Origin of the sequence: Flavobacterium ovatum (assembly GCF_040703125.1) — a bacterium.
Lineage (GTDB): Bacteria > Bacteroidota > Bacteroidia > Flavobacteriales > Flavobacteriaceae > Flavobacterium > Flavobacterium ovatum.
Window position 1 is genome coordinate 2,596,372 of record NZ_CP160035.1, and the last position, 115,343, is coordinate 2,711,714.

97 protein-coding genes and 1 tRNA gene (2 of these 98 only partly in view) are annotated in these 115,343 nt (G+C 33.1%); 31 read left to right on the forward strand and 67 right to left on the reverse strand.

Going from position 1 to position 115,343, the window contains the following annotated elements; all coding sequences use genetic code 11:
• From ABZP37_RS10930 to ABZP37_RS10940, 3 genes are all read right to left on the reverse strand, one after another.
• Positions 1-103, reverse strand: the start of a protein-coding gene (locus tag ABZP37_RS10930) for a DarT ssDNA thymidine ADP-ribosyltransferase family protein (RefSeq protein WP_366182951.1). 1,379 nt of this gene lie to the left of the window's left edge; the window shows 103 of its 1,482 coding nt (coding positions 1-103); its start codon is at positions 101-103; its stop codon lies beyond the left edge, outside the window.
• 314 nt (positions 104-417) lie between these two features.
• Positions 418-1,053, reverse strand: a complete 636-nt coding sequence (locus ABZP37_RS10935; protein WP_366182952.1) for a recombinase family protein — start codon at positions 1,051-1,053, stop codon at positions 418-420.
• A 148-nt stretch (positions 1,054-1,201) separates the two neighbouring features.
• Positions 1,202-1,492, reverse strand: coding sequence for a hypothetical protein (locus ABZP37_RS10940; protein WP_366182953.1), 291 nt, complete (start codon positions 1,490-1,492; stop codon positions 1,202-1,204).
• 142 nt (positions 1,493-1,634) lie between these two features.
• Between ABZP37_RS10940 and ABZP37_RS10945 the strand changes: the two genes are divergently transcribed.
• Complete coding sequence (locus ABZP37_RS10945) at positions 1,635-1,919, forward strand: helix-turn-helix transcriptional regulator (protein WP_366182954.1); 285 nt, start codon at positions 1,635-1,637, stop codon at positions 1,917-1,919.
• Between the two features lie 58 nt (positions 1,920-1,977).
• Complete coding sequence (locus ABZP37_RS10950; protein ID WP_366182956.1) at positions 1,978-2,367, forward strand: hypothetical protein; 390 nt, start codon at positions 1,978-1,980, stop codon at positions 2,365-2,367.
• Here the strand turns inward: ABZP37_RS10950 and ABZP37_RS10955 are convergent.
• From ABZP37_RS10955 to ABZP37_RS11015, 13 genes are all read right to left on the reverse strand, one after another.
• Positions 2,364-2,669 (reverse strand): DUF726 domain-containing protein, encoded by a 306-nt coding sequence (locus ABZP37_RS10955; protein WP_366187531.1) that lies wholly within the window; start codon positions 2,667-2,669, stop codon positions 2,364-2,366. The genes ABZP37_RS10950 and ABZP37_RS10955 overlap by 4 nt on opposite strands.
• Before the next feature lie 16 nt (positions 2,670-2,685).
• Complete coding sequence (locus ABZP37_RS10960) at positions 2,686-4,341, reverse strand: IS66 family transposase (RefSeq protein ID WP_366182942.1); 1,656 nt, start codon at positions 4,339-4,341, stop codon at positions 2,686-2,688.
• 49 nt (positions 4,342-4,390) lie between these two features.
• Positions 4,391-4,729: an IS66 family insertion sequence element accessory protein TnpB gene (gene tnpB / locus ABZP37_RS10965; RefSeq protein WP_366182941.1), complete on the reverse strand. Its 339-nt coding sequence runs from the start codon at positions 4,727-4,729 to the stop codon at positions 4,391-4,393.
• Complete coding sequence (locus ABZP37_RS10970; RefSeq protein WP_366182939.1) at positions 4,729-5,010, reverse strand: IS66 family insertion sequence element accessory protein TnpB; 282 nt, start codon at positions 5,008-5,010, stop codon at positions 4,729-4,731. Before ABZP37_RS10970 ends, tnpB begins: the two co-directional genes overlap by 1 nt.
• A gap of 40 nt (positions 5,011-5,050) precedes the next feature.
• Positions 5,051-5,692, reverse strand: a complete 642-nt coding sequence (locus ABZP37_RS10975) for a DUF726 domain-containing protein (protein ID WP_366182957.1) — start codon at positions 5,690-5,692, stop codon at positions 5,051-5,053.
• Between the two features lie 77 nt (positions 5,693-5,769).
• On the reverse strand, positions 5,770-7,728 hold the full coding sequence (locus ABZP37_RS10980; RefSeq protein WP_366182959.1) for a DUF262 domain-containing HNH endonuclease family protein: 1,959 nt from the start codon (positions 7,726-7,728) through the stop codon (positions 5,770-5,772).
• On the reverse strand, positions 7,718-9,190 hold the full coding sequence (locus tag ABZP37_RS10985) for a DUF262 domain-containing protein (protein WP_366182961.1): 1,473 nt from the start codon (positions 9,188-9,190) through the stop codon (positions 7,718-7,720). The genes ABZP37_RS10980 and ABZP37_RS10985 overlap by 11 nt, the downstream gene beginning before the upstream one ends.
• A gap of 51 nt (positions 9,191-9,241) precedes the next feature.
• On the reverse strand, positions 9,242-10,294 hold the full coding sequence (locus tag ABZP37_RS10990; protein WP_366182963.1) for a hypothetical protein: 1,053 nt from the start codon (positions 10,292-10,294) through the stop codon (positions 9,242-9,244).
• Positions 10,295-10,302: 8 nt separating this feature from the next.
• Positions 10,303-13,344: a DEAD/DEAH box helicase family protein gene (locus tag ABZP37_RS10995; protein WP_366182965.1), complete on the reverse strand. Its 3,042-nt coding sequence runs from the start codon at positions 13,342-13,344 to the stop codon at positions 10,303-10,305.
• A 2-nt stretch (positions 13,345-13,346) separates the two neighbouring features.
• Positions 13,347-15,257: a site-specific DNA-methyltransferase gene (locus tag ABZP37_RS11000; RefSeq protein ID WP_366182967.1), complete on the reverse strand. Its 1,911-nt coding sequence runs from the start codon at positions 15,255-15,257 to the stop codon at positions 13,347-13,349.
• A 29-nt stretch (positions 15,258-15,286) separates the two neighbouring features.
• On the reverse strand, positions 15,287-16,054 hold the full coding sequence (locus ABZP37_RS11005) for a DUF4391 domain-containing protein (RefSeq protein WP_366182968.1): 768 nt from the start codon (positions 16,052-16,054) through the stop codon (positions 15,287-15,289).
• A gap of 4 nt (positions 16,055-16,058) precedes the next feature.
• On the reverse strand, positions 16,059-19,226 hold the full coding sequence (locus ABZP37_RS11010; RefSeq protein ID WP_366182970.1) for a helicase-related protein: 3,168 nt from the start codon (positions 19,224-19,226) through the stop codon (positions 16,059-16,061).
• 102 nt (positions 19,227-19,328) lie between these two features.
• On the reverse strand, positions 19,329-20,180 hold the full coding sequence (locus ABZP37_RS11015; RefSeq protein ID WP_366182972.1) for a hypothetical protein: 852 nt from the start codon (positions 20,178-20,180) through the stop codon (positions 19,329-19,331).
• Between the two features lie 138 nt (positions 20,181-20,318).
• Between ABZP37_RS11015 and ABZP37_RS11020 the strand changes: the two genes are divergently transcribed.
• The gene (locus ABZP37_RS11020) at positions 20,319-20,585 is read left to right on the forward strand and encodes a helix-turn-helix domain-containing protein (protein WP_366182974.1); all 267 of its coding nucleotides are present in this window, start codon (positions 20,319-20,321) and stop codon (positions 20,583-20,585) included.
• 398 nt (positions 20,586-20,983) lie between these two features.
• On the opposite strand, the gene ABZP37_RS11025 is transcribed toward ABZP37_RS11020, so the two are convergent.
• The 7 genes from ABZP37_RS11025 to ABZP37_RS11055 all read right to left on the reverse strand — a co-directional run bounded on the left by ABZP37_RS11025 (position 20,984) and on the right by ABZP37_RS11055 (position 26,014).
• On the reverse strand, positions 20,984-21,652 hold the full coding sequence (locus ABZP37_RS11025) for a hypothetical protein (protein ID WP_366182976.1): 669 nt from the start codon (positions 21,650-21,652) through the stop codon (positions 20,984-20,986).
• Positions 21,653-22,207: 555 nt separating this feature from the next.
• Positions 22,208-22,597 carry a hypothetical protein gene (locus ABZP37_RS11030; RefSeq protein ID WP_366182978.1) on the reverse strand — a complete coding sequence of 130 codons (390 nt, stop codon included), beginning with the start codon at positions 22,595-22,597 and terminating at the stop codon, positions 22,208-22,210.
• A 174-nt stretch (positions 22,598-22,771) separates the two neighbouring features.
• Positions 22,772-23,125 (reverse strand): hypothetical protein, encoded by a 354-nt coding sequence (locus ABZP37_RS11035; protein ID WP_366182979.1) that lies wholly within the window; start codon positions 23,123-23,125, stop codon positions 22,772-22,774.
• 13 nt (positions 23,126-23,138) lie between these two features.
• Positions 23,139-23,453: a hypothetical protein gene (locus ABZP37_RS11040; protein ID WP_366182980.1), complete on the reverse strand. Its 315-nt coding sequence runs from the start codon at positions 23,451-23,453 to the stop codon at positions 23,139-23,141.
• A 113-nt stretch (positions 23,454-23,566) separates the two neighbouring features.
• Positions 23,567-23,851, reverse strand: coding sequence for a DNA-binding protein (locus ABZP37_RS11045; RefSeq protein WP_366182982.1), 285 nt, complete (start codon positions 23,849-23,851; stop codon positions 23,567-23,569).
• Between the two features lie 81 nt (positions 23,852-23,932).
• Entirely contained in the window at positions 23,933-24,718 is a 786-nt protein-coding gene (locus tag ABZP37_RS11050) for a hypothetical protein (RefSeq protein WP_366182984.1), read from the reverse strand.
• A gap of 51 nt (positions 24,719-24,769) precedes the next feature.
• A complete protein-coding gene (locus ABZP37_RS11055; protein WP_366182986.1) occupies positions 24,770-26,014 on the reverse strand; it encodes a site-specific integrase in 1,245 nt (414 codons plus the stop codon).
• 485 nt (positions 26,015-26,499) lie between these two features.
• On the opposite strand from ABZP37_RS11055, the gene ABZP37_RS11060 reads away from it, so the two are divergent.
• The 12 genes from ABZP37_RS11060 (at position 26,500) to ABZP37_RS11115 (ending at position 41,570) form a co-directional block, all read left to right on the forward strand.
• Positions 26,500-27,732, forward strand: a complete 1,233-nt coding sequence (locus ABZP37_RS11060) for a phage integrase SAM-like domain-containing protein (protein ID WP_366182988.1) — start codon at positions 26,500-26,502, stop codon at positions 27,730-27,732.
• 52 nt (positions 27,733-27,784) lie between these two features.
• Positions 27,785-28,999, forward strand: coding sequence for a hypothetical protein (locus tag ABZP37_RS11065; protein ID WP_366182990.1), 1,215 nt, complete (start codon positions 27,785-27,787; stop codon positions 28,997-28,999).
• Positions 29,000-29,099: 100 nt separating this feature from the next.
• The gene (locus ABZP37_RS11070) at positions 29,100-29,387 is read left to right on the forward strand and encodes a helix-turn-helix domain-containing protein (protein WP_192501694.1); all 288 of its coding nucleotides are present in this window, start codon (positions 29,100-29,102) and stop codon (positions 29,385-29,387) included.
• A 3-nt stretch (positions 29,388-29,390) separates the two neighbouring features.
• The gene (locus ABZP37_RS11075; protein WP_366182992.1) at positions 29,391-29,675 is read left to right on the forward strand and encodes a helix-turn-helix domain-containing protein; all 285 of its coding nucleotides are present in this window, start codon (positions 29,391-29,393) and stop codon (positions 29,673-29,675) included.
• Positions 29,676-29,695: 20 nt separating this feature from the next.
• Positions 29,696-31,951 (forward strand): DUF3987 domain-containing protein, encoded by a 2,256-nt coding sequence (locus ABZP37_RS11080; RefSeq protein ID WP_366182994.1) that lies wholly within the window; start codon positions 29,696-29,698, stop codon positions 31,949-31,951.
• Positions 31,952-32,041: 90 nt separating this feature from the next.
• A complete protein-coding gene (locus ABZP37_RS11085; RefSeq protein WP_366182996.1) occupies positions 32,042-32,617 on the forward strand; it encodes a hypothetical protein in 576 nt (191 codons plus the stop codon).
• Complete coding sequence (locus ABZP37_RS11090) at positions 32,614-33,438, forward strand: hypothetical protein (RefSeq protein WP_366182998.1); 825 nt, start codon at positions 32,614-32,616, stop codon at positions 33,436-33,438. The genes ABZP37_RS11085 and ABZP37_RS11090 overlap by 4 nt, the downstream gene beginning before the upstream one ends.
• A 485-nt stretch (positions 33,439-33,923) precedes the next feature.
• Positions 33,924-36,701 (forward strand): DNA methyltransferase, encoded by a 2,778-nt coding sequence (locus ABZP37_RS11095; RefSeq protein WP_366183000.1) that lies wholly within the window; start codon positions 33,924-33,926, stop codon positions 36,699-36,701.
• 1 nt (position 36,702) lies between these two features.
• Positions 36,703-38,637 (forward strand): DEAD/DEAH box helicase, encoded by a 1,935-nt coding sequence (locus ABZP37_RS11100; RefSeq protein WP_366183002.1) that lies wholly within the window; start codon positions 36,703-36,705, stop codon positions 38,635-38,637.
• A complete protein-coding gene (locus ABZP37_RS11105; protein WP_366183004.1) occupies positions 38,630-39,823 on the forward strand; it encodes a GIY-YIG nuclease family protein in 1,194 nt (397 codons plus the stop codon). Before ABZP37_RS11100 ends, ABZP37_RS11105 begins: the two co-directional genes overlap by 8 nt.
• 29 nt (positions 39,824-39,852) lie before the next feature.
• Positions 39,853-40,698, forward strand: coding sequence for a HipA family kinase (locus ABZP37_RS11110; RefSeq protein WP_366183005.1), 846 nt, complete (start codon positions 39,853-39,855; stop codon positions 40,696-40,698).
• Complete coding sequence (locus tag ABZP37_RS11115) at positions 40,695-41,570, forward strand: hypothetical protein (RefSeq protein ID WP_366183006.1); 876 nt, start codon at positions 40,695-40,697, stop codon at positions 41,568-41,570. The genes ABZP37_RS11110 and ABZP37_RS11115 overlap by 4 nt, the downstream gene beginning before the upstream one ends.
• A gap of 308 nt (positions 41,571-41,878) precedes the next feature.
• Here the strand turns inward: ABZP37_RS11115 and ABZP37_RS11120 are convergent, their stop codons facing one another.
• Complete coding sequence (locus ABZP37_RS11120) at positions 41,879-42,946, reverse strand: hypothetical protein (protein WP_366183008.1); 1,068 nt, start codon at positions 42,944-42,946, stop codon at positions 41,879-41,881.
• Positions 42,947-44,066: 1,120 nt separating this feature from the next.
• Here ABZP37_RS11120 and ABZP37_RS11125 point away from each other — a divergent pair.
• Positions 44,067-44,489: a hypothetical protein gene (locus tag ABZP37_RS11125; RefSeq protein WP_366183010.1), complete on the forward strand. Its 423-nt coding sequence runs from the start codon at positions 44,067-44,069 to the stop codon at positions 44,487-44,489.
• A 161-nt stretch (positions 44,490-44,650) separates the two neighbouring features.
• Here the strand turns inward: ABZP37_RS11125 and ABZP37_RS11130 are convergent, their stop codons facing one another.
• Entirely contained in the window at positions 44,651-45,454 is an 804-nt protein-coding gene (locus ABZP37_RS11130) for a hypothetical protein (protein ID WP_366183012.1), read from the reverse strand.
• A gap of 110 nt (positions 45,455-45,564) precedes the next feature.
• Between ABZP37_RS11130 and ABZP37_RS11135 the strand changes: the two genes are divergently transcribed.
• On the forward strand, positions 45,565-46,032 hold the full coding sequence (locus ABZP37_RS11135) for a thermonuclease family protein (protein ID WP_366183014.1): 468 nt from the start codon (positions 45,565-45,567) through the stop codon (positions 46,030-46,032).
• Between the two features lie 84 nt (positions 46,033-46,116).
• On the opposite strand, the gene ABZP37_RS11140 is transcribed toward ABZP37_RS11135, so the two are convergent.
• From ABZP37_RS11140 to ABZP37_RS11215, 16 genes are all read right to left on the reverse strand, one after another.
• A tRNA-Ser gene (locus tag ABZP37_RS11140) sits at positions 46,117-46,201 on the reverse strand.
• Between the two features lie 168 nt (positions 46,202-46,369).
• Positions 46,370-47,503, reverse strand: a complete 1,134-nt coding sequence (ribB, locus tag ABZP37_RS11145) for a 3,4-dihydroxy-2-butanone-4-phosphate synthase (RefSeq protein ID WP_366183015.1) — start codon at positions 47,501-47,503, stop codon at positions 46,370-46,372.
• 9 nt (positions 47,504-47,512) lie between these two features.
• Positions 47,513-48,961, reverse strand: coding sequence for an LptF/LptG family permease (locus tag ABZP37_RS11150; protein ID WP_366183017.1), 1,449 nt, complete (start codon positions 48,959-48,961; stop codon positions 47,513-47,515).
• Between the two features lie 9 nt (positions 48,962-48,970).
• Positions 48,971-49,615 carry an outer membrane lipoprotein carrier protein LolA gene (locus ABZP37_RS11155; protein ID WP_366187532.1) on the reverse strand — a complete coding sequence of 215 codons (645 nt, stop codon included), beginning with the start codon at positions 49,613-49,615 and terminating at the stop codon, positions 48,971-48,973.
• Positions 49,616-49,664: 49 nt separating this feature from the next.
• Entirely contained in the window at positions 49,665-52,103 is a 2,439-nt protein-coding gene (locus ABZP37_RS11160) for a DNA translocase FtsK (protein WP_366183019.1), read from the reverse strand.
• Positions 52,104-52,121: 18 nt separating this feature from the next.
• A complete protein-coding gene (locus ABZP37_RS11165) occupies positions 52,122-52,496 on the reverse strand; it encodes a diacylglycerol kinase family protein (RefSeq protein WP_366183020.1) in 375 nt (124 codons plus the stop codon).
• A 10-nt stretch (positions 52,497-52,506) separates the two neighbouring features.
• Entirely contained in the window at positions 52,507-53,004 is a 498-nt protein-coding gene (gene tpx, locus ABZP37_RS11170; protein WP_366183021.1) for a thiol peroxidase, read from the reverse strand.
• Positions 53,005-53,125: 121 nt separating this feature from the next.
• Positions 53,126-53,383 (reverse strand): hypothetical protein, encoded by a 258-nt coding sequence (locus ABZP37_RS11175; protein WP_366183023.1) that lies wholly within the window; start codon positions 53,381-53,383, stop codon positions 53,126-53,128.
• Positions 53,384-53,512: 129 nt separating this feature from the next.
• On the reverse strand, positions 53,513-53,821 hold the full coding sequence (locus ABZP37_RS11180) for a thioredoxin family protein (protein ID WP_366183025.1): 309 nt from the start codon (positions 53,819-53,821) through the stop codon (positions 53,513-53,515).
• Between the two features lie 80 nt (positions 53,822-53,901).
• Positions 53,902-54,540, reverse strand: a complete 639-nt coding sequence (locus tag ABZP37_RS11185) for a peroxiredoxin (RefSeq protein WP_366183027.1) — start codon at positions 54,538-54,540, stop codon at positions 53,902-53,904.
• Positions 54,541-54,894: 354 nt separating this feature from the next.
• Entirely contained in the window at positions 54,895-56,358 is a 1,464-nt protein-coding gene (nhaC, locus tag ABZP37_RS11190) for a Na+/H+ antiporter NhaC (RefSeq protein ID WP_366183029.1), read from the reverse strand.
• A gap of 31 nt (positions 56,359-56,389) precedes the next feature.
• Positions 56,390-57,976 (reverse strand): glycoside hydrolase family 3 N-terminal domain-containing protein, encoded by a 1,587-nt coding sequence (locus tag ABZP37_RS11195; protein ID WP_366183031.1) that lies wholly within the window; start codon positions 57,974-57,976, stop codon positions 56,390-56,392.
• Between the two features lie 56 nt (positions 57,977-58,032).
• Positions 58,033-59,307, reverse strand: a complete 1,275-nt coding sequence (locus ABZP37_RS11200) for an MFS transporter (RefSeq protein WP_366183033.1) — start codon at positions 59,305-59,307, stop codon at positions 58,033-58,035.
• Complete coding sequence (locus ABZP37_RS11205; RefSeq protein WP_366183035.1) at positions 59,297-60,877, reverse strand: family 10 glycosylhydrolase; 1,581 nt, start codon at positions 60,875-60,877, stop codon at positions 59,297-59,299. Before ABZP37_RS11205 ends, ABZP37_RS11200 begins: the two co-directional genes overlap by 11 nt.
• A gap of 297 nt (positions 60,878-61,174) precedes the next feature.
• Positions 61,175-61,309 (reverse strand): hypothetical protein, encoded by a 135-nt coding sequence (locus ABZP37_RS11210; RefSeq protein ID WP_366183037.1) that lies wholly within the window; start codon positions 61,307-61,309, stop codon positions 61,175-61,177.
• Positions 61,310-61,723: 414 nt separating this feature from the next.
• Complete coding sequence (locus tag ABZP37_RS11215; RefSeq protein WP_366183039.1) at positions 61,724-62,491, reverse strand: DUF4382 domain-containing protein; 768 nt, start codon at positions 62,489-62,491, stop codon at positions 61,724-61,726.
• Positions 62,492-63,085: 594 nt separating this feature from the next.
• Here ABZP37_RS11215 and ABZP37_RS11220 point away from each other — a divergent pair.
• Both ABZP37_RS11220 and ABZP37_RS11225 read left to right on the forward strand, forming a co-directional pair.
• Positions 63,086-64,408 carry an IS4 family transposase gene (locus ABZP37_RS11220; protein WP_366183041.1) on the forward strand — a complete coding sequence of 441 codons (1,323 nt, stop codon included), beginning with the start codon at positions 63,086-63,088 and terminating at the stop codon, positions 64,406-64,408.
• Between the two features lie 272 nt (positions 64,409-64,680).
• On the forward strand, positions 64,681-66,297 hold the full coding sequence (locus tag ABZP37_RS11225; protein WP_366183042.1) for an ATP-binding cassette domain-containing protein: 1,617 nt from the start codon (positions 64,681-64,683) through the stop codon (positions 66,295-66,297).
• A gap of 68 nt (positions 66,298-66,365) precedes the next feature.
• On the opposite strand, the gene ABZP37_RS11230 is transcribed toward ABZP37_RS11225, so the two are convergent.
• A complete protein-coding gene (locus ABZP37_RS11230) occupies positions 66,366-66,539 on the reverse strand; it encodes a hypothetical protein (protein WP_366183044.1) in 174 nt (57 codons plus the stop codon).
• Between the two features lie 211 nt (positions 66,540-66,750).
• Here ABZP37_RS11230 and pyrR point away from each other — a divergent pair, with 211 nt between their 5' ends.
• From pyrR to ABZP37_RS11270, 8 genes are all read left to right on the forward strand, one after another.
• Positions 66,751-67,290: a bifunctional pyr operon transcriptional regulator/uracil phosphoribosyltransferase PyrR gene (pyrR, locus tag ABZP37_RS11235; RefSeq protein ID WP_366183046.1), complete on the forward strand. Its 540-nt coding sequence runs from the start codon at positions 66,751-66,753 to the stop codon at positions 67,288-67,290.
• Between the two features lie 41 nt (positions 67,291-67,331).
• Positions 67,332-68,258: an aspartate carbamoyltransferase catalytic subunit gene (locus tag ABZP37_RS11240; RefSeq protein ID WP_366183047.1), complete on the forward strand. Its 927-nt coding sequence runs from the start codon at positions 67,332-67,334 to the stop codon at positions 68,256-68,258.
• Positions 68,259-68,300: 42 nt separating this feature from the next.
• Positions 68,301-68,633: a ribonuclease Z gene (locus tag ABZP37_RS11245; RefSeq protein ID WP_366183049.1), complete on the forward strand. Its 333-nt coding sequence runs from the start codon at positions 68,301-68,303 to the stop codon at positions 68,631-68,633.
• 80 nt (positions 68,634-68,713) lie between these two features.
• Positions 68,714-69,619: a ribonuclease Z gene (locus tag ABZP37_RS11250; RefSeq protein ID WP_366183051.1), complete on the forward strand. Its 906-nt coding sequence runs from the start codon at positions 68,714-68,716 to the stop codon at positions 69,617-69,619.
• Positions 69,620-69,650: 31 nt separating this feature from the next.
• On the forward strand, positions 69,651-70,307 hold the full coding sequence (gene pdxH, locus ABZP37_RS11255; protein WP_366183052.1) for a pyridoxamine 5'-phosphate oxidase: 657 nt from the start codon (positions 69,651-69,653) through the stop codon (positions 70,305-70,307).
• A gap of 309 nt (positions 70,308-70,616) precedes the next feature.
• Complete coding sequence (locus tag ABZP37_RS11260; protein ID WP_366183054.1) at positions 70,617-71,123, forward strand: CAP domain-containing protein; 507 nt, start codon at positions 70,617-70,619, stop codon at positions 71,121-71,123.
• A gap of 509 nt (positions 71,124-71,632) precedes the next feature.
• Positions 71,633-72,142, forward strand: a complete 510-nt coding sequence (locus ABZP37_RS11265; RefSeq protein ID WP_366183056.1) for a CAP domain-containing protein — start codon at positions 71,633-71,635, stop codon at positions 72,140-72,142.
• 318 nt (positions 72,143-72,460) lie between these two features.
• The gene (locus ABZP37_RS11270) at positions 72,461-72,976 is read left to right on the forward strand and encodes a CAP domain-containing protein (protein ID WP_366183058.1); all 516 of its coding nucleotides are present in this window, start codon (positions 72,461-72,463) and stop codon (positions 72,974-72,976) included.
• A gap of 123 nt (positions 72,977-73,099) precedes the next feature.
• On the opposite strand, the gene ABZP37_RS11275 is transcribed toward ABZP37_RS11270, so the two are convergent.
• The 3 genes from ABZP37_RS11275 to ABZP37_RS11285 are packed head-to-tail and all read right to left on the reverse strand — an operon-like array spanning position 73,100 to position 83,724.
• Positions 73,100-75,037, reverse strand: a complete 1,938-nt coding sequence (locus ABZP37_RS11275) for an OmpA family protein (RefSeq protein WP_366183060.1) — start codon at positions 75,035-75,037, stop codon at positions 73,100-73,102.
• An 11-nt stretch (positions 75,038-75,048) separates the two neighbouring features.
• A complete protein-coding gene (locus ABZP37_RS11280) occupies positions 75,049-75,957 on the reverse strand; it encodes a type IX secretion system membrane protein PorP/SprF (RefSeq protein ID WP_366183062.1) in 909 nt (302 codons plus the stop codon).
• Positions 75,958-76,014: 57 nt separating this feature from the next.
• Positions 76,015-83,724 (reverse strand): gliding motility-associated C-terminal domain-containing protein, encoded by a 7,710-nt coding sequence (locus tag ABZP37_RS11285; RefSeq protein ID WP_366183063.1) that lies wholly within the window; start codon positions 83,722-83,724, stop codon positions 76,015-76,017.
• Positions 83,725-84,934: 1,210 nt separating this feature from the next.
• On the opposite strand from ABZP37_RS11285, the gene ABZP37_RS11290 reads away from it, so the two are divergent.
• Genes ABZP37_RS11290 through ABZP37_RS11300 form a run of 3 tightly spaced genes read left to right on the forward strand, consistent with a single transcriptional unit; the run spans position 84,935 to position 88,404 of the window.
• Positions 84,935-85,420, forward strand: a complete 486-nt coding sequence (locus tag ABZP37_RS11290) for a histidine phosphatase family protein (RefSeq protein WP_366183065.1) — start codon at positions 84,935-84,937, stop codon at positions 85,418-85,420.
• A gap of 4 nt (positions 85,421-85,424) precedes the next feature.
• The gene (gene ppk1, locus ABZP37_RS11295) at positions 85,425-87,497 is read left to right on the forward strand and encodes a polyphosphate kinase 1 (protein ID WP_366183067.1); all 2,073 of its coding nucleotides are present in this window, start codon (positions 85,425-85,427) and stop codon (positions 87,495-87,497) included.
• A gap of 16 nt (positions 87,498-87,513) precedes the next feature.
• The gene (locus tag ABZP37_RS11300; protein ID WP_366183069.1) at positions 87,514-88,404 is read left to right on the forward strand and encodes an exopolyphosphatase; all 891 of its coding nucleotides are present in this window, start codon (positions 87,514-87,516) and stop codon (positions 88,402-88,404) included.
• An 83-nt stretch (positions 88,405-88,487) separates the two neighbouring features.
• Here ABZP37_RS11300 and ABZP37_RS11305 read toward each other — a convergent pair whose 3' ends face one another.
• From ABZP37_RS11305 to ABZP37_RS11335, 7 genes are all read right to left on the reverse strand, one after another.
• Positions 88,488-88,796, reverse strand: a complete 309-nt coding sequence (locus ABZP37_RS11305) for a hypothetical protein (protein WP_366183070.1) — start codon at positions 88,794-88,796, stop codon at positions 88,488-88,490.
• 65 nt (positions 88,797-88,861) lie between these two features.
• On the reverse strand, positions 88,862-90,685 hold the full coding sequence (locus ABZP37_RS11310) for a hypothetical protein (protein WP_366183072.1): 1,824 nt from the start codon (positions 90,683-90,685) through the stop codon (positions 88,862-88,864).
• Positions 90,686-90,766: 81 nt separating this feature from the next.
• The gene (locus tag ABZP37_RS11315) at positions 90,767-91,300 is read right to left on the reverse strand and encodes a mechanosensitive ion channel domain-containing protein (RefSeq protein WP_366183074.1); all 534 of its coding nucleotides are present in this window, start codon (positions 91,298-91,300) and stop codon (positions 90,767-90,769) included.
• 6 nt (positions 91,301-91,306) lie between these two features.
• Positions 91,307-91,891, reverse strand: a complete 585-nt coding sequence (locus tag ABZP37_RS11320) for a Maf-like protein (RefSeq protein WP_366183076.1) — start codon at positions 91,889-91,891, stop codon at positions 91,307-91,309.
• Positions 91,884-92,810 (reverse strand): geranylgeranylglycerol-phosphate geranylgeranyltransferase, encoded by a 927-nt coding sequence (locus ABZP37_RS11325; RefSeq protein ID WP_366183077.1) that lies wholly within the window; start codon positions 92,808-92,810, stop codon positions 91,884-91,886. Before ABZP37_RS11325 ends, ABZP37_RS11320 begins: the two co-directional genes overlap by 8 nt.
• A 76-nt stretch (positions 92,811-92,886) precedes the next feature.
• Positions 92,887-93,414: an HAD-IIIA family hydrolase gene (locus tag ABZP37_RS11330; RefSeq protein ID WP_366183079.1), complete on the reverse strand. Its 528-nt coding sequence runs from the start codon at positions 93,412-93,414 to the stop codon at positions 92,887-92,889.
• Positions 93,398-94,171, reverse strand: a complete 774-nt coding sequence (locus tag ABZP37_RS11335) for a DUF2520 domain-containing protein (RefSeq protein ID WP_366183080.1) — start codon at positions 94,169-94,171, stop codon at positions 93,398-93,400. The genes ABZP37_RS11330 and ABZP37_RS11335 overlap by 17 nt, the downstream gene beginning before the upstream one ends.
• A 201-nt stretch (positions 94,172-94,372) precedes the next feature.
• On the opposite strand from ABZP37_RS11335, the gene ABZP37_RS11340 reads away from it, so the two are divergent.
• The gene (locus ABZP37_RS11340) at positions 94,373-94,927 is read left to right on the forward strand and encodes a DUF4494 domain-containing protein (protein WP_366183082.1); all 555 of its coding nucleotides are present in this window, start codon (positions 94,373-94,375) and stop codon (positions 94,925-94,927) included.
• A 721-nt stretch (positions 94,928-95,648) separates the two neighbouring features.
• Here ABZP37_RS11340 and ABZP37_RS11345 read toward each other — a convergent pair.
• The 15 genes from ABZP37_RS11345 to ABZP37_RS11415 all read right to left on the reverse strand — a co-directional run.
• Positions 95,649-96,509 carry an NAD(P)-dependent oxidoreductase gene (locus ABZP37_RS11345; RefSeq protein ID WP_366183083.1) on the reverse strand — a complete coding sequence of 287 codons (861 nt, stop codon included), beginning with the start codon at positions 96,507-96,509 and terminating at the stop codon, positions 95,649-95,651.
• Between the two features lie 186 nt (positions 96,510-96,695).
• Complete coding sequence (locus ABZP37_RS11350) at positions 96,696-97,043, reverse strand: HepT-like ribonuclease domain-containing protein (protein ID WP_366183085.1); 348 nt, start codon at positions 97,041-97,043, stop codon at positions 96,696-96,698.
• A complete protein-coding gene (locus tag ABZP37_RS11355) occupies positions 97,036-97,335 on the reverse strand; it encodes a nucleotidyltransferase domain-containing protein (protein ID WP_366183087.1) in 300 nt (99 codons plus the stop codon). Before ABZP37_RS11355 ends, ABZP37_RS11350 begins: the two co-directional genes overlap by 8 nt.
• Before the next feature lie 709 nt (positions 97,336-98,044).
• The gene (locus ABZP37_RS11360) at positions 98,045-98,440 is read right to left on the reverse strand and encodes a lysozyme inhibitor LprI family protein (RefSeq protein WP_366183089.1); all 396 of its coding nucleotides are present in this window, start codon (positions 98,438-98,440) and stop codon (positions 98,045-98,047) included.
• A gap of 378 nt (positions 98,441-98,818) precedes the next feature.
• On the reverse strand, positions 98,819-99,877 hold the full coding sequence (locus ABZP37_RS11365; RefSeq protein WP_366183091.1) for a hypothetical protein: 1,059 nt from the start codon (positions 99,875-99,877) through the stop codon (positions 98,819-98,821).
• A 315-nt stretch (positions 99,878-100,192) separates the two neighbouring features.
• Entirely contained in the window at positions 100,193-101,701 is a 1,509-nt protein-coding gene (locus ABZP37_RS11370) for an alpha-L-fucosidase (protein WP_366183093.1), read from the reverse strand.
• 7 nt (positions 101,702-101,708) lie between these two features.
• Positions 101,709-103,220, reverse strand: a complete 1,512-nt coding sequence (locus tag ABZP37_RS11375; RefSeq protein ID WP_366183094.1) for an arylsulfatase — start codon at positions 103,218-103,220, stop codon at positions 101,709-101,711.
• A gap of 1 nt (position 103,221) precedes the next feature.
• Positions 103,222-104,559 (reverse strand): family 43 glycosylhydrolase, encoded by a 1,338-nt coding sequence (locus tag ABZP37_RS11380; RefSeq protein ID WP_366183096.1) that lies wholly within the window; start codon positions 104,557-104,559, stop codon positions 103,222-103,224.
• A gap of 5 nt (positions 104,560-104,564) precedes the next feature.
• Positions 104,565-105,818 (reverse strand): beta-porphyranase D, encoded by a 1,254-nt coding sequence (locus ABZP37_RS11385; RefSeq protein WP_366183098.1) that lies wholly within the window; start codon positions 105,816-105,818, stop codon positions 104,565-104,567.
• Positions 105,819-105,862: 44 nt separating this feature from the next.
• On the reverse strand, positions 105,863-108,430 hold the full coding sequence (locus ABZP37_RS11390; RefSeq protein WP_366183100.1) for a hypothetical protein: 2,568 nt from the start codon (positions 108,428-108,430) through the stop codon (positions 105,863-105,865).
• A gap of 44 nt (positions 108,431-108,474) precedes the next feature.
• Positions 108,475-110,166: a sulfatase-like hydrolase/transferase gene (locus tag ABZP37_RS11395; RefSeq protein ID WP_366183102.1), complete on the reverse strand. Its 1,692-nt coding sequence runs from the start codon at positions 110,164-110,166 to the stop codon at positions 108,475-108,477.
• Between the two features lie 7 nt (positions 110,167-110,173).
• Positions 110,174-110,293 (reverse strand): T9SS type A sorting domain-containing protein, encoded by a 120-nt coding sequence (locus ABZP37_RS11400; protein WP_366183104.1) that lies wholly within the window; start codon positions 110,291-110,293, stop codon positions 110,174-110,176.
• Between the two features lie 330 nt (positions 110,294-110,623).
• Complete coding sequence (locus ABZP37_RS11405) at positions 110,624-112,216, reverse strand: ThuA domain-containing protein (protein WP_366183106.1); 1,593 nt, start codon at positions 112,214-112,216, stop codon at positions 110,624-110,626.
• Positions 112,217-112,218: 2 nt separating this feature from the next.
• Positions 112,219-114,420, reverse strand: a complete 2,202-nt coding sequence (locus tag ABZP37_RS11410; RefSeq protein WP_366183107.1) for a glycoside hydrolase family 3 C-terminal domain-containing protein — start codon at positions 114,418-114,420, stop codon at positions 112,219-112,221.
• A 90-nt stretch (positions 114,421-114,510) separates the two neighbouring features.
• Positions 114,511-115,343, reverse strand: partial view of an alpha-L-fucosidase gene (locus ABZP37_RS11415; RefSeq protein WP_366183109.1) — the 3' portion only. It continues 715 nt past the right edge of the window; 833 of the gene's 1,548 nt are visible here — the last part of the coding sequence; its start codon lies off the right edge, out of view; its stop codon occupies positions 114,511-114,513.

A 115,343-nucleotide genomic window follows, 5' to 3' on the forward strand; every position in this document is an offset into this window, starting at 1 on the left:
CAACAATAGCGATTGCATCCAGATAAATTTCATTATCGGTTTTATACTTCTTTTTCCAAAAGAAATTTTTAATTTTTCCCCAAATTTTATTAAAAAAGGTCATGTTGTTATTTACTATAAAATGTTATGTAAAAATTGATACTTTTTTCACTTCAGATATTAAAAGTATGTTGGTAATATTTATTTTTATAGAAAATAGTAAAAATAGTATTAATAATGAGATATTTTTAAATTAGTTACTTAACTTTTATAATTGATTGTAATTAGTATTTTCGACCTATATTGTATTTAATAAATTAACGGCTCTTTTGATATAGGAAAAATTCCAAAAAAAAAATTTCCGAACACCATCGTACCCCACCTATACCAATATACCCCTCCCTCCCTAGAGGGGCGGTAACTGGAGGGAGGGGGTATTCAAATCATAGAAAGAGTCAACATCAAATCTTTTACCTTTTTTACGGTGTTTGGGGAAACGTCATAACCTTTGCTTTTATCACTTGCCAGTTTTGCCATGTCTCTAAGTGACATTGTAGGATTTGATTTTATTACCTTAACAGCTCTACTGTGTTTTGCTAATGTTTCCTCTGGAGAATCTTTGGTTTCTTTCAATCTCCCTTTATAGGCTCCACGTAAACGTGCTTGAATTATCCCCTCAGATTGTCTCTCTAACAAAGAGGCTTTTTCAAGTGAACTCAGCTCACTTAGAATTGTAGTAATGAGATTAAATACTGGATTGGCTTTGCCGTTAATCATTGATTCTAGTCCTAAATTATCAATCTTTACAATTACTCCTTTATCATAGAAAAACTGTAATGTTTGTAAAACGTTGATAGTAGACCTTCCAGCTCTATCGATTGCATGAAATGAAATGTAATTTATTTCTCCAGCTTCAACTGCTTCAACAAGTTTCTTCCCAGCTGGTCTTTCTGCAAATGGAATTGAACCGCTTATCGTATCAATAAATAATAGTTCATCTGGATGGGATTTTGCCAGCTGGCGTAGGTTAGATTGTTGACTGGTGCTTTGGCGAATGTATCTGGCTCTTTTCATAATTAGATTATTTTAGGTGAAATTTGGAAAAAGTGTGCATTTTTAGGATGGTGTATTTTGCACGATTTAATTGGTTGATATTGTTGAGTAATGATTTTTTATAATGTGAACTGTATGGCTATAACCTAATTTTTCACAGGACTGAAGGTTATTTACCTTCAATCCAATCTAAAACATCCACCAGCATATCACAGTAAACATCTTCGACCTCTTTTTTTACCTCTCCTTTTTTATTTAAAAAAGTGATTGTATAAGTGTCAATCCAATTTAATTGGATTCTAACAGTTCCTTTGTGTTTAAATCCATTCACTTTGAATTGTAATCCTCCTTGATATTCCTTTGATTCTGGTAATGCCATGTAGTTTGTAGAACCATAAGCCATTAAAGCCCATTTGTCAGCGAATTTGATTTGTGCAATGATTGTTTTAGCGATTTCCATTTTGTTACAATTATAAAGTGATACTTGATTAATACATTACAAAGATAAGTAATACTTGTCTATTAAGCAAGCTTTATTTAATATTTATTTAAATTAGTTAAGCTATACTTGATTAATTTGTTATATTTGTAAAAAAAATCAAATGGCTGTACTTAGATTAAAAGAAATAATGGCATCAAAAGGAATGTCAAGGGATGAACTATCTTCAAGAGTTGATGTTTCAACTACTACTATATCAAATATTTCAAGTGAAAAGAATTTACCAACTATTCAACTTTTATTAAAAATAGCAGAAGTACTTGATGTTGATGTTAGAGAATTATTTGTCTCAACTAAGGGAACTTCTATAACTCAATTGGAAGTAGATGAAGCTAAGGAATTATTTGAAAAAGGTCTTGGCATATTGAAGGGAACTTATACAAAATAGCGTTTTTTATCTTCAACTAATTGATGTTTTGAGATATTTATAATAAAGAGATATAAATATGGAAATTGAATTACAAACAGGAAGAAAGGTACAAATTGAAGCTTTTAATATGAGCAAAACTTACGGAGGTTTATTAGTAGGTAAACCATTTGAAGCTATGAACGATAGTATTATAGGGTTGGTAAGTTATTCGAAAGATTGGGGTAATCGTAAAGCATTATTGAACAAAGAAGACATGTACGCTTCAAAAAACGTTTTAAAACCAATAATCTATTCAGTTTGGTTAACATCAGATGTTGTCCCTCAAGAATCCAAAATAAATGATTCCAGCACAATTGTGTTGCTATGGTTTGGCGAAGACCCCAAAGGTAAATCTATAAACGACATCATTAAACAAGAAATTTTTAATTTTGATTGGGATGAACATGCTGAGAATATTCAGTTTTAATTACATGTTTTCAAAATTATATTAAATTTTATTTTTTCTTTCCATTTAGATTCTTTAACATAGTAATGATATATTAAAGAAAATTTTCTAATATATTCAGTATGTCCCTTTACAAATTTTGATGAATTAACATTTATTACCTTTCTATTATCAATTTCACTGAGTCCAATTGGAAAGACTGAGAGCATTCCAATTCTATAGCCACTACTAAGAACTAAATCATGAATTGAAAAATAATTGAATATGTGTTTTTTTACGTATCCACCCGAGCAACTACATGTTGTTTTATACGATGCGATTATTCATAGGAGCGTAATGTTACAATGGTGTAGATTCCGCTAGTTGCTTGTAATTGTGGGGATACAAGTCTTTAATATTCTTGTGGTTTATAGATTGGATATTCTCAAGGGTATATTTTAGCCACTCAAAAGGATTTACGTTATGTTTTTTGCAGTTAGTAAAAAAGGTATAGGCCATAGCCGCTCTTTGAGCAGCATCGTGCGATCCGGCAAAAAGATAATTCTTTCTACCTATGGCTACTGGTCTGATTGCATTTTCCACCAGATTATTATCTATTTGCAAGTTGCCATCTAATAGGTATGCCGATAAATTATCCCATCTTGTTTGAGAGTATGCAAGAGCTTTGCCAATCTGACTTTTTGGTAGGGTTAGTTTGATTTGCAAAAACATCCATTTACCTAGTTCGTTTATAATAGGTAAGCTTTCCTGAAGCCTCAGCTCTTTGATTTGCTCAGGTCTAAGGTTTTGTTCTTTTGTTTTGCGCTCCACCGCATATAGCTTTTGTATTTCAACTAAAACATGTTGTGCTTTTTGCTTGTCATTATCTAATGCTCTTTCAAATTCTCGCCTAGCGTGTGCCCAACAGCCCAGATGAGTAATATCTGATTTTTTTCCATAAGCTTTGTAGCCTGCATATCCGTCTGTTTGCAAGTAACCTTTAAAGTTTTGCAAAATAGGTAGTGCAGCGCTACTTGCACGAGTAGGGCTGTAATTGAACATTACAAGTTTTGATATTGGGGCATGATACACCCAATAATAACCGAGATGCGTTTTGTCTTTTTTCTTGTCGTCTAAAACCTTGATGGTGGTTTCATCAACTTGAAGGTAACCTTCATTTTTGATATCCATAACCAGCTTCTCATACAAGGGTTTTAAAGCATCCATGCTCTGAGCCGCCCAACCATCTATTGTAGAAGAAGCAATATCGATATCTTCTCTAGAGAACCGTTGCTTTTGACGATATAGCGGAAGGTGATCCACATATTTATCTACTAAGATAGTGGCTAGTAGTCCTTCTGAGGGTATTCCTTTATCTATGATTCTTTCGGGTAAATCCCCGATGGATATCTTAGTATTGTCTTTATCCTTAGTCGCGTATTTGTATCGGATATATCTTTTGATTTTAAAGTGTCCCGGAACATAATCAAGCACATCTGTAGTTTCTTTGCCAATACAAACCTGATCAGATAAATCTCCTTCAGGGTAAATCTCGATTTCTTCAACTGGTAAATGATCCGGAAGTTTAGCCCTGCCAGGATGTTTCTTTTTAGAACGAGAATAAGTGATTTCTTCTTTGATAACTTCTTCTTGTTCTTGCAGGAGCTCTTGTTCTAGATCTAAAGGTAAAGTAGTTTGAGAAGGATCTTCAAAACGCTCTCGTTTTTGACCAAACTGCATACGGCGCAGTAATTCTACTAAACGTTGAAGTTCTTCAACTCGTTCTTCTAATTTAAAAGCTTTACCTTCTAATTTAGAAGCTTTACCTTCTAACACGACTTCCTTTTTTTCAAGCTTAACAAGTTTTTTATCTTGTTTGGAGATAGTTTTACCTTGAACAGAAATAGTTTCACTTTGTTCAAAAATAGTTTTATCCAGCACAAACATGTTTTTTTGAGCTTTAGTTAAAAGCTCAAAAAGTTCCTGTTTTGATACGTTATCTAGGTCTATTTCCATAGGCTAAATATACGTCAAAATCCTATATTTACCAAGGCTTAGGGCTGTTTTATTCCAAAGAAAATCTCCTTTTTTTATTGCTTTTTATGATTTGAATTCCTTCGATCATCAACACCAAATCACTCCAATTAATTTGCAATTTAGTACCGGTTGAACCAGCAAAAGTCCCTTGCTCTAAGCGCTTGTGATAAAGAACAAAACCACCAGATTCCCAGTGCAAAAGTTTCATCTGATTATTATTGCGATTGATAAAAATGAATACTTCTCCACTGTGTGCTACGCGTCCTAATTCATTGGTAACAAGACCACACAAACCATTAAAGCTTTTGCGCATATCGCAAACTTTGGGGTAGAGCAAAAAGGTATGTGAACTACTAAGGCTAAACACTAATATAGGTTTACTAAAGCCGAAAGTTCACTTAAATTATCCGTATCCACTCGCAGCACAACTCCATTAGGGTAAACGATTTCGTATTTGTTTTCTAAAGCTAAAACTGGTTTTTTCAGTGCAATAAAACCTCCGCTTTGTGCTTCTTCATTTTTGCTTTTTCGTATCCAATAGCTGAAGGTTCCTAATTTAATACCTGCTTGATCGCAATACCCTTGTTGTGAAAGTCCACTTTGTTTCCAAGATTCTACTTGGGATAACATAAATTCATTTTTGTCCATGTCTAAATTGTTTAGAACAAAACTAATACCTTAGGTTAATCTAAAAAATATGTGGTTCGTCGGGCGGATACTTTTTTACAACTAAAGAAGCTGACACCCACTTTTTAGGATTACTTCCAACTGCACCGCCTAAGAGATGGATTTCACTAATATTTGATTTTAATTCTTTTTTATTAATGTGATTTAAGCAATTATAAATTATTCTTGCTCCTAGTGAATGACCAACAAGAATAAATTCTTTTTTATTACATGCGCTTAAAACTTTTGCTAAACATTCACCAGTATTCTTAGAGTTCCTTACAGCACCATGCCAATAATTATTTAATAATATATCTGCTGTATTTGCAATAATGTTAGTGCGATAAACAATATACTTTAGATATTTAAAATATTTTGGTTTTGGGCTTTCATCTATTTCTAAAACGTCTGGCATAGTTGCCATAGGTATTTTGTCAAATGGTATTTTTTTTGAATTCCATTCTAAATGAAACCATTCTCTATCTGGATATATTCTTAAAACACTTTTTTCCCAGTCTTTACGATTGTCTTTGTCTTCGGAAGTAAATCCACTTATTGTAATTATAGCAGGGTAATTCCCATCTCTATGTTTTGTGATTTTAAACTTATCAATTGAATCTGAAAGGAATATATTTTTTAGAGTTGGTTTTTGAATTTGATTCAATATTTTTTTGTAATCTGAAATTCAATCGATTATCATAATGTGCTTAAATTTACTCTGATTTATTTGTTCTAGTTTAATTATTTAGTATCTAATAATTGACTTTTTAATAAATCTATCATTTTTGTATTATGTTGCTCTATTGCTCCTTCATTCCACTCTAATATGGAATTATCCATCATTAAATACTGTTTTACGCTATCCATATTTTTTAGATAAAATTCTTTTTTATTTAATGGTGAAAAGTTACTCAAACGAGAATTTTTACTATGACTTATTAGACATAAATTTCCAAAACTGTTAAGGGCTTCCGAGTTTTCCATTTTTGGGAATCCTTCCATTGGAGTTTGTGGATAGTAGTGTTCTACAGAGCTTCTAGCACTGAAATCATAACTTTTTATTTTAGCATCATTAGGGGCTAATTTTTTCCAAAGTAAATAATCTACATAGTTAAATAATAAGTTATTTGTAATGTTACCATATGTTAGTTTTTCTTCGTCAATTTCTAAGTCCCAACTGGGTGTTTTTAATGTTTCAGGTTCAAAAATCATTGGATAATAATCTTTAAAATCTTTAGCTAGAAATCGGTTAAACACAAAAGATTTTACAGTGTCTTCTAAGTATTGAATATAATTTATAGGATTTATTTCAGCTTGATAGAAAAGGTAATACAGGGAAGCATTTAACCAATGTTTATAAACCATCGTTGGAATGGAAACATGAAACATCGCTAAAAGCATCAGCACATTTTTATTGTCATCAAGTTCTTGCTCATTATTCTCTAATCCAAAGGAGTTTACATAGCTCACTTTGTTTTTATCATACCACTTTAATCTTTTTAAACTCCATTTGTCAATGCCACCAATAAATTCTCTTTTTATCACATACTTATCGAAAAGAAATTTTGATTTTAATAAGCTGAAAGAAAATGTTTTAGCAAATGATATTTTATCTTCATCTGAATAAAGTAAATTTAATTTTTTATCCAAAAACACACTCAACAATTTCTTATCATCTAATGGAACGTCTTCTTTCGTTTGTATTCTTAAAACATGTAATAAGAAATTTTGAAAATTGATTACAGAAGTAAATCGGTCTGGACTTTCATCTGTTTCCCGATATAAAGATTTAAAGGTTTTCCCAGCTATAATTTCATCAATAGTCAATTGCTCATCACTTTCTAATGCAAAATTAAGTTGTCCATCTAGTTTTTGCTTTAAGTCATCAAAGTCTTTATGTTCAAATCTATTCCAATCATTATGTCCAAAAATAATATGTCTTTGGTCAATTATAAATCCGTACTGAACATATTTTTCCATATTAGAACAAGCTTCCCAAATAAGGTGAAAAAGATTAGTACATTTTAACTTTTCCACTTCGTCAGAAATAGAATTAAAAACTCCTAATAATTTAGCTTTTAAAACTTCGTGCTTCTCTAATTGTTCTCCTCTACTATTCATTATTTCAAAATAATGATTCAGATTTGTGTCATGTGGCACAGGAACACGTAAAATTTTTACGTTCTTAAACAAAAAATCAGCAAAAATATCTATAGAAATTTGATGTTCAGTTAGTTTCTTACTTAGTATAGAATCTGCTAACTCGTAAGCGTCTTTTATTCCAGTATTAAATTCTTTATTTGTTGGGAAATGGTCATCAAAAACAGCTTGTAATGTCTCTGTTGAATTTTTACGGCTGTCAAAAGCTAAATTTAATTTATCGAACCATTCGATTCTATAATTTTTCTTATTTTGGATTACAGATGTTAAGATAGATAAGGTTGTGAGTCTTTGCTGTCCATCAATAGTTTCATATACAATTGAGTTATTCTGCTCCCTCTCATAAACAATCAAAGTACCGATATAATAATTTACCTTGCTTGATTTTCCTTTTGGTAAATAATCAATTATATCTTGAATAAGTTGAGTGATTTGTTCTTCTCCCCACGCATAATTCCGCTGATATGGTGGAATAACATAGAGACTATCTCCATTTAATAATTTTTCAATTGAAAATTCGTATATGCTGTTATTCTCCATAATAGTATTTTAGAGTAGTGAACAATTCTTTTATTCCTTTCGAAGTAATTTCATGATTTCCAGACAATCCCATTTTTGATGCTATTACATTTTGTACGGGAGGTAAGTTCATGGAAAGTATTGTAAAGGGTGTCGTAGCATCCTTCATTAATCTAAACACATTTATTTCGTACAATACATAGTTATCTACTGATGCTAAGTAAACGGCTTGGTGTCGCAATCTTAAACTATATGCCCAAATAAAGAATTTCTCAATAGCTCTTGAAAGCTCAATGTTGCCAAATTTATCAATATAATAAATCAAGGCACAATCAAACATCATTCTTATGTATTTATCACCTGTTCGATTTCTACCATCATAATTTTCCAACACATAAATAATTTCTTTTGCTTTGGGGTCTAAATCTGGATGATTGAAAATTGTACTTTTATAATCATCTAAAACTTTTTTGTAGTGGGTAATCATTTCAAAGAAACGTCTTCCATTAATAATGGTTTGGTCTAATTGAAAAGGAAAATCCATTGGGCTCAAATCAATATTTCTATCATTGTTCTGGTTGTATCCATCTACGTAAAAATGAGAAATTCGCAAAGGTTTAGTGTAGGGATAATTCTGAATATTACCCATCGTAATTCCTTTAAAAAGGTCTGTTTCATTTTTTGTGAAATAACGTGCAGAATTGCCTTTTGACCATGATTTTACTCGGAAAAGATACTCACCAAACAAAGAAACTAATTCGTTTGTTTCCATGTTTTCCCAAGTAGAGATAACTTTAATTTTTTGTTCTTCGTCTGACTCTCCAAACTCTCTCAAGTGATAAGCCTTCAATAAATCATGTGGGTCTAAATCTTTACCTCTTGCATTTTGCGAATCGAAAAACTGAAAAGCTTCAGAAACATCACTTAATACAAACTTGATAAATTGGCATTTATTAAACAAAAATGAAATAGTTTCTTCGTCCATTGAAGCTACTAAACGTTCAATTTCTCGGTAATTATTTTGTATGTTAGCAATTGAAATTTCATTTTTAAATGAAGGGACAACCATGCTTTTTTTTATACTTGCTAATTGTTCCTTTAAGATTTTATTCTCAACAATTACTTCGTTATTTTCAACAGCTTTTATTATGGCTATTGTTAGTAGAATTAGTGTGATTGTACGTTGTTGACCGTCAACTATATTGTACTCAATTATATTGGTTTTATTATTTTTTTCTTGATGAATAACAATCGTGCCTAGGCGATAAGCTGATTTTTCTTTATGAACAATAATATCATCAATTAATTGTATTACATTTTTAGCCTCCCATTTATAAGGGCGTTGATATATTGGAAACTTAATATTAGAATAACTTAACAATGTAGCAACATCAATAATATCAGGTAAAACATTACTTGTATTATTATCTTCATTCGAAGTTTCCTTTTTGTCAACTTCATATAGTTCTTCTAATTCATTCATACCATCTTGATTTAAGTCTTATAAATACTTATTTTGCAACTCCTCAAATATTTATTGAGATAAAATTTCTTTTTTATACATTGAAATAAAGCCACTGTAATTTTTAAAAATTTCATCCGCTATGGCGTAAAACTCTTTTTTCGTTTTGGAAAGATTCTCATGATAATCATTTAAACTTTGTGTGCCAACAGGATATTTTGGATAAAAATATCTTTCATGCTGTAAAGTTTCTCTTTTTAATTCGTCAGTAATTTCAATTCCTTCATCTTCTAAATCTGAAATACTTTTACCAGAATTTCTCTCATACGTAAGATGCTCAAAGCATAAATCAATAAATTTTTCAATTGAATTTATAAGTTTTATGAAACTTTCATCAACATTTTTATTTATGAAATGATTAAGAGAGTCTGCATAGAACTCCCTTAAACTTTTTAAATCTTCATAATGCAGGTTATTATAAAACAAACTATTAGTTACAGTATCTATAATATCTTTTACTCTTCCTTCAGAAGCTAGGTTAATAATCTTTTCAAAAATAAATTTATCTTGATTATTATATCCTTCCGAATTATGGCGTTCTACAATTTTACCGTAATCCAATACAATAGATTTAATAGCCCTTTTAAATGTTGAAGTCAATATTTCTTTCTGACTTTCTTTTACACCTTCAAAAGTGGAGATTCTATGACCTCTCAAATCAAAAGGTAATAGTTCATTTTCTCCAAACGAAGAGTTATTTACTAATATTATTCTTTCCCATCCCAGAACATGAACAGCATATCCAAGTTCAATTAATACATTTGGATTTGGCGTTAATCTGCTTTTGGATAATCTATTAACTAGAGTATTATTTATTAAACTCACATCGCAAATAAAAATATCTGATTCGGCTATTTTATTGAAAATTGTTTGAGTAATAGCTGGGCTACCGCTCTGGTCTTGTGTGTCACGGTCGAGATTTAATTCTACATTAAAAGTATTTTCACCACCTTTTGCTTTCGCTTTAAGTTGTCTTATGGCTCTATCAAGATTTGAATAAATAAAGTTTTTATTTTTAATTTTATCAGATTGCCACGAGTAAAATATTGTGAATTTATTTTTCATTAGTATTATTAATTCTCTTTATTCAATGTATAAAGTTCAACATCAGCCAAGTCAGTAGCTACAATCATTTTGCTACCAATAGCATTAAAATGTCGTTTTCCACATTTGATTTTAGCTTCTTCTTTTGGTCTTAAATCAAACAGACCTGTGCTACCTTTAGACTCTACTACAAAGAATAATTTTTCTTCGTCTTGGTCTTTCCACATAATCGCCCAGTCAGGGTTGTAGGTTCCTAATGGTGTATCAATTTTAAACCAATCTGGTAGTTTAGCATAGACTGAAATATTGGTGCTGTTTTCAAATTCTTTAGCCAAATTGGATTCTACAGTAGAATCATAAACAACATAGTTGTATGGTGACTTGGAGCTCTCTTTCAAATTGCTTTTCAGGTATCCAAAAAGCTCTTTGTTTTCAAACATTTCTTGACTGTAATACTGTGCATCGCCAATTTTCTTGTAACTGATACCGTCAATGATGTGCAGATTCATTTGTTCGTTGATAATATCAATGCAACCTTCAATAAATTTTTGTGGATTGATTTTAAAGTAGTTCAGTTTTTCTTTACTGATTCCTGTCAAAATCGTTACAATCGATTTACGGGTTAATTGTGTTTCATTCTGTAGGTAACTTACAATATCTGGTAAACGTTCCACCTCATCTTTAATACTTACTGTTTCACTATTGGGGCTTAATTCCGCATCAACTCCACCTGTATTTATTAATACTTTGGCTTTGGTGTAAATTAATTTACCTCTTGTGATTTTGATACGGTCGTTTATGGCATTGATACACTCTTTGACCAAAGAATCCGAATCAAAATTAACAGAGAAAGTTGTTTTGAATTTTACTTTTTCCCATAAAGCTTTGAACTCTGGACTGTCCAAAATTCTTTTATTTACCGATACTAATTTCTTATCGGCTTGGTTCTTAATTTCAAGTCTTCCAGCAGTTTCTTTTAAAGTGCTTAGAATTTGATTAAAAACGTGTTCCTGTTCCTTAAACTCTTCAGGAATATCAACTTTGTCTGCTTTAATATCTATTTTTAGTAAGTCCTGAACTTTTCCTTTAACATCAATATAACCTTTGGCTATAAAATGCTTAAAAAGCTCCTCTGATTTTTCTTGTCCTAAATAAACATTGTGGTCTTCACCGATTTCAACAACAATACCACTAAAACTATGTTTCTCCAGAATACCGAATTTGATTCCAGTTTCTTTTTCTATTTCTTTTTGTAGGTTGTCTACAAACTCCAAATAGGTTTCTGTAGCCATCACGGTCAAAGTGTTCACTTCATGTCCATAAACACGTTCTCCGTCCTGATTAACGCACAAACGTAATCCACGACCAATTTCTTGTCTCCTTCTTATTTCAGAACCTCCAGCGTCTTTTAATGTACAAATCTGAAAAACATTTGGGTTATCCCAACCTTCTTTTAGAGCTGAGTGAGAAAATATAAATCTCAAATTAGACTCAAAACTCAATAACAGTTCCTTGTCACGCATGATAAGATTATACGTGTCTTCATCTGCGTTGGTAGTTCCTTTGGTGTCTTTAAAATATTCGAATTTTTCTTTTGAATTGCTTTTTTTACTTTTCTTATCAATAGAGAAATATCCATTGTGAACAGCATTTGCCGAAACTTCAACATCTTTTATTTCTCCAAATAAACTAGCGTATTTTGGTTTACGAATTAACTTCAAATATTCTTTTTCGAATATATCTGCATATTCACCATTGGCAACATTTCCATCTTCGTCATATTGGCGGTACTTACTAACCGAATCAATGAAGAACAAAGAAAGCACTTTGATTCCTTGCGGATTCAACACCAATTCTTTGTTTAAGTGTTCCTCAATGGTCTTGCTAATCAAAGCTGTTTTAATTTGCTTATCATCAACATTCCCAATGGCTTCACCTAGTTTTATGATTTCTTCTTTACTGGTAAAATCAATGTATTCACTTCCAGCTACGGCATAAATATCTTTGATGATAAAACCTTCATATTCAGCTCTATCAGTGATTTGTTCTAAATCATCATTTTGTCTGACTTGAACTGATTTTCGGGAAATACTTCCATTTTTGAAAATATCCAGTTCTACTTTAGCAGTTGGAAAACCTTTTGATATTTTTACTTCTACTAAACGGATATATGCATTGTTGTTAATTCCTTCTGTTTGAACAGAACCTACTTCAATTTGTTTTACTAATTTCTTTTCATAGGCATCAACCGCATCCAGTTTGTACATCATATTCATTTTCTCTTCCTTACGGTGGGTAGCTGAATATTTTACAATTGTAAGCGGATTCAAACTTTGAATTGCTTTTCTTCTAGTTGGGGTGCTTATGGTTGTTTGTGGTTCATCAATAAAAACAACTGGATTGGTGTTCTTGATTAAATCCAATGGTTTGTATCCTAATGAATCACTGTATCTGTGGATAATGTTTGCTGTTTTCTTAACATCATCTGGATTATCAAAACTTTTGGCGAAAGCATCAATATTAATAACCATGATTTCTAAACGGTCATTGGTAGCAAAATCACGTACTTCGTTTAGCTTACCAGAATCATAGATAAAGAAATTGTAATTCACATTGTCATACAATTCTCTTAAATGGTCTCTCGTAATTTGTAATGATTTATAAACTCCTTCTTTGATTGGAATGGATGGTACAACAATTATGTGTTTTGAAAAACCATACTTGGTGTACATTTCTAAAATGGTTCTCAAATACACATAAGTTTTACCTGTACCTGTTTCCATTTCAATCGTAAAATCAAGATTTTTTCTATCGACTTCACTTCTTGTTGATGGCTTTAAACCATTAGATAATTGGATTCTTTGTACATTATCCAAAATTTGCCCTTCGGTTAAAAGCATGCGATTTCCATAACCAATTTCAGTAAATTCCAGATTTTGTTGTTTGGCTAAAAACTCTGGAGAATATACCGTAAAATTAGAGTCACATTTTTCTTGACCACTAAAAATGGAAACGATTGCATCAATGGCTTCGTGCTGGTAGTTTAACGAACTATCAAATTGTATTTTCATGCTTATATACTTTTTATTTCATTAATACCAAAACGCTTCAAAGTTTGAACTGAGTTGGTTTTTTCTACATCACCAAAACCAGCATCTTTAAAGATTACTCTGCATCCTTCTGGATTTAGTTCTTCTTTCCATGCACCAATTCCTTCCGCTACTTTGTTGGTGATACCATCAGCTAAACAAATGAATAACGCTCCAAAACCAACACTAAATACTTTTTTACCTCCAATTATTTTTTCTTCAATTGGTAGAGTAAGGTCTAAACCATATTTTAATAAAATTTCAAACAGTACATCTTCTTCTGTGCGACCCGTTTTTATGTTATCTTGTGAATCAAATAAGTCATCTAATAAATTATCTGGATTACCATCCCAACCTTTGATGTTAGAACTATCTAGTTTAAAAACCTTAAAACCTAAATCTAAATCTTTAACTTTATCAGGATTTTCTTCTAATATTTTTTGTCCTACTCTTCTGATTCGCTCTTTTCCAATTTCAGTGATTGTTTTATAACCTAATTTAAAAGCCTCACTTTTCACTTCTGTTTTCTCTGGTAGTTGTACTTGTATATATTTTCTATTTCCACCATCTTCTAAATTAATTTGTGTAACGGCATGCGCTGTAGTTCCTGAACCCGAGAAAAAATCTAAAATAATTTCATTTTGAGTGTTACACATTAAAAGTATATTTTGTAACATTTCTAAAGGTTTAGGATTGTCAAAAATAAGGCTTCCAAATACATTTTTTTGCCATCGTGTATCGATTGAATTATCTATGTACCAAAAACTATCAGGAACTGAAAAATCCTTTCCAGTCAAATAAGACTTAATTCTAGGAGGAGTTTCAGGGTCTCCGAAATAAATCATTTTTTTACTCAATAAATCTTCAAGTTCTTCTTTTGATTTAGCCCAACCTCTTGGTGGTATCGGACATTCTTTACCAGTTTCAGGATTTGTTATTGAATAATTTCTAGCTCCACCTTCACGAGATAAATTATCATCCATAAAAATTCCAATATCATCAATTTTATTCCATCGACTTAAATGAGCATACTTTGGACGTTTATATAATTCTTTTATTTCATCTAAAATTTTGTCTAAAGGCATGTCTTCCTTTTTGAATTTATGGTAAGCTTGTGCAACATCTTTAGCACCTTTTTTTTCAAGTCTCCAAATTTCTTTATTTACCAAATTAAAATTTTTCGAATAACATAAAAAATATTCGCAAGACACGCTGACTAGGTTTGCTTGATTTTTATTAGAATTATTTTTATGAATAAATTTTGCAATGAAATTAGATGAACCAAAAATTTCATCACAAACTTTTTTAAGATTATCAATTTCATTGTCATCTAATGAAATAAATATTACTCCATCATCTTTTAAAAGGTTTTTTGCTAATTGTAATCTAGGATAAATCATATTCAGCCAATTGGAATGGTATCTTCCATCACTATCTGAATTTGTAGTTAGCTTGTTACCCTCATTATCAACTTGTCCAGTAATTTCTTGATAGTTTTTGAGATTGTCTTTGTAGTTATCTTTATAAACAAAATCTTTTCCTGTGTTGTAAGGCGGGTCTATGTAAATCATCTTTACTTTTCCAGCATAACTTTTTTGCAAAAGCTTTAATACTTCAAGATTATCACCTTCAATGTATAGATTTTCAGTAGTATCCCAATTAACACTTTCTTCTTTGGCTGGTCTTAATGTTCCTGTACTGGGCTTATGTGCTTCCCTACGAGCTTGAGCTTTACCAGCCCATGTAAAACGGTAGTATTCCTCTTCCTCTTCGACTTCTTTTCCTAAAATATCTTGAAGTACCTTAAAATCAATTTTACCTTCGGTTACTACTTCAGGAAAAAGTTCTTTTAAACGACTGATATTATCATTAACTATATCTAAACTTTGAGTCAATTCGTCTCCTTTTTTAATTTGTTCTACGCTCATAGGGTACTTAATAAATTTGTGATAGTCGAAATTTCTTTTCTTTTCTTCTGGATTTCAACGTTTAAAGAAACTCTGGTGTTGAGTTGGGTTTCTTTTTTAATTTGGTTAGACAAAGTAATGATTTCTTTTTCTATTTTCTGGATAGTTTCTAAATGTTTTAGGTCGTCTTCGGTTCTTGCTGAACTTCGTTTGTTGAATGTTCCTGTAACTTGTGCAGTTTGATATTGTACTATAGCACTAGTGTAACTTTTGTATAGGGTTTCGAGGTTCGTTTTGTCTAAAACGGCAAAATCTAAACCTTTGAAGAAAGCATTTACAATCTCATTTTTGTATAATTTTGAAATAATAGGTGAGTTGATATACGCTTCAATTGTTCGTTTTGATTTATCAACTTGATTGATTTTTTTGTCACAAACATTGACAACAAATTCATCGGCATTTTCCACCACCAAAACAATAGGATACGGTATGTGTTTCTGGAATAAATTAATTACTCTATCTATATTTCCTTTTATAAGATTACCTGATATTGTACAAGTCATTACTTGAACTTCTTCATAAATGTAAATCTCGTTATGCACTACATTAATATTTGCATTTGAAGGTTTGATATTCGCCAACCAGTCCATTACTACAATTTCATTCAAAGCTTTTTTGTCAGCAGAACTCAGTTCAAAGTTTCTCATAAAGAAAGCTTTGCTAATTTTCTTGTTGACAATTGCCCTTTCGGGAATGTTGAATATTTTATTGTAATTGAAACTCATTATTTTATTTAATAATCAAATAACTGATTAATTCTAAATTTTCTTCTTGATTGATTACTGAACTAAGTAATGTCGTTCCACCAGCAGTTGCCAAAGAATCGAGTCCTACTTCTTCCTGTACACCAATCACTTCTTGAATAGCGGTTTTTAATAAATTAGCGTACACCAGCATATTTTTATTAGACTTGGTTTCCTTTTCAAATTCAGAGATTAATTCAGGAATAACTCGGTCATTACCCATACATAATTTTCTGAAATAATCTAAAGCTACCTTGGTTTGAGAAGCTTTGATGATTTCTGTTCCATCAAGACTGATATAGACTAAAAAGAAAGGATATAAGATGTTGTTTTTAAGTTTAGAAGCAAACTCTTCACTGTTACCTTTTAAGCAGAAAATAACGCCTTTATTTACGCTCTCTAAGTTTGTGTTAACAATTGCATAAGAAGCTTTTGGTATGTGCTTTAATTCTTCTAATTCAGTATCTGTACTTTGCTCTAAATTGATTTTAAAATCATTAAAAGTCAAATCAGTAATAGATATGTTACCATGTACATCTTCAAGGTCAATCACTTGGTCTTGTAGTTGTTTTAATTGTCGCTTGCGATATTCTAAATCTTGCATGCGGTTGTCTTGCGAAATAATGTTGTCCTCACCCGTAGCCGATACATCGAGCATTACCATACGACCTTGAACACGAGCCACCAAATCAATAAAACTATCCAGCTCCATAGAAGGGAAGAAATTCACCAATTGAATGTTCTCATTTTTAGACCCAATACGGTCAATACGTCCAAAACGTTGTATAATACGAACTGGATTCCAGTGAATATCATAGTTTACTAAATAATCACAATCCTGAAGGTTTTGCCCCTCTGAGATACAATCAGTACAAAACATTACATCAATTTCATTTTTCTCTTCTGGATAAATTTCAGACCTCTTTTTTGATAGTGGAGAGAAATTGGTCAAAATGGTATTCAAATCTGTTTTGCACTTTGGCATATTGGTTTTATTCGTTCCAGAACCCGTAACCAAAGCAGAGTTTAAGCCGTGTTCTTTTTTTAACCAATCCTGTAATTCATGGTACAAATAATTAGCGGTATCAGCAAAAGCAGTAAATACAATTACTTTTTTATTATCAGGATTTATTGGTTTTTTTAACTTGTCTTCAATTCTGTTTTTAAGCTCCAATAGTTTAGCATCACGTTCTACATCAATTAATTTGATGTTTCCTAGTAATTTGACCAATATGGATTTGTCTAATTTTAGGTCTTGTTTCCATTGAATATTGTCTAAATCTTGAATCAAAACTTTGGTTTTACCACCAACCAATAAATCTTCTAACTCCGTATCATCTAGGTCAATATCATTGATACCTAAGTCCAAGTCATAAGCTCCCGATTTATGATTTTCTATGAGTCTTAAATTTTCATCAATAATAGCAATTAATTTTTCTACCGTTAATTTAAAAGAGTGGATAGAACTTTCTAAACGTTTTAAAAGGTTTACACGCATTAAATATATTAAACTTTGCTCACGGTCAGCTTGTTTAAAAACGCTTCCTGTACCCGTTTCTATATCATATTTTGATTCATACTCTTCTCTTTTATCTGCTCTTACGTAGGCTAGAGGTGTATATGATGCGAGAGTTAATGTACTGATTTCATCATAAATTTGTCCAATATCACTAAACTGACCCTTGGTGTCAATTTCTGGAGTAATCGTTAATGGTGTGAGTCTATTTGGGAAATTCCCAATGTCAGCCATGTCATAATATTTTTCAATATGTTTTCGAGACCTTGCTATGGTCAACATATCTAAAATTCTAAAATAAGAACCATCTAAGCTTTCCATTAATGAATTGACATCAAGATTGTTTGGGTCTCCGTTCTTATACCAATTGGTGAATTTTCGTTGAGCATCTTTCATTACCTGACTGATACTATCAATTCCATGTTGGCTAAAATACCTGTCTTCGCCTTCAGTGATAAATGCTATTTGATTTTTTAAATCGTTCATTTTATTGTTTACAGGCGTAGCTGATAACATTAAGACTTTTGTCCTTATATTTTTTTTAATCACCTCGTCCATTAAACGTTTATAGCGAGTCATACCCTCTCGCTTGGTAGCGCTGTTTCTGAAGTTATGGGATTCATCTATTACCACTAAATCGTAATTCCCCCAATGGATGGTTTCTAAATCAATATCACCTGATTTCCCTCTTTCACGAGTTAAATCAGTATGGTTTAAAACATCAAAATTTAATCGGTCTTCAGCAAGAATGTTTCTTTTATCATTGAGTGTGTAAACCGTCCAGTTCTCTCTTAACTTTTTTGGTGCTAATACTAATACTCTTTTATCATTCCTTAATAGATAGTATTTGATAACTGCCAAGGCTTCAAATGTTTTTCCTAACCCAACTGAATCAGCTATGATACAACCACCATACGTTTCTATTTTATCAATAGCACCAATTACGGCATCTTTTTGAAAATTATAAAGCATACCCCAGATTTTAGTATTCTTAAAACCCGTTCTCTCTAGTTTTTCGTCTGCTCTTTCATTTACTGTTGAATACTGAAATATTTCTTTGATACTATATTTGTAGATGGCTTCTGGAGATATATTGGAAGTTCCTTTTTCTAACAAAGCTTTTACAGTATCGTTTAAAACTGTTTTGCTGGTGTCCCAAGCATTTTTGAATAACGGTAAAAATGCATTTGTCGGTTCGTTAATGTTAACTATACATAAGGGTACTTCTGAGTTCAAAATTCCTAAGCAAACAGAATCTAAGTCCAATGGTGTTAAGGTAAAAGAGTTTACTATACCCTCAGTTTCAATTATTAAAATGTTTTGGTTCGCTACGATACCTTTTCTAATTTGAATTTTATCATCAATTAATCCAAGAACTTGGTTTATTCGATACTTTCTATCCAGTATAAGATTTAATTTATTCTCAGCTTCATTCTGAATAAAACGAAAATCATCTTCAGTCCCAAAATTATTATTTAATAATATCTGTACTTGTTTCGATTGAGAAAATATAGGTAACAATTCAAATAAAGCAAATGCTGTAAAATGGTTGCTACTTATGTATATATTAGAATTAGGAGTGATTGTTTTCTTGATTTCATCAATCAATAGCACGTCTTGGTTATTTATAATTTTCATTTTAGGAAAATGTGTTTCAGTTGGAACTGGTTTTTGAAGGATAAAAATAGGGTTATTTTTCGCAAATAGTTAGCTAGTTTTTAAAAATATGTAAGACGTGCTCTATATATTACGCTCCTTGTCATTCATCCAATTCTGCAAATCAATCCAAATTTGTTTTTCATTAAATTCAGTTGAATCGAAACTGCATATAGCTTTATCCAGTAAATCATTATAGGATAATGCTTTAAATGAATTATTATTTTTAATATTGTTCTTTAGGTTTCCAAGATAGGTTTGACTATCCACTTTTTTTGAAATCGGACATTTTTTTGATTTGTAATAAACCAAATAATTTTCAACTTCGATGTTATTGTTTTGTTTTGAATATGCTTCCGAAAAGCAAATGTTTCGCATCCATTGAAATTCCCCTCCTTTAAAAGGACAAGGTTGGTACTCATTATTTTTAGAAAAAGTCGTCAAATAATCAATGTAATCCCAGTATTTAATTCCTTTTCCAGTTAATGCACATTTACAAGTTTTGTTATTTACTGGATTTGTTTGTGTTTCATAATTTCCATTACATTGAAAATCATAATGCGTTGTACTATCTATTTGAGAACAGCCACCTCCATCAGCCTCAGTAAATTTACTTTCTAAAAATAGGACGCAAGAATCACTTTGAATTACTACATCAATTTGAGTTGAAGTTTTTTCATTTAGTAATGATGAGCTTGTGAATTCAAATATAAACTCCCAATTGGATTCTTTCTTGTCGAAAAACAGGTTTATAATTTTATCTTTTTGAGGTGATAATTTTACACACCCCCAGAAATCAATTGCAAGTGCTTGAGAAGAGTTTGCTCTATCAGAGTCCTTATGCCATTGCGATTTTTTAAAATCTGAAGTAGCACCAAATGACCTGTGGAAAATATTTTTCTCAATTTGTCTTAATTTGTAATTATCAACAACCATATTGTTATTTTTAGATTAAAAATGTAGAATCAATCATTTAAGTATCTCACTTGTTGTGCAATGTAACAATTGAATGTTCAAGTTCCTTACGGTTTACCACATTATGATGAAATTATTTTTTATTAAATTTAATAAAAAATGGAAAATGCAATCATGTTACACAATTTGGCTCCTAAGGATTTAGAACAGCTAATAAAAAAGATAGTTGAAGACGCTCTTTGCAATTTGCCAATTGATAAGCCCGATGAGTTATTGACAAGAGAGCAAGCGTGTTCACTATTAAAGATTAATAAAACCAGCCTTTGGAAATGGACTAAACAAGGAAAAATAATCGCTTATGTGATATCTAATAGAGTTTTATACAAAAAGTCGGAGTTGATGGAAAGTTTGGTTAGGATTAATTAATTTTTATCTTTTTTTAAATTATTAGCTGAGATATTGTAAAGCGTTTGAGAGTCCTACCGTTTTTATGGTGTTGATTATTGATGAAAATCCCGTTTTTTATACCGTAAATGGACTTTTCAGGTTGGAGGCTTTAGAACAAAAGCAGGAGAGTCTGGTGCATTTAGGTATATATAAATAAAGGTTTCTGTTGTTTTAGGTACATAATAATGTGGTTTTTCAGGTTATTGTATGTGATTAAACCTTAAAACTGAAGTCTTTCTTTTTGTATTACTAGACTTAATACTCAGTATATGCTATGGTGGTTTTTCCGTAGAAAAAAGTATGTAATTAAAGCGGTTATATTCTCTTATTTTTATCATTTTGTCCTAAATTTTAGTTGAAATAATATTTCTTGGTATTTAAGTACTTATCATGTTATGGAATAAATCTATCTGTTCATCTGAAACTTTTATCCCTTTGTAATTTTGGAACTTCTGTCCTATTTCGAGTTCAATAAAATAATCCACGAACAAATCAAAAATTATTGTTTCTGATTTAAAATGCTCCTTAATCTTAAGCATATCATCCTGATTAAATTTTAGTTGAAGAAGAACTTCGTACAAATTTACAGTATCACTAATGCTATATTTTGGCAATGATTCCACTTCTGATTCTTCTAATTTTGCAACTAAATCTTCAGGCAAAATTGAGATAGACTCTTCTTCTTTTTTATCCTCAGTTGAATGAGAATTGGCTAATTCTAATGTCAAGAAGTTTAGAAGTTTAGTTTCATTGACCTTAATTTCATGACCAGAAGTTGATGTACGTTTGTCATAATCATAACTTTCTGCTTTAAAAAAATCATGTTTATTCAACTCTCTTATTACAGACCTAATTCCACCGTATTTCATCCCGAACCTTGAAGCTAGGTTGCTATTTGTTTCTTTGCATATTAGATTATTCTTTTGCCAACCAAGAATATAGGAAACAAATAATTTTTGTGTTGATGATAGCTCTGTTGAAGCCATCAAATCATTTTTTACCATTACAAAGTTTTTGTTTTGTTTTTCTTTTATTTTTTCTTTCATTTTGTTTATTATTTTTAATTTTAGACTTGTTTTTTTTCAACAGCAGGTGTTGTAAAACCAGCAGGTGTATGTTGTTTTAGGAACAGGGGAGATGACTTTTAGAGAGCAGGTGTGTGTTCTTTTAACAGCAGGATATGTTGGTTGAAGCTCTATCTATTAAATTAAGTACTAAACTAAATAAGAATAGAAATTAGAAAAAAAATCATATTAACTATTAAATTATGAATTATGGAAATAGTTCTTTTTTAATTATTTTTCTTTTTACTTTTTGTAAATTGAACTTAGCAATTATTACAGTTGAAGAATAATTCATAAATAAAATATTTCAACTAATAATTATTGTTATCTAATTTCTATCAAGAAAGCAGTACTCAGCTTTATATTGTAAATAACATCAACTCAAAATCCTACTAAGCATCAGTAATTTGAAAATAATATCAACACTGCGAAGCATTTTGTTTTTCCGTTGAATCGATATTACTTCAACGAAAAGTAACCTGCGTCTTTCTCAATTGCCACCCCAATTCCGCTCACCCCCTCCAATAGTCATTGGATTTAAAACATCTTACGATAAGAAATCTGGGAATATTTACGAACTATTGCCTTAGCTAATTTCATTTTGTAGGATAGTTTCAAAAGTTCTGCTAGATGATTGTCAGGCATGTTTTTAATAGATGAATTACTTTCGACAATCATTTTAGCTCCATAATAGTAATCATATAGAGCCAAGCAAAAAGGGTCAAGTGTAACTGATTTCTTTGTGACTATTTCATTCCTTCTCATAGGTACTTTTTCGTAAGCATTAAAATATCTTAGGTTCATCAACAAATCAATTTCTTCATCAGTGAAATTCAAATTTTTTAATACTTTTTCATCAAGATACATGCTTTCTAATCCCTCAGTATATGGGAAATCATCATTTTGGGTAGTTTTTGTTTTAAACATTTTATTTATTTTAATTGGTTTATATTATTTATTTTTAGTCATAAGAAGTCCTGTACCCAATTGCTGGGTAAAAAGTGATTTCGTTAATTTTTAATTGTTTTTATCTATTCAGAATAGAATAGAAAATGAGGTGATTCAGTCATTGTCTATCGAGCTTATTAGGCACAAATGAATTCAGGTTGTATTTTTTTTGAATTTCTTTAGGGTTTTTCTAGTGATTTCTTCGAATAGGTTTACATCTTTAAATTGTTCATCTTCAAGTATTTTAATTATAAAAAATATCTGCTCATTAGAGAAATTTATTATATATGTTAATGCTACTATTTCTCCTTCATCATATGTAAAGTATTCTTCAGATTCAGGATATGTTAGGGCAGTTTGAATAAAAAACAGTAAACATCTTATTCCACCATCCATGCCATCCTCACAGCCTCCATTATTTTTAATAAATTGTAGTTTACTATTTATCTCGATAATTAGAGAATCTAAATAGTTCAATTCTTCATTAGTTAATTTTATTTTTTTCATATTGTTTTGGTTTTTATTGTATCGATTTTAAATATTTTCCACCTCTACCTAGTTGCTTTTTTGCATTGTAAATTTCTTTGAGTAATTCATCAAATTGGGTTATTGTTAAAGCTCCCATTTCAGAGGATACCTCATGATGTAAATTTGATTCAGCATACAAGGCAAACATTTCAGAGTCTGTCCCTTTATTTGATTCGGATAATTTTTTTATTTTAGAATATACTTCATCTGTTAGAACTAATAGTTTAGCATACATGCCATTGACTTTAGGTACCACTACACTAATTAAGTTGAAATTGTTATCGGCTGATTTTAATGAATTTTTCATGATTTTTTAAATTTTAAGTTAGGGCAGTTCTCTTCCTGTCCATATTCAAATGGATTTTTTTGTTTTACTATTTTGTGCTTATTTGCTCTCCAGATTAGGAAAGACTTTGAAGTTTATGCGCTGTGATTTAATCGATTGCTCATCAAATCAAAATTACTATTCTGGACTAAAATATTCTCTATCTCAGCAATCGGATAATAATAGATGTCACCAATTTTTGTAAAAGGAAGTAAGTTTTTATCTCGGTAGCTTAGGATAGTATTATCACTTAGACCGAAATACATTTTAAGGTGCTTGTTTCGATAATATCGCTTTGGAGATTGGATATCATCAATTTTAGTTTTAAGCTCTTCTAATAGCTTAATAACTGGCTCGAAGGTTTCGTTTGTTTCTTTCATAGTATCAATTGTTTTATTTTGATACTGCAAAGGTTCACAAAAATGTTACCCACAATTGTTACAAGTTAACAATTGTTAACTTTAGAATTCAAATAGATGAATAGTCTCATTTAATTTATTCAGCAATTTTTCTAAAATTTTATTGTTAGATTCAGAATGTTGACCTCCTCTTAATTTGGATATTTCACTACGAACATCTTTCATAGGTAAAGCCTTGCCTTTATCAGCATTAGCCCTTATTTCAGTAAAACTAAAGTTACTTTCAATGAATTTTGATAGTTGTTCATCGCTTTCAAATTTCAACAAATTTGTTTTCTCAAAAACATGAATTAACATTATAGATTCTTTTTTACTTAGATTAAAAGTTGCCCTGCCAGAATCATTAATAACTTGATTTGATTTTGTGTTTAGTACAGGTAGTTCCTTTTTAGATTCATCTGAAGAAGCGAAATTCAAGAATGATAGTTCTCCATCTAATGAGTTTATAATAAGATTTAATGTTTCTATTTTTACGGAAAAATCTAATTTATAATAGCAGTAAGATTTATTTTCATTAGAAGATAAACTATTCCTAAGTGAATTATCATTATACGTAAATACTTTTAGTTTTTCTTCTAATATAGCTTTTGCTACTTTTGCATCGCTTAAATAAGTACTAATCATAATAGCATCATACTTATTAATCTTAAGAGTGTTTAAAAGGCTTTGAAATTTTAGAAATAAATTTTCATAATATTCTTCTATTGAATCTATATCCCCAATTATATTACCTGCACCTTTTTTAGTTACTAAATAGTAAGTTGGTATACTATGATGTTCAATAGCTCCGATTAGGTCGCTAATTGTGTATGTGTGTGAGTTTTCCATAAATTTGAAAGCCAACAAGTGTTGGCTTTCAAATTTACATTTTAAATCTATTTAGTCAAATTTTTCTATTAAAACTTTCATGTGTTTTTTAACGGTTCCATCCATTATTTTAGCATAATGCTGAGTTTGGGTTATTCGTTTGTGACCCATAATTTGACTGATAACCTCCATTGGAATATTATTTGCCAAAGCCACAGTTGTAGCGAATGTGTGTCTACCTACATACCAAGTCAAATTTTTTTCGATACCACATAAATCAGCTATTTCTTTGAGATAAGCATTCATGTTAGAATTACTTCGATTTGGAACCAATCGGTTTTCCTCTACACATTCGGGGTCGTCTTTGTATTTGTCGATTATACGTTGTAATGGGGGAATAACTAAAACATTGGTCTTTACACCAGTCTTCTGTCTTTTAGTTTGTATCCAACTGTCTAAATCGTTATCTAAGCTGAAATTACCTTGACGAAGGTTCATCACATCAACTGGAGCATAACTGGTATAGCAACTAAATAAGAATATATCTCGTGTCACATCCAATCTTCTATTTGAAAATACTTTGTTTTCAATAGTTCTCAATTCTTCAAGTGTTAAAAACGTGGTGTCAATATCTTTTAATTTACCATCATAAATTGAAAAAGGGTTATTGGCTACCATTCCAACTGTTATTGCATGATTAATCATTGAAGAAATGTTTCTTAAATATTTCACAGTAGTATTGTTTCCTAATCCTTTATTTTTTCCGTGTATCCTTTCAAATCTTAAAAACTCATCCAGAGCATAAACAAATTGTCTATTGACTTTCTCAAACAGAATATCTTTTATTTTATGTTTAGATTGGAGAAAGTCTTTAATAACATTTGCCATTCTTTCATATTTTTCAAGTGAACCTTTGGCACGGTCACCTTTAGTTACTTGTTTTTTAAAATATTCATTATGTTTCTCAATAATTTCCAACAATGTGATTTTATGTTCAGTCTTTTCGTTGAAACAATAGTTTTTTAGATATAGGGGAGTTATTTCTTTGTTATCTGGGTTATTCCTGACTAGTTCATTGTATTTACTCTCAATGCCATCTACTAATGATTTTAAATAGTTCTTCAGGTTAATTTCATTGTCGATTCTAACCACGTTTCGTAAGTTGTTGGTTTTAGACCAGCGCTCCTGTAAAATGTATTTAGATGTTGAAAAAGTGGAGTAGAGGCTCCCTAAATAAATTTTGGCATAGATTGCCGTTTCACCACTCTGATTTTTTTTGTCTCCTTTCAAGTAGAAGGTCACTTTTAGTTTTTTCATTTGCTACGTTTTAGATTAATATGATACAAACGTACTTCTGAAAGTTGCTCAGCCCTTGCTATTGTTAACAATTGTCAACTTTTGGTACCCTACATTGGTACCTGAAACTATAGGGTACCAAATAGGGTACTTGTCGAATCCGATTTAAGGGGTAAAATGAAATTAGAGTTCATTAACCAATTAAATCAATAACGGTGCTTAGGTACTGTAAAATATAGGATTTTGTAAATAAAGGAAAGTATTGAAATGTAAAAAGCACCTCATTGAGGTGCTTTCCGCGGAGAAAGAGGGACTACAATAATCCAAATCAGTAAAAACAAGGATTATCCAATTATGTACACAAACTCAATAAATTCAATACTTAACAAAGTATTTTTCAATAATTGATATTGGATAAGTTTGGATTTAATAGTATAATATTGGACTAATGTGGACTAAATGTGGGCTAGATTTTGTATCTTTATGTAATATAAAAAGGGAAAAATATGGCATCAATTTACCTACTTCTTCAAAGTAAAAAAAGTCCAGCAGTTATTTATATTCGTTTGCGTGATGGCAGAAATACGGATATAAAAGCAAAAACAAATTATCACATTGATCCAAAAGATTGGGATGATGCTGAACAACGACCAACCAAAAGAGCAGTTAAAGACATTGATATTGCTAACCTGGACACAGACTTAGTAACATTAAAAAATGACCTTTTAAAACAGTACAATAAAAGTAAGGGAATAAAACTGATTGATGCGCAATGGTTAAAAGATTTTATTAATCCACCACAGGAAGAAATAAAACATCCAGATAAATTAGTTGATTATATTGATACGTTTATTGAGTTTAAAAAAGCAGACGTAAAGAGCAGCACAATTACAAAATGCAATGTAATTAAACATTTATTAATGAGGTATCAAGAGCATACAAGATCAACTATATTTATTCGTGATGTCGATGCTAAGTTCAAAATGGACTTTGAAAAATATTGCATTCAAGTTGGTTATGCTCCAAACACAACAGCTCGCAACATTCGTTTTATAAAAACATTCTGCCGTCACGCAAAAGCGAATGGAGTAGAAACACATTATCAATTAGATAGTATTAAAGCCAAATATCACAAAGTCGAAAATATTTATTTAGATGAAAATGAGATTGCAGCAATTGAAAAAATAAAAGTTTCAGAATTAACAGATGGTTTGGAAAATGCACGTGATTGGTTATTGATAAGTTGTTATTGTGGCCAAAGGGTTTCTGATTTTTTACGTTTTGAAAAATCTATGATTAGACATGAAAAAAATAAAGCAGGAGATCTAAAACCGTTGATTGAGTTTACACAGGTCAAAACAGATAAAATAATGACAATACCATTACATTCAAAAATCATTGAGATTTTAAAAAAATATGATGGTAACTTCCCTCGAAAAATATCCGACCAGAAATACAATGAACACATCAAAAAAGTTTGTGAAAAAGCAAAAATAGAGCAGCCAATTCACGGGATTTTATTTGACCATAAGATTAAAGCAAAAGTAGAAAAAGACTACCCAAAATGGAAATTAGTTTCTTCGCACATTGGGAGACGTTCATTTGCATCTAATAATTACGGGAAGATTCCAACTTCATTTTTAATGTACATAACTGGACACACTACTGAAGCTATGTTTTTGACTTACATAGGCAAAAGCAATAAAGATATTGCAATGGAATTAACTAATTACTTCTAAAATTCGAAGCTTTTTTTTTACTTTCACACTTTTAAAACGAATTTGCAAACTGATGGTTGAGTTAAGCAGCAAAGAAAAGGAGGTTTTAGACTTCCTTTTAGAATTTATAGAAATGGGTATTTTTAGTATTGAGCAGCATGAGAGAGACTTGGGCAGACTCGATTATTCTTTATGTTCTGATGATAGCGAAAAGCAGCTTATTACAGAAAAAAAAATAGCAAAACTAAAAAAACGATTAAGTAAATGCAATCCAATTATTGCAGGTTATATAAACGCATTAACTACTTCTGATCCCTTAAATTCAAGCCATGAGGAAAAGCTATTAATGATAAGTAAAAACTTTTTATTAACAGAATACAGTGAATTATTCGAAATGTTAGTAAGTGAAGATATTAGTACAATTCAGGGATATCAATTTGAAAGTATTATCAAGAGTTTAGGTTTCAAATACAAACCTTTGAAAGAATTTATTCAAGCGGTATGTGATGTAAATAGTTTTTATCTGTACAAATCATTTCTTGAAATATCACAAAATGATAATTTATCCTATGAAAAGGTAAAAGATAAATTAAACAATGCTTTTTTTAGATTGGAAGCATTTATGAACGGGACCGTTAACCAATATGTTCACTTTGATTTTAATACCACTTTTACCGAGCTATTTTATTGTACTAGAAAACTAGAAAATGTCTCTTATGCTAATTATAATCTTATCGGAGAATATTGGGGATTAACGGAACAAATAAGAGTTGATTATGATAAATCGACTTTTGATAATCATAAAGCATATGAAAATAAAGCGTTTTGCAATGATTGTAATGTTATTTCCTCAATTGCATGGGATAGAATAAGTGAGTTTAATTCATTTGCAACTCCAGATGAAATTGAAGAACAAAACAGGAAAAAATCAATTTCGGATGTGATAAAGGCTTCTGATAAAGTGGAAGCAGTTAAAGAAGAAATTAAAAATTTAATAGTAGAAACACCTACAGAAGAATCGAACTTATATCCTCGAATTTTTACTTCTGATAAAGCATTTCACAAATTCAAAAATCTAGTAGAAGCATTCGGTAATGGTGATGAAAAATTAGCCGATTACAGTTTTGTTTTTCACCGCATGAGAAAAGATAAATTAATTTATGATGATTACCAGCAAACGCAATTTGTTTATTTTCTATTAGAATTTAATATAAATATCAGCAGAATAAAACCTAAAACCCAATTAGGAAAATCAGATTTAAGAGAAAGTATATACAATAGAGTATAAATACTTTTAAGAAACCGTGTCATAAAACACACGACTTCATTCAATCCACAACACGACTTCATTTGCAATTTTGACTTGTTAAACTTTAAAACAACAAGTCATGCAAACCAATTCAGTATTATTAGAAAGCCTAACAGTTGAACAACTTCAACAAATTATAGGTACGTCCGTTAGAAACGGTATTCAAGAATTTCAAAAAGAAATCCAATCCAAAAATGATGATGAAGCACTTCTCACCAGAGAGGAAACATGTCAATTCCTTAAAATTGATAGCAGCACATTATGGGCTTGGACCAATAAAGGAAAAGTCAAAGCCTACGGAATAGGCGCACGACGTTACTACAAGAAAAGTGAATTATTAGCTGGCTTATCCTTATTAAAAAAATAAGCTATGGAGGACTTTTCAATTACTCAAAAAGAAGCCGAAAGGATTTATGTAAAAATTGCATCCTTAGAGGTAAGCATCAAGAAACAGCAACAATACATTAACTCTGAAGACCTTTTCTTCGACAATGTAGAGTTTATGCAGCTGATGAATATTAGTGTCCGTACAGCTCAAAAATGGAGAGACAGTAAAATAATCGGATTCTCTCAAGTAGGTTCAAAAATCTATTACAGATTATCCGACATTCAAAAACTATTGAATGAGAATTATAATCCAAAAAGAGAATCTTAATCCTAAACTATAGCAAACTGATGGTATCAAAATATAAAAACTTCGGAACGAGATTAGAGGATGTTTCAATCTTCGATATTTTTCAAGATATAAAATCCAATAAATACGAAGGCGAAATAAACGCAATTCGTTTTGCAATGCATTCTGAAAAGCTAGAAATGGCAGACAAGCTAAAAAGCGAATTAGTAGCGTTTACTGCTTCTGGAACGTTTGGAAAACAGCGAAAAAAAGAGTTTTTAGTTTCCTATTCTCAAATAGTAAATCTTGATTTTGACCATATTCCAGTGGAAGATTTAAGTAGTTTAATAACTAAAATAAACGGCTGTGAACTCACATTAGCATCGTTTGTTAGTCCAAGAGGAGAAGGTTTAAAAGTATTCATCAAAATCAATTCTAATGCAGAAAAACACACGATTGCTTACAGTCAAGTGGCTAATTATTACCAAAACCTTACAGGTTTTGATTTTGACCCAAAATGTAAAGACATTTCCAGATTATGTTTTGTTTCCCATGATCCAAATCTTTTTATAAATGAAAATGCAACTATATTTGAAGTTCAAGAAGAAAGCAAAAGTGAAGAAAAAATAAAAACAAAGCCAAAACCGATTCAAGTTACACAATTCCTTTCAACAGATGAAAAATTAGATAATTGCTTAAAATTTACAGAACAAAAAGCACAATATCACAACGGTAATCGCAATAACTTTATATACCTGCTGGCAAGTAATGCAAACAGAAACGGAATACATCAGGAAGATACGTTAGATTATTGCATTACCAATTTTGATTTATCCGAAAGCGAAATTAAAACAACGGTTCAATCTGTCTACAAAAATCAAATTGCAGACTTTGCAAAGTTTGCAAACTATGGAAAGTTGCAAAGTGTTGATAATCCAATTAATCATGCAGAGCTAAACAAAGCGGTTATTGAAGTTGAAGAAGAAGATGTATTAAAAACTACACCTATAATTCCTCAATCTGTTTATGATAATTTACCGCCTATATTGTTTGAGAGCTGTAAAGTATTTAAAGAGCCACGAGAACGTGATACTTTCTTAACAGGTGCATTAGCAATTCTTTCAGGTTGTTTACCTAACGTTTCAGGTTTGTATAGTGGTAGTGTTGTTTATCCTAGTTTATTTTCTTTCATTTTAGCTCCAGCTGCTTCTGGAAAAGGAGCTTTAAAATTTGCAAAAGCATTAGCAGACAAATATCATGACAAAATGGTTGCTGAATCAGATGAAGCAAGGAAACGCTATTTAGAAAGTATGGAAGCCTACAAATTATTAAAAGCAAATAAAAAACTAGACCAGAGTCAAGAAATGCCTGTAGCACCCAAATTAAAAGTAGTCTATATTCCTGCCAATACGAGTAATGCAAAAGTAATTCAGCATTTAGATTGGAATGAAGGTAAAGGAATTATTTGTGAAACCGAAGCCGATACATTAGGACAAACATTCAAAAACGAATGGGGTTCTTATTCTGATATGCTTCGAAAATCCTTTCATCACGAGAAAATTTCTGTAAGTCGTAAAACAGATGCCGAGTTTGTCGAAGTAAATGAACCGCAACTTTCAGTTGCATTGTCAGGAACACCAAAACAAATTTTCAATATCATTTCTTCTGCCGAAGATGGTTTGTTTAGCCGGTTCATTTTCTATGTTTTTAAAACGGATGCCGTTTGGCTCGATCCTTCACCAAAAGGAAACCCGATAAATCTAACCGACTTTTTTAAAACACAATCAAGAGAAGTATTGAAAATGGTAGAGTTTTTCGAAAAAGATAACATGATACTTCATTTAACAGAGGAACAATGGGATAGATTCAATCCTCTTTTTAGCTCTTTTCTCCATCAAGTAAATACTTTTGTTAGTGATGATGCACTTAGTGTTGTCAAACGATTAGGAATCATTCTATATCGCTTATGTATGATTTTTACCGCTATCAGGAAATTTAAAAATAACCAATATGAAGTAGAAATCTTTTGTTCAGATGTTGATTTTGATACGGCATTAACTTTAGTTGAAACCTATTTGGAACACAGTGTGATCATGTTTAATAATTTACCAAAACAAGGCGATCAAGGCCCTTTTAAATCAGGGGAAAAGAAAAAGCAGTTTTTTGATGCATTACCGATTGAATTCCAACGAAAGCAAGCTGTAGAAATTGGTATAACTTATAAATTATCTGAAAGGACGGTTGATAATTTGTTGAAAGCTTGTTTAGGTTCTCACTTAACGCAGCCAGATTATGGGGTTTACAAAAAAGTAACTTGATACTAAGTTATTTCAGTTCGTTTGCTTTAAAAATAAACAAAATACGTTAATTTGCTACTTTTAAGATGAATGAACTAATTGTAAATTAGCATGGGTAGAGAAATAGTAACGAAATTTAAAGAAGATTATTCAACATACAACAAGCTGTTGAAAGAAACTAAATCAATATTTGATAATGTTATTAATATTACTGAAGTTGGTAATAATGCAAATACTTTAGAAAAAATAGAAGATTTAAAACACAAGACTTTAAAAAACAATATTGAATTGATTATCAATGTAAAAGTGAGTAATAATAAGTTTTTTCAATTTAAACTAAAGTGTAAAGAGTATTGCAAAATTCCTTTTTTTAGATTTGATAGTGATGGTGATACCCATAGGAATTATTTAGAAAATACAACAAAATTAGATGCGCAAAAAGTAGAACCGCCCCATTTTCATTTTTTCAATGAAGACGGTTTGAATTTAGCTTATCAAACGCCTCAACTTGAAAACAAAAATGAAAAGAAAGCTTTAGAGGACATTAATTTATGTATTTTCCATTTTTTCAAAGAAGCAAATATTATTTTATCAAATGATTTGTTACCAATAATAAAAATTAAAGGAAACTCTTTAGGTTTAGACTTTTCAAATGATGATCCAAATGCAAATATGACATTTTTATGAGTACATTAGAAAATATATATGATGATATAACATCAACTTTTGGAAACCTTTGGAGTTTTAAAAGCAGAGGTAAATCTATTGAGATTATTACACCATTTGCAACAACAAACCACAGGTTCATTTCGGTGTTTATTAGTATTCAAGGTGATGAGTTTATTGTTTCAGATGGTGGTTGGATAGAACAAGGTATTTATGATAATAATTTTAACTTAGATGAAGATTGTTACAAAAAAATAATTATGCATTATCAAGATGTTTTTAAAATAAAAGAAACTAAAAACGCAGCCAAGACAATTTATTTTTATAAAAAAACAAGTAATCCAATTTCGGTAGCTTCAATAGTTTTTGACTTATCAAATTTCGTGTCAACTATAGTTAGTTTATCATTTGTTGAATACACTGAAAAAGAAGAAAAAGAAACAAAAGAACGCTTTAATAAAAAGGCCAACTTATATCTAACTACGATCGTAGATCATGAACATATAAAATTTAATAGTCCTATTGGTGATAATAAGAAAATTAAGTTTAATGCAATTGTAACCAAAAATAAAAATGAGTTAATCTTATTGAATTACATAACAGGAAGTTCAGATTATTATTTCAGTAATAGTATATCAAAAACAAATATGATTTTTGAAATGGCTTTAAAAACACCATTATCCAGTTTTATTAGCAAGAAAATATCAATTATTGACACCGATGCTTCAGGTTATATTCCTCAAAAAGTAAATCCATTTTTAAATCACTTATTCGAAAATACTGGTTCTATTGAGGTAAATTGGCATGAAAAAGAAATACTCCATGAATTATTAAATAATTAGTATCGCGGTATCATTTACCCTAGCCTTTTGATGCTATGATAGATGATACCAACTTTAAATCAATACGTATTTTCTAGACCAGATAATTAGTATTGGTAGTCGTCATGAATTTAACAACTAGGATAAATATATTTCAGACGATTAGGATAACAAGATTTGCACAGCGCGATTAAGGATTTACTAATTCGAAATGGAAAATAATTATAAATAGTGTAATTTCCAACTATTATAAGCTTGGAAACTGCGCAGTGATTGCAGTGATTTTTTGTGTAGGATTTTAGAAAATAAAACAGAAATATCACTAAAAGTGGGTATTGCCACAACAGTTTTAAAATAGTTTATTTAAACATTCAAAATAACGGATATAAATGTGCTGCATCAAGTAAGAATGAAAAAACGAAACAAGTACAAAGAAAACACTTACTTTTAACAGATGCTAAAGAAATATTAGCAGCAAATAATCAAATGCAACTTTTTCATATAAAATGAACATAGCCCAAATAGAACAAAATCTTCAAGATCTAATTAAAAATTATAGCAAAGACACATTCATTTTTGATTTCATGTTGGCTTATGGATTGCCAAAAGCATCCATAACGCGATTACAAAAAGGAAACTTAAATCTTTCAAAAGTACCAGGAGAAATCTCTTGGAAAAAGAAGCTGTTGTTCAAACCCGTAATAAATGAAGATTTACATACAACCATTACACTTTGTAAGGAACAGGCAAAGCAAGAACAGCGTTTTATAATCGTAACTGACTTTATTACGCTGTTGGCGGTGGACACAAAAACCACCGATACGTTGGACATTCCTTTTTTGGATTTACCCACGCACTTTGATTTCTTTTTGCCTTGGGCTGGTATGGAAAAAGCTACCCACCAAAACGAAAACCCTGCCGATGTAAAAGCTGCCGAAAAAATGGCTAAGCTTTTTGACGAAATCAAAAAAGACAATCCAGATACATCTGCCGACTTTATTCACGGTCTAAATGTGTTCCTTTCACGGTTGCTGTTTTGCTTTTTTGCCGAAGACACTAATATTTTTAAACCAGGTATTTTTACCGATTCAATCACCTCACATACACAAGTAGATGGTAGTGATTTGAGCGATTATCTAGACAAACTTTTTGAGGTTTTAAATACACCCGATAGAAACCGAAAAGACTTGCCTGCTTACCTACAAGCATTTCCTTATGTAAACGGTGGATTATTCGAGAAATTTTATAAAACCCCAAATTTTACCCGTCGTTCGCGTCAAGCCATTATTGATGCGGGGGAGTTGGTATGGTCAGCTATCAATCCTGATATTTTTGGTTCTATGTTTCAGGCGGTGATTACCCCAGACCATCGAGGCAGTTTAGGTGCGCATTATACCAGTGTGCCAAATATTATGAAAGTAATGGAACCCTTGTTCTTGAACGACCTGAACGAAGAGTTTGAAAACGGAAAATTTGAACCCAAAAAACTCAACAAATTACTAGAGCGATTAAGCAAACTAAAAATATTTGACCCCGCCTGTGGGAGTGGTAACTTCTTGATTATTGCCTACAAAGAATTGCGATTGCTCGAAATAAAAATCCTGAAACAATTACAGGAACTACAGCAAGCCGCCACTGGTTTTGAAGACTACCAAGCCACCCTTGATCTAATACCTAAAGCACAACAAACCCTTGCGGCACAATACCAACATTCTTTATTCTCTCGTATCGAATTAGCTCAATTCTTTGGTATCGAAATAGATGATTTTGCTCACGAAATAGCAATTCTTTCCCTTTGGTTGGCTCAACACCAAATGAACCAAAAATTCAAAGCTGTTTTTGGTGCAAGCAACCCAACTTTACCACTACAAGCAGGCGGTAATATTGCGCACGGCAATGCTGCTAGACTAGATTGGGATGTAGTTTGCCCTAAGAAGGAAGGTGATGAGATTTATATCTTGGGAAATCCGCCGTATTTGGGTTATTCTTTGCAATCGACAGTACAAAAGGACGATATGGCTTATGTTTTTATAGGATTGAATAACTATAAAAAACTTGATTTTATTGCTTGTTGGTTTTATTTAGGAGCAAAATATATATTGAATTTTAACGCCGAATTTGCTTTTGTATCTACTAATTCAATTTGTCAAGGAGAGCAAGTAGCTTTAATATGGCCTTCTATTTTTTGTAAAGATTTAGAGATAAGTTTTGCTCATGGTTCCTTTAAATGGAATAATAATGCTAAAGCAAATGCTGGAGTTACAGTTGTTATAGTTGGTGTTAGGAATAGTTCTAAAACAGAAAAATATTTATTTAATGATAATAAAAAATATTTAGTAAATAATATTAATGCTTATTTAGCAAATGCTCAAAATATTATTATAGAGAAAAGACAAAGACCTATATCTTCCTTTCCAACTATGATGAAAGGCAGTCAACCAACGGACGGAGGTAATTTAATATTGTCTACATCTGAAAAAGAAACTTTACTACAAAAACATCCTCAAAGCCATTTGTTCATTAAAAAACTAACTGGTTCTGAAGAATTTATAAACAACTCTGAAAGATGGTGTTTATGGATTACTTCTGATATGGCTAATGATGCAATTGAGATTGAAGAGATTAAAAATCGTATTGAAAAAGTATACGAAATGCGTAGCAATAGTACAAAGGCAGCAACGCGTGAAAGTGCAAAAACATCATTTGCTTTTGGTGAGATTCGTTTCTCTCCCACAAATTCTATTATTATACCATCGCATTCATCTGAAATCAGAGAGTTTATTCCACTAGGGTTTTTAAATGAATCAACGATTATAACTAATTCTGCTTTTGCAATTTATAATGCTGAAACTTTTTTGTTTTCAATCCTTAATTCATCGATGCACATAAGGTGGGTTCGTGCTGTTTGCGGAAGCTTAGAAACTCGTATTCGCTATTCAAACACTTTATGCTACAACACTTTCCCATTCCCAAAAATCTCCAAATCTCAAAAAGAAGAATTAACAGCTAGTGTTTTTAGGATATTAGAAGAAAGAGAAAACCATTCGGAGAAAACGCTGGCACAATTATATGATCCTGACAAAATGCCAGAGGGTTTACGAGAAGCACACAGATTAAACGATTTAGCGGTAGAACGCTGTTATAGAAGCAAACCTTTTGAGAGTGACGAAGAGCGTTTGGAATATCTTTTTAAACTCTATGAAAAAATGATAGCCGAAGAAAAAGCAAAAGACACCTTATTTCAGGAAGAGAAGAAAGCAAAGAAAACTAAAAAGATAAAATAAGATGCCAAATATAGTAGATGTTACCTACAACCAAACAGGAAAAAGCACCAGTACAAATACAATGGGGATGCGCGAAATGCAATCTCGTGCTTTTGAATCTCGTGACGCTAATTATTTATTATTAAAAGCGCCTCCTGCATCGGGTAAATCGCGTGCATTGATGTTTTTAGCTTTAGATAAAATAATCAATCAAGGAATTAAAAAAGTAATCGTTGCTGTTCCTGAGCGCTCTATTGGTAGTTCGTTTTCTAAAACAGATTTAAAAAAGGATGGTTTTTTTGCTAATTGGGAACCTAATGATGTTTACAATCTTTGTACTCCAGGTGATGAAGGCAGTAAAAGTAAAGTAGAAGCTTTTCATAAATTTATGGATAGTAACGAAAAGATTTTGATTTGTACACACGCCACACTACGCTTTGCTTGTGATACATTGGATGAAACTAAATTCAATGATACGGTATTAGCAATTGATGAATTTCATCACGTTTCTGCTGATGTAAACAACAGATTAGGTGAGCTATTAAAAGTAATAATGAACAAGTCAACAGCGCATATTATTGCTATGACAGGTTCTTATTTCAGAGGGGATAGCGTACCTATTTTAACGCCAGAGAACGAAGCTAAATTCACTAAGGTAACTTATAACTATTATGAGCAGTTAAACGGATATAACTACTTAAAATCACTAGGAATAGGCTATCATTTCTATTCGGGTAAATACACTTCGGCCATACTCGAAATACTTGATACTGATAAAAAGACAATCATTCATATTCCAAATGTAAATTCTGGCGAATCTACAAAAGACAAACACAATGAAGTCGATTTTATTATTGATGCTATTGGTAAAGTAATCAAACAAGATGCTGAAACAGGAGTGATTTTTGTCGAAAGACATTCAGATGGTAAAGTATTAAAAATAGCTGATTTAGTAGAAGACAATGGTAGAGAACGAGATAAAATTGTAAATTATCTGCGTAGTGTTAAATCAGTTGATGATATGGATTTAATCATTGCATTAGGAATGGCAAAAGAAGGTTTTGACTGGCCTTTTTGCGAACACGCCTTAACCATTGGTTACAGAGGTTCACTAACAGAGATTATTCAAATTATTGGTCGTTGCACACGTGATAGTAATAATAAAACACATGCACAGTTTACCAATTTAATAGCGCAGCCCGAAGCCATTCAAGACGATGTTAGAATTGCCACTAATAACATGTTGAAAGCAATTACAGCATCTTTATTAATGGAACAAGTGTTAGCTCCTAATTTTAAATTCAAAACAAAATTAGACAATGATGACGATGATATTAAACCAGGAGAAATAAAAATTAGAGGTTTTAAAGAGCCAAGTTCTAAAAGAGTTAAAGATATTGTAGAATCAGATTTGAATGATTTAAAAGCAAGTATTCTACAAGACGATTCCATGTTAAAAGCAATGCCTGGTAACATTGATCCCGAAGTAATTAACAAAGTCCTAATTCCTAAAATCATTAGAGTTAAATATCCTGAATTATCAGATGAAGAAATTGAGGAAATCCGTCAATATGTAGTGGTTGATTCTGTAATTAAAAGTGGTGAGATAAAAGAAGTAGGAGACCAACGATTTATTCGCATGACGGACAAATTCATTAACATTGACGATATTCATATTGATTTGATAGATAAAGTAAATCCTTTCCAAAAAGCATTTGAGATTTTATCAAAATCAGTAACAACCAAAGTACTAAAAGTAATTCAAGATACAATTGAAGCCACACGAATCAAAATGGACTTCGAGGAAGCTAAAATATTATGGCCCAAAATTGTTGAGTTTAAAAAATTGCATGATAAAGAACCAAGCTTAAATTCAAATAATCCATTGGAAAAAAGAATGGCAGAATGTATTATTTATTTGAAAGAAGAAAAAAGAAAACGTTTAGCAAATGGATAAGAATTCAGTACTTGACGATATATTCAATAATGATGAGTTTGATATCCTAAATGTCAAACCAAAATCATCTGGCGTAAAAAATACAGACGAAAGGTTAATAGCATCTTTCAATGAGGTAAATGAGTTTGTAGAAAAATACAATAGAGAACCACAACCCAATCTTAGCAATATATCAGAATATCAATTATACACTAGATTAAAAGGAATAAGAGAAAATCCTGAGAAAAAAGAACAGTTAAAAGAGATTGACACGAATAACATACTTGAATTTGAGGTAAAAGAAATCAATTCAATAGACGATATTTTTAATGATGATACATTTGATTTATTAGAAGATGATACCGATTTGTTTGATTTTAAACATACACCAAAACCCGAAAAGAGAGAAGCAACAGATTTTGTTGCAAGAAGAAAGCCTTGTAAAAACTTTGATAAATATGAGCATTTATTCAAAGAAATTCAAAAAGATTTAGCCAATGGCAACAGAAAGTTAGTTGATTTTAAAATGGGTAATTTACGTGAAGGAGCTTATTATGTTCATAACGGAGTATTATTTCTATTAGAAGAAATCACAATTTCAAATAAAGAGCATTATCGTGAAGATGGAACAAGAGTTCGAGAAGATGGTAGAACAAGATGTATTTTTGAGAATGGCACAGTTTCTAATATGCTTAAAAGGTCTGTAGAAAAAATATTATATGCTAATGGTCAAGTAGTTTCAGAAAATATAGACAAAGTAAACCAAAGCTTTATTGAAAAATTTAGCAATATTACTGAAGAAGATGAAGAAGCAGGATTTATTTATGTATTAAGTTCAAAAAGCAAAGATGAAAAAATAGCAGCAATAGAAAACCTTTATAAAATTGGATATTCAAAAGTTGACGTATTAGAAAGAATAAAAAATGCTGAAAAAGAACCAACATACTTAATGGCAAAAGTCAAAATAGAAGATGCTTGGAAATGCTATAATATGAATCCACAAAAATTAGAACAATTGCTTCATAATTTTTTTGGGAGTTCCTGTTTAAATATTGATGTTTTCGATGAAAATAAAAAGCGATACACACCTAGAGAATGGTTCATTGCACCAATTGATGTTATTGAACAAGCAATTCAGTTAATTATAAATGGGGAGATTGTTAAGTATAGATACGATGTTGATAATAAAATAATAGGAAATAGATAAAATATATTTGTTGTAAAACTTGTTGAAATTTGATAGATAAAATCCAAATAGTAAGAGCAGTAAAAATTTTAAGTTGTAAGGGAACTAATAGTATTCCCTTGGAGGTACTATGTGATGACAATGAAGTTTACATTATTAAAACAATGTTTAAAAAACATCCTCCTATTGAAGATTTAATTAACGAAATACTATGTAATTATTTTTTACAATGTTGGGATATTCCTGTTCCGGAACAAGCTTTAGTACTCTTTGATGATATAATAATAGAGCAGTATTTATTACTTGAAAATAATGTAATTAATAAAAAATACACAGATTTCAAATTTGAGAATCATTATTTCTATGGCTCTAAATTTTTACCATATGCAACAGAAATTGAATTATATAACTTAACTCTAAAGAACAAACACGATTACAATAAATATCAAAATCCAATTGATTTAATTAAAATAGGAGTGTTTGATAAGTGGATTGCAAATAGGGATAGACGTTCAGATAATTCAAACATATTAATTGATAATTCTGATGGTAAATTCAAATTTATTCCAATAGATAATGTACAATCATTTGCTAATCAAACAAATTATAAAACTTTAAAATTAGCAATAATGGATACCGTTAATAATAAATCAATTTTAAATTCTCCAATTACAAAAAGTATACGTAGTTTTGCAAACTCAAATAAATACAGTAATTTAGCTAAAGAAATTACTGAAAACATTGAGAAATCAATTGATTTGATTGAGCCTATTTTTGACAATATTCCCTCTGAATTGGGGTTAAGTAGACAAGGGAAAGATAAGATTAAAGAGATTTTGTCAGATAAACCAAGAAACAATATTATTTCAAGTAGTTATTTAAATTATTCAAAATGAAATCATTTTATAGTATAATCCGCTTTGTTAACAATCCTTTGAGTAAGGAGAACTTGGCTATTGGGTTAATAATGATTTCAAACAATAAAGTTTATTATAAATTTTCGAATCAAAAAATTCAGTTGGTTGAAAAAATAAACCCTTTAAATTTTAAATTATTAGAATACACTATTGCTAAAATAAATAATTTCATCAAAAATGAGATAGAGCAAGAAGTTTCTCTATTTTCAGATGATCATAAAGTAAATTTTGAATATTTAAAGAGACTTTCAATTTATAATAATGGCTTTCTTCAATTTGATAACCCATCAGTAATAAATATAGATTTTGACGAAGTTAAGTTTAATGATTTCTTTCATAAATATATTGATTTAGTAATTAAACCAGTTGAGAAAAAAGTAATTGATAATACTTTTTCAAAGACAATAAAAAAAGTTTTCGGTGATCCTTTAGCTGACATCATTAACATTGATTACAAGATTAAAAAAACTGAAATACCGAGTTTATTCTTTGATTATAAGCTTGATGGTATAGGATATAACGGTGTTATCTATACTGTAAAATCAATTGATTTAAATTCAGAAAAAAAAATAGATTTATTAAGGCAAGATATTTCTGATTTTGAAAGTTTAAATTCACGTATTGATTTATTTGGTAAATCAAAAGAATTTGATCCAGACAAAAACGAACATTATTTAGTTATTGATAACTACAAAGGAAAAAAAGCTAGTTATCACGAATTGTATGATATATTGAGTAAACAAAACTCAGATGATTACAAATATCATTTAATTAATTCTGACCAATTAAAAGACGTAACAAGCGATATTAAAAAAGCTAATGCGCATAAATTCACTGATTTAATTAGTTAACAGATTTCTATTTTACTTTTAAATATGTGATTTAAATATTCGTATTCTATTTTTTTTTTAATATTTTAAAATTCACGGAAACAAAAAAAGAGCTTTTATAGCTCTTTTTTGTTTTATTTGTTAAACATTAATTTCCGACCTTAAATTCCTGTTTTAGTTCTCATAGTTTTGTTTGATTTAAAATAATATCTATAATTAATTCATTTGGATTGAAAATAATAAGATTAAATATTGTTCAAATATAATATATATTTTATTATTTAAAAGTAATATAGTAATTATTTATAATAAATTTTAACATCATATTTTTAACTTTCTGTTCCGTTATGTTTTCTAAATAAAAATATTTTATATTTTTCACCAGGTAAAAACACATCTCGATTTACATAACATATTCTATCTTGAAATATGTTTTCTCTATTAAAGTAATTATTTCCTACAGGTTCAAAAACAATTTGTAAATTTTCACAGTGCTTAATTCTTACAGTCAAATCGTCTACAACATTACTACTGCTAAAACTAACTATACGATCTTCATCTATTACTTGATTAAATTTAAAGCATCTCTCAATATGATATTCTTTTTTGTTCTCCAATGGATAGGAAAATTTCTTTCTTGTAAAGTTATCATTTTCTTCTTGATTAGTTATTTTGCATTTTGTTAAATCAATAAGTTTGCCATCAACTTTAGTGAAATGTTCATCAAGTAGGTTCGTTTCGCTTTTTATTTCTTCACTAATATCTCTTGCAAATGACACAAAAAAGTCCCAATTAAATTGAGTTGTACAATTTCTTATAATTGTTAGTGATGTAAATTCCTTAACATTAATAGTTTTATTGTCATTCGCTAATTCAAATTCATAGCTTATTTGAACATTTTTGTAGTATTTATTAAGGCTATTATATTCAAATAATTCATTTTTTAGATTTTTTTCTATTTTATCATATAACTCTGGAAATTCTTTTTTGTATTTTATTAATGTTACTCTTTTCCAAATTTCAGATAAATCATTTTGTTTATTAAGAAAATCTTCTGAAAATGTAATTGATGAAACTACATTTTCAAGTTTTGTTTCAAAACTTTTGCTATTTATTATTCTATTAAATTCACTTTCAAATACTTTTAAATATTGAAAGTATTTTAACGTCACTGTAAAAACACCTGCTGTAAATGAAAACACACATATTTGTCTAAAAGTTTCAATTAATCCTGTGTATTGAGTTAACGCTTTATTTAAATCAGTATTGAAATAATAAAAGATATAAAAGATGAGGAAAGAGGAAGAATAGCTTAAAAATATCAAATATAAATTCGAAATAAGCCAATTTTTCAACACATTATACCAAGGCAGTTTTTCAGTAGTTTCAGTTGTCATTTTTTTTTTTTTTTTTTCAAATATATATCATAATATGCAATAACAATAAATTTCTTTCATAGTATTAAATACATTAATTCTTATAAATAAATTAAAGTATTTTCACAACAACATTCACGGTAAAAACAACACGGGCAATCAAGCGGTCTCTCTACGGTCGTTCCCTTTGTTCCGTTCGGCTGTTCCAGTCGGTCAACCATATATTTTCATAAGAACTTTTTCGGTAAAAAGGCAATCTATCATTCAAATCAATAGTTTGGTTTCCCTCCATTCCACAGGCACTTCACAGCACAATAAAATAGCCGCTTGAAAATAAGCCGCTATTTTTTTGCGCTGTTTCGTTCCTCATCTTCACACGGTCTCTTCCTGCGTTCGGTCGGGCTACCATAACCATAATACCGCTTCATTTCGTTACGCTCCGCAGGCTACGCTTCACTACATTCCAGCCGTATTATGCTTATAGCCCTCCAGTTTTTTGGCGGTTGCTCCTTCGCCCAGCTATCGGGGTTGGCTCCGTTCGGTGAAAAACCTCACTATGCCCTGAATCAAGGATTCCCGCCAAAAAAAGGCGGGAGAGTTTTAGTTACCCCGCCGTTTCACGCTCATATCCGCTACGTTTCGCTCCGTACCTCCGCTCAACTCTCGCGTCTATGGTAGCTGTTCGATTGCCGCAACCCCGCCACTGCGCTCCTCATACACAAATAAAGTTCCTTGCCCCTGAAAAACGGGGCACCACTTTATTTGTTCCTTGCGGTGCTTGGGGGTGTTTGATTGCCTTTTCCGTAAGAACATTCCCCAGAATAGGATTTCAATAACATTTAGTGCTTCCGATTGAAAAAAAAATAAATAAAAAGATAGCAAAGGTAAGTTACGGTTTCAAAAAGTAAAGTTCAAGCCCTACGGGTTTTTGAAAAAATCTCCACCCTTACATTTTCATAACAACCACTTTTTCCGACGATAAACAACCGATTCCATATCAACACTTGGGTAGTATTTCTTCAAAAAAACTTGACTTCTTTTGAAACCTCCATTTTAGAGACGGCTTTCTTTTTTTTCTTTTTTTCTTTTAAAAATGATATGGTGCGGAGCGTAGCGAGAGCATCATTTTAATCCAGAAGTTATGCCGAATCCGATTATCAAAACGCACCGAAAAGAGACTGTTGGCCAAGAGAATCATATCTATATTCTCAATAAAGGTCTGAATAGTGGAAAACCTCAAAAAACACCATTTACCAATAGCTTTGTCATTGTTTTTTCAAGCAAAGAAGAAGCTGATGCTGTTTACTGGCTGATTTATAGTTTGTGGAAAGCTAATTTTTGGCATCAATTTCTTTATGGCTCAGTGATCCCATTTTTACGGATACATGAGTTCAAAAAGAACTTTATTCCGAAGCTCAACCAAATGTTATCTAATATGGAGCAACACCAAAAACAGATAAATGCTTTGCAGATTATTGAAATCCAAGAAAAGCAATTTCAAGAAAGCTTGATTTTAATCAATGAAATGAGAAAGACGATTTTAGCGCATTACTTTCAAAAGTGATATTATGTACCGACTAATACATATTTGCTCTTTATTCGCTCTTTATGTCATATATGATTGCACGCTATAGATAAACTGGTGAAAAACAAAAAGCCCTCTCGTTAGAAAGGGCTAAGATTGCAAGTTTGCAAAGTTTGCAGTCTTGCAAACTGATGGTGTTTTTAAAAAATGTCTTCTATTTTTAAAGCATTTCCAGAATTGAATAAGTAATAATTATTTCCAACTTGTTGATAAAACTCAATTCCAATACTTCCAATTACAGATACATCTGGATTTAATGTTGGCGCTCCTGGTAATGTAGCAGTAACTTCAATTAGCGAGGTTACAACATTCACCGGAGAATAATCAGAATAAGCGACATTTGACATTTGATTCAAAACTGAATCTGAAGGTTCGTAATTACCCGTTACTGCATTATAAATAAAATCGGCAACTACAGAAACTGAATTGATCATTCTCAAATGTGTTGCTCCAGATGGAATATTTAAGTAATTCAGCGGATTGAATGCAGGAATACTTAAAGTACTTTCTATTCTTGATGGATCAGGCGTCAATGTAAATGGAGCATTAAATACACCATTAAAAGAGATGTTACGGTTAAAATCTAAACCTTTTAAATACTGAGGTTGTTGCGATATAAGAACGGCTCTTTGTCCTCTGGCTTCGGAACCATCTTCAATATTGATTTTTTTCATAATGGCAGTTAATCGACCAGTCAATTGACTATCTGACATTTGTTTCATTAATGATGATAAACCAACACGAACTGATTTGCCAGCATTGGCGCAAGCTGCAAACTCACTCATGTTTTCACGAGTACGAATGAAGCTCGGTGAAGTCTTGATTTGTTCTGCTGTAGGTCCTCCTTTTAATCCTGCAAAGTAACCTTCATTACCTTTAATTTTGAAGTGTCTAACTTCTCCGAGTGTTCCGACATATTTAATATGTCCTTTCTGTCTTGCCATATTGTTATAGATTTAAAATTACAATTTATTTTGTTAAATTTACATTGTAAATAACTTTAAATCAATTGCTTAAATAATGCTATCTGAAGCATTTTAACGCATTAATGACTATGACAAGAAAAATTATTCTGAAAATCAAAAGGTTTGTAGATGGTGATGGACTAATTGCGGAAGATTTCCATTCCAAAAAAGAGTTTGAAATACGCTTATATGGTATTGATGCACCTGAAATGAATTATTGTAGCAAGATTAAAAAGGACGAAAAAGAATTACATATCCCTGCAGCATTATTAATTAAGCTAGGTTATAAATCATTTGAGTTTTTTAAATCTAATATGCAAATAGGGGAGATTTGTACTTTAGTCCAGGAGGAAAATAATCTCTTTGACAAATACGGAAGAACACTTGGTTATTTAATTCTGAGCAATGGTAACGTAATGAATGAAATAATGATAAGAGAAGGCTATGCAAAGCCGTATAGCAACGTATTTTGTAAAAAGCTTCCAATGTATAAGGAATGGAGTTTGAAGGCTAAAACAGACAAAAAAGGATTATTTGCTATTGTGGATAGCTTTTAATTCAGTTGTGGGCTAAATGTGGGCTAGAACTAAAAATAAAAAACCCTAACTAGCTGATTTACAGTTGTTAGGGTTTTTATTCCGCGGAGAAAGAGGGATTCGAACCCCCGGACCTGTTACAGTCAACAGTTTTCAAGACTGCCGCATTCGACCGCTCTGCCATTTCTCCAGTGAGCGACAATCATTACCTGATTGCGAGTGCAAATATAAGCACGTTTTTCGATTTACAAAAACAATTTGGAATAAATTTTTAGTAGTTTTTAAAACTATTTTTTAATCGTTTCATTTCCTTTGTTTTAGCTTGAAATTTTTTTTCGAAAAACATTTAAAATAACGGTTAATAGGTTACGTATTCTGTAATTTCTAGACCATAACCAATCATTCCCACACGCTTTCCTTGTACCGAATTGGATACTAAACGTATTTTTGAAATATCAATATCATGTAAAATTTGTGCGCCAATACCAAAATCTTTGCTATCGATCACAATTTTTGGTGCTTTCATTTCTCCTGATTCTTGTAATGCTTTTAGTTCTGTCAGGCGACTTAACAAATTAACAGCTTGCATATCTTGATTGATAAAGATAAAAGCGCCTTTACCATGCTCGTTAATGACTTTAAACATGTCATCAAGTTGTTGGTCTACATTATTGGTTAATGTTCCTAACAAATCATTATTTACTTGTGAGGAGTGTATTCTTGTCAATATTGACTCTCCTAGATTCCATGTTCCTTTGGTGAGTGCAATGTGAATTTGTTTATTCGTAGTTTGTTGGTACGCTCTTAGGCGGAATGTTCCAAAACGGGTTTCAATATCAAAATCTTCTTTTTTATGAATTAAACTATCGTGTTGCATTCTGTAAGCTACTAGATCTTCAATTGAAACAATCTTTAAATCGAATTTTTTAGCTACTTTAACGAGTTGGGGTAGGCGAGCCATGCTTCCATCTTCATTCATGATTTCAACAATAACTCCTGCAGAATGGAATCCAGCTAAACGAGCAAAATCAATTGCGGCTTCAGTATGTCCAGTTCTTCTTAATACACCACCTTGCTTGGCAATAAGCGGGAATATATGCCCGGGTCTGGCTAGATCATGTGGTTTTGTATTTGGGTCAACAAGTGACAAAACAGTTTTAGCTCTATCAGCTGCAGAAATACCAGTTGTAACTCCATTTCCTTTTAGATCAACTGAAACTGTAAAAGCAGTTTCCATTGGGTCGGTATTGTTAGTTACCATAGCATGAAGGCCTAATTCTTTACAACGACTTTCTGTTAAAGGTGTACAAATTAATCCTCGACCGTGAGTAGCCATGAAGTTGATCATCTCTGGTGTTACTTTTTCGGCTGCAGCCAAGAAATCACCCTCGTTTTCTCTGTCTTCATCATCAACTACGATGATTACTTTTCCTTGGCGAATATCTTCAATTGCTTCTTCAATTGTGTTAAGTTTTATTTTACTTGAAACCATGATAGGTATTTAGATTTGTTTTTGAAACAGTTTTTTTATTAATTTTTGAATTGGAGATGTGATTACATCCATATTAATTAATCCAATGTCATTTGTAGCTCTATAGGTAAGAAATACTGCTACTGGAGTTAGTATAAAAGAAGACATCCAGGCTCCTAAAAATGGAGATAAACCATCTTCTTGGGATATTCTTTTTCCAAATGTATTGATGAAATGAAATGTAATAAAAATAAAAACAGCAAATACGATGGGTAATCCAAGCCCTCCTTTTCGGATAATAGCTCCTAAAGGCGCTCCAATGAAAAACATTAAAAAACATGCAAAAGCGATTACAAATTTGTCATAAAGCGCTAGGTAATGTTCATTTATCATTTTTTGTTTGTTCTCTAAGTTTGCCTTAGAAGCATCAATATTATAACTTGTACTTAAAATATTACTGGCTGCTGTTTTTAAAATGTTTAGTTTTTCTTCATTTTTAAACAAGGACAAAATATTCTTTGGCATTGCTTTAAACTTTTTTAGCGAGTCGGCTACTATTTTATTACTATTGGAGATGGCGGTAATTCCTGTTTGGAGATTAATATTTTCTGAAAAAGAAGTTATCTCTGTATCTAAGTTTTTATGCAACGAATCTAAGGTGTAGTTTAATTCACTAACAGTCAGCATTGTGTTGGTGTTGGATACTTGTTCCTCGTTAACTTCTACTTTATTTAGTTGTGATAAGTCAATATTAATAGTGTATTTTTTGAAAGCACTTTTAGCAAATGGAAGTTTGTTTCTATCCTCGTATTTTTTTGGAACAATGTCTTCATAGTAATTCCCGTTATTGAGTACTAGTTTTAAAATACTAGATTTTTCACTGCTGATTAATTCTCCATCTTTAGCTTTAATAACAGTTTTACTACCGTCACCCATTGTAGATTTTTTGTGAATGGTTATGCCGGTCAAAGAGTTACCGTTATCGCCTGATTTCTTGTTTACCTTAATATTATAGATCCCAACATCACTAAATTGACCTTCAGTTATAGCCAATGCAGGTTTTACTTGTGCAATGTTTTTTCTAAAATTGATGAACTTGTATTCCGCATAAGGAATTACATTGTTGGCAAATAAGAAGGCTACAATGCTTAGTACGGTTATGAAAATGGTCAACGGAATTATAGCTCTTTGTAAAGAGATACCCGCTGATTTCATTGCGGCAAATTCATAGTTTTCAGCTAGATTACCAAAAGTCATGATCGATGCTAATAATATAGATAAGGGGAGTACCAATGGAATGATCCTTGGCATGGAAAACATCAAGAATTTAAAAATCATTGGAGCATCTAAATCTTTTCCAGCTAATTCTGCAATAAACAACCAAATGGTTTGGAGTATGAATATGAAAAATAGGATTACAAATACCGTGGTAAATGTGATCGAAAATGTTTTTAATAAGTATCTGTCAAGTATTTTCACTTACCCTGTTTAATCTAATTTATTGATATAGTAATTTGGATATTTACTTTCGGCAAAGGTAAATTGATTTTTTGACAAAGGTTGGTTGGTTTTAAAAGAATTAACGGTTAAAGTTGTTTTTGTTCCTTTTTTTCCAATTTCGATCAAGTTGTAAATGTGTTTGGTGTTTACATCTATTCCTAGCAAAATTTCTTTTCGTTGGTCTTTTGTATTGGTTGGAACTAACTTGATATACTGGATTTTTCTACCTCTTACGTCCTGCAAAATATCCATTTTATATCGATATCCGCTATTGAAAAAAGTTAACATTTTTGATGGAGTGATGGCATTATTATCTTTTTCATTATAATTAGAAATAGAAACTTCTTCATCCTCAGGGACGATAGTATATGTTTTTTTACCATCAAATATCTTTGTGATGCCCATAAAATTCAATACATATTGATTGCCTTTCATCGTCACATTCCCTTTGCTGTCTTGATTGATGTTTTCTTTTGCATTGTTTAATGAATACTTAAAGTCAATTGCAATATTAGAATAACTTTTTACTTTAGCTGTTACTTGGTCTAATAATGCTTTGGCTTTTGCATCTTGCGCCTGGGTTGAAAAACTTATAAAAAGAGCCAATAATATAGGGATAATTCTTTTGGTCATGGTGGTAATTGAATTTCTTTTTATGTTTTTAATCTTGATTTGCATGGTTTTAACTGTTTTTTTCATTGTTTAATAACTGCTCAAGAGAGGTTAGATCTTGGATGTTTACTGAGCGGGCTTTGCTGCCTTCAAAAGGACCAACAATTCCTGCTGCTTCGAGTTGGTCAATTAAACGACCTGCACGATTGTATCCTAGTTTTAGTTTTCTCTGTAACAAGGAAGCTGAACCTTGTTGAGCGCTAATAATTACTTCAGCAGCATCTCTAAACAGAGTATCTCTTTCGGATATATTCATATCAAGATTAATGCCAGTTTCTTCTCCAACAAACTCTGGGAGTAAATATGCTGTTGCATATGCTTTTTGCGAACCAATAAAATCAGTTATTTTTTCTACCTCTGGAGTATCTATAAAGGCACATTGTACACGTACTACATCATTTCCGTTGGTGTATAGTAAATCCCCACGACCTATTAATTGATCGGCACCTTGAGTGTCTAGAATTGTTCTCGAATCAATTTTTGAAGTTACTCTAAAGGCAATACGAGCGGGGAAATTGGCTTTGATTAATCCGGTAATAACGTTAACCGAAGGACGTTGTGTAGCGATAATTAAGTGAATACCAATAGCACGAGCTAATTGTGCTAAACGAGCAATCGGAATTTCGACTTCTTTTCCAGCAGTCATAATTAAATCGGCAAACTCATCGACTACAAGAATGATATAAGGTAAAAAACGGTGCCCATTTTCGGGATTTAATTTTCTAGCTTTGAATTTATCATTATACTCTTTGATATTACGCACCATTGCATCTTTTAATAAAGAATAACGATTATCCATTTCTACACAAAGAGAGTTTAGGGTGTTGACTACTTTAGTGTTGTCGGTAATAATAGCGTCTTCTGAATCAGGAAGCATCGCTAGATAATGTCTTTCTATTTTATTAAAAAGCGTTAACTCTACTTTTTTCGGGTCAACTAATACAAATTTAACTTCAGCAGGGTGTTTTTTGTATAACAATGAAGTTAGTACGGCATTCAAGCCTACAGATTTTCCTTGTCCTGTAGCACCCGCCATCAATAAGTGAGGCATTTTGGCTAAATCCACTACAAATGTTTCATTAGAAATGGTTTTTCCTAAAGCGATAGGTAATTCCATTTCGGCTTCTTGAAATTTGGCTGAACCAATAACAGATTTCATGGAAACCATCGTAGGATTCTTGTTAGGGACCTCAATACCAATTGTTCCTTTTCCTGGAATAGGAGCAATGATTCTAATTCCTAATGCCGAAAGGGATAAGGCAATATCGTCTTCTAAACTTTTAATTTTAGAAATACGAATACCAGCCTCTGGAACTATTTCGTATAAAGTAACCGATGGACCAACGGTAGCTTTAATTTGTGCTATTTCGATTTTGTAATTGCGGAGCGTATCCACAATTCTATTTTTATTTTCTTCTAGTTCTTCTTGATTGATAGTAATTCCGCCAGTAGAATATTCTTTTAATAAATCTAAGGTTGGGAATTTATAGTTAGATAAATCTAAAGTAGGATCAAATTGTCCAAAGTCAGAAACTAATCTTGACGCTAGGTTTTCTTCAATAAGATCTTCTTCAGGAGCGGATTCTATGACAAATGAATCTGTTGAAGAAATAGGGGATTCAACTGTTTTTTTCTCAAATGGAGGAGGAGTCGTAGTGTCTAATTTAATCTCTGAGGAATTCTTAATTGTTGGTTTTAATTCTTCTTTTTTGATTTCAAATTGTGAAGGTTTAGTTTTTAAAACCATTTCTTCTTCTTTTAAATCTACGTCAGAGACTGCAAATTCTTCTAAGTTGTAGGCGCCTTCATTTTTAGTAGCTTCAGCTGTTGCTAAAGTTTTTTTAAGGTCTTTACGTGTGTTCTCAAAAAAGGACTGAATTTTATCCGGAGACAATTTCATTTTGAATATAGTATAAATCACTATTCCAAAAATTAAGACTAGTAATGTACCTGTTTTACCAATGTAGTCTTGCATGAATAAATTTAATTCATATCCTACTACACCTCCCAATTCTGGAAGGGAAGTTGCAAAAAAGCTTAATAAAATAGAAACGATAATAAGTACAAATAAATCCCAAAACCAAATTCGTTTGAGTTTAGTTGTTGGCAACCCTATGATTAAATAAGAACCAGTCAAGAAAAATAGACGGACAAATAAAAAGGAAGCTAGTCCAAAACCTTTGTAAACGATTAGGTCAGCTAGATAGGCTCCAAATTTACCTAACCAATTTTGTACTGTTTCAGAGCGATTAGTTAGTTCATTAACAGCGCTTTGGTCTTCTTGGCCGTAAACATAAAAGGAGATGAAAGCAACTAATAAAGCTATGGAAAATAATACTAAAAGACAGCCCAAAACAATTTTGTGCTGTCTAGTGATTTTCCATGGTTTTATTTCTTTAGTCTCAGAATTATTTTTCTTGTCTAAAGTTTCTTTTCTTGATTTTGCCATTAGGGATTGTACTATTGCCTATGAAAATAGGGGTAGATATATGATTAAACCGATAATTATGGCTGTAATAGCTGCAAAAAAAACAGAGCCAGCAGCGATGTCTTTTATAAAGCCTATTCTTTCATGATAATCAGGATGGATAAAGTCAGCAATTTTTTCGATTGCTGTGTTCAAGCCTTCAATACTTAATACTAAACCTATTGCTAAAGTTTGAAAAAGCCATTGTGTAGCAGTTATTCCAAAGTATAAGCCTGCAACAGTAAGCAAAATACCTGTTGAGAATTGAACCATAACACTATGTTCAGTAGTGATTAATTTGATGGCTCCCTTCACGGCATAAGTAATGCTTTTTAGTCTACCAGTAACGAAGGTATTGTCTTTTTGAAACTCCATTAAAATCAGATTAAAGTACTGCTAATGCAGCTTCGTAATTAGGTTCGTCAACAATGTCGCCTACTTGTTCTGTGTGAAGGATAGTTCCGTCAACATCTACAACAATAAGAACTCTTGAAAGTAAACCAGCCAAAGGTCCGTCTACAATTTGTAAACCATTAGTTTTTCCAAAGTTTCCTTCTTGAAAATCTGATAAGTTCACAACGTTAGTGATTCCTTCTGCTCCACAAAAACGTTGTTGAGCAAATGGTAAATCTCTAGAGATACATAAAACTGCAGTATTGTCTAATCCAGCCGCTTTTTCGTTGAAAGTTCTAACCGATGTAGCACATGTTCCTGTGTCAACACTTGGAAAAATATTTAATACTAATCTTTTACCAGCAAAATTATTCAATGAAGCAACGGAAAGGTCACCTTGAACTAATTTAAAATCTGCTAATTTTGAACCCACTTTTGGTAATTCACCATTAGTATTTATTGCATTTCCTTTTAATGTAATTGAAGCCATGATTTTTATTTTTAATGAGGTTCAAAAGTATGAAAATTATTTAAGATTTTGGTTTTAAAACAAAAAAAACGCACCTAAAATTAGTATGCGTTTCTTTTGAAAAAACAATATAGGGTTTTATTTATTTGTCGATAGAACCCATAACGCGCTTCATAAATGTGTTTAAAGCTTCTTTTTTATCAGTTCCGTTTTTGACTAATTTTTGTACTTCTAAGGCACCATACATATTAGAAATCAACTCGCCAATTACATCTAGTTCTTCATCTTTCAACGAACTAATTTCGGTCATAGCTTCTAAGACTTCAATTGTTTCAATGATGTAATCTTGGTCGTTTTCTTCAATAAATTGGGTAAGATGTTTTATTACAGGGAGTTTCATCGTTGTTTATGATTTGGGAATGTTTAATTTAGGATTAACGATTTTTGATTGATAACAAATTGGAATAATTTAAAATGGTTTGCTTTTAAATCAAAAATCATCATTCGTTAATCTGCAATCAACAATCATTTAAATAATCTCGTTTACCAATTCAATCAAAACCTCTTGTTTGTTAGTTTGGGTTTCGTTTACTAATTTTCCGTTTACGAAAGTTGCGAAAGTAGGCAAGTTGCTTACATTGGCTAATTTTCTTGATTCAGGAAAGTTTTCAGCATCTACTAAAGCAAAAGTAATTGCTTCGTTTTCTGTAGCTAGTTTTTTAAATTTTGGTTTCATTATGCGGCAGTTACCGCACCATGAAGCTGAAAATTGAACTACTACTTTATTGTTTTCAGCCACTAAGTTGGCTAATGTATCTTCGTTTAATTCTATTAACATATTTTTCAATTTTAAAAATCAATTGCAATTTCAAAAATCAATTATTGAATTTTGAAATTGCAATTGAAATTGATTTTTTATTAGTTAGCGCTTAAGTATGCAGCTGTACTAAGTCTGTCAGCAGACATTGCTTCTTTACCAGCTTCCCAGTTTGCAGGACATACTTCTCCTTTTTCTTGGATATGTGTGTAAGCATCGATCATACGGATGTACTCGTTTACGTTACGACCTAATGGCATATCGTTTACACTTTCGTGGAAAATTTTTCCAGTTTCGTCAATTAAATAAGTAGCTCTATAAGTTACGTTTGATCCTTCAAGGATTACAGTGTCAGTTTCTTCATTGTACTCAGAAGATTCGATATCTAAAATATCTAAGATTGAAGATAAGTTACGGTTTGTATCTGCCAAGATTGGGTACGTTACTCCTTCGATTCCACCGTTGTTTTTTGCTGTGTTTAACCAAGCAAAGTGAACTTCGTTAGTATCACATGAAGCACCAATAACGATTGTGTTTCTTTTATCAAATTCAGGTAAAGCAGCTTGAAAAGCGTGTAGTTCTGTTGGGCATACAAAAGTAAAATCTTTTGGGTACCAAAACAAAAGTACTTTTTTGTTGTTTTTTGTCGCTTCTTCAAAGATGTTTATTTTTAAGTTGTCACCCATTTCTGAGATAGCGTCAACTGCAATACTTGGGAATTTTTTTCCTACTAAAGACATAATATTATTTTTTATTATTAATTTCTGAGTGCAAAAATAAGGGATATCAGGAGTTAATAACAATCAATTGCAATTATATAAATTTATATGTTGATAGATTTTGATTATCTAAAGACGAATTGGATTCTTATGTTGTTTGTTATCAGTTGATTTGTAATTGTTGTTGGTGTTTTGGGTTGGCGATAATTTGAATTTATTTCCTGATGTTTTGGTAGTGGGTTTTGCGTGAGGGGGAGGAATAAGCTACCGAAGTAGCATGGATCACCCGACAGCGTCCCTGAACAAGGGCTTATCAGCGGTTGCTAAAGGAGCCCTTTTTTAGGGATGGTGGCACGCCCAAAGGGTTGGAATTATTTATTCTACGATTGGTTTTGGTGCTATTAACATTTTTATTTTGATTTGGAAGGCCGCAAAAATTAAAGTCGTGAAGGGACTCAGAATATTGAAAACGGCGTAGGGCAGATAATCTACTGTTGCTACGCCTAAAGTGCTAGATTGATAAGCGCCACAAGTGTTCCAAGGGATTAGTACAGAGGTAACGGTTCCTGCATCTTCGAGTGTTCGACTTAAGTTTTCGGGTGCTAGACCTTTTTTTTCATAGGCTTTGGCAAACATTTTTCCAGGAACTACAATTGATAGGTATTGGTCTGATGCTGTGATGTTTATAGCTAAACAACTTCCCACTGTTGAAGCAAATAAACCAAAGGTAGTATGTGCCATTTTTAATAAAGATTGACTGATTCGTGCTAATGCTCCGATGGCGTCCATGATTCCTCCAAAAACCATGGCGCAGATGATGAGCCAGATGGTGCCGAGCATTTTTTGCATTCCGCCAGAGGTAAACAAATCAGATAGGGTTTTGTTGCTGGTTGGTATAGTTACTTCGCGAGTTATGGCATTCATGACACCTTTGTAGCATGATTCAAAAGTCATTACTTTGACACCTGCAATTTGATTGAGGATTTGTGGTTGAAAGATAATTGCGAATAAAGCGGCTAATAATGTTCCGATTAAAAGAGCAATTAAAGGTTCTGTTTTTTTGATGATTAATCCAATTACAATTACGGGAACGACAAATAGCCAAAGTGAAACGGTAAATGTTTCATGTATGTCATTTAAAAGTGAACCAATATTTACATCTCCCTTACTTTCTACATTTAATCCCATTATGATGAAAATGATTAGGGTCAATAAGTAAGTAGGTATTGTTGTTAAGGTCATATAGCGAATATGTGTAAACAAATCCGTTCCAGCCATGGCAGGTGCTAAATTGGTGGTGTCTGACATGGGTGATAATTTATCCCCAAAATAAGCTCCTGAAATAACGGCACCAGCGACCATTCCTAAGTCAAACCCCAGTGCGCCACCCACACCAATAAGCGCAATACCAACGGTAGCACTCGTGGTCCAGGAACTTCCTGTGGCAATGGATATAATGGAGCAGATGATTAAAGTTGCGGGCAAAAAGATGGCCGGACTTAAAATTTGCAAGCCGTAATAAATCATAGTTGGGATAATACCGCTCACAAGCCATGTTCCTGCCAGAGCACCAACCATTAGTAGAATCAAGATGGCGCTGACGGTTGATTTAATGTTATTAGCCACTTCTTCCATCATTTTGTGGAAAGTCACCTTGTTAAAAAAACCAACAACAGCGGCTATTGCACCACCAAGTAATAAAACGAATTGATTACTACCACTTAGCGCTTCATCACCAAAAACATATACATTATAGCCTAGTAAAATAACAATGGCAAGTACGGGAATTAATGCTTCTCCTATTGATAACTCTTTATTTCTGTGAATTTTGGTTTCCATAAGTAAATGTTGGTAGGATGTTAGTTTTAGTTTAGATGCCTTTTATTGCTACAGGTAAACTTCCTTGTGTGGCTGCGTTGTTTAAGAGTAATTGAGCTGCAGTTTCTTGGAACTCCTTAAAATCTTGGTAGACTTGAGTAATTCCTTTAGCCGACGCTAAATTAGGTATTACCTGCAGAGCATACGGATTGCCAAAAAGATACAAGATACATTTTTTAGTTTCAAAAAGCTCCGATAATAGTTTCAAAATCCTGTCTTCGATCTCAAAGTTTTGCATGGGCTTTGCTTTGGGAACGAATAAAGCGATGATAATAGTTTCAATTCCATTAAAATTTTTACTATGTATTTCATTTGCATTTTCGATTGAAAAACTTTTTGCTTTGATAGCGTCCGTTATCGTTTTTGAAAAAACATTTTCAGTGTTTTTATAAATACTTAGTACGGCTAGTTTTTCTTTTTTGGATGCATCCAATGCTAATTGGTTGTTGTTACTATTTTTTATTGTTGTAATACTATTTTGTGCAATTCTAGTATTCAAAAGCGAAGCAGTTTTAAAATCTAGTTGACTGTCAATTTTTGATTTAGCATCCAATAAGCCTACTTTTTTCTTGCAATACATAATGCGATTATAACTCGCATCAATGCGTTCTAGAGAAGCGTTTTTAAGAATTTCTTGAATTCCTTCAGGAACGTTTTCAGCAAAACACAATACATCATTTCCTGCGTTGAAAGCTTCCCATTCTAGTTCTCCTTTTGTGTCATATAGTTTAGAAACGCTATGCATGTTTAATGCATCAGAAATAACTAATCCTTTGTATTGTAGTTTCTTGCGTAATAGATCTTGAATAATCGCTTTGGATAAAGTAGCAGATGTGTTTTTGCCATCATTCAATGATGGAACCGCCAAATGACCAATCATAATCGAATCGACTTGGTGTTTGATTCCTTCAATAAAAGGGTACAATTCGTTATCTAATAATTCGTCCAAACTTTCTTCGAGAATGGGCAATCCTAAGTGGGAGTCCACATTGGTATTTCCATGTCCTGGAAAGTGTTTTAAGCAACCCAGAACGCCAACATCATTCATTCCGCGTAAATATTCGACGGCAAAATGAGCTACTTTTTCTTTGTTTTCACCAAATGAACGGTAGCCAATTACGGGATTATTGGGGTTGTTATTAATGTCTGCTAATGGAGCCAAATTATAATGAATTCCAGCCGATTTTAAGTCCAAACCAATTTGCTTTCCTACCTCGTAAACTAAATGTAATTGACTTTCGGGCAAAGCTCCAAGTGTAATGGCGTACGGATATTGCGGTGTTTTTTCGACACGCATTGCCAAACCCCATTCAGCGTCAATACTCATTAGAAGTGGAGTAGAGGTGCATTTTTGGTAACGAACAATCAAGGACTTCAATCGCTCGTAACTATCATCATTGTACACAATAGGTTTCTTGCTTTCGTAATTGGTAGCCGCACTAGCACGAGAGTGAAAAAATGTCAACCCACCAATATGGTGTTCCCGAATTAATTTTTCAGTCGCTTGTATGTTTTCTTCGGTGTCATTAATGAATACCGCTGGGAAAAAAAATTGTCCTATTTTTTGTTCTAAAGTCATTTTGTTTTACGCTAACCTCTATTTTTTACTTTCTTAATTTCACTATCAACCAACAACTATTTGCTCTCCTTAGTCTTCTTCCCGAAATCTTTCGGGTAAATCAAGAATCTCGATAAAATTAACCCTGGAATCGTAGCTAGAAATACCCAGATAAAGAAGTTTCCGTACCCAAGGTATTCTTGGATAAATCCGCTTAACATTCCCGGAAGCATCATTCCTAATGCCATAAAACCTGTTGCAATAGAGTAGTGGGAGGTTTTTGATTCACCATCAGCCACGTAAATCAAATACATCATAAAAGCGGCAAAACCAAAGCCGTAACCAAATTGCTCAGCAATCACCGTTGCATAAATATAATAGACAGAGGCAGGGTGGAAGTGTGCTAATAAAACAAACCCAATAATAGGTAAGTGCATTGCTAAAATCATTGGCAACATCCATTTTCCAAGACCGTCTTTAGAAATAGCAATCCCGCCTAAAATCCCGCCGACAGTTAAAGCTAGTACTCCAAAAGTCCCGTATATAATCCCCACATCCTGAGTTGTTAATCCTAGCCCACCTACAGTAATATCATCAATCAAAAAAGGCGTTAGCATTTTCAATAATTGTGATTCTCCCAAGCGGAAAAGCAAGATAAAGGCAAGGATAATTCCAATTTGTTTCTTTTGAAAAAAACTAGCGAAAACGACAAAGAAATTCTTTTTAGAATCCGAATAGGAAGCTTCAGAAGTATTAGCTACTTCCGTTTTTGGGGTTGAAAAGTAGTTGTAAATCGTCAAAATTGCCATTAGCAATCCTACGATGATCATCGTGTAAGACCATGCTTTTTGTTTATCACCATATTCTTGTTCGAGATAACCACCAATGATGACAATTAATCCATTTCCTGTAAGCATAGAAAGCCTGTAGAAAGTGCTTCTAATTCCAAGAAAAAAAGATTGTTCGTCTTTCTCCAAAGCAATCATATAAAAACCGTCACTGGCTACGTCATTCGAAGCAGAAGCAAAAGCCGCCATCCAAAAGAAAGCCAAGCTAATCATAAAGAAATTGTTCATCGGAATCGTAAATCCAACAATCAAAAAAGCAATAGAAATTAACAATTGCATAGCAATAAACCATTTTCTTTTGGTCGAATACAAGTCAATAAACGGACTCCACAAAGGTTTTATTACCCAAGGTAAGTATAATAAACTGGTGTAAATACCAATATCTTCATTGCTGATTCCGAGGTTCTTATACATGATTACCGAAACTGAAATAATAATAGCATAAGGAAGTCCCGAAGCAAAGTTTAGGACAGGTATCCAATACCAAGGTTTGTTATTCTTCATCTGGTGTAATTTGGTTTAGAATTATTTTAGAATTTTTTGATATAGAAACTAAAGTAGCTTCACTTTCGTTGCCATAGTAATCTATGTAGGATATAGCACAACTGTTGTGTCTTTCTAAATACGTTTTTGGTAAACTAATACCTATAGAGCCTTTTTTTTCTGTTATCGCAATTTTGTCAATGATATTTGCAGGATTAGAAACGTCAATTTTGGTAAAGTTTTTCGTTCCATAAACCACCACATATCTTATTTTATCTACTTCTGGGAATTTTAAAATAACATCTGCAATTTCGTTATCTGTAGTAATATCCCAAACTACAGGACAGTCTTCGACTTTATATCTAAATCCAGGAACAACATTGGGTAAAGCAGGGTATTTGTACTGATTTTGGGCTAAAATATCCGTAACCGCTTTATTAGTATTGTTCAAAAACCATTTGGCACTAAAAAAACCGTTTCCTTGAATGTTTTTGTAGGTTCTGTTTAAGTCAATTTGATTTGGAATTTCAAACGGATTAGTCCATTTTTTATCAGAATCGGTATTGATTTTATACGAGCTATTTCCTATATAGACTGCAGCGTTTCCGTTGGAGTTTTCAGACCACCATTTTAGTAATTTAGAATATGAAGCTGTTTTATGCTCAATGCTCCAATATAATTGGGGTAAAATATAATCTACCCATTTGTACTCCATCCAAGCTAATGGATCTGCAAATAAGTCATCGTAATTGGTTTGTCCTGATTGTGTATCGGAACCTTTTGGATCTACCGATTTATTGCGCCAAACTCCAAAAGGACTGATTCCAAATTGCACCCAAGGTTTGATTTTCTTAATGGCATAGTTGGTGCATTTTACGAAATTGTTGGTATTCATACGTCTCCAGTCTGAAAGAGATAAACCATTTCCGTATTTTTTATAGGAAGCGGTGTCGTTAAAATCTTGTCCAGATATTTTGTAAGGGTAAAAATAATCATCAAAATGCACCGCATCAATATCGTAGTTTTTTACCACTTCTTCCACCACAGCCACAAGGTGACTTTGAACTTCAGGCAAGCCAGGGTTATAGTAGTATTTTTCGCCGTACTTAATCATCCATTCAGGATGTTTAATCATGTCGTGAGTGGGGCTTAATGTCTCTTTTCTTAAGTCAAATGTCGCTCTAAAAGGATTGAACCAAGCATGAAATTCAAAGCCTCTTTGGTGAGCTTGCTGAATCATCCATTCTAACGGATCGTAGTAAGGATCTGGTGCTTTGCCTTCTTTCCCCGTTAAATAACGAGACCATGGCGCTAATTTTGAAGCATAAAAAGCATCGCCCACACTCCTAATCTGAACAATAACCACATTGTAATTTAGCTTTTTATAAGTATTTAAAATCTCAATATAGTCAGTTTTTTGTTTTTCAACCGCATCAGTACTGGTTTTGGGCCAGTCAATATTAACAACGGTAGCAATCCATACGGCTCTAAATTCGTTTTTGGGATGCGTAGGATTCGCTTGTGCTTGAGTCACTGAAAAAAGAGCTGTAAAAAAGAAAAAAAGTAAAGCTATTGAAAAGTTATGCGTCATTTTTGGGTTGTTTTTTATCAAAATCAAAAATAGTTTTTTTAGTGTAGTTTATGAGGCAAAAAAGAAATATTATTCTCGAAATAAATACACGCAATATCTTTGCCAAAAATGGGAATCCGAAATTGATTTTTAAAGAATTATTTTCTGCTCCCAAAACTTCCTGTCGTCGGGACACATTTTTACAAATAGCCCTTCCTTAGTATTGCTGTTTTGAAATATTTTAACCCAATCTATAGTGTTGTAGTACGGTATTTCTTTTACTTTTAGAGTCTATCCATGCTCCAAGTCTAACAAAGCTTAAAAGGTACCGTTTTTGTTTTTTTTTTGATGTATTGGTTTTTGTTTCATTATTTTGTCTTCCAAACGTTCTATTTGATATTTTAAAAATGCTTCTTCTTCTTTTGTAATCCAACTGCCAGAAATTGTTTCCAACTCTTGGTGCTTTATTTAGTTTATAGCTCATTATTGTTTGTGCAGCTCGAGACTTAGGAAGTAAATCATGTTTTCGGAGCTTCAAGTAATTCAGCCATAGCTAAATAAATTGCGCTTGACATACAAATAACACGAAGTTTACCTGTAATAACTCCAGAGGAATCGCTACTTCTCGCTTTCGAAAGCAGTAATACGGCATGTGTTTTTTTTTTAAGTGATGTTCGGAAGGAAGGACAGTTTTTAAAACGTATAAGAAATATAAGTGGATATAAGTTTTGGTTCCGCAGAGATTCACAAAATTTAAAGAATAAATTCAGCCAACCCAAGGTATTGTATTGAAAATCTTATTTAAAAAAAAGCACCTCACTTTTTAAAAAAATGAGGTGCTTTTGATAACCTTACTGTATTGTCTTTCTATAAAGCGATTGTCCCAATTGTTTTTGTCGCACCAACTTCGACAGAAATATTATTTATTGTCACGGGAATCAATGGAAGTACTGGAGTAACAGTCACACTATAGTTCCCGGCAGGAAGTCCCATCAAAAGGAAATTTCCTTCCGCATTTACATTTGTTGAATACGTTAATGTTACACCCGATTCAACTTTAGTGGCTGTAACAACGGCTAATGCTCCTACAGGCGTTATACTACCTTTGATAGAACCACTTACTGCAGTTTCAATAGTTCTAATAACGGGTTTCAATTTATAAGCACCATTGCCTGTACTAACAATTGATTTATTGGCATCAAAATCAAGAAGTACATGATACATTATACCTTCTTGCAATGTTTGGTGTACTTGGAGTTTCAACCCTGACTGATCTGCACTTGGAGTACTTAACGGATAGATTGTACCATCCACCACCACAGTGTTTCTTGTTCCCAGTATAAGTCTTATTTGCTCAACCTTAGAAATCCCTAATTCGTCAGTGGCAATAAGTTTTTCCACTCCGTTTGATAATTTAAGGAGATCGTAAATTCCAGGAATCACATTTAAGGATACTGCTTGTCCTGCTTCACCAGTTACTTCAATACCTACAATATCAACATTTACTTCTGTATAAGGTCCTGGCGCATCAGTAATACTTACTGAGTAGGGATAAGATTTTGCATTATCATTGTTACAAGAATTCAATAGAAATCCAAACAAGATAAAGGATAGAATTACATTTAATTTTTTCATTTTTCAATTCTTTAAAGATTAATTATTAGCATTAATAGTTCTGTAAAGATGCCGCTATATTAATGATGAACTGTTACACGATTTTAGTAAAATGTTATACTATTTAAGGATTCAATATATTGATAATCAAGTGTATTGTGATATATGGTGCTTTGTAATATTGTCTAGTAGTATTTTCTATTTTACAGAGGTACGCTAAAGAAACACAGTTATTAGTTAAGTACCTCTACAAGGTTTGTGATTTTGTAGAAACATCAGATTACGTTAATCAACCATTTACAAAGAATTTCCACAAAGAGCAGACTAAAAAGGAATGAAGCAATTACAGTAACTACATTATTTATTAAGTGCCAATAATTTGATTTTATCTTTTGAGAGGGATTACTTAACCTTTATACCAATAATGTTTGTAAAATAGTTCAATTGTCAGTTCTAGCACAGTCGATAGCCGTTATTACATCTCGACTGCACTCGATGTCAATGTCATTAAGTTAAGGTTTTATCTAGTTGATTAACAGTTATTTAATTGATTTTAAATTGGTAATATCGTATTATTTTTCTTGTATTTATACTGTAAAATATATAGTTTTGAATATGCCAAAGAACTCAATCGCGATAGTTGAAATATTAAAAGAAGTGATATTTAGTGATAAAATAAGAATTGAATTTAAAATGAATGATAAAGATTTTAGTCGAAAACGTAAACAGCCTTTTGGAGAAGTTTTACTTTTCATGTTCAATTTATTGAGAAAAAGTTTGGCAATAGAAATTGATAGTTTTATAAATCATCTTAATTCAAAACTCGAATCCGAGCCTATTAAAAATTTCACTAAAAGTGCTTTTGTTCAGAAAAGACAAAAGATAAATCCAGAGGTTTTTAAATATTTATCGAGAGTAATTATGGAAAACACTTACATTGAAAGAAATAAAAATGTCCAACTATTTTATGGTTATAGACTCCTTGCAGTTGATGGTTCTACGGTTACTCTACCATATACAGAGAATTTAAAGAATGTATTTGGAGTATCAAAAAACAACACTAAAACAGTTCTAGTGCAAGGAAGGGCTTCTGTTTTGTATGACGTACTGAATCGTCTCGCATTGGATTCGTCGTTGAATAATTCAGCATTGGGAGAAAGACAATTGGCATTGAAACATTCTGATTATTGGGCCAAGAACGATTTGATTATATATGATAGAGGCTACGTGGGTTATGATTTTCAGTATGAACATTTTAAAAAGAATATAGATTATTTAATCAGAACAAGTGTTTCCCATAGTGACCTAATAAAAGATTTTGTAAAAAGCAAGAAACAATCAGCCATAGTTGATTTATTTCCAAATCAAAAACACGCTATAGTTGATAAGCAATACACAAAAGAGACATCGCTAAAAGTTCGATTAATTAGAATCGTTTTGTCTAATGGAGAAATTGAAGTTTTGATAACATCTTTATTGGATAGTCAAACTTTTCCAGCCAGTATATTTAAAGAATTATACTTTTTGAGATGGGGCATTGAGACATTTTACGACGAATTGAAAAACAAACTGAAATTGGAATACTTCACGGGTTATTCCAAAGCAAGTTTAGAACAGGACTTTTTCTGCACGATATTCATAAGTAATTTGCAATCGACCATTGTAAATGACTTACAAGATGACTTAAAATTAAAGAACAAAACCACAAAACTGGATTACAAGATAAACACAAACTTGTCTTACGGTTTTTTAAAAAATAGAATACTAGAGTTGCTTTTTAAAGAAGCTCCTTTGGATGAAGTATTCGAAGAATTAGAAAATCTATTTCTTAAAAATACAATTCCAATTAGATTAAATCGGAATAATAAACGAGAAGCAGGTAAATATCTCAATCGAAAAAGACCTTTAGTACTTAAAAATCAGAAAGATGCAATATGAAAATTGCTTAACTTAATGACATTGTAGTCGAGTCCGCGTGAGGGATTGCAGCAGTCCGCCGCGGCGGACGCGTAAAGATATGAGCCGGACAACTATAAGGAAAGGGGCTTTGTCAATACAAAGTGAAATAAGCCCCTTTTTTTATTGATGGCACGCCCAAATTATCAATCTAATAATGGGTAAAAAGTTGTTTTGAAATCCTTTGGCAGGGCATTCTTGGAACTGAGTAATTTTTTGTACTTTTGCCGAAATTTTATAAATAAAGAACATACATGTTAACAGTTAATAATTTATCGGTTCAGTTTGGAAAACGTATTTTGTTTGATGAAGTGAACACCACTTTTACGCACGGTAATATTTATGGGGTTATTGGTGCCAATGGTGCTGGGAAATCTACTTTTTTGAAAATTATTGCAGGAGAAATAGACCCTACTGCTGGCCATGTACATTTGGAACCAGGGAAAAGGATGTCGGTTTTGAATCAAAATCACAATAAATTTGATGAACATACGGTGCTGGAAACGGTATTGATGGGAAACAAGGTTTTGTATGCTGTTAAGAAAGAAATGGATGAGTTGTACTTGGATTACAACGATAAGAACGCCGATAGAATAGGGGAGCTTCAGGTACAGTTTGAGGAGATGAACGGTTGGAATGCCGACTCGGATGCTGCTGCGATGTTGTCTAACCTTGGAATTACAGAGGATCATCACTATACATTGATGGGAGACTTGGAAGGAAAAATTAAAGTACGTGTGCTTTTGGCGCAGGCTTTGTTTGGAAATCCTGATTTGCTAATTATGGATGAGCCTACAAATGACCTGGATTTTGAAACCATTGCTTGGTTGGAGAATTTCTTGGCTAATTATGAGAACACCGTAATTGTTGTGTCGCATGACCGTCACTTTTTGGACTCGGTTTGTACACATATATCTGATATTGATTTTAGTAAAATTAACCATTATTCTGGAAACTATACGTTTTGGTATGAGTCTAGCCAACTAGCGGCAAAACAACGTGCACAACAAAACAAAAAAGCAGAGGAGAAGAAACAAGAATTGGAAGAGTTTATTCGTCGTTTTAGTGCGAATGTGGCGAAGTCTAAACAAGCGACTTCACGTAAAAAAATGATTTCGAAGTTGAATATTTCTGAAATCAAACCTTCTAGCCGTCGTTATCCTGCGATTATTTTTGACCAAGACCGTGAAGCGGGGGATCAGATTTTGAACGTGCAAGGATTGAAGGCTACTGTAGAAGGGGACTTGCTTTTTGAAGGCGTTGATTTGAATATGAATAAAGGGGATAAAATTGTTTTGTTCTCGAAAGATTCGAGAGCGACGACTGCTTTTTACCAAATTTTGAACAACAATCTCAAAGCAGATGCTGGAACTTATGACTGGGGAGTGACTACAAACCAAGCGTATTTGCCAGGTGAAAACCACAGTTTCTTTGAGAACGATTTGACTTTGGTAGATTGGTTGCGTCAGTGGGCAAAAACGGAGGAAGAGCGTGACGAAGTTTTTATTAGAGGTTTCTTGGGGAAAATGATTTTCTCTGGAGAGGAAGCTTTGAAAACGAGTCGTGTATTATCAGGAGGAGAAAAAGTACGTTGTATGCTATCGCGTATGATGATGGAGCGTGCGAATGTATTGATGCTGGACGAACCTACAAATCACTTGGATTTGGAATCGATTACAGCTTTCAACAACTCGTTGAAGAACTACAAAGGATCGATACTTTTTACAACGCATGACCACGAGTTTGCACAAACGGTTGGTAATAGAATTGTAGAATTGACTCCAAAAGGGGTAATTGATCGTTACATGACGTTTGATGAATACCTTGATGATGAAAAAGTACAAGAATTAAGAGTGAAGATGTATTCTTAAATTTGTTGTTTTAAAATAAATAAAGACTCCTGGGATTTTCTCAGGAGTCTTTTCATTTATGACTGTTTTTATTTTTTCCCGAATAGTTTACTTATTAAGAAGGCGCCTACAGCAATAATTGCAACGACAATGAAAATTCCGAAACCCATTCCGGCTTTAAAAATTCCACCAATTAGTTCGCAACTGGTAAAAACAGATAAGATTATAAAAAGCATAGCTATTTTGACGGTTAAATTTTTCATGGTCTATATTTTTTAGGTTTTAAATTTTTAATAAAATTAGTCAATGTGTAAGGCTGTTTAGTTATAGAATTTAAAACAAAAGTTATGACATTAACGGTTTGTATTGTGTGACGTATGAACTGCAGTAAAGAATTAAGGTTCTATTGCAACGTTTATTATTTAATTCATAAATCATATTTTGTATATTTGCTACACAAACACTACAATTACTATGACTCAAAAAGTATTGCTCACTTCTAAGGAAGTCAATATCATTCTGCATCGTTTGGCTTGTCAACTCATTGAGAATCATTTAGATTTTTCGGATACGATATTAGTAGGGATTCAGCCTAGAGGAACGTATCTGGCAGAACGTCTTAAAACGTTACTAGAAACGGAATACCATACCCCGGAGATTCAGTTGGGTTATTTGGATATTACCTTCTTTAGAGACGATTTCCGAAGAACGGATAAACCATTGGAAGCCAATAAAACCAAAATTAATTTTATTGTCGAAAATAAAAAAGTCATTTTTATTGATGATGTGCTGTTTACGGGTAGAAGCATTCGTGCGGCTTTGACTGCGATTCAGTCTTTTGGTCGTCCGTCCGAAATTGAATTGTTGGTGTTAATTGACAGACGTTTTAGCCGTAATTTACCGATTCAACCCGATTATAGAGGACGTCAAGTCGATGCGATTAACGATGAAAAAGTAAAAGTGAACTGGGAAGAGAATGACGGAGAAGATTCTGTTTGTTTAATCACAAACTAAATTTAAACCTTCATAAAACTCATAATTTAAGGAAATAGAAAATGAAAGAATTAAGCGTAAATCATTTATTAGGAATCAAATACATTAATAAGAATGATATTGATCTAATTTTTGAAACAGCGGATCATTTTAAAGAAGTTATCAATCGTCCGATCAAGAAGGTACCTTCTTTGCGTGATATTACGATTGCCAATATATTTTTTGAAAACAGCACCAGAACTAAACTTTCGTTTGAACTGGCACAAAAACGTTTGTCTGCAGATGTAATAAGTTTTTCTGCAGCGCAATCCTCGGTAAAAAAAGGAGAGACGCTTATTGATACCGTCAATAATATTCTTTCGATGAAAGTTGACATGGTGGTGATGCGTCATGCAACTCCTGGAGCAGCTTACTTTTTGTCGAAAAATGTAAAAGCTAGTATTATTAATGCTGGTGACGGAGCTCACGAACATCCTACGCAAGCTTTATTAGACAGTTATTCGATAAGAGAAAAACTAGGTGATGTAGCGGGTAAAAAAGTGGTAATTGTGGGCGATATTCTGCATTCAAGAGTGGCTTTATCAAATATTTACGCATTGCAAATGCAAGGTGCAGAGGTGAAAGTTTGTGGACCCAAAACACTTATCCCAAAACATATAGAATCTCTAGGGGTAAAAGTAGAACCTAACTTACGAAAAGCATTAGTATGGTGTGATGTAGCTAATATGTTGCGGGTTCAAAACGAAAGAATGGATGTAAATTTCTTTCCATCTACACGGGAATATGCCCAACAATATGGAGTAGATAAAGCGTTACTTGATTCCTTGAACAAAGAGATTGTCATCATGCACCCAGGACCAATTAATAGAGGAGTAGAGATAACCTCAGATGTAGCAGATTCGCAACAATCAGTTATCTTGAATCAGGTCGAAAATGGCGTAGCGATCAGAATGGCAGTTATTTACCTTTTAGCTTCAAAAATTCAATAATCCTTAGTAAATTAGCAAATCATTAATTTTAAAAGATAAAATATGAAAGTAGATGAAAAAGGAAATACAATGACCTTAAAAGATACTCAAGGTGATTTTACTTCATTTTTAATGAAAGTGACACATCAATATAAGACCTACGAAAATCATAATATCATAATTGATCTTTTAGCTCACAAGGATATTACAACTGAAGATGTAATAGCACTTTTACCATTATCCAAACAACATAAAAAAGCAAAAAAATCTTTTATCGTTGTGGTTGGTGATTTTGATTACAATGCCATACCAACAAAATTGACTGTTGTTCCTACTTTACTTGAAGCGAATGACATTATAGATATGGAAGAAATTGAAAGAGATTTAGGATTCTAAAAAGTTTAATTGTTTAAAAGATTAATCGCTTGATTTTCTTTAAAATGTTTTAAACAAATAACCAGTTAATCGAATACAGTTTGAAACTAACCATATTAGGTTGTTACGCAGCCACACCTCGTACTTTTACCAATCCTACAGCACAGGTATTAGAAATAAAAAACCGATTGTTCTTGATTGATTGTGGAGAAGGTACTCAGGTGCAATTACGTAAAAATAAAATAAAATTTTCAAAAATTAATCACGTCTTCATTTCTCATTTACATGGTGATCATTTTTTTGGGCTAATAGGTTTAATTTCTACTTTTAGTTTATTAGGTAGAACTACTGATTTACATATTTATGGTCCCAAGGGTATTAAGGAAATTTCACTTTTGCAATTAAAATTATCTAACTCTTGGACGAATTATAAATTGTTTTTCCATGAAATAGTGTCGGAGGAAAGTAAAGTGATTTTTGAAGATGATAAAGTGATAGTCAAAACCATTCCTCTTAAACATCGTGTTTATACCAATGGTTTTTTGTTCCAAGAAAAATTAGACAAACGAAAACTGAATGTTGAAGCTGTTGAAAGGTATAAAATTGATACTTGTTTTTATCAAAATATAAAAAACGGAAAAGACATCACATTGGATAATGGTGATGTTATCGAAAATGGAGAATTGACTTTTGATCCAATAGCTCCTAAAAGTTATGCCTTTTGTTCGGATACTGTCTATAATGAAGCTATTTTACCGGTGATTGAAGGTGTCGATGTTCTGTACCATGAATCGACTTTTTTGGACTCGGAAAAAGTACTAGCGAATAAAACCATGCACTCCACAGCCATAGAAGCAGCAACGATAGCAATGAAGTCGAATGCGAAGCAATTAATTTTAGGACATTATTCTACTAGATATGAGTCTATTGAATTGTTTCAAAAAGAAGCGAAAACTGTTTTTTCAGAAGTGTGGCTAGCAGATGACGGTAAAAGTTTTGATTTATAGTAATTAAAGTAGGATAGAAAAAAAATAAACAATGAATGATTTAAGTAACTACAGAAAGTCTTATGAGAAAAGCGAATTATTAGAATCATCTATTCCGGAAGATCCTATTAATCTTTTTAACAGATGGTTTCATGAAGTAGAAGACTTTGGCGGTCCCGAAGGTTCGGGAGAAGAAGTGAATGCCATGACTGTTTCTACTTTTGGTTTAGATGGGTTTCCAAAAGCCAGAGTGGTTTTACTCAAGAAATTTTCAGAAGAAGGTTTTGTTTTTTATACCAATTACAATTCAGAAAAAGGAAAAGCAATTCTTAAAAATCCAAATGTGTGCTTGTCTTTCTTTTGGCATTCTATGGAGCGTCAAGTCATCATAAAAGGAATCGCAAGCAAAGTACCCGAAAATATTTCCGATAATTATTTTGACTCCAGACCAGACGGAAGTAAGTTAGGCGCAGTTGTTTCTAACCAAAGTGAAGTGATTCCCTCTCGTGATTATTTAGAAACGGAACTAAAAAAATTAGAAACTCAATTTGAAAATAAGTCTATTCCGCGTCCTAATCATTGGGGAGGTTTTGTTGTAAATCCCATTGAAGTTGAATTTTGGCAAGGAAGGGCCAATCGTTTACACGATAGGATACGATACACAATACAAGAAGATTATGGATGGAAAATGGAACGCATGGCTCCATAGTTATATAAAGTACATTAGTATAAATAGGCTATTTCACATTATGTGAGATAGCCTATTTTCTTTGGTAGCAATTTTCTAGTTATTGATGGTTTACATTTATAGTTGTTTTGTTTTTAATAAATTAAAAATAATTAAAAACACACTTAATTGTAAGGTATAACACATTATTAGTGTTTGTTTTATGTAGTTCGTCGGGTTTATTGTGTTTTTAATCGATGTTTTATGTAGGTTTGAATAATAAAATAAAACAATAACAATCATTTTAAAGTGTTTGCCCCACATCTACTTTAAACTTTAACTACTAAAATTATGAAAACAAATATACTTCGTATCGCATTACTTGCAGTAGTAATCTTCACAATGAATTCTTGTTCTTCAGACTCATCTGAGGTAGCAGATACCAATACCAATTTGACTAGTAAAGTGGTTGATTATGATTATAATGAGATGGAAGTAACAACAATGGATTTGATTAATAAATATAGAGTTAGTGTTGGCTTGAATCCTTTAGAAAGAATTAATCATATATCGTTTAAATCCGAAGAGCACGATGAATATATGATAAGTAATAAAGTTGTTAATCATAATGATTTTGTGGCACGTTCAGAAAACATAATCAAAGTTTTAGGAGCTAAAAAAGTAGGAGAGAATGTTGCTTATAATTTCAATACAGCTGAATCAGTGGTAGCTGCATGGCTAAACAGTCCAGCTCATAAAGAAAATATTGTTGGTAATTATACTCACTTTGGAATTGCTATAAAAATGGATCCGGATACGGGGAAAAAATATTATACTAATATTTTTGCAAAAATATAATTTCATCAAAAAGTAAAGAAAGCTTTTTGGAAATTATTCACGAGAGATCTAGTCCTAAATAAACAATATCAGTTTTTAGACAAAATATTTAATTAAACACTTGTAAAACGTTTTTACAAGTGTTTTTTGTTTTATTATATTCTCATTTGGAGTTAGTGTATAAAATAGAATAATAAGGTCGTAATTCATTGTATTTATTGTTTGATCAGTAATATCACTTGAACTATGTGATTTTAAAAAAGGATGTAAGATACTCCTCTTGTTTTTAGTTTATAATAGGTTTTAAATTTTTTTATTTTTTGGTCTTTGATATTGTTCCTTAATCTTGTTATAATAATTTAGATAGGTTAAATCTTATAATAAAAACAAATAAACGCACTTAGTCGATTATTTAGTGTGTTTTATCGGTAAAGTGTGTACATTTGAATAAGAAAATGAAATAATAGAATTCAATAATAATATTAAAGTGTTTGCCCCACATCTACTTTAAATTTAATCTACTAAAATTTATGAAAGCAAATTTACTCCGTCTAGTATTACTTACAACAGTTATATTTACTATTAATTCTTGCTCATCTGATTCATCTGAAGTAGTAACAGATAATTCAACTAACCTTACAGCTAAAGTTGTTGATTATGATTATAATGAGATGGAAATCGCAACAATGGATTTGATAAATGAATACAGAGTTAGTGTTGGTTTGAATTCTTTAGAAAGAATAAATCATATTTCATATAAATCAGAAGAACATGACGATTATATGATTACTAATAAAGTAGTGAATCACAATGATTTTGTGGCACGTTCAGAAAATATCATCAAGGTTTTAGGAGCACAAAGAGTAGGAGAGAATGTTGCTTATAATTTTAAAACAGCGGAGTCTGTGGTGGCAGCATGGTTAAATAGTCCAGCACACAAAGAAAATATAGTTGGAAATTATACTCATTTTGGAATTGCTATTAAAACAGATACAGAGACAGGAAAAAAATATTATACTAATATTTTTGCAAAAATATAATTTTTGGTTTTAGTTTAAAAAAGGTACCTCTAATAGGTACCTTTTTTGTTTTCTAATGTAAGTTTTTTTATTTATTTACCAACATTTTAATCACTTGTTTAGCAGGTAGTTGCGGTTTTGTTTTTGTACGAATTAGAATATTGTTTTTGTAAATATAAAAAAAGATTATAAGAAAAATTAGAATTTACTGTTGAAATAATGTATTTCGTCGACGTTTATATACATTGTGACCAAAACAAATGTATGTTTGAAATCTAATAAATCCAAAACTGTAGAAATTTATGAGTTAAGATTACGTTACTTAATTTTATTAATTTGATGATTAAAATTTTCTCACGTGTACTTATTTTAAGTTCACTTTTTTTTGGAATGAACTCTTGTTCTTCTGAGGTATTAAATGAATCTAATTTATCTGTAAATGATACTAATTTTCAAAAGAACGTAATCTATAATTATTCTTCAATTGAATTAGAGACTTTGAATCTAATTAATGACTATCGGAATAGCATGGGTCTGAAGGCCTTAGAAAAGATAAATTATATTTCTATTAAATCTGAAGAACATGATGAGTATATGATTTCGAACAATGTTATAAGTCATGATAATTTCTCAATTCGTTCAGAGCATATAAAAATGACACTTGGAGCTGAGTCTGTCAGTGAAAACATTGCTTTTAATTTTAATACAGCAGAAACTGTTGTTTCTGCATGGTTAAAAAGTGACCTGCATAAAAAAAATATTGTTAGTAATTGTACTCATTTTGGAATAGCTGTCAAAGTCGACCCTGTTACAGGGAAAAAATATTTCACAAATATTTTTATTAGAATTCGATGAAATTAATCAAAATAGAAGATATTTTTAGTTTCCTCGAAAAAAATCATTCTCAACTCCTTTTTGGTTCGACTTATTTGTAAAAAGACTCTTTAAGTGTCCTCGTTTTTAGCATCCCTTTTTAGGTTACAAATCAGTAATAATAAATTCACTTCTTCTATTTAGTTGGTGTTCTTCTTCAGTACAATTAACACCGTCTGAACATTTATTTACTAACTCATATTCCCCATATCCTCTACCGATAAACCTGTTTGAGTTTATACCATTTTTAATCAACCAAGCAATGGTTGATTTAACTCTTCGATCAGATAAGGCTTCGTTGTATTTAAAGCTTCCTCTACTATCGGTATGAGAACGAATATCTAGTTTCATATTTGGATATTGTTTTAGTACATCTAATATTTTTTCTAGGTCTAAAGCAGCTTCAGGTCTAATATCTGATTTGTCAAAGTCAAAGTAGATCATTTTGATACCAAAACATTTACCCAAATCATCTCCAATGGCAACTTTACAAGTAATTTTTTCTAAAGCAATATCGAGTTTTGTTTTACCTTGATCCTTATCGACTGTTATTTTTTCTTCCTTTGTTGTGTATTCTGGTTTTTCAGCTCTTACATAATACGTTTTATCACATTCGACCATAAAAGAATAATTTCCTTTTTGATCAGACATCATAGAGGAGATGTCTTTGAATCTTTTGTCAAAAAGACTCACTTTAGAATTAGGAAGAACTTCTTTAGAATCGATATCTGTAATTTGTCCATACAATTCTTGTTCGCAAGTCAACCTTTTGTTTTCTAAAAATTTATAAATATCGTCATATCCCTGTCCTCCGTCTCTATTAGAGGTAAAGAAACCTCTACGAGATTTAGTATCTATTAAATAGGCAAAATCATCTTTAGGGGAATTAATATCAGCACCCACATTTTGAACCTCACTAAAAGTTCCATCTTGACTTATTTTAGAAACAAATACATCTAGACCTCCCAAACCAGGATGCCCGTCAGAGGCAAAGTAGATTTCATTTTCGTCACTCATGAAAGGAAAAGTTTCTCTACCAGGAGTGTTAATGGTATTGCCTAAATTTTCAGGAGTACCAAAGCTACCATCGTCATTTATTTTTACTTTAAACAAATCAGAAAGACCTAAAGTCCCTGGCATATCTGAAGCAAAATATAATGTTTTTTCATCTTGACTAAGGGTAGGGTGTGCTGTAGAATAATTGTTACTATTAAAAGGCAATTCAATAATATTAGCCCACTTTTCTTTTTCGATTGTTGCTTTGTAAATTTTGATTAAAGTGACATCGTTTCCATTTTTACCTTTCTTACCATCAATAAAGTTGTTTCTAGTGAAATACATAGTGTTTCCATCTTTGGTAAATACCGGAGTAGATTCATGAAATTTAGAGTTTATGTTTTTATCAAATTTACTAGGAGCTCCAGGGGTCATTTGATCACCCAAATCAGCCATATATAAATTGGTAAAATATTGATTGGTCCAAGTGTGTTTTCTTTGTCCTATACTACCGGTATCCCGAGCGGAAGTAAAAACTATTTTGTTGTTATAAATAGCGGTCCCATAATCAGAATATTTAGAGTTTATACCTGCATCCTCAATATCGTATCTTCCAGAATTGGCTTTAATTTCTGCTAGGTAGTTTCTATTTTTTTTAAAGAGTTTTGCTCTATTGTCATTTCCAGAAAGCTCTACAAATTTAACCATCATAGCATCGGCTTGTTTATTCTCACCAATGGCTCTTAGAGACTGTGAATATCTGTAATAGTATTCGGGTTCAACAGAGGTATTCATAGCAAATAATTCCCCATACCATTTGGCTGCATTTTCAAGTTGTGCGTTAAAATAATAAGCATTACCTAACTTTTGAAACATATCGGCAGACTTGTAGCCTTTCTCTGCTACTCTTTCATAAGTTTTTATGGCATCTATATAGGCATAGTTGTCATATTTTTGATCGGCTGCAGCTAATCTAGCTTTTTGAGAGTAAATGTTTAAGGAAAAAACACTTACTATTGTTATGTAAAGGAGTATCTTATTTTTCATAATAATTGCTTTTAGAAGAATCTTGGAGTAGTGATTTTATCGTTATTTTTGAAAATCTCGTAGCGCAAGAAAATTTCATGAGAACCAGAACTGTAATTGTTTAAGTTAGTAGTCTCTCTGTCATAACCATATCCAATATACATAGCATCCGAAATTTGAAAACCTACCATTGCACTAACAGCAGCGCTCCATCTGTAAGAAGCACCAAGCATAAATTTATCAAAGAATAAAAAGTTAGCAGAAATATCAGCCTGTAAAGGAGATCCTTTAACCATTTTAGAGAGCATAGCAGGTTTGAATTTAATGTTGTTGTTTAAATCAAAAACATAACCAGCAATCAAATAATAGTTTACTTTTTCTTTAAAAAGAGCGACTTCATTATCATCATATCGATTAGATTCAATAAAGTTAGGAATAGAAAAGCCTACATATGCTTTATCAGAATGTAAATATAAACCAGCACCTAAGTTAGGATTGAATTTAGTAAAACTTTGTAAGGTTGGGTCCCCCTGTTCTTTAGAAACAAGTTTACTATTGTTTAGGTCAAACAAATTGGCGGTAGCTTTAATACCAAAGGAAAGCTTGAAAGTCTCCGAAGTAGGTATTGTGTATGATAAATCAGCAGAGATCGTATTCTCAGTAGTAGGTCCAATCCTATCATTGATTAGCGATACTCCAAGTCCAAGTCTACTACTATTCAAAGGAGTGTTTATTGAAACAGCATTAGTTACAGGTGCTCCATCGAGTCCTACCCATTGGGTACGATGCAAAGCAAATATACTCAAGGCTCCTCTAGATCCTGCGTAGGCCGGATTGACATTGATTGTGTTGTACATGTACTGAGTAAATTGCGAATCTTGTTGTGCAAAACTTACCGTTGCAGTAAACATCAAAACGAAAGAAAGTATTTTTGTTTTCATGTGGTTCTAGTTTTAACCTGAGGATTTTCATCCTCAGGAGTTAGAGTTGAGTTGTAATTATCGAGTAAGGTATAAATACCCTTCTTTTCTATAAGTTTGAATATCACCAATTCCATCAATGGAACTATAACTTATGATGTAAAAATAGGTTCCTGTAGGTAATCCAGATGATTCGCTGACAGTTGTTCTACCTCTTGAATACCCTTCAAAAAAGTTGGTTTCATTGTCATAGTTTTTGGTTTCAAAAACCAATACTCCCCATCGGTTATAAATCTCAACAGTATTCTCAGGGTAGCAGATTTTAAATTCAGATCTAAAGCCATCAACTATAAACTTTTCATTAATTCCATCACCATTTGGTGAGAAAGCGTTGTAAATATATATTGATTCACAAGGCAGTACTGTTGCTTTTTCAGCTGTTTTAGAATCAGGTAGGGCAGGTACCTCATTATTCGTAATTGTTAAACCAACCGCATTAGCTGTATTGGTTACAAATTCACGCACTAAGTCATCTTTAACTATAGTATGACTTCGAATAATCGGTTGAATACTTTCTCCAGGTGCTAATGAGCCTTGAATGGTAATATCTAAACCTGTAACACTATCAGTCACTCGGATGTCATGGAGAGTCACATTACCTGTATTGGTTACTGTAATGGTATAATTGATAATATCACCAATAAAACTATATCTATCATTATCTTGAGCTATTTTAACTTCTAATTTAGGACTTTGATTTAAAGGAGTTATAGTGCTAGTGCAGTCATTACAAGTAGGATCTTTTGGACATGAATCACATGGTGTAGGGTCTGTAGAAGTCACTTCAGGTACAGGAATATCATTAGGGTCCTTAGCATTTGCAAAAGCCAAATTATAAACAAAACCTTTGTTAATATCAGCTTGAGTTATTGTATAGAAAGCCTCATATTCCCATTTTTCACCAACTTCCAATATACCGATAGTATTTATATCTCCTTTTATAAATTCAATATTCTCTACACGATCATCTTTAATCACCACATTATGTACGTTTACATTACCAGAATTAGTTACGTAAAAGGTGTATTTAATTTTATCACCTTCCTTAGGGATGTTAATGTGATTGGGAGTAGGATCTACATAAATACCGTCTTTTTCTATTGCAATTGAACATGTATTTATTGCTACTGTTTTTTGTATTGCAACAGTAGAACAAGTTGTAGTCGTTATTACTTCTGTTAGGTCGACCGTTCCTATGCCTGCTGATCCCCAAGTTACTGTTATAGAATTGGTTCCTATACCAGCTGTTATAGAACCTCCAGCGACAGTCCAAGAATAAGCATGACCTTCTACATTTGTAGCACTATAGACATAATCTTTATCACCTGAACATACAGAAGACAAACCAATTATAATTGGTGTTGGTTTTGGGTTTACGGTCACTTTAACCTCTTTAGCCGAGTTTGGTGCATTCTCACAAACAGCAGTTCCCTGTACGCTTACGTAATAAGTTGTAGTTGCTGTTAAAGTTGGAGTAGTATAAGAAGGACCAGTATGTAATAAAGTGGTCAAGTCAACATCGCTATACCAATTAAAAGATGGTTCCGAAACCGTATTGCTCGAAGCGTTTAAAATCGCAGTCGATCCAGTACATATTTCTTTTCCTTGTGCGTTGATATCCGAAGCTGAAGCTTTTGGGTTTACAGTTACTTTAACCTCTTTAGCCGAGTTTGGTGCATTCTCACAAACAGCCGTTCCCTGTACACTTACGTAATAAGTTGTAGTTGCTGTTAAAGTTGGAGTTGTATAAGAAGGACCAGTATGTAATAAAGTGGTCAAGTCAACATCGCTATACCAATTAAAAAATGGTTCCACAACCGTGTTGCTCGAAGCGTTTAAAATCGCAGTTGATCCAGTACATATTTCTTTTCCTTGTGCGTTGATATCCGAAGCTGAAGCTTTTGGGTTTACGGTTACTTTAACCTCTTTAGCCGAGTTTGGTGCATTCTCACAAACAGCCGTTCCCTGTACGCTTACGTAATAAGTTGAAGTTGCTGTTAAAGTTGGAGTTGTATAAGAAGGACCAGTATGTAATAAAGTGGTCAAGTCAACATCGCTATACCAATTAAAAGATGGTTCCGCAACCGTGTTGCTCGAAGCGTTTAAAATTGCAGTTGATCCAGTACATATTTCTTTTCCTTGTGCGTTAATATCCGAAGCTGAAGCTTTTGGGTTTACAGTTACTTTAACCTCTTTAGCCGAGTTTGGTGCATTCTCACAAACAGCCGTTCCCTGTACACTTACGTAATAAGTTGTAGTTGCTGTTAAAGTTGGAGTTGTATAAGAAGGACCAGTATGTAATAAAGTGGTCAAGTCAACATCGCTATACCAATTAAAATATGGTTCCACAACCGTGTTGCTCGAAGCGTTTAAAATCGCAGTTGATCCAGTACATATTTCTTTTCCTTGTGCGTTGATATCCGAAGCTGAAGCTTTTGGGTTTACGGTTACTTTAACCTCTTTAGCCGAGTTTGGTGCATTCTCACAAACAGCCGTTCCCTGTACGCTTACGTAATAAGTTGTAGTTGCTGTTAAAGTTATAGTTGTATAAGAAGGACCAGTATGTAATAAAGTGGTCAAGTCAACATCGCTATACCAATTAAAAGATGGTTCCGCAACCGTGTTGCTCGAAGCGTTTAAAATTGCAGTTGATCCAGTACATATTTCTTTTCCTTGTGCGTTGATATCCGAAGCTGAAGCTTTTGGGTTTACAGTTACTTTAACCTCTTTAGCCGAGTTTGGTGCATTCTCACAAACAGCCGTTCCCTGTACACTTACGTAATAAGTTGTAGTTGCTGTTAAAGTTGGAGTTGTATAAGAAGGACCAGTATGTAATAAAGTGGTCAAGTCAACATCGCTATACCAATTAAAATATGGTTCCGCAACCGTGTTGCTTGAAGTGTTTAAAATAGCAGTTGATCCAGTACATATTTCTTTTCCTTCTGCGTTGATATCCGAAGCTGAAGCTTTTGGGTTTACAGTTACTTTAACCTCTTTAGCCGAGTTTGGTGCATTCTCACAAACAGCCGTTCCCTGTACACTTACGTAATAAGTTGTAGTTGCTGTTAAAGTTGGAGTAGTATAAGAAGGACCAGTATGTAATAAAGTGGTCAAGTTAACATCGCTATACCAATTAAAAGATGGTTCCGCAACCGTGTTGCTCGAAGCGTTTAAAATCGCAGTTGATCCAGTACATATTTCTTTTCCTTGTGCATCGATATCCGAAGCTGAAGCTTTTGGATTTACGGTAATCAATACCGCTGGTAAATCAGCCTCTGGACAAGTCCCGCTTTTTACAACCGCTCTAAAATAGGTGTTTACGATAAGGTTGCCTATAGTTGTTCCCAACAAAATAGTTGAAGTTTCAGTAATATCTGTATAATTTGTAAAGCCGACATCACTAGATTTTTGCCATTTCACTACAGTTCCTGTATTTCCACTTAGGGTTAAATTTGCCGGAGCTGTCCCGTAGCAGATTGTTTGTGCTGAAGTAACGGTACCTCCAACTGTCTCTGGATTAACACTCAAAGCAACATTTTGCGTAAATGATTTGCTACAGTTAGGGGTAGCACTAGTAATTGTAATTCCAGTAATTTGTAAAATTTGTCCATTATTAGCAGCAGTCAAAGCAGCAGATGTAAAGCTCGCCGCTCCAGAAGCAGACGACACAACTGATGTAACAGAAGTTTGTGCAACTCCATTAATAGTATAAGCTATCGTAGAAGTGCTATTAGGCAATAATCCTGTTAAGTTTAAAGTAGCTGTAGATCCAGCACATACAGTCGAAGCTTGTGCCGCACCTGAAAGTGTTGGTAAAGCATTTACTGCAACTGTTACCGCTGTTGAAGTTACCGCTGGAGTACAAGTTCCGCTAACGACTACATCGTAGCTACCAGCATCACTAGCTGTAGGATTGGTTAAAGTTAAACTAGCAGTTGTTGCACCACTAATAACCCCACCGTTGGATAAGGCAATCCCGCCTTTTCTCCATTGGTATGATAATCCTGTTCCTGTTGCAGTTACGGTCATGGTTTGAGAACCCGAACCCGAACAAGTTGCTGTAGGTGCTGTAGGTTGTGCAGTTATTGCAGGTAAAGCATTTACTGCAACTGTTACCGCTGTTGAAGTTACCGCTGGAGTACAAGTTCCGCTAACGACTACATCGTAGCTACCAGCATCACTAGCTGTAGGATTGGTTAAAGTTAAACTAGCAGTTGTTGCACCACTAATAACCCCACCGTTGGACAAGGCCATCCCGCCTTTTCTCCATTGGTATGATAATCCTGTTCCTGTTGCAGTTACGGTCATGGTTTGAGAACTCGAACCCGAACAAGTTGCTGTAGGTGCTGTAGGTTGTGCTGTTATTGCAGGTAAAGCATTTACTGTAACCGTTACCGCTGTTGAAGTTACCGCTGGAGTACAAGTTCCGCTAACGATTACATCGTAGCTACCAGCATCACTAGCTGTAGGATTGGTTAAAGTTAAACTAGCAGTTGTTGCACCACTAATAACCCCACCGTTGGATAAGGCCATCCCGCCTTTTCTCCATTGGTATGATAATCCTGTTCCTGTTGCAGTTACGGTCATGGTTTGAGAACCCGAACCCGAACAAGTTGCTGTAGGTGCTGTAGGTTGTGCTGTTATTGCAGGTAAAGCATTTACTGTAACCGTTACCGCTGTTGAAGTTACCGCTGGAGTACAAGTTCCGCTAACGACTACATCGTAGCTACCAGCATCACTAGCTGTAGGATTGGTTAAAGTTAAACTAGCAGTTGTTGCACCACTAATAACCCCACCGTTGGATAAGGCCATCCCGCCTTTTCTCCATTGGTATGATAATCCTGTTCCTGTTGCAATTACGGTCATGGTTTGAGAACCCGAACCCGAACAAGTTGCTGTAGGTGCTGTAGGTTGTGCAGTTATTGCAGGTAAAGCATTTACTGCAACTGTTACCGCTGTTGAAGTTACCGCTGGAGTACAAGTTCCGCTAACGACTACATCGTAGCTACCAGCATCACTAGCTGTAGGATTGGTTAAAGTTAAACTAGCAGTTGTTGCACCACTAATAACCCCACCGTTGGACAAGGCAATCCCGCCTTTTCTCCATTGGTATGATAATCCTGTTCCTGTTGCAATTACGGTCATGGTTTGAGAACCCGAACCCGAACAAGTTGCTGTAGGTGCTGTAGGTTGTGCAGTTATTGCAGGTAAAGCATTTACTGCAACTGTTACCGCTGTTGAAGTTACCGCTGGAGTACAAGTTCCGCTAACGACTACATCGTAGCTACCAGCATCACTAGCTGTAGGATTGGTTAAAGTTAAACTAGCAGTTGTTGCACCACTAATAACCCCACCGTTGGACAAGGCCATCCCGCCTTTTCTCCATTGGTATGATAATCCTGTTCCTGTTGCAGTTACGGTCATGGTTTGAGAACTCGAACCCGAACAAGTTGCTGTAGGTGCTGTAGGTTGTGCTGTTATTGCAGGTAAAGCATTTACTGTAACCGTTACCGCTGTTGAAGTTACCGCTGGAGTACAAGTTCCGCTAACGACTACATCGTAGCTACCAGCATCACTAGCTGTAGGATTGGTTAAAGTTAAACTAGCAGTTGTTGCACCACTAATAACCCCACCGTTGGACAAGGCAATCCCGCCTTTTCTCCATTGGTATGATAATCCTGTTCCTGTTGCAGTTACGGTCATGGTTTGAGAACTCGAACCCGAACAAGTTGCTGTAGGTGCTGTAGGTTGTGCTGTTATTGCAGGTAAAGCATTTACTGCAACTGTTACCGCTGTTGAAGTTACCGCTGGAGTACAAGTTCCGCTAACGATTACATCGTAGCTACCAGCATCACTAGCTGTAGGATTCGTTAAAGTTAAACTAGCAGTTGTTGCACCACTAATAACCCCACCGTTGGACAAGGCAATCCCGCCTTTTCTCCATTGGTATGATAATCCTGTTCCTGTTGCAGTTACGGTCATGGTTTGAGAACCCGAACCCGAACAAGTTGCTGTAGGTGCGGTAGGTTGTGCAGTTATTGCAGGTAAAGCATTTACTGCAACTGTTACCGCTGTTGAAGTTACCGCTGGAGTACAAGTTCCGCTAACGATTACATCGTAGCTACCAGCATCACTAGCTGTAGGATCCGTTAAAGTTAAACTAGCAGTTGTTGCACCACTAATAACCCCACCGTTGGATAAGGCCATCCCGCCTTTTCTCCATTGGTATGATAATCCTGTTCCTGTTGCAGTTACGGTCATGGTTTGAGAACCCGAACCCGAACAAGTTGCTGTAGGTGCTGTAGGTTGTGCAGTTATTGCAGGTAAAGCATTTACTGCAACTGTTACCGCTGTTGAAGTTACCGCTGGAGTACAAGTTCCGCTAACGACTACATCGTAGCTACCAGCATCACTAGCTGTAGGATTGGTTAAAGTTAAACTAGCAGTTGTTGCACCACTAATAACCCCACCGTTGGATAAGGCCATCCCGCCTTTTCTCCATTGGTATGATAATCCTGTTCCTGTTGCAGTTACGGTCATGGTTTGAGAACCCGAACCCGAACAAGTTGCTGTAGGTGCGGTAGGTTGTGCAATTATTGCAGGTAAAGCATTTACTGTAACCGTTACCGTAAAGACTGAACCAATACAACTGCCAGATTTTGGAGTAACGGTATAGGTTAATGTTGCAGCACTATTTGTTGCATTTCCTAAAGTTTGGCTTATAGGTCCTACAGCTCCAGTACTTTGAAAAGTACCTCCAGTTATTGCTCCAACGGGACTACTTACAGGAGTTGACCATGTATAAGTTGTTCCAGTTGGAACAATATCATTACCTGCTGTTGTTGGATTGACACTAAATGAAGTTCCAGAACAAATTGTTGCTGTTTTATTTGCGATTACGGGTGTTGTACAACAAGACTCTACTGATATTGTTTTTGTTTTTGTGTCAGAATCACCATCAATATCTGTAACTTTTAAACTAATGTTTTTTGTCCCCGCTGAGGAATATGTTACAGTAATAGGGCTTGGTGATTTTCCACTTGCAGTTGAAGTTGCAGGGGTTGCTCCTGCACCAAAATCCCAAAGGTAAGTTAATGTTCCATCGCCGCCAGAAGAAGTATTAGTAAATTCAATTTGCTGAAAAACTCCATTTGTGCAACTTGTACTATATGAATAATCAACAGCCAAAGGAGTGTTAACAACTATATTAGGTATAAAACCTGATTCAGTACATTTTGAACCAACAGATGAGCTTGCGCAACCAGCGGCATCATTTGAAGAACCACCTGTTTTCCATGAAACATAAATATTTTTCAATTCCAATTTACCACCACAAGTAAAATTAATTTGGGCTATATTTATTGGAATGCTTGGAATTTCGGTTCCAGTTACTGGTTCTCCATAAGAGTATTTACCAGTTGTATTCACTTTAACATCATTCCAATAAAGATCAAATTGGACATAAATATTATATTTTGGCCCCGTATCAACCGTTATAAATAGATACGCAGTAGTTGCATCGCCAACATTGCAGACATTCAAAGCTGTCCCGTCGGAGTTCCCAATGAAGGATTTCGTGATTGTTAAGTCTTTTGCATTACAACCTGAATATGTACATGCAGCTGATTGACTTAAGTTAATCGTAGGACTTGATTGCGAATAACTATTTGCTGTCAAAAACAACAGAACTATAATAGTCTGTAATAGGAGAGTAATTTTTGTTTTCATAATTTACATATTTTAGAAACGTTATGAAATTTTAATGAAATATTGATTTAATTTTTATTAGGCAATCAATACGAATACAAACTTTTTTTTAACCAGTTTAATACTAGATTCAAAAAAATCAGTGTTTTATAAAGAAATAAAAAACGAAATTTTCTTCTTAGGGATGAAGAAATTTCTTTATTGGTTCAATCAACTTTTAATTACGTAGGTGTAAATGACTTTTTTTTTAAACGATGAAAATTTTCTTTTTTTTTGGCTAAAGAAATTTCATTAATGGTTCAATCATCTTTTATTTTGGAAGTTATAAAAAGACTTTTTATTTTATATATTTCTTATACGATGAAAAATTCTTTTTTGGGGTTAAAGAAATTTCATTAACAGTTCAATTATATTCTAAATCTAATTTTTAAGAATTAGAATAAATTTAGGTATAATTAGTGTTATTTTATTATTTACCCTATGAAATACCAATAAACTCGTTAAAGTGTGTTTTTGTTAATATTTTATTATTATAACATATTAATGGTTGATGAATCTGTATTTTTCTAAATATCTGTTTATGTTTTTATTTGTAATATACTCTGTATCTTCAAATAACATTATAAATCGTGTTGATTTTCAGTTTATTGTGTGTTTTTTGTAAATATGTTTTTTAAGTGTCGTTTATGAATGTGACGATTTAATGATTGTTTTATCCATAATTCAATATTCCAAATAGGAATCAGGCTATGTCTATTTCTTTCTTAATGGGTTAAATTCTTCCTCAATATATTTTTAATAGAATAACAGTTAGATATTCTAGCAATAAATAAGTCAAACTATTTTACTTGTTGGAATCAGATATTATAGGTGATTCTTATTTAACTTTTAGCAAGAAAAAGTTTGGGCGATTTAATAATTGTAGTTGAAGCTAATTAAGTAATGTTTTTCATCTATGTTTAGGTAAAACACAACGTAAAGTAATTTAACTAAGGCAAATAAATATTGTTATTTTAAAACATTTGAGGTGTTTCCTAATCTTTTAATATTGATTGCTAAGGATATAAACAATAGGAATGATTTTTTTATTAAAGTTGAAGTAATTGATCACATAGAAATAATGATATATAATTTGTGTTCAATTTTAAAGGGGATCATTAACTAGGTTTAATAATCTAAAATTCTAAATAAAAATTGTACCTTTCTATTTCTGAATTTAATTAATTTATCTATGAAAAATTTAATATTAATACGTCACGGTAAATCTAATTGGGATGTCCCATTTAAAGATATAGACCGACCATTAGATAAAAAAGGAATGCTGGATGCTCATCTGGTTTCGTCAAATATTTTTAATTACGTTCCTAAAACCTATATATTGTGGAGTAGTGTTGCAAAAAGAGCCGCTGATACAGCAATGATCTTTGCTCAAAATTTACTAGCTCCTATTGAAAGTATTATTTTTAAAAAAGAATTATACACTTTTGATGAAAGGCAACTAGAAGAAATCATAAAATCTTGTGATAATTTATATGAAAGCCTTATTCTTTTTGGACATAATGATGCAATTACAAATTTTGTTAATAAATTTGGAGATATAAATATTGATAATGTTCCTACTTCAGGATTTGTGTCGATGCAATTTGGTACAGACAATTGGAAAACTATTAATGAAGGCAAAATAAAAAAAATAATAACCCCAAAAGATTTTAAATAAAACTGTGTTAGAACAAAAATATATTGATAGAGAAAAAAGTTGGTTAGCATTTAATGCAAGAGTTCTTCAAGAAGCAGCAGATAAATCAGTTCCACTTTTAGAAAGATTACGTTTTTTAGGAATATTTTCAAATAATTTAGATGAATTTTTTAGAGTACGCTTTGCTGCAATAAGACGATTAAGTCTTTCTGGTAAAACGGGTGAAAAAATTTTAGGAGGAATATCATCCCAACAATTGGTTAAGGACATAACTGAAATAGTTATTAACCATCAAGATGAAAGTTTAAAAATATTTAAAGAAATTGAAGTTGAGTTAGAAGCTCAAAATGTTTTTATAATAAATGAAAATGAGATTTCAATTGATCAAGAAATTTTCTTGAAAGACTTTTTTATCCAGAAACTAAGCCCGGAATTAGTTACTATTATTCTTAATGATCTGGCAGAATTCCCATTGTTAAAAGACAATATGGGCTATTTAGCCATTAAGTTAGCCATGAAAGAAAAGGAAGTTAGGTATGCTATTATTGAAATACCAAAAACAATGAATCGTTTTGTTGTTTTGCCTTCTCAAGATGATAAGCAATATGTTATTCTAATTGATGATGTGATTCGGCATAATTTAAAGAACATTTTCAATATTTTTGATTTTGAAAGTGTCTCTGCTCATATGATAAAAATTAGCCGTGATGCACAATTAGAGATTGATAGTGACTTGAGTAAAAGTATGCTAGAGAAAATATCTACTAGTGTGAAAGATAGAAGGATAGGGGAACCAGTTCGTTTTATTTACGACCAATTAATTGCCGAGGATACCCTTTACTTTTTCTTAGAGAAAATGAAAATTGTATCAACTGATAGTATTATTCCAGGAGGTAGGTACCACAATAGGAGAGATTATATGGACTTTCCTAATTTAGGTCGTTTTGATTTATTATATAAAAAAAATCTCCCTTTGCCAATTCCTGGATTGAGTTTAGATGGTAGTTTGTTGCAAAAAATCAGTAAAAAAGATTACTTATTACATGCGCCATATCAATCATTTTCATACTTAACACGTTTTTTGCGTGAGGCAGCTCTTGATCCAATGGTTACCTCTATAAAAATCACATTATATAGGTTAGCCAAAAATTCTCAAATCATTAGTTCACTTATCAACGCCGCTAAGAACGGGAAAAAAGTTACAGTTCAAATTGAACTACAAGCTCGATTTGATGAGGCTTCTAATATTTCTTATGCAGAACAAATGCAAACTGAAGGAATCAATCTTATTTTTGGAATCAAAGGTTTAAAAGTTCATAGTAAGATCTGTGTGATTGAACGATTAGAAAGTGGAAAAACGAAACGTTATGGCTTTATTTCAACAGGTAATTTTAACGAAGCCACTGCTAAGGTATATACAGACGTGACATTGTTTACAAGTCATCAACAAATCCTAAAAGATATTACTAAAATTTTCGAGTTCTTTGATATTAATTACAGAATACATCGTTATAAACATTTGATAGTCTCTCCTCATTATAGCCGTTCACGTTTTTATAAACTGATTGACAGAGAAATTCTTCATGCAATTGCTGGACGTAATGCTTATATGAAATTGAAAATGAATAGTTTGTCTGATTTTGAAATGATTGATAAATTGTATGCTGCAAGTAAAGCAGGAGTAAAGATTCAATTAGAAGTGAGAGGTATTTGTTCTTTAATTCCTGGAGTTAAAGGTTTGAGTGAAAATATTGAAGCAATAAGTATTGTTGATAATTATTTAGAACATTCTAGAATTTATATTTTTGGGAATGCAGGACTTCCAGATGTATTTATTTCTTCAGCTGATTTTATGACCCGTAATTTAGACGGTAGGGTAGAAGTAACCTGTCCTATATACGATGAAGAAATAAAAAAAGAACTTATCGATAATTTTGATTTAGGGTGGAAAGGGAATGTGAAAGCTCGTTATCATTCAGATAAATTGGATAACAAATATAGAGAAAGTAATGGAGATCCAGTATTTAGAGCACAATTAGAAACTTACAGATACTACCAAAACAAAGTACACTTATTAGAGCGAACAGAACAAAACTAATTTGTAAATAAAATACATGATTACATTAAAAAAATATGCGGCCATAGATATTGGTTCTAATGCAATGCGACTCTTAGTTGTAAATATTGTGGAGCAAGAGGGTAAGGAAACTCAATTTAACAAAAGTGCCCTTGTGCGAGTACCTATTCGATTGGGTCAAGATGCTTTTACTGTTGGTGAAATATCTGAAGAGAACGCCAATAGAATGTGTGATGCAATGAAAGCTTTTAATCTTTTGATGAAGGTTCATAAAGTGGAATCCTATAGAGCTTTTGCTACTTCAGCAATGCGAGAAGCATATAATGGAAAAGAAGTTGTAGCACTTATAAAGAAGAAAGCAGATCTTAAAATTGAAATTATTGACGGAAAAAAAGAAGCGGCGATAATTGCTTCAACCGAAATAAAACATTTGTTGGTAAATGACCAGAACTATTTATTTGTAGATGTAGGTGGGGGAAGTACGGAGTTTACTGTTTTTTCAAATGGAAAGATAGTAAGTTCTAAATCTTTCAAGGCAGGTACGGTACGTTTGCTTAATAATATGGTATGTGATGTTGTTTGGGATGAAATTGAAAAATGGATAAAAAAATATACAGCTGATTTTGATGATATTGCTTTAATTGGTTCTGGTGGTAATATCAATAAAATATTTAAGATGTCTGGTAAAACTCTAGAAAAACCTTTATCGTATATGTATATGAACTCTCAATATACTTTTTTGAATTCATTGACTTATGAGCAACGAATTGCTGAACTAGGACTGAACCCTGATCGAGCTGACGTTATTATACCCGCTGTTAGAATATATCTTAACGCAATGAAATGGAGTGGGGCTAGGCAAATTTATGTTCCAAAAATAGGACTATCAGATGGAATTGTAAAAGCTATGTATTTTGGAAACATTTAATTTTCATTAACAAGATATTTAAAAAAGGAAAAGGCTATTTCAATTAACGAAATAGCCTTTTCCTTTTTTAACTTTATTTTAGATTACAACAATAATATCAAAAGAAGCAAAATAATAACAATTGCTCCAAAAGATAAATACAAACCATTATTACTTGATCTTAAATCCGCTTTAATGCTTCTAACTTCTTTTCGAAGTTCTTTTTTTTCAGCTGAGCTCAAATCGGATCTATCCATTTTTTTAATGTTGTCCAAACGGTCAAGTTTAAACTGTACATCTGCTGGGATTTCTTTGGGGACGTTTGGGCTGCTATTTTCTGCAGCTGAAATCGTTGTTGGAATTACACCTAATGACAATACTAATATCAGTAGATAGGAGCTTAATTTTTTCATTTTTATTGGTTTTAATTAATACGATTCTTTCATAAAGATAATAATAAAAATGGATTAACTAACTATTATTTAAACCCAACTATTTTTGGTTTAGCAAGTTCAAAACTTTGGTAACCAAAATCAGAGGTTTCAAAAGCATTAGTCTTAAAAATACTATCTCCTTGTAGAGGAATAGTAGGGTAATAAGCTAGTGATAATTGAAAAGAACTAAAAACTAAAAAGTCATTACTTATGATAGCTCCAATTCCAATTTTTGAATATATTTTTTTATCAGGAAAATTATTTTTAACATTTCCCAACATTGCAATGGAATAGTTTAAAAACGGATTGAATCGAAATCCCCAAATACTTTTAGGAGAATAGGTTTGTGTTTGGAAATTTAAAACCACTTTATCCGTTCCATAAATGGGACTATTGAAACCTTGAATACCAAATTCTTCATTAATAGTTAATTGATCTCCTCTTGAGTCTTGTCTATTAATACCTATCAATATGATTGGTTTGATAAACTGCCTTATTTTCCAATCTCCAATTTCTAATAAATGGGTAAAATAATTAGCTTGAAATGAGAAAGTAGTTTGTTCTGTTTTAGAATGATTAAAATAAGTACCTAACTCAAAATTAGTACTAATATAACCTTGCTTGATGTATTTCCCAATAGAAAATTGTCCTCCTAAATAGGGCCTCCATTGGTTATTTTTATATTGGTATCCTGTAGTTAAACCATATATTTGACCAATAGGAACGTCTTCAATAATTCCATATTTAAAAATGTATCGGTCTTCAATAAATCGTCTATTATTGATTCCAATCCCTAAAAGCATGAGTTTTTCGTTATTGTAAAATTCTATAGGGTCGTATTCTAAATTGGGCCTTTCAATATAATTGATGTTCATAAACCGACTAGTAAGAATTAAATTTGTTGTATTATTATATAAAGTGTCATTTTTATATAAAGGGAATGCCTTACCTATCCAAAAATCATGAATGCTATTTTTAAAATTTTGCTTATTATACTTTAAATCTAATATTTGTAAACTATCTACCTTGAATGTTTGATTTAATAATATTCCACCTGCCCATTTTGATAAGGAAGAATAAAAAGGTCGCTCTATTAAAATACTTTTATCGTAAAAATCATCTAAATTAATATTGTATTTTATAACAGTTTTAATAAAGCTATTTTTAATATTTGGTATAGTATAAGTAAGATCATGAGCGTCTTTTCCGTCTTGAAAACGATTGGTAAAACGATAGTCAAATTGTTGTCCTGTTCCAAAAAAATTTCTTTCATTTAAGCCTAATGATGCACTATTACTTGAAATCTGAAATTTTGGAACGGTACTCCAAGAATCTAACACGCGAATATAAACATCTACTGAATCTGATTTTTTTTGGGTCAGTTTTTCAGTAATAGTTACACGACTCACAAATCGTTGTGCTCTTATTAGACGTTCTGTTTCTCTAGTGACCAGATCATTGTAGGGCAAGTTTTTTTTGAACAACAATATATTTTGTATCGCTATTTTTTTTGATTTTAGATGCAACCAATTTCCGGTTCTTTCTTCCCAGTTTTTTGGTTTTCGCAAAGTATCACTATCTGAATAACCAAAAGGATCCAAAGTTACAATGTTGATATTCCTGATTATTTTACCATTATAGGATTTATGCGTTTTTTGCTTTACACTTTTTATGGTATTGTGTTTGGTATTAATGGGTTGAAAAATAAGCTTATGAACTAATTTGGTAAACTTATTTTTTTTTGAATAGGTTTGGATTTTTATATATACCGCACTACTATCCTGTTCCGTTTTCTTTTTTTGTGAAAAAGTAACGAAGAATGTCAATGATAGCAGTAGTGATAATATGACTTTTTGTATTTGGAGCATTGAAGTGGGATTAATACATAAAAATCTAATCGGTTGTTATTGTTTGTTTTAAAATACAATAAATTCTTTCTATATTAATTTTCAATCCACAAACTCTTTATCTTCAAAATGATTTTTCATAATCGAAATACCCTTTTGAAAAACTAAGTTATTTGGGTAAACGACCACTTCCCCCTCTTTTGTTATTAATGAAATATGAAAAGCAGTAATATCCTCAATCTCACCAACAATTGGGAAATCCTTATCATGTATTTTTATGACATCTCCAATTTTAAATGGAAATGAAAAAAACAAAATAATACCCGATGTAATATTACTCAATATGGACCATTGTGCCACCATAGCTACTCCTACAACTGTTGTTATAGACGATATAGCAATAATAATATCTTTGGCTTGAACTCCCCAAATTAATGTTAATGCAATTAGAACCATTGAGTTAATTAATAAATGGAGATACTTAATGACTAAGTTTGTTCTGTGTTCAATAATATGTGTTGATTTGGCAAATTTTCGAACAACATTCGATACTACGATTCGCAATACAATCATAATAAGCAGCACAACTCCAGTTGAAAGTGTCTCTTTAGTAAAGTTATCTAGAAATACCATCATTTATTTTTACTCTAAGTTACTTAAATATTTGTAAACTTTATCCACGGGCATTCCCATAACATTGGCGTAAGAACCTTCAATTTTTGAAACTCCAATAAAACCAATCCATTCTTGAATTCCATAAGAACCTGCTTTGTCAAAAGGTTTATAATTTTCAATATAATAATGAATGGCTTCGTCACTCAATTCATTGAAAGTAACTTTGGTTGTTTCGCAAATCAAATCGGTTTTGGAATTGGTCTTAAAACAAACGGAAGTAATCACTTCGTGTGTGTTATTGGATAAGGATTTTAAGATTCGAAAAGCATCTTCTTTATCTTTTGGTTTCCCCAATGCTTGGTTGTTATGCCAAACGATTGTGTCACTAGTTACTAAAATTTCGTGATCTAAAAGTGTTCCGTCAAAAGCTGCGGCTTTCAATTCTGCCAAATAATTGGTGATTTCTCCAGCCTTCAACTCTGGCGGGAAAATTTCTTCTACTTCTTTCAGTCGAATTTCGAAATCCAATTCTAAATCTTTGAAAAATTGTTGCCTTCTAGGCGAACCTGAAGCTAGGATTAATTTGTATTTCTGCAGTTTAGTATTAAACATTGTATATGATATTTAGGGTAAGAATAAGAATAGAGAATATCCCGAAAAACAGAATTCCCTTTAGCAATGTACTCAAATAATGAAACTCTTTTTGAGTTTTGGCCGTTGTGATTTTGACTGTGAAAAGTAATAATGGAGCCAGAATAAAAACTAAAGAATACAAGATAGTTGGAAACAAACTGTATGTCAATAAATAGTTTTTAATGTAAAAAAAGAGAGCAATAATGGGAATAATACTCAATATAAATACAACAATAGTTGTTCTTTTTACCCCAAAAATTATAGGTAGGGTTTTCATTCCTTGATTATAATCGCCATTAATATCTTCCATGTCTTTGACTATTTCTCGGATAAAATTAATCATAAAGGCAAAAACCGCATAATCCAAAAGAACCGAGAATAAACTTCCCATAATTTGTTGGTTCTCTATTATGATCATTGGATATAGATCGAATACTCCAACAATCAAAACACTTACTGAAAGCAACAAGGCTATTACAAAATTACCTATGACAGCAATTTGTTTCAAACTAGTGGCATACATATATAATGTCGCTGCAATGATGATAAAAAGTCCTGCGAAATTGGGTTTTCCAATTAGATTAGCAAGATAAAAACCAATTGCTACACCCGTACAATTGAGTCCTATATATATATTGTATGCAGTTGTTTCCCTAATTTTAGTTCCTACAATAAGATTTTGAGGTTTGTTTTCAGAGTCAGTTTCTTGATCCAAAATATTATTGATGACATAACCCGCCCCCGCTATTAAAATGGTACTCAACACCAAAAGTGCATATTGCCAGTCATTCAATGCCAACGGAATATTTTGTAATTTCAAAAATCCATATCGAAAAAGCAATTGCATAAAAGCAAGCATCAACAAGTTTTGGTAACGTATTAGTTTTAGGAAACTCATGTATTTAATCTTTTCAATTAATTAGTTATATAATGCAAAAATTAACCGCTTAAGCAGTTAAACTATTATTAAACTTTTAATTGTTAGTACCTTCAAAATATTCCATCCACTTTCCTTGTACTTTCATCACTTGTTCGATCACTTCTCTAACGGCACCTTTTCCTCCATTTTTATGTGAAATGTATTTTGAAATCATTTTGATTTCTGGACTAGCATCTTGTGGACAAGTAGGTAATCCGACCAATTTCATCACATGATAATCAGGAATATCGTCACCCATATACAATACTTGTTCTGGTTTGATCGAATAGAGTTCGGTGTATTCTTCAAAAGTTTCTACTTTATCAGGTGCTCCCAAATGAATATCTGTAATTCCTAAATTGCGCAAACGAACACGCACTCCTTCATTTTTTCCACCAGAAATAATACAAACATTATAACCACTTTCAATAGCGGCTTTCATCGCATAACCATCTTTGATGTTCATAGTACGAAGCATTTCGCCATCGTTTGCAATAAAAACAGAACCATCAGTCAGTACACCATCTACATCAAAAATAAAAGTTGTGATGTCATTCATTATTTCCTTATAACTTTTTGCCATTATTTTGTATTGATTGGGTTAAGATTTTATATAAATTTAATTGGTTTTCATTAGTCAAAAATTGCTCGTGTGTCGCAATAGTTTTCTGATCGTTTCTAATTGCTGGTCCCGTTTGTGCTTGTTCGGGCGAAATTGTTGTGATTTTTTGAACAGTTTCTAGGATCAAAGGTTGTAATATTTCAAACGGAATTTGATTGTCGGCGCAAATTTCTGCTCCGATTTTGAATAAATGATTCGTGAAATTATTCACAAATACTGCTGCCACATGTAAGGCTTTGCGTTGTTGTGATTGTATGGGATAGATTTTGTTCGAAATAGCAGTCGCTACTTTTTCCATCATCTTATAATCATCTTCATTTTCAGATTCCAAGCAAATAGGAATAGTCTTAAAAGCGACTTTTTTATTTTTGGTAAAAGACTGTAATGGATAAAAAACACCTTTTCGGTTTTTTGAATCTAAAGTTTGCAAATCCATTGCACCAGACGTATGTACCACCAATCTATTTGTAAAAGGCAATTGTGAAGCTACTTCACCAATCGCATCATCAGAAACAGCAATGATATACAAATCTGCTTCTTTCAATTGACTCCAATCTGAAACTATTTTATCAGAGTGGAGTAGGTGAGTTAGTCCTTCTTTTTGTCGGGCAAAAACTTGAACCAACTCAATAGGTCTTCCTGACTTTTCAGTCTCTTGAAACGCAACAATAAGATGTTGTGCTAGATTTCCCGATCCAATGAGTATTACTTTTACCATGCCGCAAAATTAGCAAAAATAATTGAAGCAAGCCCAGATAGAAGGATAGGATAATTACTAAAAACGCAACTATAGAATAGGAGTGAACCATTATAAATGGAGTAAAACGACTCGGAATCAAATTTGTGAATATCTATTTGTATGAAATAGGGATTTTCTTTTCTTTAAAATCTATCTTTGGCATCCTTAAAAAAAAATATTATGAGTACAACTTGGTTCGAATGCAAAGTAAAATATAGAAAAATTGATGAAAATGGTGGACAAAAAGTAACTACTGAACCTTATTTGGTAGATGCTTTGTCTTATACAGAAGCAGAACGCCGTATCAATGAAGAGATGGCGGCTTATATTAGTGAAGAGTTTAAAATCACCAATATTAAAGTAGCCAACTACGCCGAAATTCATCCTTTTGAAAATACTGATCGTTGGTTTAAATCCAAAATTTCTTTAATCGCTTATGATGAAGAAAGTGGAAAAGAGCGCAAAACAAACATGTACTTTTTGGTACAAGCCAATGATGTGAAAGAAGCCTATGATAATACCGTTCATGTGATGAATAACACCATGGGCGAGTACAATATCCCCGCTATTTCGGAATCACCTATTATGGACGTGTTTCCTTATTTCAGTGGAGAAGATAGTGATCTAGAAAAGATAGAAAAATTCAATACTCTAAAAGCTTCAAAGCCTGTAGTAGAGGAGGAGAAGATCGACTCAATGGAATTTGAAACAGAATTATCCGAACTAGAAGCGTAACTATAGGATTGAAGTTTTACTACTGCCATCTCTAGTATTACCCTACAATTGACGACTAAATAAGCACAGTGAGAACTGTGCTTATTTAGTTTACACCAGTTTGCAAAAACAGTAAAACCGCCTATTTATTTACAATTCTCAATAACAAATAATCACAACTAGTAGTAGAGATCTACATCGCAAACGGTATTTTTTTTAGGTATAATAACCGCAACGTTCTGTCCCTATATAAGCTTCTCTGCAAAGGTGCTTGACTAGCTTGAGCCACTTTCAGCGAGACCAACTAGATGTTTTTGAATCTATAGGACTTAATCAGCAGTTGTAATGAATACTTTAGGTAACTTATTACCTTTGCACTCGAAAGGAATCGTACAATAGTGAATGAACCCAATTTTGATTGTTGTTTCTTATTTGGAGCAGTATGTTAGGCATTTTTAGGAAAGTATGTTCCCGCTTTTCGTTACAATCTTGTGGGGGCATAAATGCCAGCCCCCACAAGGATTTTCACTGCAATCGGGGCTAAAGAGACCGATTTTTCTCTTATTTACAAACCATTCTAAAACCCAAAAAAAGCACAACTTTCGATCTGCTTTTTGGTGTTAAATCAGAATTTTTCGTTTCTAATCCCGAACCACAAGTAAAGATTCGGAAGATAGCGTGGTTCTGTCCTTTAATTGGTATAAATCCTTTTTTTATGTTTTCTAATTTTTGATTAGCACTGTTACTTTAAGCTTTTTATAATCGCCATAACATCTTCCTCTCCAAAACCTTCGTTTTCAGCCTTACTATAACTGTCGAGTAATGGTTGTGCTAATGGAGAATCTAAGCCTGCATCATTGGCCAGTTTTAAATCTTTAACAAGATGCTTAAGAGCAAATGCCGCTGGAAAAGAATCACTTAATATGGCAGTCGATTTAATCTTTGTAATGCCATTGGCACAAGCACCTTCGTTTACTATTGATAGCATATCATCTTTACTTACTCCATTGTTTTCTGCAAATAATACAGTTTCTGCCAATCCCTGAAGATTAAGACCAAGGAGGTAATTGATAGCTAATTTAGCCGAGCTGGCTACTCCAGCGATACCCACATAAATCGAAATTTTACCCAGTACATCAAAAACTGGTTTTACATGTGTATACGTTTCTGGTTTTCCTCCAACTATGATTACTAATGTCCCATCTTGTGCTGGTTTCACACTTCCAGAAACGGGTGCATCAATAAAACCTATTTGCTGTTCATTGCAAAGCATTGCCAAATAACGGGAAGTATCAGGTGCAACCGTACTCATGTTGATAATTGTTTTTCCAGCAAAGCTTTTTGACAACAAACCGCTAGTCTTATCTTCAAATATTTCCTTTACGGCTTCATCATTGGACAACATCGTCACAACCACATCGCAATGTTCTATAAGTTCCTGCGGACTACTCGCCGAAGTTGCACCAACCTCGATTAGCGGTGTTTCTTTGTCTTTGGATCGATTGAATACGGCCACCTTAAAACCCGCTTCCAATAAATTGCGTACCATTGGATTTCCCATGTTTCCTAGACCAATCCAACCTAATTTTAAATTTGTATTCATTTTTGTGCTGTTTTGATTTTTTTAAGCTTCAGTCCTAACAAATATAAAACAATTTCTCAATCACAGAAATCATAACTAGTATCAATGAGCCGCGTTGCAAACGCTACGTTTTTTGGTCGTAAGGTAAATAGGTACTCGACGCAGTCAAGCACCAGGTTGGGGGACAAACGAGCGCTAGTTGGAGTGTTATTTATTGTCAATTAGATTGTCAATTTCGACTTTAAGTTTTGGAAGGTGATTGATTAGAATTGACCAAATATTTTCGTCAGAAATATTGTCATAAGCATGAATTACTTGATTTCTAAAACTAATAATCGCCTTTGCATTTGTAATTTTAATTTCAAAATTTTGATCACGAGTAATAATTCGATTTATTGCTTCACCAATAATTTCTAAATCTCTTTCAACTGCCCTTTTTAACATTAGGTTATTGCGATATTTTAAAAAGTCCTTTACTTCATCCGAAAAATAACTATCGATTTCCTCAATAGCCATTTTAACATCAAACAGCCATTTTAATATTCTCTCATCCATAAATAAGTTCTTTAGATTTATTTATCGATTTTATAAGAATCGGGTTTTTGAGGGTTTGTTCTTCAACTAAATCTATTTCTCGACCAAATAGTTTTTTTAAATTTTCTTTTAGATTGATGTAATTTTCAAAGTATTGGGATAATTCAAAAGACTTGAACTTCACTAAAAAATCAATATCACTTTTATCATTAAAGTCTGAATTTAATGCCGAGCCAAATAGATACATTTTCTCAACATGGTATGTTGAACAAATGGATCTTAAGCGGTCGATATTTTTTTCAATTAGTATCATGTTCAAATTTAGTAAAAAAGTTTCGATACGTATTGCATAATGCTTGTAATTTATCAAAAACGCAAACTTCTTTCTCTGGCGCTTGACTGCGTCGAGTGCTTGCTTTTATTTTGCAAACCAATCGTAGCGTTTGCAACGCGGTTCCTTTACTATAAGACTTTACTAATTACACTCTCATTATAAGTGAGAACAATTATAAAACTAATTGCCAATCACAAAAAATCATAAATGGTATTAATGAGCCGCGTTGCAAACACTATGTTTTTTGGTCATAAGGAAATAGGTACTCGACGCAGTCAAGCACCAGGTTGTGGGACAATCGAGCGCAAGTTGAGCGATATTTTTTTCAATTAGTATCATGTTAAAATTTAGTAAAAAAGTTTCGACACGTATTGCATAATACTTGTAATTTTTGAAAACGCAAACTTATTTCTCTGGCGCTTGACTGCGTCGAGTGCCTGCTTTGATTATGGAAACCGGTCGTAGCGTTTGCAACGCGGTTCCTTTACTATATGACTTTACTAATTACGCTCTCATTATATGTACGAACAACTATAAAACTAATTCTCCATCACAAAAAATTACAACTAGTAGCAGTGATCCGCGTTGCAAACGCTACGTTTTTTTGGTCATAAGGTAAATAGGTACTCGACGCAGTCAAGCACCAGGTTGAAGGATACACGAGCGCTAGTTGGATAGCACCTTTTCTTTAATTCTTTACTTTTACTGTTCCCGTGCAAACATCACCTTCTTCAATGCCAATGATCCAAGTCTTTAATTTTGTAATTCGTTCGTTGGTTAGTATTTCTAAATAATGGTTCCAACACATTGGTTGCACACTACCGTAATATCCAACTTCTCTATCGGGAAACTTAGCATTCATTTCGGCATCACGAAATTGCACCCAAAGTCTTTGCGCTTTTTTAAAATTTGCAATAAAGACCAAGTCACTTTTATACTCTCTTAGTATTTGTTGGTACACTTGATTTAGTTTTTTATCCGAGGTATTATAATCTTTAATAGCTTCTGAATTCAAATCTAATTGCGTTTGTGAAAAACCCAAGACACTAATCATCAAACAAATTGTAGTAAGTATTATTTTCATTAGGTATCGTTTTTATAAAAATATTTCTCTACGCTGCCACTACTTTAAAAGTCAAATGCACTCCTGCAATCTACTGTAATTTATCAAAAACGCAAACTTCTTTCTCTGGCGCTTGACTGCGTCGAGTGCTTGCTTTGATTTTGGAAACCGGTCGTAGCGTTTGCAACGCGGTTCCTTTACTTTAAGACTTTATTAGTTATCATTTCCTTATAAGTACGAACAACTATAAAGCTAATTTTCAATCACAAAAAATCAAAGCTAGTAGTAATGAGCCGGGTTGCAAACGCTACGTTTTTTGGTCGTAAGGTAAATAGGTACTCGACGAAGTCAAGCACCATGCTGTGGGACAAACGAGTACGAGTTGGGATATATTTATTTTTAATTTATTTGTTGTCCTAATTTAATTAAATAAGTTAATCCTGCTTCATCTTTTAATTCATTTAATTTTCTTTTGTGTTGCACATAATCTATTGTTACATCAGTAGCTAATGACATTGAAGCTGTTAATAAATCTAAATTTGAAATGTTTGGTCTACCTATTACAAATTTTAATTTATCACCTACAGGCGATAATATTCTATAAAACCAATTTTTTTTATCTCTAATTATTTTTTCATTTAAATCTATTAAAACAGGCCTAATACTTACATCAACTATATTTTGACATTCAAAGATGGCTTCTTCTATATTTTTGCAGTTTTTAATAACATTTTTACCTTCTTGAGAAAATTTAAGCATTGCAGACCAAAATTGAGGTAAATGGTCGCTTAATTTATCCCTTGCTTCAAGTATTAAACAAGGCTCAACACCTATCATTGATGGAAGTACCATTTCTATTGATTGCATTGCAAGTAATGCTGCAATGCTTTTATCAGGTATTTTATCAATAGCTAATATGTTAGATTTAATTTTGTCAACTCCAATTAATGGTACACTACCATTTCTTATTCTTTTTTCAAGTTGATCTACCCCTTCAGTCGTAACAAAAAGTGGATTTTTTTTAACTTGATACTTATTTAAGTTACCATTTTCACCTTTCTCAATTAGTTTCACTGAGAAAACTTCATTATTTTTTAATAAATCTGTTTCAAAAAAAGAAGGAAATAATTCATGATTGTCTATGCAAAACTGATGAGCCATCATTAAATAATGCTTTGCAGTCTTTTGTTGGTCTTCTGTAAGTTTCTCTAGTGGATTTTCTTTAAATTTGAATTTACCTTCAATTCTTTCAAAGTTAAAATTTATATTTTTTTCAGAACTTGTAGATATTTTATATTTTTTTGAAATATCAATTACAATCTCTAATTGATTTGGAAGATATACTTTTTCAAATAATAATCCCATAGATGTTAACATTGCAGGATCTGTCATGAAAAAGCCTGAAAGATAACAGCCTTCAAATTTTGACAATTTTTTTGATAATTTATTCTCTTCCATAATATTATTAAATTCGTCTTCGTTTCTAAAAACACCTACCAACAAGTAAATGCCCACAAGTTTATACAATTTCCCCCAAACTTCAAAACAAAATTAGGTTTTTTCTTTCGAATTTAATCACTTCAACAAATCGTAAATTTAAAAAACAACTTATCCAAATTTAGCCCTGATCGAGGCGGCATCCTTTATGGCTTTTTCGGCCATAAAGATATAGCCGAGAGCAGGACTGGTTGTCCTTATGAAAACCAGTCGTTCTGCTCCTAAACAAAAAAACACCAACCGAATCGATTGGTGTTTTTGGAATACTGTCACTGTTTATTTTTTGAATTCGATTTTGATTCCGATTACGCTCCAGTTGGGTAATTGGGTTGGTTTGGAGATGACCAAAGCTTCGTTTTCTGCTTTCCACTTTAGTTTTTCTTTGCTTCCTAAAATCGAAATGTTGGCGATTTTTTTGTCGTTCAATTTGGAGTTTGAACCCAATGACTTGATGCGGACATCTTTGGTGGGTTGCTCCAAACAGAAGGCATACAAAGTGTTCTCTCCTTTGGTTGTAAAACGAATATCGTCTTCGGCATACTTGATGTTTTTTTCGTTGAACTTGGCCGTTTTTACCGTTACGGCTTTTACTGGTCTTTCGCCAAAAACTTTCCAAGGTCGTGAACCGTAGATTCCTTCACCATTGGTGGCAATCCAAGTACCTATTTCGTCTAGCGCTTTTAGTAAATCACCTTCAATATCTCCTTCTGGCGTTTGTACGATATTGATCAATAGGTTTCCGTTCTTACTCACAATGTCGCACAACATTTGCAAGGTGTAAGTCGCCGTTTTGTACTCCTGACCTGTTTTGTAATACCAATCCCCGATAGAGGTATCGGTCTGCCAAGGATACGGACTGATTCCGTCCATCACGCCACGTTCCATGTCTTCAACCCATTTTCCGTTTGAAAATTCTTTACAGTTATAAATGGCTTCTAGTTTTCCGTTGTTGGCCTTTAGATTAGTGTTGTAAAAATTGGCAATCATGTCTCTCCCCACATCTCCAAACGGCAATTTACTATCCGAATACAATAGATCGGGTTTGTAGGTATTGACCAACTCGTTGATGCGTGCCAACCATTGTTGTTGCGATTCTGGATCGGTTGTCATCCATTCTTTATCATCTGGAGCTAATATTTTATGGTATAGATCTACAAATTTCGGGTCGTTTCCGTCATACGGAATTCCTGCCATTGGTCCTTTTTTGTCGGCTCCTTTGTTGGTTTGCCACCAAGTGTAACTCGCTCCCAAATGCTCTGAAACTCCAAATTTCAATCCTTCTTTTTTGGCGGCATCTTGCCATAATTTTACGATGTCTTTTTTAGGTCCCATTTTCACGGAGTTCCAATCATGCAATTTGGAATCCCACAAAAAGAAGTTGTCATGGTGCGTACCCATACTCACAAAATATTTGGCTCCAGCTTTTTTGTAGAGTGCCATCAATTGTTCTGGGTTAAATTTTTCGGCTTTCCACATTCCAATAATATCTTTGTACCCCACTTTAGACGGATGTCCGTAGTGTTCTACATGATATTTATAAACCGGTGAACCTTCTTGGTACATTTTTTTGGCATACCAATCGCCTTGTCTCGGCACGGCTTGCGGTCCCCAGTGTGACCAGATTCCGAATTTGGCATCTCTAAACCAGTCTGGAAATTGGTATTTTTCTAATGATTCGTCTGTGCCTTTAAAAGGTCCTGGAGCAATAGCAGTCTGCGCTTGGCCACTTAATGAAGCGCCTAAAAACAATAATAACGCCCATTGGGTTAGTGTTCGTTTTTTCATAATTTGGTTAAATTTTGGTTGGTTTATTACCGTCTCTAGCGGCGTTGAAAGCTGCAAAAAGTTGCTCTACTTTAGCTTTGTATTTTGGGTCATTAATTAAGTTACCATTCTCTTTTTCTTCGACATTATCGACAAGGTTGAACAAAGCATTTGGTGTTCTTTTAGTATCTGATTTGTCTTTTTTATCGAAAGCAATAATCAACTTCCAACCATTTTCGATAATTACCCCTTCTTTGGATGTTCCCGATTGCGTCATGATATAAGGATGCACAGGAGCTTTGCTTTTTCCTAAAAATAATGGCAATAAGTTAGCCGAATCAATTTGTTGGTTTTCAGGTATTTTTTGGTTGGTAATTGCCGCCAAAGTTGCCATCACATCCAATCCTAAAACAGGAGTCGTATTAATGGTTTTGGCTTTGATTTGTCCTGGCCACGAAGCTATAAAAGGGACTCTGTGTCCGCCTTCATAAGCTTGGTTTTTTCCACCGCGGTAAATATCGCTGGATTGGTGCCCTGCTTGCTTGTCTTCTTTGACTTGCAATCCTCCGTTGTCTGAGGTAAAAATGATAATCGTGTTGTCATAAACACCTTTTTTCTTCAAGCTTTGTACCAACATTTCTATTTGTACATCGAGCTCTTTGACCACATCCAAATGCGAACTTGGTGTAGTTCCTGCAATCTTTTTACCATTCAAATTCTCGGATGGCGTGTGTGGCAAATGCACCGCAAGCGCACAGTAGTACATAAAAAAGGGTTTGTCTTTGGAGCTGTTTTCTATAAAATTTACCGCTTTGCCAACCAACTGAGGCCCCATATAATGTGGATCCCAATTGGAATCGCCCAGACCTTCGTCTTTGTCAAGCGTCACTCCAATCTTGGTCATATTCTCTTGAGAAATGAAGGTGATTTTGGAATCTTTTTTAAACGGAGCCCATTTTTCATTTTCGAAAGCCAAATACGGTACGTCTTGAATTCCAGATGGGAACATATAGCTGTAATCAAAACCATTTTGTTTGGGTCCGTTGCCTGCAATTTGGGTTACATCAACATCCATAGCAATTTTGACACGGCCACCTTTGTAAATTTTGGTGTTGTCATTTTTTTCATAATAATCAGAGCCAAAACCCCATTTTCCGAAGAAAGCGGTGCTGTAACCTGCATTTTTCATCACTTTACCCAAGGTCAAATCATCGGGTTTTATAGGTGATTCCGCATAAGGACTCCAAACGCCCCAAGGCGCATAACTACGGTAGCAGTTTTTTCCGGCCATGATCGCCGCACGCGTGGGCGCACATAAGGCTGCCGGCGTATGCGCATCTGTAAAAGCCATTCCTTCCTTGGCCAATTGGTCAATCGCTGGAGTTTCGACAATAATATCGTTCGAATGCATTTTTCGATAATAAGAAATATCTCCAAGTCCGATATCATCGGCTAATACAACAATGACATTTGGTTTCTTTTGTGCTGTAACTCCCAATGATAGTGCTAAAGCAAGTGTAATAAGTAGGTTCTTTTTCATTTTATTTTTCTAATAATAACCAGTTCAAATTGATAATTTTATCGGCGCCATTTTCAGATTTAAAAACCACAACTATATCTTGAATTCCTGTTACAGTTTCTAACAAATTAGCTTCAATAGTTTGCCAAGAATTCCACCCTCCTGTATATTTTGCTGGGAAATCGGCTATCATCTTTCCTTTGGCATCTTTGAGGTGTATTTCAAAATTCCCAAAACGCTGTCCGGATGCATATCGTGCTTTAATTTTTTTGGCTGCTCCTTCACCAAAATCTACTCCTTTAAATTTCACAGAACTCATATGCTTAGTGTCCGACACCATCCAACCAATTGGTTCATTTCCTCCAACAAAAGAAGTCTGTGCTTTGTCAATTTCGTTGTATCGATCAATTTGTATAGTATCTCCAATTTTTGGATTCCCAATACCTCTTATGGTTGGCTTTACTTTTTTGATGGTTCCATCTTCTTTAAATTCCATGTAATCGGCTTGAATTGAACGCAATTTATTATGTCCACTGATAGCCCACCAATGGTAAAATAAAATCCATTTCCCTTCATAATTCACTACCGAATGATGGTTAGTTCCATTACTAATATTGTCCATTATCTTGCCACGATATTCAAAAGGTCCCATTGGACTACTACTAGTTGCATATCCAATATTATAGCCTTCCTCAGGATACACATGTGCAAAAGTGAAATAGTAAAGATTATTATATTTAAAAGGAAAGGATCCTTCTTTGTAACCCGCAGGCAATCCTTCAATTTTGATGGGTTTTCCCTCGATTTCTATCATGTTGTCTTTTAATGGCGCAACAAATAATTCTTTACCACCACCAAAATACAGATACGCTTTTCCATCATCGTCCAATAATAATCCAGGATCAATTCCAGAAACTCCTTCAATATACTTTTTCTCCCATTTGAACGGCCCAGTTGGATTTTTGGAAATCCCAACTCCTATTCGTCTAAATGCTGATTTGTCGGCAGGTTCTGCAGGATAATAGTAATAATACAAATCTCCTTTTTTTATACAATCGGGTGCCCACATTCCATAGGAATCTTTCTTGCCCCAAGGCACTTGATTTTGATCTAAAAGCACACCATAATCTTTCCAAGTACTTCCGTTTTCCAAGGAATACATATGATAATCGGGCATACAAAAACGAGGTGCTTCAATACCTTCTTTTGGCACCACATCATGCGAAGGATAGAGGTATAATTTGCCATCAAAAACTCTCGCAGTTGGATCGGCAGTAAATATTTTGGTTACTAGTGGATTTTGAGCTAGCAAACCTTGAACTGATAAAAATAGCGCTGTACTTATTGAAAATAATTTCATAATGATTAGTTTAATTTAAATATAAAAGCATCCGATTGGAAAGCTTCTTTATCATTGGCTGCTTTTAATGGTCGAATAAAAATTTGTACGGTATACGATTCATTAGCTTGAAACTGAGTTCCCAAAGCTAATTCCACATCTTTTCGACCAAAACCTGCGTAGGCAGGAAATACTTTGTTTTCAATCACTTTATTGGCACTGTTTTTTACTGCCAAGTGAATTTCTCTATCGGTTTTTGCTTTAAAGTCAATCGGGAAAACAATTGATTTGGCATTTTTGATATGCATTGGTTTTTCGATAAAACGAATGGCTTCATCAAACATAAGAAAGTCTTTCTTGATTGCTGTTTTACTTCCTTTTTTATTCAAGAAAGGATCCAGATAATCGCTATCTACATCTACCAAAATATAGGAACGAACCCAGTCGTAATAGCAAGTATTCTTGGTAGGATCGGCCAATTCGGTATCATTTGGCAACTCAATCCAAGGGTAAGGATAGGTTTCCGAAACCATATTCATTTGCATGGGTTGATCAAATGATTTCTCCTTAATAGTACTATTGAAGTTCATGTGCTTTGGTGCGTCATTATTGTAATAAAAGCTCACTTGGTTTTCGTCTTTCCACCAACCGCCATACACGTTGAAATCTTCGGATGCTAATTTGTCTGATCTAAATTTTACTTGCGGAGCACGCAAATCTTGTTTCTTTTTGTCGCATCCTGTATACCAATAATGTCCATTTGAGTTCATTCCGTTGGCAAAGTGATCTCCTTTGAAATCTCCAACACGACCAATACATTCCTGAATATCCAGTTCCAAACCGTAATTGTCACCACAAGGCAAATCTCCTTTATATGATTTACCTGTTGAAAACCAAAAAGTCGTTGACATGGTTGTTTTGGCTGCTTTGAATTTGCATTCGTAATAGCCAAAATACGCTTCTTTGTTTTTCGAAATTACTGCACCGCCCGCTATATTAAATGTTTGACCGTTGACGATGGTGTCTTTTGCCATTTTTTTTCCTTGAATCATCATGTATCCGTCACCTACACTCACTTGTGATGGCATGAATAATCCCGGTGCACGCCCTTTCCAGGTTGGATGGTAATCGTACCATTTGGAAGCATCCAATTTGTTACCGTTGAACTCATCTGAATATTGTTCATTCACAACCCATCTTTTCCCAACAGGTGGTTCCGGCGGTTGTGCGTAATTGATAAAGGATAGCAATAGTAAGGTTAAATAATAAGGTGATTTCATTGATTAAGGTGCTATTGGTTGTTTTAATTTTGAGCTTATAATTCTTATTTAATTGTCGCTTTGGCCCAGCCGCTTCCTTTCAAAGCGCACCATAAAACAGCAGCGTCTTCTGGATCCGGTTTTAAGTCGATGACACTGTCAGGTTGTCCTAAATTCTTGTTGATTTTAGTCCAGGTTTTCCCCGCATCTTTAGACAAGTAGGCTCCAGGGTTCAAACTAGTTACTCCTTTATTTTCGTCTTGGCTTGCCACTGCAACGGTAATAATATTGGAATCTACTGGAGAAACTTCGGTTTGCCATACATAGGGCATATCAAAAATCTTGTCCCAATCTTTTCCGTTATTTTTACTTTTCCAAACGCCGCCTTCCTCTTGCGTGCCTCTAGCACGACCGCAGGAAATAAACATTTCGTTGGTTTTTTTATCTATAAAAAGATTGTTTACCGCAATGATGTCGTTTGGTGTTTTTGCTTTTTCCCAGTTTTCTCCTTTATCAACCGATTTATACAAGCCTCCATCAATTTTTCCATCGGCAGATTGTACCAAAGTGGCATACAAAATATTTGGATTTACAGGATCCATAACCAAACGTCTCACATTGATGACTTCTTTTGATGCTCCTACGGTTGGCAATCCTTTGTTGATTCGAGTCCAAGTCAAACCGCTATCGGTACTTCTAAAAATTCCGTGTTCGCTAAATGGTGCTTTAGGACCACCTACTTCAGAAATTGGAGAGGCAATCGTGTTGAAATAAATATTTGATGGCGTTTTGTAATCAATCAGCAAAGACGATTGCAGAACATTGTTTGAAATATTTCCACCTGCTTTGAAAGCGATTGCAACATCATTCCATGTTTTTCCGCCATCAATAGATTTTCTCAAAGCCCCACGATGGTCTTGACGGAACATAATAATATAAATGGTATTTGGATCGTTTGGATGCACTGCTACCGAAGCAATTGATGTTGCTCCTTTTTCGTTCAATTGTCCTTCTATTTGTTTTACGGCAACTGCATTTTTGTCTGGATAATTATCCAAACTAGCATTTTGCCACAATCCGTGTTCGCCGCTACTGAAGAATTTTCGACCTTTGACACCAGTGTCCAATAACATAAAACGTCCTGGTAAATTACTGCCACCACGACCTACCCAATGATCACTTCCGGGTTTGGTTTCATTATCATCTACCTGAATCCAAGTTTTTCCGCCATCGTTGGAACGCAAAATTTGTTGTTCGATACAAACAAAAAGTTCGCCTTTGTTATTAATTTGCATGAAACGATTCCCTGAAACCTCCGGTTTATGATCCATTTCTTTTTGTAAATGCCCATAAGTTGTGTTGACACCAACTGGATTATTTCGGGATTGCCAGTAGGCATCGTCTTTCCCTTTCATCCAATCCACTCCTGTGCGTGCGGTTGCAATCCAATTTTTTCCACCGTCAGCAGTTTTCCAAACATCTCCAGGTCCAAACGCTTTGTCGTGTTTAACATTATGCGAAATGTAGACTTCATTTTTGTTTAATGGATTCACTACAATTCTGTTGAAAGTACTGAACATTTGTGTAGGCAAATCTGGATGTTTTTCTTTCAGTTCTTTTTCTGGTTTATCAAACCAAAAAGACATCGTTTTCCAATAGCCTCTTTGTGCATCATAACTTGAAATTTTGTTATAATCTAAAGCAATGTTTCCTGAAATGGATGTCCAATTTTGACCACCATCAGTACTTTGATAAATACCGCCTTTGGCTTTGATTGTTTTTCCGTCTTCTTCATAAAAAGTTTGTTCCAATTCGTATAAAACATACTCTTTGGTTTTTGGATTAAAGTAGAAAGTCAAGTCTCTCGGAAGATTATTCGGCAAACCTTTGGCACTCATTTGCCATGATTCTCCTTGATCCGTACTTCTATACACACCAAAACTAGTTGCTATTACCAAATTTTTGGAGTTACTAGGATCCACAATAATGCGTCCGATATCCATAGTTGGAGGCAAACCGTTGGTGATTTTTTTCCATGTTTTTCCTTTGTCGGTACTTTTCAAAATATTTCCGTAAGAAGCATATTTGGCAACTTCACCTTTTGGATTGTTTAGACTTCTGTGGTTTGCTTTTACATTCCAAAAATCACCTGCACCTGCATACCAGTTATTATCATTGGATGGGTCAACAGTCAAAACGGCATACCTTCCTTTACTCGGAAAATCGTCTATTTGTTCCCAGTTTCGGCCTAAATCGGTGGTTTTGAATAATTCGCCACGAACGCTAATGGCATAACCAAAATTCTCTGATTGATGCGAGAACACAATATCTTGCACGCGACGCATATCACGCCCGGTTCCATCATTATCTTTGATGGTTTGCCATGATTTTCCGTTGTCCCAAGATCCGTAGCTATTGTACATATCTGGCGACATAAACATGACATTGGTATTGGTAGGATGGCACCAATATTCTTCGCAATAACCAGACATTCCTGGTCCAAACTGTTGCCATTCGACCGAATTGCTAGAAACAACTCTTTCGGATTGTAACTTTTTGAAGTATTTTTTATCCAGCTGACTGTAGCCTTTACAGCTAAGTAAAACCAGTAATAGTAGGGTGCTTTTTTTCATTTTCTAAAAATAATGTGGTGTGAATTTGGGTTGTTGACTAGATATTACTCTTCGCCACCATCCTCTTTATTTTTCTTATTGCCTTTCTTTGGTCCTTTTTTGGCAGCGCTATTTTTTTCCATTTCGTCAATTTTTAATTGATCTTTTGCTGACATAGGCCCGTTTGGAGCTTCAGCAAATTTGTTAAAACGAGGTAAAATGGACTCCAATTTTGCTTTTTCTTGTTTTTGTTCGGGAGTGGCTTTCGACCAATCTGTAATTTGTGGAAAACTGATTAAGTCGGTTGGGTTTTTCGATACATCATACCATTTATTTCGTCCGTCTTTAAGCACTGTATTTCCTCTAATTAACTGCATTGGTCCACTGTAAGCGTACAACCAATCGCGGTGCGTTTTTTTGTTGGTTGTTAAAAAAGGAACTAAACTTTCGCCATTGATTTCGTAGTCTTTTGGTAATGTTACGCCTGTAATCTCGGCAATTGTTGGTAGCACATCTGAAATATTTACCAAAACTTCTTGCTTCCCTTTTTTGGTCATTTTCATTCCCGGTGCATAGATGATAAAGGGCACATGACATCCTTTTTGAACATCAGGACTATTTTTTCCATAACCACTCGTTCCATTGTCTGCGCAAAAGATAAAAATGGTATTGTTTTCGATTTTTAACTCCTTCATTTTTTTCAAATACAAAGAAACTTGGTAGTCCAAATAATTGACGTGATTATGAATTCCAGGACCAGTTACTGTTCCGTGGGTATCATAAACACCTTTTTCACCTGTTACATTGGGTTGTGTTCTATTGTATTTTGTTCCGTCCCATTTTACGATTGGTGTTCCTGGCCATTTGTTTTTTTCTGATGGATTCAAAAAGTCCATCGCATCATGTCCTAAATGTGAGGTATGGTAAACAAAGAATGGTTTGTTCTCTTTGGTTTTTCGTTCCATAAAATCCAAAACAAAATCCAATTCTACATCTGGACCGTACGTACTGTTGCCGTATTGTTTTTTGGATTCGGCAGTATTTGGCCACCATTGAAATTTTTCTTTCGACTTGGGTTGGTTCATCAACATTACGTGTGGTCTCCAGTACCAACTAGATTGAGCGTAAGAAGAAACAGCTTGTCCATTATTTCTATTGATTAATGTTTTTTTGCCATCAATTTTTTGCTCTGCCAATTCAAAATCGGTAAACGGATTTTCGGTATTCAAAGAAGTACTTTCTCCGGGAGTGAAAACACCTTCGTCAAAATCAAATTTTTCGATTTCGGCATTTCGCATCTGTGATTTCCCAGCCCACATAGAAGCATATCCTCCTTTTTTGGCGATAGTCCCGATGGTATTTGCGGAGCTAGAATATAAATTATAGGTAGTTAACTTTCCTTTTTCGTTGGTAAACTTTCCGATATGTTTGTTGTCCCACCATTTATGCAAATGTGCATAGCGACCCGTCATCATCATGGCACGACTAGGCGAACAAACCACAGCAGCCCAAGCAGTTGAAATATAACAACCTTCATTGGCCATTTTATCTAGTACTGGAGTGCTTGCTCTGTACTGTAGATCTGTAGTATTACCACCAGATGGTGGACTCCAAACATCTGACTTGTAAATAGGTAATTCTCTGGCGCTAATATCATCAGCGAACAATAGAATAATATTTGGTTTTTGGGTGTTGCTCTTTTGGGCAAAACCTGTAACTGTCGAAACAGCGAGTACTAATGATAAAATGATTTTCATTACAGATTTATTGTTTTATTACTTTAATTTTTTGAGAAGTCTTTTCTGTTTCTAAGACTAAGAAATAAACTCCTGGGTTTAAATGCCCTAGAGTCAAATCAATTTTTTGATTGGTAAGTGCTGGCATTTTATATTCAAACTAATTGTACTCACTTGCGCATAGGCAACATTGTAAAAAGTCGCACTGCCTAAACTTGCGATGACTGTAAACGTGGTGAAGTAGTTTTTTTTCGAAATCATTTTGGTTGGTTAATGGTGGTTGTTTATCTAACAAATGTAAAATAAAGGTAATTTTTACCCTTGAACATATGTTTTAGACTCTATCACTAATGGTTTTATTGGCTGTTCTATCTAGGTTCCTACAAGATTCTTTCGAAAATAAAGTAAAACAAAAACAGCCTAAGTACTTGGTGGTACTTAGGCTGTTGTGTTTTTAATGTAGTTATATTTTCTAATGTTACAAATTCTTCAACTTGGAAGGAAACTTCGTTATCGGTTCAATTCGCATATTTTTATAATATACTTCTGCTGCTTCCGATTGAATTTGAATTTTACCTTTATCAGCCGGAATCGTTTTTCCGCCCACATCGTAGCGTGCATTGTTGACGCGGTTGACCACATGACCGTTTACCAAATGGATACTTTGATTGTCTAAACAATAAATTTCGAGTGTGTTCCATTCTCCAGCTGGATTCTCATAATTATCAGATTTTGTGGTTCTACCAGATTTATAGTTTGGGGCGTATTTTATAGGAGTGTTTTTTCCTTTTGGATTGTAAATGAAATTTGATTTTCCATTGGTATTCACTTTTTCGTCTGCAGGAACATCCCCGTAGACTTCACCCAAAGCGATGAAATCACCACAATCTCCATCTTGCACTTGGTATTCTAAACTATGCATCCAAACCTTCCAAAATGTTCCATGAGGACCTTTGGCATGGTACAATATTCCACTGTCTTTTTTGTCTTTCAAACGAGGTTCCCATTTTTTGTCTCCCCATTTAAATTGGGTTTTCAAATGATAATCGCCATATTCATTTTTGGTAGTCAAACCACCATAAATTTCGCCCGAAACTTTCAAAATATTTTCGCCATTTTCTTGAATTACAGAAAATACTTTTTTGGGATCATTGTTCAATCCCATTGGTTTTCCTGTGTTTACATTGGCCGATTTTTCGAAATTGATATCTACCGATGGATGAACCGCTCCCATCCAAACGTCCCATTTTGCTAGTGTAGGTTCCAGCATATTTTCTCCACCTTGTGCAATCCCAACATTAGTTTCACCCAAAGCCCAACGGATTCCTTCTTGCAAATGTTTTAAAAAATTAGGATCTACATACGATTCATCTGTGTGTCCCATCGCTGTATAAAAAATACGACCACCCTCATAGGTATGGTACCACGAAATAGGGTGTGAAGTTCCCATTGTACCGCCTTTATAACTATTTTCGTCCGCAGACAATAGTACGTTTACATGGGCACCAACTGGTTTTTTAAAATTATACCATTCATCAAACTTCTCAAAAGTAGCAGGATAATGTGTCGTTGCAGGATGCGGATTATTGCTGTTTTTATTGACAACTACTTTTTGTTGCTTAGGGTGTGATAAGAACTGTGCACCAATCATTTCGGCATAAAAAGGCCATTCGTACTCAGTATCTGTAGCGGCATGAACGCCCACAAAACTACCTCCATTATTGATGTATTTCTCAAAAACTTTCTCTTGTTCGCTATTCAAAATATCTCCCGTAGTGTTTAAAAACAACACCAATTGAAATTTTGAAAGTGTCTCTGGACTAAATAAATTGGCATCTTCGCTAAACTGCATTTTCCAACCTTGTTCGTCGGCCATTTTTTGTAAAGCAACAATCCCTTTTGGAATAGAAGTATGTCTAAATCCAGCGGTTTTAGAGAATACCAAAATTGATTTGGTCTCAGTCACGTTACTTACACTAGAGTTTGTTTTATTGGTTGTTTTACAACTATAAACCAAAACGCTGCAAATAGTCAGTAAGGCAACTACATATTTATTAATTTTATCAAACATACTTATAGTTTTAAATTGGTTTTTATAAAAGGATTAGCTCCTAGATCAATACTTCGTTGCGATGGCAAGCAACCTCCAATATACAAGGAATAATTGCCTTTGCGCACAATGGATTTTCCATTTTGATCAACTTGGTTAAAAGTGGTTTTGTTCAAAGCGAAGCTGACTGTTTTGGTTTCGCCTGCTTTCAAAAGTTCTCTTTTAAAGGATTTTAAATCATAAATAGGATCTCCTTTTCCTGCCAATGGCGAACTTATGTACAACTGAATTACCTCTTCAGAATCTGTTTTTCCGGTATTGCTTACGTCGACAGTTACGGTAAAATCTTTATTGATTTTAAGGTTTTTATATTCGAAAGTAGTGTAAGACAACCCAAATCCAAATGGATACAAAGGCTCTTCGGTCATGTATTTATACGTACGCCCAGCCATGTTGTAATCGTCAAAAGCGGGTAATTGCGTTTCTGATTTCGGGAAAGTGATGGGTAGTTTTCCAGATGGCGCAACGTCTCCAAACAAAACATCTGCAACGGCATTACCGCCTTCTTCACCTGGATACCACACGAACAAAATAGCATCAGCAATATCATGAATTTCTGGAATAGCAATGGGGCTACCTCCAGTTAGTACCAATACCAATGGCTTTTTACTTCCTTTCTTTAATTTCTTCAAGTAATCAATTTGATTTTGTGGTAGTCGCAATGATTTTTTATCTCCTTTATCATCCGATGCAATAGCTTCTCCTTCTTCCCCTTCCAATAATCCTGAAATTCCCATTACTGCAATGCAGACATCTGAGTTTTTAGCCTCACCCGTAGACCAATCAATTGGATTATTATTTTTCGAAAAAGGCATGACTCCCATTTTATAATTGATGCTCGTTCCTGGACTCACTTTACCAACTATTCCGTCCAAAATGGTTTGGGTACTGCTTGATACACCATAATAATTCCCGAGTAAAACCTCTTCACTAGATGCGTTTGGCCCAACCACATACACAGTTCTAGTTTTTTTATTGATTGGCAAGACATTATTGCTATTTTTCAATAGTACAATTGACTTTTGAGCCGCCTCAAGCGCTAGTTTACGATGTGGCTCAGAATCGACCACCGAGGCATCAATTTTATCATAAGGATTGGTTCCAATAGGATCAAACATTCCTAATTTGAAACGGGTAGCCAAACTTTCTTTCAATCGAATATCAATTAATTCTTGTGTTACTAAACCTTGGCTCAGTGCACTTTTTAAAACTTTATATACATTTCCGCAATTGATATTGGTACCATTAATCAAAGCCAAAGCAGCTGATTCTTCAGGAGTTTTTGTGATTTTATGAAATTGGTGAAAATCTTGAATTGCACCACAATCGGAAACAATATATCCTTTGAAACCCCATTCTTTTTTTAGAATTTCCTGCAATAAATACGGACTACCAGAACAAGCTTCGCCCAGTGTTCTATTGTACGCGCCCATCACTCCTTCGACTTTTGCCTCTTGTACTAAGGCTTTGAAAGCGGGTAAATAGGTTTCGAATAAATCTTTCTTGGAAACCACAGCATTAAATTCATGTCTCGATTCCTCAGGACCTGAATGCACTGCATAATGTTTGGCGCAAGCGGCAGCTTTCATGTATTTTGGATTATCTCCTTGTAATCCTTTTACAAATGCAACACCAATGCGGCTGGTTAAATAGGGATCTTCGCCGTAGGTTTCTTGACCACGACCCCAACGTGGATCTCTAAATATATTGACATTAGGCGACCAAAAAGTCAAACCTGCATAACGACTGCGGTTATCAATTTTGATGGCTTCGTTGTATTTTGCTCTGGCTTCGTCTGAGATTGCATTGGCTACTCTCTGAATTAGACCATCGTCAAAAGTCGCTCCCAGACCAATCGCTTGCGGAAAAACGGTTGCTCTACCATTTCTGGCAATTCCATGTAGGGCTTCGTTCCACCAGTTGTATTCTGGAATTCCTAATCTTGGAATTGAAGGGCAGACATCTAACATTTGAGACACTTTCTCTTCCAAAGTCATGGCACCTACCAAAGCATCAATACGCTGTGCATTGGTTAAATCGATATTCTCCCATTTAAAGTTTGTGCGATCTATGGAGTTGTAATGGTTTTGTGATTGTACTTCATTCGAAATAAAAAAAGTACAGCCTACTACAAATGCCAGTAGTGGTTTTGAATAATATTTCATTGTTGATTTTTTGGTAGTTACTATTGCAATTGTAAGAAACGACAAAAGCACATCTCTTACAATGTGCTTTTGAATCAAATATATAAAATTTTAAAGTGTAATCGCAATCGTATAAGCAAAATCTCCAGGTTTAGCGTTTGGCATTTTTACTTTCAAACCTTTATCAGTTTGATTCCATTCGATTTTCTCTTTACTTCCTAATACGCTAATGTTTTTGATTTTTAAATCTTTAGCATAAGTAGCATTTTTTGCAAGTGTTTCAATGTTTACAAATCCATCTTTTGGCCAGTCCAAAACAATTGCATACAATTTATTGTCTTTTTCTGTGAAACGAATATCTTTTGATGATAAACCTTTGTTGTTTCCTTCAGAGTGGTGACCTTTTTTAACTTCAGTTGGTCCTTCTCCAAAAGTTTTCCAGTAATGCGTATCATAAACAGCTTCTCCGTTCATATCCAACCAACTTCCAATTTGAAGTAAAATATCTTTTTGGTCTTGTGGAATCGTACCGTCAGATTTTGGTCCAACATTCAATAACAAACAACCATTTTTTGAAATAATATCAACTAAATCATCTACAATTTCGTTAGCCGTTTTAGACTCCCAGTTGCTTACATAACTCCAAGAATTTTTTCCAATTGAAGTATCAGTTTGCCAAGGCAGTTTTCTAATACCTGGTAGTTTTCCTCTTTCTAGGTCATACACTACTGTTCCTTCTGGGAAAGCTTCATGCGAAAAGTTTTTGTCTTGTAAAACAACTTCTTTACCCCATTCGATACCTTTGTTGTAATAATAAGCAGCCAGTTTTGGTCTTTGATCTGCAAAATCTGGAATATCTAACATAAAATCAAACCATAAAATATCTGGTTGATATACATCAATGATTTCTTTCGTTCTTCTCCACCATAAATCTTTAAATTCAG

What these genes read in the sequence shown, in the direction of transcription:
- ABZP37_RS10935 (WP_366182952.1), bottom strand. Translation starts at nt 1,053, where the DNA reads ATGAAAAGAGCCAGATACATTCGCCAAAGCACCAGTCAACAATCTAAC.
- ABZP37_RS10940 (WP_366182953.1), bottom strand. Translation starts at nt 1,492, where the DNA reads ATGGAAATCGCTAAAACAATCATTGCACAAATCAAATTCGCTGACAAA.
- ABZP37_RS10945 (WP_366182954.1), top strand. Translation starts at nt 1,635, where the DNA reads ATGGCTGTACTTAGATTAAAAGAAATAATGGCATCAAAAGGAATGTCA.
- ABZP37_RS10950 (WP_366182956.1), top strand. Translation starts at nt 1,978, where the DNA reads ATGGAAATTGAATTACAAACAGGAAGAAAGGTACAAATTGAAGCTTTT.
- ABZP37_RS10960 (WP_366182942.1), bottom strand. Translation starts at nt 4,341, where the DNA reads ATGGAAATAGACCTAGATAACGTATCAAAACAGGAACTTTTTGAGCTT.
- ABZP37_RS10970 (WP_366182939.1), bottom strand. Translation starts at nt 5,010, where the DNA reads ATGGACAAAAATGAATTTATGTTATCCCAAGTAGAATCTTGGAAACAA.
- ABZP37_RS10980 (WP_366182959.1), bottom strand. Translation starts at nt 7,728, where the DNA reads ATGGAGAATAACAGCATATACGAATTTTCAATTGAAAAATTATTAAAT.
- ABZP37_RS10985 (WP_366182961.1), bottom strand. Translation starts at nt 9,190, where the DNA reads ATGAATGAATTAGAAGAACTATATGAAGTTGACAAAAAGGAAACTTCG.
- ABZP37_RS10990 (WP_366182963.1), bottom strand. Translation starts at nt 10,294, where the DNA reads ATGAAAAATAAATTCACAATATTTTACTCGTGGCAATCTGATAAAATT.
- ABZP37_RS10995 (WP_366182965.1), bottom strand. Translation starts at nt 13,344, where the DNA reads ATGAAAATACAATTTGATAGTTCGTTAAACTACCAGCACGAAGCCATT.
- ABZP37_RS11005 (WP_366182968.1), bottom strand. Translation starts at nt 16,054, where the DNA reads ATGAGTTTCAATTACAATAAAATATTCAACATTCCCGAAAGGGCAATT.
- ABZP37_RS11010 (WP_366182970.1), bottom strand. Translation starts at nt 19,226, where the DNA reads ATGAAAATTATAAATAACCAAGACGTGCTATTGATTGATGAAATCAAG.
- ABZP37_RS11015 (WP_366182972.1), bottom strand. Translation starts at nt 20,180, where the DNA reads ATGGTTGTTGATAATTACAAATTAAGACAAATTGAGAAAAATATTTTC.
- ABZP37_RS11020 (WP_366182974.1), top strand. Translation starts at nt 20,319, where the DNA reads ATGGAAAATGCAATCATGTTACACAATTTGGCTCCTAAGGATTTAGAA.
- ABZP37_RS11025 (WP_366182976.1), bottom strand. Translation starts at nt 21,652, where the DNA reads ATGAAAGAAAAAATAAAAGAAAAACAAAACAAAAACTTTGTAATGGTA.
- ABZP37_RS11030 (WP_366182978.1), bottom strand. Translation starts at nt 22,597, where the DNA reads ATGTTTAAAACAAAAACTACCCAAAATGATGATTTCCCATATACTGAG.
- ABZP37_RS11035 (WP_366182979.1), bottom strand. Translation starts at nt 23,125, where the DNA reads ATGAAAAAAATAAAATTAACTAATGAAGAATTGAACTATTTAGATTCT.
- ABZP37_RS11040 (WP_366182980.1), bottom strand. Translation starts at nt 23,453, where the DNA reads ATGAAAAATTCATTAAAATCAGCCGATAACAATTTCAACTTAATTAGT.
- ABZP37_RS11045 (WP_366182982.1), bottom strand. Translation starts at nt 23,851, where the DNA reads ATGAAAGAAACAAACGAAACCTTCGAGCCAGTTATTAAGCTATTAGAA.
- ABZP37_RS11050 (WP_366182984.1), bottom strand. Translation starts at nt 24,718, where the DNA reads ATGGAAAACTCACACACATACACAATTAGCGACCTAATCGGAGCTATT.
- ABZP37_RS11055 (WP_366182986.1), bottom strand. Translation starts at nt 26,014, where the DNA reads ATGAAAAAACTAAAAGTGACCTTCTACTTGAAAGGAGACAAAAAAAAT.
- ABZP37_RS11060 (WP_366182988.1), top strand. Translation starts at nt 26,500, where the DNA reads ATGGCATCAATTTACCTACTTCTTCAAAGTAAAAAAAGTCCAGCAGTT.
- ABZP37_RS11065 (WP_366182990.1), top strand. Translation starts at nt 27,785, where the DNA reads ATGGTTGAGTTAAGCAGCAAAGAAAAGGAGGTTTTAGACTTCCTTTTA.
- ABZP37_RS11070 (WP_192501694.1), top strand. Translation starts at nt 29,100, where the DNA reads ATGCAAACCAATTCAGTATTATTAGAAAGCCTAACAGTTGAACAACTT.
- ABZP37_RS11075 (WP_366182992.1), top strand. Translation starts at nt 29,391, where the DNA reads ATGGAGGACTTTTCAATTACTCAAAAAGAAGCCGAAAGGATTTATGTA.
- ABZP37_RS11080 (WP_366182994.1), top strand. Translation starts at nt 29,696, where the DNA reads ATGGTATCAAAATATAAAAACTTCGGAACGAGATTAGAGGATGTTTCA.
- ABZP37_RS11085 (WP_366182996.1), top strand. Translation starts at nt 32,042, where the DNA reads ATGGGTAGAGAAATAGTAACGAAATTTAAAGAAGATTATTCAACATAC.
- ABZP37_RS11090 (WP_366182998.1), top strand. Translation starts at nt 32,614, where the DNA reads ATGAGTACATTAGAAAATATATATGATGATATAACATCAACTTTTGGA.
- ABZP37_RS11095 (WP_366183000.1), top strand. Translation starts at nt 33,924, where the DNA reads ATGAACATAGCCCAAATAGAACAAAATCTTCAAGATCTAATTAAAAAT.
- ABZP37_RS11100 (WP_366183002.1), top strand. Translation starts at nt 36,703, where the DNA reads ATGCCAAATATAGTAGATGTTACCTACAACCAAACAGGAAAAAGCACC.
- ABZP37_RS11105 (WP_366183004.1), top strand. Translation starts at nt 38,630, where the DNA reads ATGGATAAGAATTCAGTACTTGACGATATATTCAATAATGATGAGTTT.
- ABZP37_RS11115 (WP_366183006.1), top strand. Translation starts at nt 40,695, where the DNA reads ATGAAATCATTTTATAGTATAATCCGCTTTGTTAACAATCCTTTGAGT.
- ABZP37_RS11120 (WP_366183008.1), bottom strand. Translation starts at nt 42,946, where the DNA reads ATGACAACTGAAACTACTGAAAAACTGCCTTGGTATAATGTGTTGAAA.
- ABZP37_RS11125 (WP_366183010.1), top strand. Translation starts at nt 44,067, where the DNA reads ATGCCGAATCCGATTATCAAAACGCACCGAAAAGAGACTGTTGGCCAA.
- ABZP37_RS11130 (WP_366183012.1), bottom strand. Translation starts at nt 45,454, where the DNA reads ATGGCAAGACAGAAAGGACATATTAAATATGTCGGAACACTCGGAGAA.
- ABZP37_RS11135 (WP_366183014.1), top strand. Translation starts at nt 45,565, where the DNA reads ATGACAAGAAAAATTATTCTGAAAATCAAAAGGTTTGTAGATGGTGAT.
- ribB (WP_366183015.1), bottom strand. Translation starts at nt 47,503, where the DNA reads ATGGTTTCAAGTAAAATAAAACTTAACACAATTGAAGAAGCAATTGAA.
- ABZP37_RS11155 (WP_366187532.1), bottom strand. Translation starts at nt 49,615, where the DNA reads ATGACCAAAAGAATTATCCCTATATTATTGGCTCTTTTTATAAGTTTT.
- ABZP37_RS11160 (WP_366183019.1), bottom strand. Translation starts at nt 52,103, where the DNA reads ATGGCAAAATCAAGAAAAGAAACTTTAGACAAGAAAAATAATTCTGAG.
- ABZP37_RS11165 (WP_366183020.1), bottom strand. Translation starts at nt 52,496, where the DNA reads ATGGAGTTTCAAAAAGACAATACCTTCGTTACTGGTAGACTAAAAAGC.
- tpx (WP_366183021.1), bottom strand. Translation starts at nt 53,004, where the DNA reads ATGGCTTCAATTACATTAAAAGGAAATGCAATAAATACTAATGGTGAA.
- ABZP37_RS11175 (WP_366183023.1), bottom strand. Translation starts at nt 53,383, where the DNA reads ATGAAACTCCCTGTAATAAAACATCTTACCCAATTTATTGAAGAAAAC.
- ABZP37_RS11180 (WP_366183025.1), bottom strand. Translation starts at nt 53,821, where the DNA reads ATGTTAATAGAATTAAACGAAGATACATTAGCCAACTTAGTGGCTGAA.
- ABZP37_RS11185 (WP_366183027.1), bottom strand. Translation starts at nt 54,540, where the DNA reads ATGTCTTTAGTAGGAAAAAAATTCCCAAGTATTGCAGTTGACGCTATC.
- nhaC (WP_366183029.1), bottom strand. Translation starts at nt 56,358, where the DNA reads ATGGAAACCAAAATTCACAGAAATAAAGAGTTATCAATAGGAGAAGCA.
- ABZP37_RS11195 (WP_366183031.1), bottom strand. Translation starts at nt 57,976, where the DNA reads ATGACTTTAGAACAAAAAATAGGACAATTTTTTTTCCCAGCGGTATTC.
- ABZP37_RS11200 (WP_366183033.1), bottom strand. Translation starts at nt 59,307, where the DNA reads ATGAAGAATAACAAACCTTGGTATTGGATACCTGTCCTAAACTTTGCT.
- ABZP37_RS11205 (WP_366183035.1), bottom strand. Translation starts at nt 60,877, where the DNA reads ATGACGCATAACTTTTCAATAGCTTTACTTTTTTTCTTTTTTACAGCT.
- ABZP37_RS11215 (WP_366183039.1), bottom strand. Translation starts at nt 62,491, where the DNA reads ATGAAAAAATTAAATGTAATTCTATCCTTTATCTTGTTTGGATTTCTA.
- ABZP37_RS11220 (WP_366183041.1), top strand. Translation starts at nt 63,086, where the DNA reads ATGCCAAAGAACTCAATCGCGATAGTTGAAATATTAAAAGAAGTGATA.
- ABZP37_RS11225 (WP_366183042.1), top strand. Translation starts at nt 64,681, where the DNA reads ATGTTAACAGTTAATAATTTATCGGTTCAGTTTGGAAAACGTATTTTG.
- ABZP37_RS11230 (WP_366183044.1), bottom strand. Translation starts at nt 66,539, where the DNA reads ATGAAAAATTTAACCGTCAAAATAGCTATGCTTTTTATAATCTTATCT.
- pyrR (WP_366183046.1), top strand. Translation starts at nt 66,751, where the DNA reads ATGACTCAAAAAGTATTGCTCACTTCTAAGGAAGTCAATATCATTCTG.
- ABZP37_RS11240 (WP_366183047.1), top strand. Translation starts at nt 67,332, where the DNA reads ATGAAAGAATTAAGCGTAAATCATTTATTAGGAATCAAATACATTAAT.
- ABZP37_RS11245 (WP_366183049.1), top strand. Translation starts at nt 68,301, where the DNA reads ATGAAAGTAGATGAAAAAGGAAATACAATGACCTTAAAAGATACTCAA.
- pdxH (WP_366183052.1), top strand. Translation starts at nt 69,651, where the DNA reads ATGAATGATTTAAGTAACTACAGAAAGTCTTATGAGAAAAGCGAATTA.
- ABZP37_RS11260 (WP_366183054.1), top strand. Translation starts at nt 70,617, where the DNA reads ATGAAAACAAATATACTTCGTATCGCATTACTTGCAGTAGTAATCTTC.
- ABZP37_RS11265 (WP_366183056.1), top strand. Translation starts at nt 71,633, where the DNA reads ATGAAAGCAAATTTACTCCGTCTAGTATTACTTACAACAGTTATATTT.
- ABZP37_RS11270 (WP_366183058.1), top strand. Translation starts at nt 72,461, where the DNA reads ATGATTAAAATTTTCTCACGTGTACTTATTTTAAGTTCACTTTTTTTT.
- ABZP37_RS11275 (WP_366183060.1), bottom strand. Translation starts at nt 75,037, where the DNA reads ATGAAAAATAAGATACTCCTTTACATAACAATAGTAAGTGTTTTTTCC.
- ABZP37_RS11280 (WP_366183062.1), bottom strand. Translation starts at nt 75,957, where the DNA reads ATGAAAACAAAAATACTTTCTTTCGTTTTGATGTTTACTGCAACGGTA.
- ABZP37_RS11285 (WP_366183063.1), bottom strand. Translation starts at nt 83,724, where the DNA reads ATGAAAACAAAAATTACTCTCCTATTACAGACTATTATAGTTCTGTTG.
- ABZP37_RS11290 (WP_366183065.1), top strand. Translation starts at nt 84,935, where the DNA reads ATGAAAAATTTAATATTAATACGTCACGGTAAATCTAATTGGGATGTC.
- ABZP37_RS11300 (WP_366183069.1), top strand. Translation starts at nt 87,514, where the DNA reads ATGATTACATTAAAAAAATATGCGGCCATAGATATTGGTTCTAATGCA.
- ABZP37_RS11305 (WP_366183070.1), bottom strand. Translation starts at nt 88,796, where the DNA reads ATGAAAAAATTAAGCTCCTATCTACTGATATTAGTATTGTCATTAGGT.
- ABZP37_RS11310 (WP_366183072.1), bottom strand. Translation starts at nt 90,685, where the DNA reads ATGCTCCAAATACAAAAAGTCATATTATCACTACTGCTATCATTGACA.
- ABZP37_RS11315 (WP_366183074.1), bottom strand. Translation starts at nt 91,300, where the DNA reads ATGATGGTATTTCTAGATAACTTTACTAAAGAGACACTTTCAACTGGA.
- ABZP37_RS11320 (WP_366183076.1), bottom strand. Translation starts at nt 91,891, where the DNA reads ATGTTTAATACTAAACTGCAGAAATACAAATTAATCCTAGCTTCAGGT.
- ABZP37_RS11325 (WP_366183077.1), bottom strand. Translation starts at nt 92,810, where the DNA reads ATGAGTTTCCTAAAACTAATACGTTACCAAAACTTGTTGATGCTTGCT.
- ABZP37_RS11330 (WP_366183079.1), bottom strand. Translation starts at nt 93,414, where the DNA reads ATGGCAAAAAGTTATAAGGAAATAATGAATGACATCACAACTTTTATT.
- ABZP37_RS11335 (WP_366183080.1), bottom strand. Translation starts at nt 94,171, where the DNA reads ATGGTAAAAGTAATACTCATTGGATCGGGAAATCTAGCACAACATCTT.
- ABZP37_RS11340 (WP_366183082.1), top strand. Translation starts at nt 94,373, where the DNA reads ATGAGTACAACTTGGTTCGAATGCAAAGTAAAATATAGAAAAATTGAT.
- ABZP37_RS11345 (WP_366183083.1), bottom strand. Translation starts at nt 96,509, where the DNA reads ATGAATACAAATTTAAAATTAGGTTGGATTGGTCTAGGAAACATGGGA.
- ABZP37_RS11350 (WP_366183085.1), bottom strand. Translation starts at nt 97,043, where the DNA reads ATGGATGAGAGAATATTAAAATGGCTGTTTGATGTTAAAATGGCTATT.
- ABZP37_RS11355 (WP_366183087.1), bottom strand. Translation starts at nt 97,335, where the DNA reads ATGATACTAATTGAAAAAAATATCGACCGCTTAAGATCCATTTGTTCA.
- ABZP37_RS11360 (WP_366183089.1), bottom strand. Translation starts at nt 98,440, where the DNA reads ATGAAAATAATACTTACTACAATTTGTTTGATGATTAGTGTCTTGGGT.
- ABZP37_RS11365 (WP_366183091.1), bottom strand. Translation starts at nt 99,877, where the DNA reads ATGGAAGAGAATAAATTATCAAAAAAATTGTCAAAATTTGAAGGCTGT.
- ABZP37_RS11370 (WP_366183093.1), bottom strand. Translation starts at nt 101,701, where the DNA reads ATGAAAAAACGAACACTAACCCAATGGGCGTTATTATTGTTTTTAGGC.
- ABZP37_RS11375 (WP_366183094.1), bottom strand. Translation starts at nt 103,220, where the DNA reads ATGAAAAAGAACCTACTTATTACACTTGCTTTAGCACTATCATTGGGA.
- ABZP37_RS11380 (WP_366183096.1), bottom strand. Translation starts at nt 104,559, where the DNA reads ATGAAATTATTTTCAATAAGTACAGCGCTATTTTTATCAGTTCAAGGT.
- ABZP37_RS11385 (WP_366183098.1), bottom strand. Translation starts at nt 105,818, where the DNA reads ATGAAATCACCTTATTATTTAACCTTACTATTGCTATCCTTTATCAAT.
- ABZP37_RS11390 (WP_366183100.1), bottom strand. Translation starts at nt 108,430, where the DNA reads ATGAAAAAAAGCACCCTACTATTACTGGTTTTACTTAGCTGTAAAGGC.
- ABZP37_RS11395 (WP_366183102.1), bottom strand. Translation starts at nt 110,166, where the DNA reads ATGAAAATCATTTTATCATTAGTACTCGCTGTTTCGACAGTTACAGGT.
- ABZP37_RS11400 (WP_366183104.1), bottom strand. Translation starts at nt 110,293, where the DNA reads ATGCCAGCACTTACCAATCAAAAAATTGATTTGACTCTAGGGCATTTA.
- ABZP37_RS11405 (WP_366183106.1), bottom strand. Translation starts at nt 112,216, where the DNA reads ATGTTTGATAAAATTAATAAATATGTAGTTGCCTTACTGACTATTTGC.
- ABZP37_RS11410 (WP_366183107.1), bottom strand. Translation starts at nt 114,420, where the DNA reads ATGAAATATTATTCAAAACCACTACTGGCATTTGTAGTAGGCTGTACT.